This window comes from Cupriavidus sp. OTU4054 (assembly GCF_038440175.1).
In the GTDB taxonomy this organism is placed as follows: Bacteria; Pseudomonadota; Gammaproteobacteria; order Burkholderiales; family Burkholderiaceae; genus Cupriavidus; species Cupriavidus pauculus_D.
On sequence record NZ_JASATF010000017.1, the window covers coordinates 1 to 113,092 of the forward strand.

Annotated in this window: 104 protein-coding genes, 2 tRNA genes and 1 riboswitch (1 of these 107 cut by a window edge); of the genes, 56 read left to right on the forward strand and 50 right to left on the reverse strand. The window is 66.4% G+C overall.

Annotated features, from left to right (window positions below; all coding sequences use genetic code 11):
* The coding region (ppc, locus tag AAHB16_RS19590; protein WP_342051776.1) for a phosphoenolpyruvate carboxylase at window positions 1-2,929 on the reverse strand (2,929 nt) is incomplete at its 3' end.
* 80 nt (window positions 2,930-3,009) lie between these two features.
* On the opposite strand from ppc, the gene hemC reads away from it, so the two are divergent.
* From hemC to AAHB16_RS19605, 3 genes are read left to right on the forward strand one after another with little or no spacing between them, the layout of a single operon-like run.
* The gene (gene hemC / locus AAHB16_RS19595; RefSeq protein ID WP_342051777.1) at window positions 3,010-4,026 is read left to right on the forward strand and encodes a hydroxymethylbilane synthase; all 1,017 of its coding nucleotides are present in this window, start codon (window positions 3,010-3,012) and stop codon (window positions 4,024-4,026) included.
* Between the two features lie 8 nt (window positions 4,027-4,034).
* Window positions 4,035-6,236 carry a fused uroporphyrinogen-III synthase HemD/membrane protein HemX gene (gene hemDX / locus AAHB16_RS19600; protein ID WP_342051778.1) on the forward strand — a complete coding sequence of 734 codons (2,202 nt, stop codon included), beginning with the start codon at window positions 4,035-4,037 and terminating at the stop codon, window positions 6,234-6,236.
* A 3-nt stretch (window positions 6,237-6,239) separates the two neighbouring features.
* A complete protein-coding gene (locus AAHB16_RS19605) occupies window positions 6,240-7,430 on the forward strand; it encodes a heme biosynthesis protein HemY (protein ID WP_150372657.1) in 1,191 nt (396 codons plus the stop codon).
* A 12-nt stretch (window positions 7,431-7,442) separates the two neighbouring features.
* Here the strand turns inward: AAHB16_RS19605 and AAHB16_RS19610 are convergent, their stop codons facing one another.
* Window positions 7,443-8,996: a cryptochrome/photolyase family protein gene (locus AAHB16_RS19610; protein ID WP_342051779.1), complete on the reverse strand. Its 1,554-nt coding sequence runs from the start codon at window positions 8,994-8,996 to the stop codon at window positions 7,443-7,445.
* A 52-nt stretch (window positions 8,997-9,048) separates the two neighbouring features.
* Between AAHB16_RS19610 and AAHB16_RS19615 the strand changes: the two genes are divergently transcribed.
* The 9 genes from AAHB16_RS19615 (at window position 9,049) to AAHB16_RS19655 (ending at window position 16,479) form a co-directional block, all read left to right on the forward strand.
* Window positions 9,049-9,753, forward strand: coding sequence for a pseudouridine synthase (locus AAHB16_RS19615; protein ID WP_150372655.1), 705 nt, complete (start codon window positions 9,049-9,051; stop codon window positions 9,751-9,753).
* 97 nt (window positions 9,754-9,850) lie between these two features.
* Complete coding sequence (locus tag AAHB16_RS19620) at window positions 9,851-10,435, forward strand: YqgE/AlgH family protein (RefSeq protein ID WP_373561907.1); 585 nt, start codon at window positions 9,851-9,853, stop codon at window positions 10,433-10,435.
* Entirely contained in the window at window positions 10,428-10,865 is a 438-nt protein-coding gene (ruvX, locus tag AAHB16_RS19625; RefSeq protein ID WP_342051780.1) for a Holliday junction resolvase RuvX, read from the forward strand. Before AAHB16_RS19620 ends, ruvX begins: the two co-directional genes overlap by 8 nt.
* Window positions 10,862-11,386 carry a bifunctional pyr operon transcriptional regulator/uracil phosphoribosyltransferase PyrR gene (gene pyrR / locus AAHB16_RS19630; RefSeq protein WP_150372653.1) on the forward strand — a complete coding sequence of 175 codons (525 nt, stop codon included), beginning with the start codon at window positions 10,862-10,864 and terminating at the stop codon, window positions 11,384-11,386. The genes ruvX and pyrR overlap by 4 nt, the downstream gene beginning before the upstream one ends.
* Window positions 11,387-11,439: 53 nt before the next feature.
* Window positions 11,440-12,411 carry an aspartate carbamoyltransferase catalytic subunit gene (locus tag AAHB16_RS19635; protein ID WP_150372652.1) on the forward strand — a complete coding sequence of 324 codons (972 nt, stop codon included), beginning with the start codon at window positions 11,440-11,442 and terminating at the stop codon, window positions 12,409-12,411.
* A gap of 130 nt (window positions 12,412-12,541) precedes the next feature.
* The gene (locus AAHB16_RS19640; RefSeq protein WP_150372651.1) at window positions 12,542-13,816 is read left to right on the forward strand and encodes a dihydroorotase; all 1,275 of its coding nucleotides are present in this window, start codon (window positions 12,542-12,544) and stop codon (window positions 13,814-13,816) included.
* A 14-nt stretch (window positions 13,817-13,830) separates the two neighbouring features.
* Complete coding sequence (locus AAHB16_RS19645; RefSeq protein ID WP_342051781.1) at window positions 13,831-14,637, forward strand: lysophospholipid acyltransferase family protein; 807 nt, start codon at window positions 13,831-13,833, stop codon at window positions 14,635-14,637.
* 69 nt (window positions 14,638-14,706) lie between these two features.
* Window positions 14,707-15,525: a phytanoyl-CoA dioxygenase family protein gene (locus AAHB16_RS19650; protein ID WP_342051782.1), complete on the forward strand. Its 819-nt coding sequence runs from the start codon at window positions 14,707-14,709 to the stop codon at window positions 15,523-15,525.
* A gap of 102 nt (window positions 15,526-15,627) precedes the next feature.
* Window positions 15,628-16,479 carry a hypothetical protein gene (locus tag AAHB16_RS19655; RefSeq protein ID WP_223851312.1) on the forward strand — a complete coding sequence of 284 codons (852 nt, stop codon included), beginning with the start codon at window positions 15,628-15,630 and terminating at the stop codon, window positions 16,477-16,479.
* Here the strand turns inward: AAHB16_RS19655 and AAHB16_RS19660 are convergent.
* A complete protein-coding gene (locus AAHB16_RS19660; protein ID WP_342051783.1) occupies window positions 16,476-17,321 on the reverse strand; it encodes a symmetrical bis(5'-nucleosyl)-tetraphosphatase in 846 nt (281 codons plus the stop codon). The genes AAHB16_RS19655 and AAHB16_RS19660 overlap by 4 nt on opposite strands.
* Window positions 17,322-17,503: 182 nt before the next feature.
* On the opposite strand from AAHB16_RS19660, the gene rfbB reads away from it, so the two are divergent.
* The 21 genes from rfbB (at window position 17,504) to AAHB16_RS19765 (ending at window position 39,839) form a co-directional block, all read left to right on the forward strand.
* On the forward strand, window positions 17,504-18,574 hold the full coding sequence (rfbB, locus tag AAHB16_RS19665; RefSeq protein WP_342051784.1) for a dTDP-glucose 4,6-dehydratase: 1,071 nt from the start codon (window positions 17,504-17,506) through the stop codon (window positions 18,572-18,574).
* Entirely contained in the window at window positions 18,564-19,484 is a 921-nt protein-coding gene (gene rfbD, locus AAHB16_RS19670; protein WP_150372645.1) for a dTDP-4-dehydrorhamnose reductase, read from the forward strand. Before rfbB ends, rfbD begins: the two co-directional genes overlap by 11 nt.
* 4 nt (window positions 19,485-19,488) lie before the next feature.
* Complete coding sequence (gene rfbA, locus AAHB16_RS19675; protein WP_150372644.1) at window positions 19,489-20,370, forward strand: glucose-1-phosphate thymidylyltransferase RfbA; 882 nt, start codon at window positions 19,489-19,491, stop codon at window positions 20,368-20,370.
* Window positions 20,367-20,912, forward strand: coding sequence for a dTDP-4-dehydrorhamnose 3,5-epimerase (rfbC, locus tag AAHB16_RS19680; protein WP_342051785.1), 546 nt, complete (start codon window positions 20,367-20,369; stop codon window positions 20,910-20,912). The genes rfbA and rfbC overlap by 4 nt, the downstream gene beginning before the upstream one ends.
* Window positions 20,905-22,764 carry a hypothetical protein gene (locus AAHB16_RS19685; protein ID WP_150372642.1) on the forward strand — a complete coding sequence of 620 codons (1,860 nt, stop codon included), beginning with the start codon at window positions 20,905-20,907 and terminating at the stop codon, window positions 22,762-22,764. Before rfbC ends, AAHB16_RS19685 begins: the two co-directional genes overlap by 8 nt.
* On the forward strand, window positions 22,761-23,501 hold the full coding sequence (locus tag AAHB16_RS19690) for a WbqC family protein (protein ID WP_150372641.1): 741 nt from the start codon (window positions 22,761-22,763) through the stop codon (window positions 23,499-23,501). The genes AAHB16_RS19685 and AAHB16_RS19690 overlap by 4 nt, the downstream gene beginning before the upstream one ends.
* Before the next feature lies 1 nt (window position 23,502).
* On the forward strand, window positions 23,503-24,135 hold the full coding sequence (locus AAHB16_RS19695; RefSeq protein WP_150372640.1) for a class I SAM-dependent methyltransferase: 633 nt from the start codon (window positions 23,503-23,505) through the stop codon (window positions 24,133-24,135).
* Window positions 24,135-24,800: an acetyltransferase gene (locus tag AAHB16_RS19700; RefSeq protein WP_150372639.1), complete on the forward strand. Its 666-nt coding sequence runs from the start codon at window positions 24,135-24,137 to the stop codon at window positions 24,798-24,800. Before AAHB16_RS19695 ends, AAHB16_RS19700 begins: the two co-directional genes overlap by 1 nt.
* A 48-nt stretch (window positions 24,801-24,848) precedes the next feature.
* Window positions 24,849-25,994, forward strand: a complete 1,146-nt coding sequence (gene rffA, locus AAHB16_RS19705) for a dTDP-4-amino-4,6-dideoxygalactose transaminase (protein ID WP_342051786.1) — start codon at window positions 24,849-24,851, stop codon at window positions 25,992-25,994.
* 93 nt (window positions 25,995-26,087) lie between these two features.
* On the forward strand, window positions 26,088-27,554 hold the full coding sequence (locus AAHB16_RS19710; RefSeq protein ID WP_342051787.1) for a flippase: 1,467 nt from the start codon (window positions 26,088-26,090) through the stop codon (window positions 27,552-27,554).
* A 23-nt stretch (window positions 27,555-27,577) separates the two neighbouring features.
* Window positions 27,578-28,513: a glycosyltransferase gene (locus AAHB16_RS19715; RefSeq protein ID WP_150372636.1), complete on the forward strand. Its 936-nt coding sequence runs from the start codon at window positions 27,578-27,580 to the stop codon at window positions 28,511-28,513.
* Between the two features lie 6 nt (window positions 28,514-28,519).
* Window positions 28,520-29,869 (forward strand): hypothetical protein, encoded by a 1,350-nt coding sequence (locus AAHB16_RS19720; protein WP_342051788.1) that lies wholly within the window; start codon window positions 28,520-28,522, stop codon window positions 29,867-29,869.
* Between the two features lie 177 nt (window positions 29,870-30,046).
* A complete protein-coding gene (locus AAHB16_RS19725) occupies window positions 30,047-30,979 on the forward strand; it encodes a glycosyltransferase (protein ID WP_342051789.1) in 933 nt (310 codons plus the stop codon).
* Window positions 30,976-32,238, forward strand: a complete 1,263-nt coding sequence (locus AAHB16_RS19730) for a glycosyltransferase family 4 protein (protein ID WP_342051790.1) — start codon at window positions 30,976-30,978, stop codon at window positions 32,236-32,238. The genes AAHB16_RS19725 and AAHB16_RS19730 overlap by 4 nt, the downstream gene beginning before the upstream one ends.
* A gap of 14 nt (window positions 32,239-32,252) precedes the next feature.
* Entirely contained in the window at window positions 32,253-33,110 is an 858-nt protein-coding gene (locus AAHB16_RS19735; protein ID WP_150372632.1) for a dTDP-4-dehydrorhamnose reductase family protein, read from the forward strand.
* 32 nt (window positions 33,111-33,142) lie between these two features.
* On the forward strand, window positions 33,143-34,153 hold the full coding sequence (locus AAHB16_RS19740) for a polysaccharide biosynthesis protein (RefSeq protein ID WP_342051791.1): 1,011 nt from the start codon (window positions 33,143-33,145) through the stop codon (window positions 34,151-34,153).
* A complete protein-coding gene (wecB, locus tag AAHB16_RS19745; RefSeq protein WP_150372630.1) occupies window positions 34,146-35,273 on the forward strand; it encodes a non-hydrolyzing UDP-N-acetylglucosamine 2-epimerase in 1,128 nt (375 codons plus the stop codon). Before AAHB16_RS19740 ends, wecB begins: the two co-directional genes overlap by 8 nt.
* Window positions 35,274-35,402: 129 nt before the next feature.
* Window positions 35,403-36,353, forward strand: a complete 951-nt coding sequence (locus AAHB16_RS19750; protein ID WP_342051792.1) for a UDP-glucose 4-epimerase family protein — start codon at window positions 35,403-35,405, stop codon at window positions 36,351-36,353.
* On the forward strand, window positions 36,353-36,913 hold the full coding sequence (locus AAHB16_RS19755) for a sugar transferase (protein ID WP_150372628.1): 561 nt from the start codon (window positions 36,353-36,355) through the stop codon (window positions 36,911-36,913). The genes AAHB16_RS19750 and AAHB16_RS19755 overlap by 1 nt, the downstream gene beginning before the upstream one ends.
* Window positions 36,914-37,020: 107 nt before the next feature.
* Complete coding sequence (locus tag AAHB16_RS19760) at window positions 37,021-38,841, forward strand: polysaccharide biosynthesis protein (protein ID WP_342051793.1); 1,821 nt, start codon at window positions 37,021-37,023, stop codon at window positions 38,839-38,841.
* 107 nt (window positions 38,842-38,948) lie between these two features.
* The gene (locus AAHB16_RS19765) at window positions 38,949-39,839 is read left to right on the forward strand and encodes a chain-length determining protein (protein WP_150372626.1); all 891 of its coding nucleotides are present in this window, start codon (window positions 38,949-38,951) and stop codon (window positions 39,837-39,839) included.
* A 16-nt stretch (window positions 39,840-39,855) separates the two neighbouring features.
* Here the strand turns inward: AAHB16_RS19765 and AAHB16_RS19770 are convergent, their stop codons facing one another.
* Genes AAHB16_RS19770 through AAHB16_RS19790 form a run of 5 tightly spaced genes read right to left on the reverse strand, consistent with a single transcriptional unit; the run spans window position 39,856 to window position 45,862 of the window.
* Window positions 39,856-40,956: a glycosyltransferase family 4 protein gene (locus AAHB16_RS19770; protein WP_342051794.1), complete on the reverse strand. Its 1,101-nt coding sequence runs from the start codon at window positions 40,954-40,956 to the stop codon at window positions 39,856-39,858.
* Entirely contained in the window at window positions 40,953-42,230 is a 1,278-nt protein-coding gene (locus AAHB16_RS19775; RefSeq protein ID WP_342051795.1) for a lipopolysaccharide biosynthesis protein, read from the reverse strand. Before AAHB16_RS19775 ends, AAHB16_RS19770 begins: the two co-directional genes overlap by 4 nt.
* A complete protein-coding gene (locus AAHB16_RS19780; protein ID WP_342051796.1) occupies window positions 42,227-43,360 on the reverse strand; it encodes a glycosyltransferase in 1,134 nt (377 codons plus the stop codon). The genes AAHB16_RS19775 and AAHB16_RS19780 overlap by 4 nt, the downstream gene beginning before the upstream one ends.
* Window positions 43,360-44,664 carry an exopolysaccharide biosynthesis polyprenyl glycosylphosphotransferase gene (locus AAHB16_RS19785; protein WP_223851511.1) on the reverse strand — a complete coding sequence of 435 codons (1,305 nt, stop codon included), beginning with the start codon at window positions 44,662-44,664 and terminating at the stop codon, window positions 43,360-43,362. Before AAHB16_RS19785 ends, AAHB16_RS19780 begins: the two co-directional genes overlap by 1 nt.
* A 28-nt stretch (window positions 44,665-44,692) precedes the next feature.
* The gene (locus tag AAHB16_RS19790) at window positions 44,693-45,862 is read right to left on the reverse strand and encodes a glycosyltransferase (protein ID WP_342051797.1); all 1,170 of its coding nucleotides are present in this window, start codon (window positions 45,860-45,862) and stop codon (window positions 44,693-44,695) included.
* 274 nt (window positions 45,863-46,136) lie between these two features.
* On the opposite strand from AAHB16_RS19790, the gene AAHB16_RS19795 reads away from it, so the two are divergent.
* Genes AAHB16_RS19795 through waaA form a run of 3 tightly spaced genes read left to right on the forward strand, consistent with a single transcriptional unit; the run spans window position 46,137 to window position 49,898 of the window.
* Entirely contained in the window at window positions 46,137-47,522 is a 1,386-nt protein-coding gene (locus tag AAHB16_RS19795; protein WP_342051798.1) for a phosphomannomutase/phosphoglucomutase, read from the forward strand.
* Window positions 47,503-48,606: a lipopolysaccharide heptosyltransferase I gene (gene waaC / locus AAHB16_RS19800; RefSeq protein ID WP_342051799.1), complete on the forward strand. Its 1,104-nt coding sequence runs from the start codon at window positions 47,503-47,505 to the stop codon at window positions 48,604-48,606. Before AAHB16_RS19795 ends, waaC begins: the two co-directional genes overlap by 20 nt.
* Window positions 48,606-49,898 (forward strand): lipid IV(A) 3-deoxy-D-manno-octulosonic acid transferase, encoded by a 1,293-nt coding sequence (gene waaA / locus AAHB16_RS19805; protein ID WP_342051800.1) that lies wholly within the window; start codon window positions 48,606-48,608, stop codon window positions 49,896-49,898. Before waaC ends, waaA begins: the two co-directional genes overlap by 1 nt.
* Before the next feature lie 19 nt (window positions 49,899-49,917).
* Here waaA and AAHB16_RS19810 read toward each other — a convergent pair whose 3' ends face one another.
* Both AAHB16_RS19810 and AAHB16_RS19815 read right to left on the reverse strand, forming a co-directional pair.
* Entirely contained in the window at window positions 49,918-51,210 is a 1,293-nt protein-coding gene (locus AAHB16_RS19810) for a hypothetical protein (protein ID WP_150372618.1), read from the reverse strand.
* Complete coding sequence (locus AAHB16_RS19815) at window positions 51,207-51,893, reverse strand: hypothetical protein (RefSeq protein WP_150372617.1); 687 nt, start codon at window positions 51,891-51,893, stop codon at window positions 51,207-51,209. Before AAHB16_RS19815 ends, AAHB16_RS19810 begins: the two co-directional genes overlap by 4 nt.
* 236 nt (window positions 51,894-52,129) lie before the next feature.
* Between AAHB16_RS19815 and AAHB16_RS19820 the strand changes: the two genes are divergently transcribed.
* Together AAHB16_RS19820 and AAHB16_RS19825 are read left to right on the forward strand one after the other, a co-directional pair.
* Window positions 52,130-52,954 (forward strand): META and DUF4377 domain-containing protein, encoded by an 825-nt coding sequence (locus AAHB16_RS19820; RefSeq protein WP_342051801.1) that lies wholly within the window; start codon window positions 52,130-52,132, stop codon window positions 52,952-52,954.
* Window positions 52,955-53,055: 101 nt separating this feature from the next.
* Window positions 53,056-54,291 (forward strand): O-antigen ligase family protein, encoded by a 1,236-nt coding sequence (locus AAHB16_RS19825; RefSeq protein ID WP_150372615.1) that lies wholly within the window; start codon window positions 53,056-53,058, stop codon window positions 54,289-54,291.
* Here AAHB16_RS19825 and AAHB16_RS19830 read toward each other — a convergent pair.
* The 4 genes from AAHB16_RS19830 to AAHB16_RS19845 all read right to left on the reverse strand — a co-directional run bounded on the left by AAHB16_RS19830 (window position 54,260) and on the right by AAHB16_RS19845 (window position 57,736).
* Window positions 54,260-55,705: a TolC family outer membrane protein gene (locus AAHB16_RS19830; protein ID WP_150372614.1), complete on the reverse strand. Its 1,446-nt coding sequence runs from the start codon at window positions 55,703-55,705 to the stop codon at window positions 54,260-54,262. The genes AAHB16_RS19825 and AAHB16_RS19830 overlap by 32 nt on opposite strands.
* A 170-nt stretch (window positions 55,706-55,875) precedes the next feature.
* Window positions 55,876-56,199 carry a rhodanese-like domain-containing protein gene (locus AAHB16_RS19835; RefSeq protein ID WP_150372613.1) on the reverse strand — a complete coding sequence of 108 codons (324 nt, stop codon included), beginning with the start codon at window positions 56,197-56,199 and terminating at the stop codon, window positions 55,876-55,878.
* Between the two features lie 11 nt (window positions 56,200-56,210).
* Window positions 56,211-56,864 (reverse strand): protein-L-isoaspartate O-methyltransferase family protein, encoded by a 654-nt coding sequence (locus tag AAHB16_RS19840; protein WP_150372612.1) that lies wholly within the window; start codon window positions 56,862-56,864, stop codon window positions 56,211-56,213.
* Between the two features lie 128 nt (window positions 56,865-56,992).
* Window positions 56,993-57,736: a TetR/AcrR family transcriptional regulator gene (locus tag AAHB16_RS19845; RefSeq protein WP_223851510.1), complete on the reverse strand. Its 744-nt coding sequence runs from the start codon at window positions 57,734-57,736 to the stop codon at window positions 56,993-56,995.
* 199 nt (window positions 57,737-57,935) lie between these two features.
* Here AAHB16_RS19845 and AAHB16_RS19850 point away from each other — a divergent pair, with 199 nt between their 5' ends.
* From AAHB16_RS19850 to AAHB16_RS19860, 3 genes are read left to right on the forward strand one after another with little or no spacing between them, the layout of a single operon-like run.
* Complete coding sequence (locus tag AAHB16_RS19850; RefSeq protein WP_150372610.1) at window positions 57,936-58,232, forward strand: YkgJ family cysteine cluster protein; 297 nt, start codon at window positions 57,936-57,938, stop codon at window positions 58,230-58,232.
* Window positions 58,233-58,245: 13 nt separating this feature from the next.
* Window positions 58,246-58,815: a DUF1439 domain-containing protein gene (locus AAHB16_RS19855; protein WP_150372609.1), complete on the forward strand. Its 570-nt coding sequence runs from the start codon at window positions 58,246-58,248 to the stop codon at window positions 58,813-58,815.
* A 37-nt stretch (window positions 58,816-58,852) separates the two neighbouring features.
* Complete coding sequence (locus AAHB16_RS19860; RefSeq protein WP_342051802.1) at window positions 58,853-59,734, forward strand: undecaprenyl-diphosphate phosphatase; 882 nt, start codon at window positions 58,853-58,855, stop codon at window positions 59,732-59,734.
* A 9-nt stretch (window positions 59,735-59,743) separates the two neighbouring features.
* Here the strand turns inward: AAHB16_RS19860 and trmB are convergent, their stop codons facing one another.
* The 4 genes from trmB to AAHB16_RS19880 all read right to left on the reverse strand — a co-directional run bounded on the left by trmB (window position 59,744) and on the right by AAHB16_RS19880 (window position 62,707).
* Window positions 59,744-60,511 (reverse strand): tRNA (guanosine(46)-N7)-methyltransferase TrmB, encoded by a 768-nt coding sequence (gene trmB, locus AAHB16_RS19865; protein ID WP_150372607.1) that lies wholly within the window; start codon window positions 60,509-60,511, stop codon window positions 59,744-59,746.
* Window positions 60,512-60,588: 77 nt separating this feature from the next.
* Window positions 60,589-60,663 (reverse strand) — tRNA-Gly (locus tag AAHB16_RS19870).
* Window positions 60,664-60,707: 44 nt separating this feature from the next.
* Window positions 60,708-61,628, reverse strand: coding sequence for a hypothetical protein (locus tag AAHB16_RS19875; protein ID WP_150372606.1), 921 nt, complete (start codon window positions 61,626-61,628; stop codon window positions 60,708-60,710).
* The gene (locus tag AAHB16_RS19880; protein WP_150372605.1) at window positions 61,625-62,707 is read right to left on the reverse strand and encodes a glycosyltransferase family 2 protein; all 1,083 of its coding nucleotides are present in this window, start codon (window positions 62,705-62,707) and stop codon (window positions 61,625-61,627) included. The genes AAHB16_RS19875 and AAHB16_RS19880 overlap by 4 nt, the downstream gene beginning before the upstream one ends.
* 118 nt (window positions 62,708-62,825) lie before the next feature.
* On the opposite strand from AAHB16_RS19880, the gene AAHB16_RS19885 reads away from it, so the two are divergent.
* Window positions 62,826-63,830, forward strand: a complete 1,005-nt coding sequence (locus AAHB16_RS19885) for an acyltransferase (RefSeq protein WP_342051803.1) — start codon at window positions 62,826-62,828, stop codon at window positions 63,828-63,830.
* 20 nt (window positions 63,831-63,850) lie between these two features.
* Here the strand turns inward: AAHB16_RS19885 and AAHB16_RS19890 are convergent, their stop codons facing one another.
* The 3 genes from AAHB16_RS19890 to ubiD form a co-directional block, all read right to left on the reverse strand.
* Window positions 63,851-64,750, reverse strand: a complete 900-nt coding sequence (locus tag AAHB16_RS19890; protein ID WP_342051804.1) for an aldose epimerase family protein — start codon at window positions 64,748-64,750, stop codon at window positions 63,851-63,853.
* Window positions 64,747-66,786, reverse strand: coding sequence for an acetoacetate--CoA ligase (locus AAHB16_RS19895; RefSeq protein ID WP_342051805.1), 2,040 nt, complete (start codon window positions 66,784-66,786; stop codon window positions 64,747-64,749). The genes AAHB16_RS19890 and AAHB16_RS19895 overlap by 4 nt, the downstream gene beginning before the upstream one ends.
* Before the next feature lie 89 nt (window positions 66,787-66,875).
* Entirely contained in the window at window positions 66,876-68,426 is a 1,551-nt protein-coding gene (gene ubiD / locus AAHB16_RS19900) for a 4-hydroxy-3-polyprenylbenzoate decarboxylase (protein ID WP_150372601.1), read from the reverse strand.
* Window positions 68,427-69,039: 613 nt separating this feature from the next.
* Between ubiD and AAHB16_RS19905 the strand changes: the two genes are divergently transcribed.
* Window positions 69,040-70,113: a lytic transglycosylase domain-containing protein gene (locus tag AAHB16_RS19905; RefSeq protein WP_150372600.1), complete on the forward strand. Its 1,074-nt coding sequence runs from the start codon at window positions 69,040-69,042 to the stop codon at window positions 70,111-70,113.
* 69 nt (window positions 70,114-70,182) lie between these two features.
* Here the strand turns inward: AAHB16_RS19905 and AAHB16_RS19910 are convergent, their stop codons facing one another.
* The 7 genes from AAHB16_RS19910 to ribBA form a co-directional block, all read right to left on the reverse strand.
* Window positions 70,183-71,109: a glycosyltransferase family 2 protein gene (locus AAHB16_RS19910; protein WP_342051806.1), complete on the reverse strand. Its 927-nt coding sequence runs from the start codon at window positions 71,107-71,109 to the stop codon at window positions 70,183-70,185.
* Between the two features lie 23 nt (window positions 71,110-71,132).
* Window positions 71,133-71,834, reverse strand: coding sequence for an FkbM family methyltransferase (locus AAHB16_RS19915; protein ID WP_342051807.1), 702 nt, complete (start codon window positions 71,832-71,834; stop codon window positions 71,133-71,135).
* Window positions 71,831-72,598, reverse strand: coding sequence for a hypothetical protein (locus AAHB16_RS19920; protein ID WP_342051808.1), 768 nt, complete (start codon window positions 72,596-72,598; stop codon window positions 71,831-71,833). Before AAHB16_RS19920 ends, AAHB16_RS19915 begins: the two co-directional genes overlap by 4 nt.
* 76 nt (window positions 72,599-72,674) lie before the next feature.
* The gene (locus AAHB16_RS19925; RefSeq protein ID WP_342051809.1) at window positions 72,675-73,856 is read right to left on the reverse strand and encodes a pyridoxal phosphate-dependent aminotransferase; all 1,182 of its coding nucleotides are present in this window, start codon (window positions 73,854-73,856) and stop codon (window positions 72,675-72,677) included.
* Between the two features lie 22 nt (window positions 73,857-73,878).
* The gene (nusB, locus tag AAHB16_RS19930; protein WP_150373871.1) at window positions 73,879-74,382 is read right to left on the reverse strand and encodes a transcription antitermination factor NusB; all 504 of its coding nucleotides are present in this window, start codon (window positions 74,380-74,382) and stop codon (window positions 73,879-73,881) included.
* Window positions 74,375-74,881 (reverse strand): 6,7-dimethyl-8-ribityllumazine synthase, encoded by a 507-nt coding sequence (gene ribH / locus AAHB16_RS19935; protein ID WP_150373870.1) that lies wholly within the window; start codon window positions 74,879-74,881, stop codon window positions 74,375-74,377. The genes nusB and ribH overlap by 8 nt, the downstream gene beginning before the upstream one ends.
* Window positions 74,882-74,923: 42 nt before the next feature.
* Entirely contained in the window at window positions 74,924-76,039 is a 1,116-nt protein-coding gene (gene ribBA / locus AAHB16_RS19940) for a bifunctional 3,4-dihydroxy-2-butanone-4-phosphate synthase/GTP cyclohydrolase II (RefSeq protein ID WP_150372595.1), read from the reverse strand.
* Window positions 76,040-76,270: 231 nt separating this feature from the next.
* Between ribBA and AAHB16_RS19945 the strand changes: the two genes are divergently transcribed.
* Window positions 76,271-77,008, forward strand: coding sequence for an ABC transporter substrate-binding protein (locus AAHB16_RS19945; RefSeq protein WP_150372594.1), 738 nt, complete (start codon window positions 76,271-76,273; stop codon window positions 77,006-77,008).
* 5 nt (window positions 77,009-77,013) lie between these two features.
* Here the strand turns inward: AAHB16_RS19945 and AAHB16_RS19950 are convergent, their stop codons facing one another.
* From AAHB16_RS19950 to glyA, 22 genes are all read right to left on the reverse strand, one after another.
* Entirely contained in the window at window positions 77,014-77,652 is a 639-nt protein-coding gene (locus tag AAHB16_RS19950; RefSeq protein WP_342051810.1) for a riboflavin synthase, read from the reverse strand.
* 25 nt (window positions 77,653-77,677) lie between these two features.
* A complete protein-coding gene (ribD, locus tag AAHB16_RS19955; RefSeq protein ID WP_150372569.1) occupies window positions 77,678-78,799 on the reverse strand; it encodes a bifunctional diaminohydroxyphosphoribosylaminopyrimidine deaminase/5-amino-6-(5-phosphoribosylamino)uracil reductase RibD in 1,122 nt (373 codons plus the stop codon).
* Between the two features lie 53 nt (window positions 78,800-78,852).
* Complete coding sequence (locus AAHB16_RS19960; RefSeq protein ID WP_342051811.1) at window positions 78,853-79,416, reverse strand: prepilin-type N-terminal cleavage/methylation domain-containing protein; 564 nt, start codon at window positions 79,414-79,416, stop codon at window positions 78,853-78,855.
* Window positions 79,417-79,430: 14 nt separating this feature from the next.
* A complete protein-coding gene (locus AAHB16_RS19965; protein WP_342051812.1) occupies window positions 79,431-79,931 on the reverse strand; it encodes a type IV pilin protein in 501 nt (166 codons plus the stop codon).
* Window positions 79,928-81,937, reverse strand: coding sequence for a hypothetical protein (locus tag AAHB16_RS19970; RefSeq protein ID WP_342051813.1), 2,010 nt, complete (start codon window positions 81,935-81,937; stop codon window positions 79,928-79,930). The genes AAHB16_RS19965 and AAHB16_RS19970 overlap by 4 nt, the downstream gene beginning before the upstream one ends.
* Window positions 81,934-82,494: a pilus assembly PilX family protein gene (locus AAHB16_RS19975; RefSeq protein ID WP_342051814.1), complete on the reverse strand. Its 561-nt coding sequence runs from the start codon at window positions 82,492-82,494 to the stop codon at window positions 81,934-81,936. Before AAHB16_RS19975 ends, AAHB16_RS19970 begins: the two co-directional genes overlap by 4 nt.
* The gene (locus AAHB16_RS19980; protein ID WP_342051815.1) at window positions 82,488-83,447 is read right to left on the reverse strand and encodes a PilW family protein; all 960 of its coding nucleotides are present in this window, start codon (window positions 83,445-83,447) and stop codon (window positions 82,488-82,490) included. The genes AAHB16_RS19975 and AAHB16_RS19980 overlap by 7 nt, the downstream gene beginning before the upstream one ends.
* Window positions 83,448-83,458: 11 nt before the next feature.
* The gene (locus AAHB16_RS19985) at window positions 83,459-83,788 is read right to left on the reverse strand and encodes a hypothetical protein (protein ID WP_342051816.1); all 330 of its coding nucleotides are present in this window, start codon (window positions 83,786-83,788) and stop codon (window positions 83,459-83,461) included.
* 224 nt (window positions 83,789-84,012) lie between these two features.
* On the reverse strand, window positions 84,013-84,468 hold the full coding sequence (locus AAHB16_RS19990) for a type IV pilin protein (RefSeq protein WP_150373864.1): 456 nt from the start codon (window positions 84,466-84,468) through the stop codon (window positions 84,013-84,015).
* Between the two features lie 31 nt (window positions 84,469-84,499).
* Complete coding sequence (locus AAHB16_RS19995) at window positions 84,500-89,248, reverse strand: pilus assembly protein (protein ID WP_342051817.1); 4,749 nt, start codon at window positions 89,246-89,248, stop codon at window positions 84,500-84,502.
* A gap of 49 nt (window positions 89,249-89,297) precedes the next feature.
* Window positions 89,298-89,897, reverse strand: coding sequence for a pilus assembly PilX family protein (locus AAHB16_RS20000; protein ID WP_342051818.1), 600 nt, complete (start codon window positions 89,895-89,897; stop codon window positions 89,298-89,300).
* Window positions 89,898-89,899: 2 nt separating this feature from the next.
* The gene (locus tag AAHB16_RS20005) at window positions 89,900-90,739 is read right to left on the reverse strand and encodes a PilW family protein (protein ID WP_342051819.1); all 840 of its coding nucleotides are present in this window, start codon (window positions 90,737-90,739) and stop codon (window positions 89,900-89,902) included.
* Window positions 90,736-91,320, reverse strand: a complete 585-nt coding sequence (gene pilV, locus AAHB16_RS20010; protein ID WP_150372562.1) for a type IV pilus modification protein PilV — start codon at window positions 91,318-91,320, stop codon at window positions 90,736-90,738. The genes AAHB16_RS20005 and pilV (AAHB16_RS20010) overlap by 4 nt, the downstream gene beginning before the upstream one ends.
* 4 nt (window positions 91,321-91,324) lie before the next feature.
* A complete protein-coding gene (locus AAHB16_RS20015) occupies window positions 91,325-91,954 on the reverse strand; it encodes a GspH/FimT family pseudopilin (RefSeq protein ID WP_150372561.1) in 630 nt (209 codons plus the stop codon).
* Window positions 91,955-92,208: 254 nt separating this feature from the next.
* On the reverse strand, window positions 92,209-92,730 hold the full coding sequence (locus tag AAHB16_RS20020; RefSeq protein WP_342051820.1) for a GspH/FimT family pseudopilin: 522 nt from the start codon (window positions 92,728-92,730) through the stop codon (window positions 92,209-92,211).
* The gene (locus tag AAHB16_RS20025) at window positions 92,727-93,170 is read right to left on the reverse strand and encodes a type IV pilin protein (RefSeq protein ID WP_342051821.1); all 444 of its coding nucleotides are present in this window, start codon (window positions 93,168-93,170) and stop codon (window positions 92,727-92,729) included. Before AAHB16_RS20025 ends, AAHB16_RS20020 begins: the two co-directional genes overlap by 4 nt.
* An 11-nt stretch (window positions 93,171-93,181) precedes the next feature.
* Window positions 93,182-97,069, reverse strand: a complete 3,888-nt coding sequence (locus tag AAHB16_RS20030; protein ID WP_342051822.1) for a pilus assembly protein — start codon at window positions 97,067-97,069, stop codon at window positions 93,182-93,184.
* 47 nt (window positions 97,070-97,116) lie between these two features.
* Window positions 97,117-97,731, reverse strand: coding sequence for a pilus assembly PilX family protein (locus tag AAHB16_RS20035; protein WP_223851305.1), 615 nt, complete (start codon window positions 97,729-97,731; stop codon window positions 97,117-97,119).
* Window positions 97,722-98,633 (reverse strand): PilW family protein, encoded by a 912-nt coding sequence (locus AAHB16_RS20040; protein WP_342051823.1) that lies wholly within the window; start codon window positions 98,631-98,633, stop codon window positions 97,722-97,724. Before AAHB16_RS20040 ends, AAHB16_RS20035 begins: the two co-directional genes overlap by 10 nt.
* Entirely contained in the window at window positions 98,630-99,223 is a 594-nt protein-coding gene (pilV, locus tag AAHB16_RS20045) for a type IV pilus modification protein PilV (protein WP_150372556.1), read from the reverse strand. The genes AAHB16_RS20040 and pilV (AAHB16_RS20045) overlap by 4 nt, the downstream gene beginning before the upstream one ends.
* Window positions 99,224-99,333: 110 nt before the next feature.
* The gene (nrdR, locus tag AAHB16_RS20050) at window positions 99,334-99,810 is read right to left on the reverse strand and encodes a transcriptional regulator NrdR (RefSeq protein WP_150372555.1); all 477 of its coding nucleotides are present in this window, start codon (window positions 99,808-99,810) and stop codon (window positions 99,334-99,336) included.
* Window positions 99,811-99,879: 69 nt separating this feature from the next.
* Entirely contained in the window at window positions 99,880-101,127 is a 1,248-nt protein-coding gene (gene glyA, locus AAHB16_RS20055) for a serine hydroxymethyltransferase (protein WP_342051824.1), read from the reverse strand.
* Window positions 101,128-101,305: 178 nt separating this feature from the next.
* A riboswitch (ZMP/ZTP riboswitch) is annotated at window positions 101,306-101,429 on the reverse strand.
* A gap of 177 nt (window positions 101,430-101,606) precedes the next feature.
* Between glyA and ybgC the strand changes: the two genes are divergently transcribed.
* The 12 genes from ybgC to AAHB16_RS20115 form a co-directional block, all read left to right on the forward strand.
* On the forward strand, window positions 101,607-102,011 hold the full coding sequence (ybgC, locus tag AAHB16_RS20060; protein WP_150372553.1) for a tol-pal system-associated acyl-CoA thioesterase: 405 nt from the start codon (window positions 101,607-101,609) through the stop codon (window positions 102,009-102,011).
* Entirely contained in the window at window positions 102,008-102,691 is a 684-nt protein-coding gene (gene tolQ / locus AAHB16_RS20065) for a protein TolQ (protein WP_179592817.1), read from the forward strand. The genes ybgC and tolQ overlap by 4 nt, the downstream gene beginning before the upstream one ends.
* A 16-nt stretch (window positions 102,692-102,707) precedes the next feature.
* Window positions 102,708-103,145: a protein TolR gene (gene tolR, locus AAHB16_RS20070; protein ID WP_150372552.1), complete on the forward strand. Its 438-nt coding sequence runs from the start codon at window positions 102,708-102,710 to the stop codon at window positions 103,143-103,145.
* Window positions 103,146-103,160: 15 nt separating this feature from the next.
* Window positions 103,161-104,303, forward strand: coding sequence for a cell envelope integrity protein TolA (gene tolA, locus AAHB16_RS20075; protein ID WP_342051825.1), 1,143 nt, complete (start codon window positions 103,161-103,163; stop codon window positions 104,301-104,303).
* A 219-nt stretch (window positions 104,304-104,522) separates the two neighbouring features.
* A complete protein-coding gene (tolB, locus tag AAHB16_RS20080) occupies window positions 104,523-105,845 on the forward strand; it encodes a Tol-Pal system beta propeller repeat protein TolB (protein ID WP_150372550.1) in 1,323 nt (440 codons plus the stop codon).
* A gap of 25 nt (window positions 105,846-105,870) precedes the next feature.
* Window positions 105,871-106,383 (forward strand): peptidoglycan-associated lipoprotein Pal, encoded by a 513-nt coding sequence (gene pal / locus AAHB16_RS20085; RefSeq protein ID WP_191002134.1) that lies wholly within the window; start codon window positions 105,871-105,873, stop codon window positions 106,381-106,383.
* 17 nt (window positions 106,384-106,400) lie between these two features.
* On the forward strand, window positions 106,401-107,156 hold the full coding sequence (gene ybgF, locus AAHB16_RS20090) for a tol-pal system protein YbgF (RefSeq protein WP_150372549.1): 756 nt from the start codon (window positions 106,401-106,403) through the stop codon (window positions 107,154-107,156).
* A 174-nt stretch (window positions 107,157-107,330) separates the two neighbouring features.
* Complete coding sequence (queC, locus tag AAHB16_RS20095; RefSeq protein ID WP_150372548.1) at window positions 107,331-108,014, forward strand: 7-cyano-7-deazaguanine synthase QueC; 684 nt, start codon at window positions 107,331-107,333, stop codon at window positions 108,012-108,014.
* 51 nt (window positions 108,015-108,065) lie between these two features.
* Window positions 108,066-109,172, forward strand: a complete 1,107-nt coding sequence (locus AAHB16_RS20100; protein ID WP_342051826.1) for a YeeE/YedE family protein — start codon at window positions 108,066-108,068, stop codon at window positions 109,170-109,172.
* Between the two features lie 43 nt (window positions 109,173-109,215).
* Window positions 109,216-109,291 (forward strand) — tRNA-Lys (locus tag AAHB16_RS20105).
* Between the two features lie 160 nt (window positions 109,292-109,451).
* Window positions 109,452-111,560, forward strand: coding sequence for a M13 family metallopeptidase (locus tag AAHB16_RS20110; protein ID WP_191002133.1), 2,109 nt, complete (start codon window positions 109,452-109,454; stop codon window positions 111,558-111,560).
* Window positions 111,561-111,660: 100 nt separating this feature from the next.
* On the forward strand, window positions 111,661-113,092 hold the 5' portion of the coding sequence (locus AAHB16_RS20115) for a M13 family metallopeptidase (protein ID WP_191002132.1). Its footprint extends 659 nt past the window's final position; the window shows 1,432 of its 2,091 coding nt (coding positions 1-1,432); the start codon lies at window positions 111,661-111,663; its stop codon lies beyond the right edge, outside the window.

The window sequence follows — 113,092 nt, forward strand, 5'->3', positions numbered from 1 at the left end:
CAACGCCGTTGATCGTCAGGTGGATACCGCGCCGCACCCGCACGTCGTCGCAGTCCTTGCCCGCGCGGTAGCGCTTGAGCAGTTCCACCTGCAGGTGGTTCAGCGGATCGAGGTAGGCAAAGCGGTTCTTGATCGAACGCGCGAGCAGCGGATTGTCGGAAAGCCGCTCCTGCCTGCCGGTGATCAGCGCCAGCATCTCGCTGGTCAGGTGCCACTCGGCACTGATGCGCGCGAACACCGTCTTGCGCAGCGCCTTGTCCTCGCACAGCGCCGCATAGCGCGAGGCAACGGCCAGATCGGTCTTGGCCAGCACCATGTCCATATTGGATAGCAGCGTCGAGAAGAACGGCCAGTTCCTGACCATCCGCCGCAGCGCTCCCTCGGTGGCCTTGCGAGCCTTGTCGTCACCCGCGGCGTCCAGCAGCGCCTTGACCGCGCTGCCGAAGCCGAACCAGCCCGGCAGCAGCAGCCGGCACTGACCCCACGAGAACCCCCATGGAATCGCGCGCAGGTCCTCGATGCGGCGATGCTGCTTGTCCATCAGCTTGCGCGAGGCCGGACGCGAACCGAGGTTCAGGTCGGCGATCTCGGTGATCGGCGTCGTGGCGAAGAAGTAGTCCTTGAAGCCGGGCGTCTCGTAGACGAGCTCGCGGTACGCGCGGAACGCATGATCGGACAACTGCTGCATCACGGCCTCGTACGCGGCCAGTTCCTTCGGCGCGTTCTGCGTCGGCAGCAGCGAGGCCTCGAGCGTGGCGGCAATCACGGTTTCCAGGTTGCGCCGGCCGATCTCCGCGTTGGCGAACTTGCTGTTGATGATCTCGCCCTGTTCGGTCAGGCGGATCTGGCCGTTCACGGTGCCGGGGGGCTGCGACAGGATCGCCTGATAGGTCGGACCGCCGCCGCGGCCGACGGTGCCCCCGCGTCCGTGGAACAGCCGCAGCTTGACGCGGCGCGTCTCGAACAGTTTCACGAGCGCGAGTTCCGCCTTGTACAGTTCCCAGTTCGACGTCAGGAAGCCGCCATCCTTGTTCGAGTCCGAATAGCCGAGCATGACTTCCTGCTCGCCGCCATGCGCGGCGATCACCGATGCAAAGCCAGGCAGTTCCAGCAGCGACTGCATGATGCCCGCCGCGTTGCGCAAGTCCTCGATGGTCTCGAACAGCGGAATGACCATGAGCTCCATGCGCGCCGGATCGGTCTTGCTGCCGAGCGTCCCGCGCAGCATGCCGGTTTCCTTCTGCAGCAGCATGACCTCGATCAGGTCCGACAGCGTCTCCGTGTGGGAGATGATGTAGTTGCGCGCCACACGGTTGCCGAAGCGCGCGCGCAGGTCGCGCGCGCGCGAGAAGATCGCGAGCTCGGCGCGCGTCTGCTCCGAGTAGTCGTGCCACGGCAGCGTGAGCGGACGCGGCTGGCGCAGTTCGTCCAGCAGCAGCGCGAGCTTGCGTTCCTCGGGCAGCGACGCGTAGTCGGCCTCGACGCCCGCGGCCGCGAGCAGTTCGGCGATCACCGCTTCATGCACGTCCGATACCTGGCGCATGTCGATGGACGCGAGGTGGAAGCCGAACACCGCGATCGCGCGGGCCAGCGAGTCGATGCGCGCGCGCGACAGCGCTTCGCCGTGATGCGCGCGGAGCGATTCCACGACGATGCGCACGTCGGCCGCGAACGCTTCCGCATTGGCGTACGGCTCCACGTCGGCCACGGGATGGCGCATCGTCGTGTGGCCGGTAAGGGCATGCGCCGTGGCGGCCAGGCGCGCGTACATGCCGATCAGCGCGCGGCGATAGGGCTCGTCCGCGCGATGGTCGGAGTGGTCGGGCGAGGCCTCGGCCAGCGCCATCAGTTCGGGGCTCGCATCGACCATCAGCGAGGACATCGATAGCTCGGCACCGAGCGCGTGCAGTTCGTCCAGATACCACGCGAGAATCATCTGCGCCTGCTGGCCGGCCGCATGCTCGAGCGTTTCCGCCGTGACGTTGGGGTTGCCGTCGCGATCGCCGCCGATCCAGGAGCCCATCTGCAGGAACGGGGCAAGCGGCTGGGGCGAGCTTGTCGCGCCGTTCAGACTCTTGCTCTTGCGCGCGGCCGGGAATACCGCGGCGATATCCTCCTCGATCTCGCTCATCAGACGCGGAATGCCGTGGAGGAACGTGGTGCGGTAATACGAGAGCGCGTTCTCGATCTCGTCGACGACCATCAGCCGCGTATTGCGCAGCATGCGGGTCTGCCAGAGCGTGGTCACGCGCGCGCGCAGCTGGGCGGTGTTGTGATCGCGCTCGCGCGCGGTCATCGGCAGGTCGCGCTCGGCCAGCAGGCGCGCGATCTCGCGCTCGGCATCGAGGATGCTCTTGCGCTGCACCTCGGTCGGGTGCGCGGTGAGCACGGGCACGATCAGCGCCTGGTCGAGGAATTCCCGCAACTGCTTGCCCGTCACGCCGGCCGCATCGATGGCTTCCAGCGCGCGCGCGATACTGCCCGGCTGCGGCGGCGAGCCCGCCAGCGCATGGACGCGGCGGCGGCGGTTATGGTGCTGGTCCTCGGCGATATTGGCCAGATGCGAGAAATAGCTGAATGCGCGCACGACCGAGTTGGTCTGGTCGCGCGACAGCCGCTTGAGCAGGCGATCCAGCTCGGTGCCCGCGGCGCGGTCGTTCTCGCGGCGGAATCGCACGGCGGTCTGGCGAATCGTCTCCACGAGGTCGAATGCGGCTTCGCCTTCCTGCTCGCGCACGCAATCGCCGAGCAGGCGGCCAAGGAAACGGATGTCCTCGCGCAGGGGCAGGTCCTTGTCGGCGCCATTGGCCGCGGCCTTCGATTTCGTGTTGGAAGTGTCTTTTGGGGCGCTTGTTGCCAGTTTCCTTGCACTGGTCTTGCTGCCGGCGGAACGGGTCCGGCCGGCGGGGCGCGCAGCGGGCTGCGTCATGCAATCTCCTCTTGTGTCTTATAGGTCTGATACGCCGAGGTGTGCCAAAGTGCGCGCGACGTGCGTGCTACCATGCGCGCATGCAAGCATCTGCCTCTTCCATACAGCGGAACGCACCGCAAAAGCTCGTCATTGCCTCCCGCGAGAGCCGTCTCGCGCTCTGGCAGGCCGAATATGTGCGTGCTGCGTTGCAACAATACTATCCCGCCTGCGATGTGTCCATTCTCGGAATGACGACAAGGGGTGATCAGATTCTCGACAGGACGCTCTCCAAGGTCGGCGGGAAGGGACTGTTCGTCAAGGAGCTCGAGATCGCGATGGCCGAAGGCCGCGCGGACCTCGCCGTGCATTCCCTGAAGGACGTGCCGATGGAGCTCCCCGAGGGGTTCGCGCTGACGGCCGTCATGACGCGCGAGGATCCGCGCGACGCACTGGTGTCCTCGCAGTTCGCGTCGCTCGACGAGATGCCTCCCGGCACCGTGGTCGGCACCTCGAGCCTGCGTCGCGAGGCCGCGATCCGCAACCGCTATCCGCATCTCGTGATCAAGCCGCTCCGCGGCAATCTCGACACTCGCCTGGGCAAGCTCGATCGCGGCGATTATGGCGCGATTATCCTTGCCGCGGCCGGGCTCAAGCGCCTGGGCCTCGGCGACCGCATCCGCGCGCTGATCGGGCCCGAGGCGTCGCTGCCGGCGGCCGGGCAGGGCGCGCTCGGCATCGAGATCCGCGCCGACCGGCCCGAGCTGGCCGAATGGCTCGCGCCGCTCAACGACGGCCCGACCGCGATGGCCGTGCTGGCCGAACGCGCGGTATCGCGCCGGCTGGGCGGTTCGTGCCAGGTTCCGCTCGGCGCGCATGCGCGCTGGCATGGCGGCGACCTGCAACTGGACGCGTTTGTCGCGATGCCCGACGGCAGCCGCAACGTGCGCGCGCATGCGATGGCGCGTGTGACCAGCGTCGCGCAGGCCGAGCAGCTCGGCAGCGCGGTGGCGGGCGATCTGCTCGGGCAGGGCGCGGGCGAGATCCTGGCCGTGCTCGAATCGGCGGAAGCGGACAAGGCAGGCCATGGGTCGGGCAGCGGCCCGGCCCCCGCCTGAGGACACGCATGCCGCGTCCGACCGTCGTCGTCACGCGACCTGCCGGGCAGTCCCGGCAACTGACCGAGGCCCTGCATACGCACGGCCTCGACGTGCTCGGCTTTCCGCTGCTCGCGATCGGACCGACCGACGATGACGGGCCGTTGCGCGCCGCGCTCGCGCGCCTCGCCGACTACGCGCTCGTCGTCTTCGTCAGCCCGAACGCCATCGCGTACGCGCTCGATGCGCTCGCGCAGGTGCAGAACACCGCGGTCGCGCAATGGCCGGCCGGCGTGCCCGTGGCCGTCGTGGGCCCGTCCTCGGTGGCGGCGCTTGCCGAGCGCGGTATCGCGGCGCCGGCTTATACCGTGATCGCGCCCGCCGGCGCCGATGGCCACCTCAATGGTCATGGCGGCGGCAATGGGAATGGCGGCGCTGACGACAGCGAGGCCGCCGACGGCAATGGCGCGGGGGAGCCCGCGCGGTTCGACTCGGAAGCGTTATGGTCGCGCCTCGACAGCCTGCCCGCCATCGGCGGCTACGCGGGCCGGCGCGTATTGATCATCCGTGGCAACGGCGGCCGCGACTGGCTGGCGCAGCGTCTGCGCGACGCGGGCGCGACGGTCGAGGCCGTCGAGGCCTACCGCCGCACGCTGCCGGAGCCGAGCGCGATGCAATGGCAGGCCGTGCGAGACGGCCTGCGACCCGAAGCGCCGCCGCAGGCGTGGCTGCTGACGAGTTCCGAGGCCGTGCGCAATCTCGATGCGCTGGCCCGCCTGCATCTGTCGCCGCAGGAACTGTCACGACTTCTTCAGGTGCAGTGCATCACGCCCCATGCGAGAATCGCGGGGCAGGCCGAGTCGCTGGGGTTCGTGCATGTCATTCCCGCGGCGCCGGGCGATGCGGGGTTGCTGACCGCGTGCCTGCAGTGGGCCGATGCGCATGCCGGGCCGGCCGCATCTCCAGCACCATCGCCCGCGTCATCGCCAGCGCCATCGTTACCCCCGTCCTCGGAGCGCGATGCGCCGCGGGCCGAGCCCCCGGCATCGGGCAAGATGCCAGAACATGAGCCGCTTACAACGTCAACGAAGGTCGATCGCGTGACGACAGATAACCAGACCGCACACTCCGTTCCCGCTGCCGCGCCGCCTCCGGCGGCCTACACCGTGCCGCCGCACACCGCCGCGCTTTCCGCCCCATCGGCGGTCCCCGCGCGCCGTTTCAATCCATGGTGGCCCGTCGCCATCGTGCTGCTGATCGTGATGGCCGCCGGCTTCTGGTGGCTGCAGCGCCGCGTCGAGCATCTGACCGAGGAACTCGCTCGGCGCCAGCAGAGCAACGACACGCTCGTGCAGGAAACGCGCGTGCTGTCGCGCAACGCGCAGGACACGGTCAAGGAGCTGCAGGCAAAGGTCGGCGCGCTCGACGACCAGGTCGGCGAGACCCGCGACAAGCAGGCCGCGCTCGAGCAGGTCTATCAGGACCTGATGCGCAACCGCGACGACTGGGAGATCGCGGAGATCCAGCAGCTGCTGACCAACGCCGGACAGCAACTGCAGCTCACGGGCAACGTGCAGGTCGCGCTGGCCGCGCTGCAATCGGCCGACGGGCGCCTCGCGCGTTCCGACAAGCCGCAGTACAACCTGCTGCGCCGTGCCATTGCGCGCGACATCGCGCGCATGAAGGCCGTGCCGGACACGGACCTGACGGGCGCCGCGATCAAGCTCGACGAATCGATCAACCAGATCGACGCGCTGCCGCTGATCTCGAGCGAGCGCATGATCGACCGCCGGCCCGCCGAAGGCGCGCCGGCATCGGCGGCGTCCGCGGCGCCGGCCGCGCGCGGTGCCTCCGCACCTGCTGCCACCACGAACTACGCCGTTCGGCTCTGGGACTACGTGCTCGACGAACTCGCGCAGGTCATCCGCATCCGCAAGGTGGACGACGCCAACGCGCTGCTGCTCTCGGGCGACCAGGGCTGGTTCCTGCGCGAGAACGTCAAGCTGCGCCTGCTCAATGCGCGCCTGGCGCTGCTGTCCCGCAACGAACCCGTGTTCCGCAACGACCTGGCCGCCGCGCAGGCGATGATCACGCGCTACTTCGACACGCGCTCGCGCCGCGTCCAGGGCGTGCTCACGCTGCTGCGCCAGGCGCAGGCCAATGCCGTGACCGTCACGCTGCCGACCATGGCCGAGAGCCTGGGCGCGCTGCGCGCCCTCAAGAAGGAGTAGCAGATGCGGCTCCTGTTCTGGGTAGCGGTCCTGTTCGGCGGCGCGGTGGGGCTCGCGCTGTTCACGCAGTTCAACCATAGCAACGTCGTCCTGTTCTATCCGCCGTATCGGGTGGAACTGTCGCTGAACCTTGCGCTGGCGCTGCTGCTGCTGGCGTTCTTCGTCGCGTGGACCGTGCTGTCGACGATCCGCCATCTGTCCGAGATGCCGCGCCGCGCCGCGGCCTATCGCGAGCGCAGCCGCATGAGCAAGGCGCAGGCCGCCTTGCGCGAGTCGATCGAGAACCTGTTTGCCGGCCGCTTCGCGCGGGCCGAACGCGCCGCGCGCGATGCACAGGCGTGGCCCGACCAGGCCCAGACGGCGGCGCTGATCGGCGCGCGCGCGGCCCACCGCATGCAGGAGTCGGACCGCCGCGACGTCTGGATGGCGCAGGTCACCGACCCCGAGCGCGAACAGGCACGGCTGGTATCGATGGCGGAACTGCTCGTCGATGCGCGCGACGCGGAAGGCGCGCTCGAGACCATCGCGCAACTGCAGGCACAGGGCGGCCGCCAGATCCATGTGCAGCGCATCGCGCTGCGCGCGCACCAGCATCTGAAGAACTGGTCCGAGGTGCTGCGCCTGGCGCGCTCGCTCGAGAAGCGCAATGCGCTGCATCCGGTGCTCGCGCTGCGCCTCAAGCAGATGGCGGTCGAAGCGATGCTCGAGGAGCGCCGCCATGACGCCGACGCGCTGCTGTACTTCTGGAAATCGCTCTCGAACGAAGAACGCCGCGCGGTGCGCATCGCGGAACCCGCGGCGCGTTATCTCTCGGCGCTGGGCCATCAGAACGAGGCGCGCCGCATCGTCGAGGATGCGCTCAAGGTCAACTGGGACAGCCGGCTGGTGCAGCGCTACGCGGACTGCGCCGAACCGGGCCGCGCGCTCCCGCAGATCCAGCAGGCCGAGCAGTGGCTCGCGCAGCATCCCAACGATGCCGACCTGTACTACACGCTCGGCGTGCTGTGCCTCGGCCAGCAACTGTGGGGCAAGGCGCAGTCGAGCTTCGAGCGCGCGCTCAAGTACGCGGAGCCCGAAGCGCAGCGCCGTCTGCGCGTGCGCGCGCACCTCGCGCTCGCGCGGCTGTTCGAGGACACCGACCGTCCCGACGACGCGCAGCGGCACTACCGCGAAAGCGCGATGCTGGCGGCCTGAGCCGCCCCGCGCTTACGGGGAAGGCAGCCGGCCGGAAGCCTTCCCCTTCACCACCCCATAGCGTTCCAGCGTCTCCGCGCGCGCCACGTCGTGCTGCACGATCGGCCGCGGATAGTTGTCACCCAGCTTCACACCCGCCTCGGCGAGCACGTGCTCGGGCGCGGTCCACGGCGCGTGGATGTACTTCTGCGGCAGCTTCGCCAGCACAGGCAGGTACTTCCGGATGAAGCGGCCCTCGGGATCGAATTTCTCGGACTGGGTGACCGGGTTGAAAATGCGGAAGTACGGCTGCGCATCGCATCCCGTCGACGCGGCCCATTGCCAGCCGCCGTTGTTCGCCGAGAAATCGAAATCGTTGAGCTGGTCGGCGAAGTACTGCTCGCCGCGCCGCCAATCGACGCCGAGGTCCTTGATCAGGAAGCTGGCCGCGACCATGCGCAGCCGGTTGTGCATATAGCCGCTCTGCGCGATCTGCAGCATCGCGGCATCGACGAGCGGATAGCCGGTCCGCGCCGCGCACCAGGCCTCGAAGTAGCGATCGCCCGTCGGCGCGTCGACCCAGCGCAGCTTGTCGTACTCGGGATGGAACGACTTGCCCTCGGCCACACGCGGATGGTGGTGCAGGATCATGAAGTAGAAGTCGCGCCAGATCAGTTCCGACAGCCAGACCGCGGCACCGGGCGCCGCGGCGCCCCCGCGCAGCACCATCTCGTGCGCGGCGCGGGCCAGTGTGCGGATGGAGATCGTGCCGAAGCGCAGATGCACGGACAGGTAGCTCGGCCCGCGCACCGCCGGGAAATTGCGCTGCCGCTCGTAGTCGCCGATCCGGTCGAGAAAATCCTCGAACAGCGCGTGCGCACCCTCGCTGCCGGTGGGCATGGCCACCTCGGCCAGGTTGCTGTCGGCAAAGCCGAGGTCCTTCAGCGTCGGCAGCGTGTGCTGCCATTCGCGGGGCACGGGGGCCAGCGCGCCGAGATACGGCTCGATCGGATAGGGCCGCAGGTCGAACGGCTGCACCGTGCGCAGCCACGCGTTCTTGTAAGGCGTAAAGACCGAGAACGGCGAACCTTGCCCGGTCAGCACCTCGTCGGCCTCGAAAATGACCTGATCCTTGAACGTGAACAACAGCCGCGAGTCGCCGGCCAGCGTGTCCCGCACGGCCGCGTCGCGCGCATTGGCCGACGGTTCGTAGTCGTGGTTCGTGAAGACGGCCTCGACCTCGAGTTCCGCGGCCAGCTTCGGGATGGCCTTGCGCGCGGCGGCATCGAGCACGATCAGCCCGCCGCCGGCCGCCTCGAGCGTGGCCTTGAGCGGCGCCAGCGACTGGAGGATGAACTCGATGCGGCGGTCGGCGCGGCACCCGCGCTCCAGCAGCGGATCGAGGATCTCGCGGTCGAAGACGAACACGCACCACACCCGCGTGCAGTGCTTGAGGGCATAATGCAGCGCCGCATGGTCGTCGGCGCGCAGGTCGCGGCGGAACCAGACCAGGCCGCGCGCGAACCGGCGATCGATCCGGTAGGGCAGCCGGCTGGCGGGAGTCGATGGGGAACGAGAACTGGGCATCGCCGTAACCTACCATAGCAACATGCCCATTTCTGCAGGACAAACGCACAGCATGACACTCGATCGAATTTTGCAATCCCAGGGCTTTGGCACGCGCCGCTACTGTGGCGACCTGATCGCCGCCGGGCTGGTCGAGGTCAACGGCGAACTGTGCGAGGACCCGCGCGCGAACTTCGAGGTGGACGGCCTGCGGCTGACCGTCGATGGCGAGGAATGGCTCGCCTGCACCAAGGCCTACCTGATGCTCAACAAGCCCACGGGCTACGAGTGCTCGCAGCGGCCGCGCCATCATCCAAGTGTGTACACGCTCTTGCCGGTGCCCTTGCGCCTGCGGGAAGTCCAGGCGGTCGGCCGGCTCGACCACGACACCACGGGCCTGCTGCTGCTGACCGACGACGGCCAGTTCATCCACGCGCAGACCTCGCCCAAGAAGATGGTGCCCAAGGTCTACGAGGTCACCACGGCCGAGCCGGTTACCGAGGCGCAGGTCGAAGCCCTGCGGACGGGCGTCCAGCTGGACGACGAACCGGCCCCGCTGGCGGCCGACGCGTGCGAGGCCACGGGCGAGCGCAGCCTGCGCCTCACGCTGCTGCAGGGCAAGTACCATCAGGTCAAGCGCATGGTCGCCGCGGCCGGCAACCATGTGGAGGCCCTGCACCGGAGCGCGATCGGCGGGCTGGCGCTCGACCCGTCGCTGGCGCCGGGGGAATGGCGCTGGCTGACCGCGGAAGACCTCGCCGCGCTGCGCCCGGCATGACGGGGCGGCCGGCCGCTTGACACCCGTGAATGTGGCGCTGGCGGCGATGTGATGTTTCGCAACAAGTTTTCCGGAGCAGCGGCGGCGATTTGATAAAATGGAAATCATGGCGAAGCCCGAAGTCACCTCGATCAATCTCACCAATCAGTTCCTGATTGCCATGCCCGGCATGGCCGATCCGACCTTTTCGGGTTCCGTTGTCTACCTTTGCGAGCACAATGAGCGTGGCGCGCTCGGCCTGGTGATCAACCGGCCGATCGATATCGACATGGCCACGCTGTTCGACAAGATCGACCTCAAGCTCGAAATCCAGCCCGTGGCGCACCAGCCCGTCTACTTCGGCGGCCCCGTTCAGACCGAGCGGGGCTTTGTGCTGCACGACCCCGTGGGCGTCTATGTCTCGTCGCTGGCGGTACCGGGCGGGCTCGAGATGACGACCTCCAAGGACGTGCTCGAGGCCGTGGCCAACGGCAGCGGGCCGCACCGGTTCCTGCTCACGCTCGGCTACGCCGGGTGGGGCGCCGGCCAGCTCGAGGAAGAACTGAGCCGCAACGGCTGGCTCACGGTTCAGGCCGATCCCGAAATCATCTTCAGCGTGCCGCCCGAAGAGCGCTTCGCGGCCGCGGTGCGCCTGCTGGGCATCGATGTCACGATGCTGTCCGGAGAGGCCGGGCATGCCTGAGCAGGCGGGGGCCGACATCCCCCGCGACGGCACGGTGCTCGCCTTCGATTACGGCGAAAAGAAAATAGGCGTGGCATTGGGCAATTTCGTGACCCGCCAGGCCCGCGCGCTGCAGATCGTCCCCAATATCACCGTCGAGGCCCGCTTCGACGCCGTCTCCGAACTGATCCGCGAATGGGCGCCCGTGCGGCTCGTGGTCGGCCTGCCGGTCAACCCCGACGCCGAGCCCGGCGCGCCGGAGCAGCCCTCGATGCGGCTGGCCCGCCGCTTCGGCAACCAGCTGAACGGGCGCTACGGCCTGCCGGTCACGTGGGTCGATGAACGCTATTCGTCGCGCATGGCCGCCATGGGCGGCGCGCGGCGCGGCGCCCTCGATGCCGAGGCCGCCCGTATCATCCTGCAACAGTATTTCGACGAGCTTCCCCTATGACACAGACCTCCACCCCCGACGCCGAGGCGCTCTACCATGCGCTGCGCGACCAGGCCCAGGCGCTGATGCCATCCGCGGACCGCGCGCACTGGTCGATCGCCGGCATCTATTCCGGCGGCGCCTGGATTGCCGAGCGCCTGGCCGCGGACCTGAAGCTCGGCGAGCACGGCGTGATCAACGTGGCATTCCACCGCGACGACTACGCCAAGAAGGGCCTGCACAGCCAGGCCGAGCCGACCACGCTGCCCTTCTCGGTGCAGGACCGCAATATCCTGCTGATCGACGATGTGCTGGCCACGGGCCGCACGATCCGCGCCGCCGTCAACGAACTGTTCGACTATGGCCGCCCCGCGCGCGTCGCGCTGGCCGTGCTGGCCGACCGTGGCGGCCGCGAGCTGCCGTTTGCCGCCGACTTCGCGTCCGCCACCGTCGAGGTGCCGGCGCACAGCACGCTGGTGCTGTCGCGGGCGGGCGAGGGCGCGGCCACGCGCTTCTCGTTCGCCACCGAGGCACGCGCCTGATTCCAGAAAGATTTCCCGACCCGGACCCGATCCCCGCCCGCGCCTGACCTGCCATGACCAAGATGTTCCGCAACCCGCAGCTGACCAAGAACGGTGAGCTCAAGCACCTGCTGTCGATCGAAGGACTGTCGCGTGACATGATCACGCACATCCTCGATACCGCCAGCCAGTTCGTCTCGCTCTCGGACTCCGACCGCGACGTCAAGAAGGTGCCGCTGCTGCGCGGCAAGAGCGTGTTCAACCTGTTCTTCGAGAACTCCACGCGCACGCGCACGACGTTCGAGATCGCCGCCAAGCGGCTGTCCGCGGACGTGCTGAACCTGAACATCAACGCGTCCTCGACCAGCAAGGGCGAGTCGCTGCTCGACACCATCAACAACCTGTCGGCGATGTCGGCGGACATGTTCGTGGTGCGCCATGCGAGCTCGGGCGCGCCGTACCTGATTGCCGAGCACGTGGCGCCGCACGTCCACGTGATCAACGCCGGCGACGGGCGCCACGCGCACCCGACGCAGGGCCTGCTGGACATGTACACCATCCGGCATTTCAAGAAAGATTTCACGAACCTGACCGTGGCCATCGTCGGCGACATCCTGCACTCGCGGGTCGCGCGCTCGGACATCCATGCGCTGACCACGCTCGGCGTGCCGGAAGTGCGCGCGATCGGGCCGCGCACGCTGCTGCCGTCGGGTCTCGAGCAGATGGGTGTCCGTGTGTTCCACAACATGGAGGAAGGCCTCAAGGGCGTGGACGTGGTGATCATGCTGCGGCTGCAGAACGAACGCATGAGCGGCGCGCTGCTGCCTTCCGCGCAGGAATACTTCAAGGCCTACGGCCTGACGCCCGAGCGCCTGGCGCTGGCGAAACCCGATGCGATCGTGATGCATCCGGGCCCGATGAACCGCGGCGTGGAGATCGACTCCGCCGTGGCGGACGGCAAGCAGTCCGTGATCCTGAACCAGGTGACGTTCGGCATCGCCGTGCGCATGGCCGTCATGGGCATCGTCGCAGGAAACAACGATTAAGACGCACTATCAAAATGATTCTGACGTCGTTGCGCGGCCTTGCCGTACCACTTGTACTGTCTGCGGCCGCGCGCCTAGTCAGAACCGCTTCGCTTCCTTTTGATAGCGCGTCCCTAAAGCACGATTGAACATGAAAATTCATATCCAGGGTGGCCGCCTGATCGATCCGGCCGCGAACATCGACGCCGCGCAGGATCTCTATATCGCCGCCGGCAAGATCGTCGGGGTGGGCCGCGCGCCCGCCGACTTCAACGCCAACAAGACCATCGATGCCAAAGGGCTGATCGTGTGCCCCGGGCTCGTCGAGCTGTCGGCGCGCCTGCGCGAGCCGGGCTACGAATACAAGGCCACGCTCGAGTCGGAAGTCTCCGCCGCGACGGCCGGTGGCGTGACGAGCCTCGTGTGCCCGCCCGATACCGATCCCGTGCTCGACGAACCGGGCCTCGTGGAGATGCTCAAGTTTCGCGCGCGCACGCTGAACCAGACGCACGTGTATCCGCTGGGCGCGCTGACCGTCGGCCTCAAGGGCGAATCCCTGACCGAGATGGGCCAGCTGACCGAAGCCGGCTGCGTGGGCTTCAGCCAGGCCGAGGAGCCGATCCGGGACACCAAGGTGCTGCAGCGCGCGATGCAGTACGCGCAGACGTTCGGCTTCACGCTGTGGCTGCGTCCCGAGGATCCGTTCCTCGGCGGCGGCGTGGCCGCCAGCGGTGCCGTGGCCTCGCGGCTCGGCCTGTCGGGCGTATCGGTCATCGCCGAGACCGTTCGGCTGCATACGATCTTCGAACTGATGCGCGCCACGGGCGCGCGCGTGCACCTGTGCCGGCTGTCGTCGGCCGCGGGCATCGAACTCGTGCGCCAGGCGCGCAAGGAAGGGCTGCCCGTGACGTGCGACGTGAACATTCATCACGTGTCGCTGACGGACATGGACATCGGCTTCTTCAACAGCCAGATGCGCTTCACGCCGCCGCTGCGCGGCGCGCGCGACCGCGATGCGATCGTCGCCGGGCTGGCCGACGGCACCATCGACGCGCTGACCTCGGACCACACGCCCGTGGACGACGACGAGAAGCTGCTGCCGTTCGCCGAGGCCACGCCGGGTGCGACGGGCCTGGAACTGCTGCTGCCCCTGACGCTGCGCTGGGCGAACGAGCACAAGGTGCCGCTGGTCAAGGCGCTCGCGCGCATCACGAGCGAACCGGCACGCGTGATCGGCCTCGACGCGGGCTCGCTGCTCACGGGCAATGCGGCCGATATCTGCGTGTTCGATCCGAAGCAGGTGTGGAAGGTCGAAGGCAAGTCGCTGAAGAGCCAGGGCAAGAACACGCCGTGGCTCGGCTACGAGATGGAAGGCCGCGTGCGCATGACGCTCGTCGGCGGTCAGGTCGTGTACGAGGCGCGCTGAACGGGACGCGGGTCATGATCGCACTGCGCAAGCTTGTCCTGTTCCTGCATATCCTGCACGGGATGCTGGTCTGTGCCACGGTCTTTCCGTGGATCGGCAAGGAGGCCCGCCGCCGTCGCATCCGCAACTGGTCGCGGAGGATGCTGGCGATCTGCGGCGTCGAACTCGAGGTGGAGGACAGGCGCGCGAGCCGCGCGTTGCCGCATGGGGCCATGCTGGTGTCGAACCATATCTCGTGGCTCGACATCTACGTGATCCACTGCTGGGAGCCGACGCGCTTCGTCGCGAAGTCCGAGATCCGCGGCTGGCCCGTGATCGGCTGGCTGTGCGACAAGACCGGCACGATCTTCATCGAACGCGCGAGCAAGCGCGACGCGCACCGCGTGCTGCACCAGATTGCGGACGAGATGAAGCAGGGCGACCTGGTCGGCGTGTTCCCCGAAGGCACCACGACCGACGGCTCGAAGGTATTGCCGTTCCACGCGAACCTGCTGCAGGCGCCGATCGCGGGCGATCTCCCCGTGCAGCCCGTCGGCCTCAGCTACATCGACGCGGCCACGGGCGAGCTCGCGCTTGCGCCCGCGTATATCGACGACATCACGCTGCTGCAATGTCTCGATGCCATCCTGCGCGCGCCGAAGATCAAGGCGCGGCTGACGATCGGAGAGGAACTGCGGCCAGAAGGCCTGGGCCGTCGCGAGCTCGCGGAAGCGGCGCGGGCGGTGGTGGTGGAGCTGCGCGGTGGCAGCCCGGCCACCGATATGCAGCAGGACGCCGGTGCCCTGCCGGCGGCGATCGCGGAGCCCGCGGCTTCCCGATAGGGTCCCCCAGGGCCCTGCCAGATCCAGATTTCCGGCGCCTGGCCATCAAACATGACTTGGAGAACAACAATGACGGAACCGGTCGAATCTTATGGCGTGTTACGCCAGCGGCAAACGAGCTCGCGCCACGAGCTGGTGGCGGAGGAAGTGCGGGAGCGCGGGTATGCGGTACTCGAGGATGCCTGCACGCCGGAAACGGTCGCGGCACTGTCGGCGGCATTCGATCGCGCGCGTGCCCGCTACGTGGAGCGGCACGGCGAAGATCGGCTGCGTGCGACGGACGAGTTCAATACGATCCGGGCCCTGCTGACGCAGGGAGAAGACGCGTTTCTCCAGCTTGCGCTCAACCCCGATCTGCATGCCACGCTGAAGCTGCTGATCGAAGGCAAGTACATGCTGAATCAGCAGAACGGCATCATCAATCCGCCCTTCGAGAAATACAATCAGGGCAAATGGCACCGGGACCTGCCTTACCAGCATTTTGTTTCGACGCGGCCGCTGGCGATCAACGCCTTATTCTGCCTCGACGATTTTACGGTCGAGAATGGTGCAACGTACGTGCTGCCCGGCTCGCACCGAAGCGAGGCAATGGGATCGGACGCGTTCGTACAGCGCAACAAGATTCAGATATCTGCCAAGGCAGGATCTTTTATCGTGCTCGATTGCATGCTGTTCCATACCGGCGGAGCGAATCGCACACCCGATCCCCGTCGCGCAGTCAACCATGTATTCACGATTCCTTTCTTCAAACAACAGATCCAGTTGCCTGCGGTAATGAATGAGGGGATATTGTCGGCGGAAGCGCGGGATTTACTCGGATTCAATTATGTCGAGCCCGCCTCGGTGGAAGCCTATCTGGCATCTCGGATGCAGAAGGCCGGCCGCTAAGCCATGCATGGTGCACGGTCAGGCCAGCGTTGATAACCAAGGACAAGCATGCGATGGCGAAAGCTGGGCCGGATTTTTTGCCCAGACGGATCTCAACCGTGGATGCGCAGTCATGCATCCGTGCCGATCGCCCAGCAGTTGCAGGACGATCGCTATCGCATCTACTTCAGTTCGCGCGATGGTCAGAATCGTAGCCACACGGGCTATTTCGATATCGACATGACACAGCCTGACCGCGTTCTGGCCGTGGCGACGGATCCGGTGCTGTCCCCGGGAGAGCTCGGCGCGTTCGACGACAGCGGCGCCATGGCGACATGGCTCGTGGCGGGCCCTGACCGCGACATGCTGTACTACATCGGCTGGAACCTGGGCGTGACCGTGCCATTCCGCAATGCCATCGGACTGGCGACGGCGGCCCCGGCATCCGGCACGTTCCAGCGCTACGCACGTGGCCCGATCGTCGATCGCACGCCGGACGAGCCCCACTTCTGTGCAAGCTGCTGCGTCCTGCGCGATGGCGATGCATGGCGCATGTGGTATCTCTCGTGCACGGAATGGCGCCAGACCGCGGCCGGCCTCGAACATCGCTATCACATCAAGTACGCGACCTCGACCGATGGCATCGCGTGGAAGCGCGACGGCACGATCGCGATCGACTTTGCCGGCGAACGCGAGGTCGCCATTTCCCGCCCTTCCGTGATCCGCGATCCGGACATGTGGCGCATGTGGTATTCGCATCGTACCGATGCCTATCGGATTGGCTATGCCGAGTCGCTCGATGGCGTGACGTGGGAGCGCCGCGACGACGAGAGCGGCATCGATGTCTCGGAGAGCGGCTGGGATGCCGAAATGATCGAGTACCCCTTCGTGTTCGACCACAAGGGGCACCGGTACATGCTCTACAACGGCAACGGTTACGGAGCGAGCGGTATCGGCCTCGCCGTGCTGGACTAGTCCGCGGCGAGCGGGTCGCGCGAGACCGGGCAGCCGACGTGGATCGTCTGTCGCGCGGCGGGGTCCGCGGCCAGCTTCGCCGCCGTCAGTTGCCCGCCCCAGATGCAGCCCGTATCCAGCGCCATCAGGTCCGGCCGCATCACCAGGCCAAGCGTGGACCAGTGGCCGCAGACCATGGTGACGTCGGCCGTGCGGCGGCCGGGCACGTCGAACCACGGCATCAGGCCTTCCGGCGCATTGCCGGGCCCTTCCTTCATCTTGAGATCCATGACGCCGTCGGCGCGGCAGAAGCGCAGCCGCGTCAACGCGTTGACGATGACGCGATGGCGCTCGATGCCGCGCAGGCCGTCATGCCAGCGGTCCGCGGCGTTGCCGAATACGTCGGCGAGAAACCCTTCCCAGTTGGATCCCTGCAATTCCGCTTCGACTTCCGCGGCCAGATCCATGACCTGCGTGGCGGTCCATTGCGGCAGCACGCCGGCATGGACGATCAGAAAGCCCGCCTCGCGGATCGCCATCGGACGATGACGGAGCCATGTGATGATTTCCGCACGATCGGGCGCGCTGAGGATATCATCGAGGGTATCCGACTTGCCCTTCTTGCGGACGCCGATGGAGACCGCCAGCAGATGGATATCGTGGTTGCCGAGCACCGATTCGGCACGCGATCCCAGTGCGCGGACGATGCGAAGGGTTTCCAGCGAGGCCGGGCCGCGGTTGACGAGGTCGCCGACGAAGCGTAACCGGGCGTGAGGCGGCAGCTTCTCGAGCAATGCCGTCAGCGAAGATGCGCAACCCTGAAGGTCGCCCAGTGCGAACGTGCCGGTGGACGTGTCTGTCATGTGGAGTCATTGCATGGAGGCAGCGGCGCGCGCGATATGCCTGAAGCCGCCGCAGGGTCGGATAGAATACGCCAACTCAGCGCCAACACAGCGCGAGGCGAATATCGATCGACAGTGCGTGCTCCGGATCGCCCTCGGTACGATCGATGCATTCACTCGCAAACCATTCAGAGGTTTCCACGTTGTCTCATATTCTCGTTACCGGCGGCGCTGGCTTTATCGGCGCGAACTTCGTTCTCGACTGGCTGCGCGATCCCGAAGCGGATGCCGTGGTCAATGTGGACAAGCTGACCTACGCCGGCAACCTGCAGAGCCTCAGCGCGGTCGAGAAAGACCCCCGCCATATCTTCGTGCAGGCCGATATCGGCGATCGTGCGGCGATGGACAGATTGCTCGCCGAATACCGGCCGCGCGCGATCGTGCATTTTGCGGCGGAGAGCCACGTCGATCGCTCGCTTCACGGACCGGGCGTCTTTATCGAGACCAACGTCGTGGGGACCTTTACGCTGCTCGAGGCAGCCCGCGCCTATTGGACTTCGCTCGAGGCGTCCTCCGGCGAGCGCGACGGGTTCCGGTTCCTGCATGTGTCCACCGACGAGGTTTACGGCTCGCTGACACCGGACGCGGCGCCCTTTACCGAAACCACGCCTTACGCCCCGAACAGCCCGTATTCGGCCTCGAAGGCCGCTTCCGATCATCTGGTCAGGTCGTACCATCACTCGTACGGTTTGCCGGTGCTCACGACCAACTGTTCGAACAACTACGGGCCGTACCAGTTTCCGGAGAAGCTGCTGCCGCTGATGATCGTGAACGCGCTCGCGGGCAAGCCGCTGCCCGTCTACGGCGACGGCCTGAACGTGCGCGACTGGCTTTACGTCACCGATCATTGCAGTGCCATTCGCACGGTACTTGCCGGCGGCACCGTCGGGGAAACGTACAACGTGGGCGGCTGGAACGAGAAGACCAACCTCGATGTCGTGCACACGTTGTGCGACCTCCTGGACGCGCTGCGGCCAAAGGCGCAGGGCAGCTATCGGGACCAGATCACGTTCGTCAAGGATCGGCCCGGCCACGATCGCCGTTATGCCATCGATGCGCGCAAGATTCAGCGCGAGGTCGGCTGGACGCCCGTGGAAACGTTCGAGAGCGGCCTGCGCCGCACCGTGCACTGGTACCTCGACAACACGGAGTGGATCGAGGGGGTCACGTCGGGCGAGTATCGCAACTGGGTGCGCAAGCACTATGCTGGCTAGCGTGTCGGCGCCTGCGCGGATCCTGCTGCTCGGCGGCAGCGGACAGGTGGGGTTCGAATTGCGCCGCAGCCTCGCGCTGCTGGGCCCGGTCGTGGCGCCATCGCGCGACGACTGCGACCTGGCGCGACCGGACGGCCTCGAGCACGCCCTGCGACGCTTCGATGCCGACGTCATCGTGAACGCGGCCGGTTATACCGCGGTCGATGCGGCCGAGCACGATCGCGCCACGGCATGGGCAGTCAATGCGCGCTCGCCGGAGGTCATGGCGCGCTTCGCCGCATCGCGTGCGATCCCGCTCGTGCATGTGTCGTCCGATTACGTGTATGACGGAGAGAAGGGCGCGCCTTACGTCGAGGACGATGCTACGCGTCCCCTGTCCGTCTATGGAGAGAGCAAGGCCGCCGGCGATGCCGCCGTGGCCGGGGCCGGCGGTGCGCATCTGATCCTGCGCGCCGGCTGGATCTACGGCGTGCACGGCAGCAATTTCGTCAGGACGATCCTGCGTGCGGCCCGCGAACAGGCGCGGCTGCAGGTGGTGGCGGATCAGGTCGGGACGCCCACATCCGCCGCATTGCTGGCCGACGTTGCCGCGCATGCGCTGCGCGATGCCATGCGATGTGGGGGTGGTGCGTTTCCGTCCGGCGTTTACCATGTCGCGCCGGAGGGTGCGACCAACTGGCATGCGTTCGCGTGCGAGATACTCGCGCGCGCCGAGCGGCAGGGCGTGCCGCTGCGCGCACGGCCCGATGCCGTGGAACCGGCCGACAGCGCGGCGCGCGCGGCCGCCGCGCGCAGACCGCGCGATTCGCGGCTCGATACGTCGAAGCTCGCGCGCACATTCGGACTGCATATGCCTGCGTGGCAAGACGGACTGAGCCGTCTGTTCGACCAACTACCTCGTTCATGGTAAGGCGATGACAAGAAAAGGCATTATCCTGGCCGGCGGATCCGGCACCCGTCTTTATCCGGCAACGCTGGCGGTGTCCAAGCAGCTGCTGCCGATTTACGACAAGCCACTGATCTACTATCCGCTCAGCACGCTGATGCTGGCCAATATCCGCGACATCCTGATCATCTCGACGCCGCAGGATACGCCGCGCTTCGAGCAGCTGCTGGGATCGGGCGAGCAGTGGGGCGTCAATTTCTCGTACGCGGTGCAACCCTCGCCGGACGGGCTGGCCCAGGCATTCGTGATCGGCGCCGAGTTCCTCGGCGACTCGCCCGCCGCGCTGGTACTCGGCGACAACATCTTCTATGGCCACGATCTCGTGAGCATGCTGCGGCGCGCGTCGGCCGCGACGTCCGGCGCCACGGCGTTCGCCTATCGCGTGCAGGACCCCGAGCGCTATGGCGTGGTCCAGTTCGACAGCCGCGGCAAGGCCATCCATCTCGAGGAAAAGCCTACGGCGCCGCGTTCCAACTATGCGGTCACGGGCCTGTACTTCTATGACAACGACGTGATCGACGTCGCCCGCAACGTTCGCCCGTCGGCGCGCGGGGAACTCGAGATCACCGATATCAACCGCTGGTATCTCGAGCGTGGCCGCCTCGATGTCGAAGTCATGAGCCGCGGCTACGCGTGGCTCGACACCGGTACGCACGAGTCGATGCTGGAAGCGAGCCAGTTCATCCAGACCATCGAGCATCGCCAGGGCCAGAAGGTCTGCTGCCCCGAGGAAATCGCGTGGCGCGCGCACTGGATCAGCGACGAGGAACTGTCCGCGCTGGCCGATCCGCTGCGCAAGAACAGCTATGGCCGGTATCTGCAGACGCTGCTCGCGGAGTCGCGCGCATGAAGGTGTTGCAAACCGCCATCCCCGAGGTACTGATCCTGCAGCCGGCGGTGCATGCCGACGCGCGCGGCTGGTTCTTCGAGGGCTACAACCGCCGCGTGTTCGCGGCGGCGGCGGGCGTCGATCCTGAGTTCGTTCAGGACAATCATTCGCGGTCGTCGCGCGGCACGCTGCGCGGCCTGCATTACCAGCTGGCGCGCCCGCAGGGCAAGCTGGTGCGCGTGACCGAGGGGGAAATCTACGATGTCGCGGTCGATATCCGGCGCGCCTCGCCCACGTTCGGGCAATGGACCGGCCATCGCCTGCGTGCCGACGACCACGAGATGACGTGGATTCCGGCGGGCTTCGCGCACGGCTTCCTCGTGCTGTCCGAATTCGCCGAAGTGTCGTACAAGGTCACCGACTACTACGACGCGGCGTCGGAGCGGTCCATCCTCTGGAACGATCCGGCCCTTGGCATCGACTGGCCCGACGTCGATCATCTGCTGCTGTCCGACAAGGATCGCGCCGCATCCCCGTTTGCCACCGCCGAAGTCTATGCGTGAAGCCGCCGTCCGCCAGCCTGCTCTTTCGCCGGGCGTGCGCGTCGCGCTCGTCGCTTCCGCCGCCGCGTCGCTCGCCATCCTCGGGTGGATATTGTGGTTCTGTCGTTTCGGACTCGATTTCGCCGACGAAGGCTACTACCTCGTCTCGATCGCCGCGCCCGATCGGTACACCGTCTCGCCAACCCAGTTCGGCTTTGTCTATCACCCGCTGTACCTGCTCGTGCATGGCGGCATCGCGGCGCTGCGGCAGGGAAACATCCTGCTGACGTTCGGGCTGACCTGGTGGGTGGCGGCAGTGTGCCTGGCCGAGATTTTCGGCGCCGCGGCGATGCCGCGCTGGTCGAGGTGGATCGTCGCGGCCGCGTTCGCGACCGTGTCGCTGATGTTCCTGCGCCTGTGGCTGCCGACGCCCAGCTATAACTGGCTGGCCTTCCAGGGCGTCATGGTGACCGTGGCGGGCATGCTGCTGGCGCAGCGCGAGGCCAGCCCGCGCAGCGTCGCGGGCTGGATCGTGATCGGCCTGGGCGGCACGCTGGTATTTCTTGCCAAGCCGACCACGGCCGCGGTCACGGGCGCGTGTGTCCTGATCTATCTGGCCATTGCCGGCAAGCTTCGCTGGCGCATGCTCGCGATCGCCGTGGCAACGGCCGCGGCCGGCTGCGTGATGGCCGCACTGGCCATCGACGGTTCGCTGACTGGCTTCGTGCACCGGCTCCAGCAAGGGGCCGCCAACGCTTCGCGGCTCAATACCGGCTATTCGATGCTGAAGATGCTGCGCATCGATGCGTTCGAGCTCGACCCGAAGTCGCGGGAGGCCTTGGCGTGGGGCGTCATGTTCATCGGCGGCGCTGCCTATCTGCTGAGTTCCCGCCTCGCGATCGTCCGCGGGCTCGGCCTCTTGCTCGTGCTGGCCGCGCTGGTCGCGGACGCGGTGATCGTCCTCGGGATTCCCGAGAAGCCGACCGAGTTCGGCGAGTTCCAGCATCTGATGCTGCTGGCCGTACCGCTGGCCACGATACTGCTCGCGCTGTTGCTGCCCCATTCGCCGTTGCGCGCGATCTCGCGCCGGCACTGGGCGCTGTTTGTCGTGTTCATCCTGCTGCCGCATGGGTTTGCGTTCGGCACCAGCAACAACTACTGGTGGTTCGCCTGCCTGGTCGGCATCTTCTGGATACTGGGCGCGCTCGTGCTGCTGGCGCCCGCTACGGCACGGCGCGGCGTCGTGGGCCTGCTGCTGCCGCTGGCGATAGGGGCGCAACTGATCGTCGTGACCCAGGTGCACAGTGGCATGCAGGGGCCTTACTATCAGCCGCTTCCGCTGGACAAGGACGACTATCGTGTCGATCTCGGGGCGCGCGGCGGCGTACTGCGGCTCGCGCCGACGCATGGCAAGTACACGACCGACGCGATCGATGCCGCGCGCAAGGCGGGATTTGCCTACGATACGCCGATGATCGACCTGACGGGCCACTCGCCCGGCCTGCTGTTCGTGATCGGCGCGCGGAGCACGGGGCAGGCATGGATTACCGGCAACTACCCCGGATACACGGGCAGCGAGGCGATCGCGCGAGACATTCTCGCGGGCGTGAGCTGCGACGAACTCGCCCGCGCCTGGATTCTCGCGGAGCCCGACGGGCCCGTGAAGCTGTCGGGCGCGCTGCTGAAGCATTTTGGCGCCAGTATCGAAACGGACTACGACGTCGTGGGCCGGTTCGAGACCGCCCCGGTGGTGGGTGGCTTCACCCCTGTCAAGACGCAGCAATACCTGAAGCCGCGCCGGCCGTTCGAGGTGGCGCGCGCCGCGTGCGAGGGAGCGCGACGCGGTGTCGATATCGAGGAGCAACACCCATGAAGAAGATCGCAATCGTCCAGTCCAACTACATTCCGTGGAAGGGCTACTTCGACATGATTGCCGCCGTCGACGAGTTCATTCTCTACGATGACATGCAGTACACGCGCCGCGACTGGCGCAACCGCAATCAGATCAAGACCCCGCAAGGCGTGCAATGGCTGACCGTGCCCGTGCAGGTAAAGGGGAAGTACGATCAGCGTATTCGCGATACCGAGATCGACGGCACCGACTGGGCCAGGGATCACTGGAAGGCGCTGGCACAGAACTACCGGCGCGCCGCCTGCTTCACGGAGATCGCGCAATGGCTCGAGCCGCTCTATCTGGAGCGGGCACCCGGTTCGCTGTCGCAGCTCAACCGGCTGTTTATCGAAGCCATCTGCGGCTACCTGGGCATCGGCACGCGCATCACCAACTCGTGGGACTATGTGCTGGCGGACGGCAAGAGCGAGCGTCTGGCGGACCTTTGCGTGCAGGCGGGCGCATCGACCTATATCTCCGGGCCGGCCGCGCGCGATTACATCGACGATGAAGTCTTTTCGAGCCGGGGCGTGGCGGTGGAGTGGTTCGAGTACGCAGGGTATCCTGCATATCCGCAGCAATGGGGCGAATTCACGCATGGCGTGACGATCCTGGACCTGTTGTTCAATTGCGGACGCGAAGCACCGAAATACATGAAATACGTGCGGAACGCGGACGGCCAGCTGGCCGACCGGACCGTATCCATTGGGGGGAATTGAGATGCAGGGCGACAACACGGAACTGCTGGGCGAGGTAGCCGGCTACTATGCGGCCCGCCTTGCCGAGCATGGCGACACGCCGCGCGGCGTCGACTGGAACGGCGCGGAAAGCCAGCACCTGCGCTTTGCCCAGCTGTCGCGCATCATTGCCGGCGACGCCCCCTTCAGCATCAACGATCTCGGCTGCGGCTACGGCGCGCTCAACGACTATCTGCGCGGCGTCTTTCCCGCATTCGATTTCGCGGGGTATGACATCGCGGCCTCGATGATCGACACCGCGCGGCAACGGGCAGGCGAGCGCGCCGACACGCGGTTCGTGGTGGCCAGCGAACCCGATCGCGTGGCCGACTATGGTATTGCCAGCGGCATCTTCAACGTGCGGCTCGGGCGCGGCGACGAAGAGTGGCTTGCCTACGTCAAGGCGACGCTCGACGTCCTCGATCGCACCAGCCGCCTCGGATTCGCATTCAACTGCCTGACGTCCTACTCCGACGCGGAGAAGATGCGCGACACGCTCTATTATGCGGATCCGTGCCTGCTGTTCGACATGTGCAAGCGCCGCTACGCGCGCAACGTGGCGCTGCTTCACGATTACGAGCTCTATGAGTTCACGATCCTCGTGAGGAAAAGCTGATGAAAAAACCACTCGTCATCTTTGGTGCCGGCGACATCGCGGAACTGGCGCTGTACTACTTCCGGAACGACTCCGATTACGAGGTCGTGGCCTTCACGGTGGACCGTGCGTTCATGGGCGCGCCTGAGTTCCGCGGCCTGCCCGTGGTGCCGTTCGAGGATGTGGCGGCGCAGTACGATCCGTCCACGCATGCGATGTTCATTGCCCTCAGCTATGCAAAGCTGAATGCGCTGCGCAAGGACAAGTACCTGGCCGCGAAGGACATGGGCTATCCGATGGCGAGTTACGTGAGCTCCCGCGCGATGGTCCTCAACGACGGCGCGATCGGCGAGAACTGCTTCGTGCTCGAAGGCAACGTGATCCAGCCGTTCACGGTGATCGGCAACAACGTCACGCTCTGGAGCGGCAATCACATCGGCCATCATTCGTCGATCGGCGATCATTGCTTCCTCGCCTCCCACGTCGTGGTCTCCGGCGGCGTCAAGATCGGCGAGCAGAGCTTTATTGGCGTGAACGCGACCATTCGCGATCACGTGACCCTCGGCGAGCGCTGCGTGATCGGTGCCGGCGTATTGCTGCTGGAGGACGCGGCCGCGGAGGGGGTGTACCTGGGAGCGGGCACCGAGCGCTCGCGCGTACCGAGCAGCCGCCTGCGAAAAATCTGACCGCATGGCAGGGCATCACATCACAACGCATACCCGAGGGAGTCAACGGTGAGTCAAGACAGGAAGATCGCGTTCAATCGGCCCTATGTCACGGGCAAGGAATTCACCTACATCGAGCAGGTCGAGCGCGATTTCAAGCTGGCCGGCGACGGCACGTTCACGCGCCGCTGCCATGAGTGGATCGAGGCCAGCACGGGCTGCAAGAAGGCGCTCCTGACGCATTCCTGCACGGCTGCGCTCGAGATGACGGCACTGCTCCTCGATATCAAGCCGGGCGACGAGATCATCATGCCGTCGTACACGTTCGTGTCGACGGCGAACGCGTTCGTGCTGCGCGGTGGCGTGCCGGTGTTCGTCGATATTCGCGAAGACACGCTGAACCTGGACGAGCGCCTGATCGAGGCCGCCATCACGCCGCGCACGCGCGCGATCGTGCCGGTGCACTACGCCGGCGTCGGCTGCGAGATGGACACCATTCTCGATATCGCCGCGAGGCATGGGCTGCGCGTCGTCGAAGATGCCGCGCAGGGCGTCATGGCCAGCTACAAGGGACGTATGCTGGGCGCCATCGGCGACCTGGGCGCGTTCAGCTTCCACGAAACGAAGAACGTGATCTCGGGCGAGGGTGGCGCGCTGCTGGTCAACGACCCGAAGCTCGCGCTGCGCGCCGAGGTCATCCGGGAGAAAGGCACCGACCGCAGCCGGTTTTTCCGGGGCGAGGTGGACAAGTACACGTGGCAGGACGTGGGTTCGTCGTTCCTGCCGGGCGAACTGATCGCGGCTTTTCTCTGGGCGCAGCTCGAGCAGGCCGAGGCCATTACCCGCAAACGGCTCGATATCTGGGACCGGTATCACGCCATGGTGGCGCCGCTCGAGGCGTCCGGATATCTGCGCCGGCCGATCGTGCCCGCCGAATGCGTGCATAACGCGCATATGTACTATGTGCTGCTGGACCCGCGCATCGACCGGCAGCGGGTGTTGTCCGCGCTCAAGGCGGCGAATATCAATTGCGTGTTCCACTACGTGCCGTTGCATTCGTCGCCCGCGGGAGAACGCTTCGGCCGCGTGCATGGCTCCCTCGACATGACGGTGCGTCAGTCGGAGCGGCTGGTCCGCCTGCCGCTCTGGGTCGGTCTGACCGAGGAAGAGCAGCGCCGCGTGGTGAATGTGCTGGAGGCTGCGCTCGCACGATAACGCGGAAAATCCATGTAGCCGGGTGTGCGATAATTTGCGGCCCCGCACAGCCGCAAGTGGTCGCGAATTGCCGACCCGGTGAATAGAACATCCATGTTATTGCGTCATACGACTTTCAATCTGATCGGTCTGGGGGCACCGCTGCTGGTGGCGATCGTCACGATCCCACCGCTGATCGCGGCACTCGGTCCGAGCAGGTTCGGGTTGCTGACGATGGTATGGGCCGTGGTCAGCTACTTCGGCCTGTTCGACCTCGGGCTGGGCCGCGCGCTGACGCAGCAGCTGTCCCTGGCGTTCGCCCGCGGCGACGACGACTCGATCGGCCCGCTGACGGCGACGGCTACCGTGCTGATGGCCGTGCTCGGCGTGGTGGCCGGTATCGCCCTCGCGCTCGGCGCACCCTGGGGCGTCGATCTCATCAAGAGCGTTCCGGATCGCGGCGAGGCCATTCGCGCGGTCTATGCGATGGCCTTCGCGATGCCGTCGATCATCCTCACGTCGGGGTTTCGCGGCGTGCTCGAGGCCAAGTCGGCGTTTGGCATCGTCAATGCGATCCGGCTGCCCTTGGGCCTGTTCACCTTTCTTGGGCCGCTGGCGGTGGTCTGGCACGGCAATCCCGGTCTGGACGTCATCGCGCTCGTGCTCGCGCTGGGGCGCATGGTCGGCTGCGTGGTGCATGCCGTGTTCGCATGGCGCGTCCTCACGCCCGCACAGCGCCGCCTCCATGTGGGCCGCGCGGAGATGAAGCAACTGGCATCGTCGGGCGGCTGGCTCACGGTCAGCAACATCATCAGCCCGATCATGGGCTACGTCGACCGCTTCGTCATCGGCGCGGTGGTGTCCGCCAGCGCCGTGGCCTACTACGCGACGCCGAACGAGATGGTGACCAAGATCTGGATCATTCCGGGCGCCGTGACGGCCGTCCTGTTCCCGGCATTCGCCGCGCGGATGGCGGACCCGGACGCGGATAACCTCGGCCTCGTCCGGGCGAGCCTCACTGCGCTGTACATCACCGTGCTTCCCATCACGGCGGTGCTGGTCCTGTTCGGCAACGAACTGCTGACGCTCTGGATCAACGCCGAATTCGCTTCGCACAGCACGCTGCTGCTGCAGATCTTCGCGGTCAGCATCCTGATCAACTGCATGGCGCAGATTCCGTACACGCTGATCCAGAGCGCCGGGCAGCCGCGAACGACCGCCTTGCTCCACTGCGGCATCCTGCCCATCTATCTGCTCAGCCTGTGGCTGCTCGCGCGCACGTTCGGCGTGACGGGCGCGGCATGGGCCTGGCTGCTGCGCATGGTGATCGATGCCTGCACGCTGTTCTTCCTGAGCGCGCCGATCCTGCGCCAGCCGCGCACATACTTCATCAACCGGCACGTGGTCACGCTGTCCCTGCTCGCCGCGCTGACGTTCGCGGGGGCGCTGTTCGACAATCCGTGGCTGCGGGTGCTGTGGGTGTCGATCGGCATCGGTCTTGCCGTGCTTTGCACGAAGCCGGTGGCCATGCTGATGGCCTACCGTGCCAGGTACGCCGCCTCCCGCAATACCGGTAGCTGAATTTTTCCGAGCCCATTCGATACATGACCACGAGCGCGCAACCCCTGGTGACCATCGTCACGCCTACGTTCAATCAGGCACAGTATGTGGCCGAGACGATCGAGAGCGTGCTGACGCAAACGTATCCGAATATCGAATACATCGTTCTCGACGATGGCTCGACGGACGACACGAAGCGTGTGCTGGAGCCGTACAAGGACCGCGCGCACATCGAATCGCAGGCCAACATGGGGCAGGCGCGCACGCTCAACAAAGGTTGGGCGGCCGCGCGCGGCACCTATCTCGCGTACCTCAGTTCCGACGACATTCTTTACCCCGATGCGATCGCCAGGCTGGTGCAGGCGCTCGAGGACGATCCCACGCGGGTCTGCGCCTTTCCCGACTGCGACCTGATCGACCAGACCTCCAGCGTCATCAAGCGCAACGTCTGCCGGCCCTTCGACCTCGCGGATCTGGTGATCCGGCAGGAGTGCTATATCGGCCCGGGCGCGGTCTTCCGTCGCGATGCGTTCGAGCAGGCGGGCGGCTGGAAACCCGAGTTGCGGCTCGCCCCGGACCGGGAGTTCTGGATCCGCCTCGCGCGTTATGGCTCGTTCCACTTCGTGCCGGAGACATTGGCCGGATATCGCATGCATCCGCGATCGATCTCCTATAGTGATGTGTCGGAACAGACGAGCATGGAGTATCTGCATGTGCTCGACAGCTATTTCGCGACGCCCGACGTTCCCGCGGAAATTGCCGCGCGCAAGGACGAAGCCTATGGCCACGCGCTATTCGTTCTCGCGCGCAATGCGTTCCGGTCCGGGCGGCTGTCGCGCGGCAATCATTTTTACAGGCAGGCATGCGAGCGCCATCCGCCGCTGCGCGCGGCAGGTTACAAGCTGCGGCTTGTGCGCAACGTGGTGAGCAAGCCTGCGCGAATCGCGCTCTACAGGATTCGCACGCTGATGAAAGGATAACGGACGATGGAGTTGTCGACGCTGCGCCGTGCCTGGCTTGCGCCCCTCGTTTTCTTCCAGTGCTATCTCGGCCTGACCGTCGCACTCTTCTTCTTCGGCCCGTGGCCGTGGGCGGATGGTCATCCGTTGCTGCTGGTGGGTTACCTGCTGAGCGCGCAGGCGATCATCGCGATCGGCTACGGCATGTCCTGGAGCGGTGTGCGCAACTCGATGCTCACGCCGGTGCAGCGCGAGGCGGAGATCGCCCGCACGATCGGTTTCCTGCGCCGTGCGCTCGTGGTCACGCTGGTGCTGCTGATTCCGACTTCCCTGTCACGCACGGGCACCGTGCTGCCTGACGTGCTCGACGGGCTGCGCGACACGGGCGGCGCCTACAACCGCAATCTTGCGCGGCTGGACGAGGGCAACGCCTATCAGATCGTGGAGTACCTGCGCATCGCCGTGGCGCCATACCTCATGGCCGTGTTTCCGCTGACGGTAGTCTTGTGGGGGCGGCTCTCGAGCCAGTTCCGCTGGGTCGCGTGCGTGGCCATCCTGTTCAACCTGTCGGTCTATATCGCGACGGGCACGAACAAGGGCTTCGCGGACTTCGTCGTGACCCTGCCGTGGCTGGTCCTGCTGGGCGTCGCCGCCAGGACACTGCGTTTCCGCATCCCGCGCAGTGTCCTGATTCCGGTCTTTATCCTGCTGTTTTTCCTGTTCCTCCAGTTCTTCGGCATGGGGCAGGCGCAGCGGGAGGGCGGCGTGGGCGAGCTCGGCGTGATCAATACGGGCGCCGGATTGCTGTACGCGGATTCGCAGCATCCCATCTCGCTCATGCTCGGCGATGCCGGCCGCATCACGTTCGAGTCCATTACGCGATATGTCGGGCAGGGCTACTACGCGCTGTCCATGGCGTTCGACATCGATTATCACAGCACGCTCGGCTTCGGCAATTCGATGTTCATGGCGCGCAATGCCGATGCGATATTCGGCACCACCAGCTTCACGGCGGGCTCGTTGCCCGGCCAACTGGAGGAGCAGACCGGCTGGGGCATGTTCACGCTCTGGCATTCGATCTACCCATGGCTTGCCTCCGACTTCGGATTCTCGGGCGCACTGTTGGTGTTGGGGGGATTCGCCTACCTGCTCGGTTTGTCGTGGGGCCGGTCGCTCACGACGCTCGGTGCGCCGTGGCTGCTGATGACGTTCATGATGATCGTGCTGTTCTTCTATATCCCCGCCAATAATCAGATTTTTCAGTCGGCGGAGACCTGTGTGGCGTTCTTCATGGTCGCGGCCCAGCTGTTCTGGCAACGCCGGTCCCGGGCATTGCTCGCGGGGGGCGCCATGCCAGCCGCCGGGCCTGGCGCATGAGGTATCATTCGCCTTTCTCCCGATAACAGGTCAATATAGTTGGCAGAGACCGACATTCCGATCCGGGGCCTCCGGATCAGTGCCTTTGGTATCAATTCGGGCGGAGGTCTGGTTCTGCTGAAAGCCCTTCTGGAGGGTGCGAGCGGTGACCTGCGGTCAATTGAAATCGATGCGCGCGTGAGCGCGAGCCAGGTCGGCGTGCCCGAAGGTACGCCGACGCGTTCCGTCCGGCGCAGCTTTGCTGCCCGCATGCTTTCGTCCCTCCGCGCCGCACGCGAAGGCCGCGAGGACGAGGTGCTCCTCTGCTTCAACAGCCTGCCACCGCTGACGCGGTCGCGGGCCCGCGTCGTTACCTACGTCCATGCGCCGCATTTCGTCGGCGCCCACGCCGGCATCCGGTATACCCCCGTCACGCGGCTGCGCATCGTTCTCGAGCGCGCGTGGTTCCGGTTCGCGATCGGCCATAGCGACGAGGTCTGGGTGCAGACGCCGACGATGGCGCACAGCTTCCATCGACTGTATCCGGCGGTGACGGTGCGGGTCGTGCCCCTGCTGGACGGCGCGCTCCATCGGATGGTCTCGTCGATGGACGGCGGCAGCCCGGCCGCGCCGCATGCGTGGCAAGACAAGGTATTTTTCTACCCGGCCGACACCGTGGGTCACAAGAACCATGTGAACCTGCTGCGCGCGTGGGCCCTGCTGCACGACGCCGGGCACGACGCGCAACTGTGGCTGACGCTCGATCAAGACGAACTCGACGCGATGCTCGCGGCGGCGGGCGTGCCGCGCGCGCGCGCGGGCGCGGTCCGCGCGCTGGGCCGGCTCAGCCGCGACGACGTGCTCGCGCGCCTGTCGGCGTCCAGTGCGCTGATCTTCCCGTCGATCGCGGAAACGTTCGGGCTGCCCATGCTCGAGGCCAGCGCGCTGAACAAGCCGGTCCTCGCGGCGGAGCGGGACTTCGTTCGCGACGTGTGCCGTCCGGCGCAGACGTTCGACCCGACATCGCCGTATTCGATCGCGCATGCGGTCACGCGATTCGTGGAAGGCGAAGGCCCACTTCCGGGACCTTTCTTCTCGGCCGCGGCGTTCCGCGAGAAGCTTCTGTCATGAAGGTGCTCGTCGTCAGCCAGCATTACTGGCCGGAGTCGTTCCGTATCAACGAGGTGGTGGAATCGCTGCAGGAGGCGGGTTGCGAGGTCACCGTCCTGAGCGGCCAGCCCAACTATCCCCGGGGCGAGGTTTTCCCGGGCTACCGGGCTACCGGGTGGGGCGTGGAGCGTCATCCGGCCGGCTACGACATCTACCGCGTTCCGCTGATGCCGCGTGGACCGGGCGGCGCCCTCCGGCTGGTCGGCAACTATCTTTCGTTCGTGATGAACGGCGCGTTGTTCGGCGCGTGGCAATTGCGACGCAAGCGGTTCGACGTGATCTTCGTCTACGCGGTCTCGCCGATTCTTCAGGCGATTCCCGCGATCGTGCTGCGCAGCACGTGCCGTGCCGCGCTCGTGACATGGGTGCAGGATCTCTGGCCGCAGAGCCTGGAAGTCACGGGCTTCGTACGCAACAAGACCGCGCTGTCGATGGTCGAGCACGTGGTCCGCTGGATCTACCGGAAAAATGATCTGCTGCTCACCCAGTCGGAGGCGTTCGTCCCCACCGTGCGGGCGCTTTCCGGTGGGACCGAGGTGGTCTATCATCCCAACCCGGGCGAGCGGGCCATGGGCAGGACGCCTGCCGGCCCGGCCGCGCTGGTGCTGGATCCCGGGTTCAATGTGGTGTTTGCGGGCAACCTCGGGACTGTGCAAGCACTTGAAACAGTGCTTGACGCCGCCGAGCAACTGCGGCGAGATAGCGCCATACGGTTCACGCTGGTTGGCGATGGAAGCCGGCTGAAGTGGCTGGAAGACGAGATTGCGCGTCGGAATCTGCACAATGTTTCGTTGCCGGGTCGTTACGCTCCCGACGACATGCCACAGATTCTTGCGCAGGCGGATGCGCTGCTCGTCAGCCTCGTGCGCAGTCCGATCATGGAGCAAACCGTACCCAGCAAGGTCCAGGCGTACCTGGCGGCGGGACGGCCGGTCATCGCATCCATGGACGGCGAGGGTGCGCGCGTTGTGCAGGAGTCTGGTGCTGGCGTGGCGTGTCCCGCGGAGGATGCCGCGGCGCTGGCCGCCGCGATCCACGCGCTCAAGTCCGCTTCACCGGACGCGCGACAGGCCATGGGCGATGCGGGACGCGCCTATTACGCCCGGCATTTCGAACCTGCAGCATTGGCGAACCAGCTCGTTGCCCGGTTTCGGGCCGCGGTCCGCCAGCGCTGGAAGCATATGGATTCGGACTCAAATTCGAATAGAAGGGAATCATGATAACTAGATCGCCCATGAGGGTCATGGTACTGGGTGTGTCCGGAATGCTCGGCAACGCCGTCTTCCGGCATTTTGCCGAACAGCCGCAGCGTTTCCAGGTGATCGGCACCGCGCGGTCCGGGGCGGTGCGCCGGCACTTCGACCCATCGCTGCACGATGCGATTCTGACGGGTGTGGATGTCGAGAATGTGGATAGCCTGCTGTCGGCATTCGCCACCGTGCGTCCCGACGTGGTCATCAACTGCATCGGCCTGATCAAGCAGCTGGCGCAGGCGAACGATCCGCTGTCGGCGCTGCCGATCAATGCGGAGCTGCCGCATCGGCTCGCGCGCATCTGTGCGGTAGCGAACGCACGCCTTGTGCACGTGAGCACGGACTGCGTCTATTCCGGCGCCAAGGGCCTGTATCGTGAGGAAGACGCCTCCGATGCCAAGGACCTCTATGGCCGCAGCAAGTATCTCGGTGAAGTCGATTATCCGCACGCCATCACGCTGCGGACCTCGATCATCGGCCACGAGCTCGACAGTGCCAACGCGCTCGTCGGCTGGTTCCTGTCCCAGCAAGGCAGTGTGAAGGGCTTTACGCGCGCGGTGTTCTCGGGGCTGCCTACCGTGGAACTGGCGCGCGTCATCAGCGAGTTCGTACTGCCGCGTCCGGAACTGCACGGTCTGTATCACGTGTCGGCGGAGCCGATCGCGAAGTACGATCTGCTGAAGCTCGTTGCGGCCGCATATCGGAAAGAGATCGAGATTGTGCCCGACGACGGATTCGTCATCGATCGCTCGCTGGATTCGGCCCGCTTCCGTGCGGCGACGGGCTATGCCCCGCCCGCATGGCCCGCGCTGGTCGACACGATGGCGAAGTTCGGCTGAGGCCGCGTTTTCAACGGTTACCCTGACAAGACATGTTTAAAGATAAGACGCTTCTCATCACCGGCGGTACCGGTTCCTTCGGCAACGCGGTCCTCAATCGTTTTCTGAACTCCGATTTCGCCGAGATCCGCGTGTTCAGCCGCGACGAGAAGAAGCAGGAGGACATGCGCATCGCGCTGAAGAACGACAAGGTCAAGTTCTATATCGGCGATGTCCGCGAATACGATGCCGTGCACGACGCGTTGCGCGGTGTGGACTACGTGTTCCACGCGGCGGCGCTCAAGCAGGTGCCGTCGTGCGAGTTCTACCCGATGGAGGCCGTGCGGACCAACGTGGTGGGCGCGGAGAACGTCATGCGCGCGGCGATTGCCAACGAGGTGAGCCGCTGCGTGGTGCTGAGCACCGACAAGGCGGTCTACCCCATCAACGCGATGGGCATCTCCAAGGCCATGATGGAAAAGGTCATGGTCGCCAAGTCGCGGCTGTGCGATCCGGGCAAGACGGTGCTGAGCGCCACGCGCTACGGCAACGTGATGGCCTCGCGCGGCTCCGTGATTCCGCTGTTCCTCAGCCAGCTGCAGAAAGGCCTGCCGCTGACGCTGACGGACCCGAACATGACGCGTTTCCTGATGTCCCTCGAGGAGTCGGTGGACCTGGTGCTGTATGCGTTCGAACACGCGCGGCCGGGCGATATCTTCGTGCAGAAGGCGCCCGCCTCGACCGTGGGCGATCTCGCGCTCGCGCTCAAGGAACTGCTGAAGGGCGACAGCGAACTGAAGGTCATCGGTACCCGCCATGGCGAGAAGCTGTACGAGTCGCTGGTGTCGCGCGAGGAAATGGCGCGCGCCGACGACCTCGGCGGCTACTATCGCATCCCGGCCGACTCGCGCGACCTGAACTACAACAAGTACTTCGTCGAGGGCGAGACCGAGATCTCGGAGATCGACGACTATACGTCGCACAACACGCATCGCCTGACCGTGCCGCAGGTCAAGGACGTCCTGCTGCAGCTCGATATCGTGCGGGAGGCCATCAATGCTTAAGGTCCTGACCGTCGTCGGTACGCGCCCCGAGATCATTCGTCTGTCGCGCGTGATCGACAAGCTCGATCGCTATTGCGAACACACGCTCGTGCATACGGGCCAGAACTACGATTACGAGCTGAACGAGGTCTTCTTCAGCGACCTCGGCATTCGCAAGCCGGACCACTTCCTGGAGGCCGCTGGCGCGACCGCGGCCGAGACGATCGGGCAGGTCATCATTGCCGCCGACAAGATCCTCGAGACGCTGAAGCCGGACGCGCTGCTGCTGCTCGGCGATACCAACAGCGCGCTTGCCGCCATCGCGGCCAAGCGCCGCAAGGTGCCGATCTTCCATATGGAAGCCGGCAACCGCTGTTTCGATTTCCGCGTGCCCGAGGAAATCAACCGCCGTATCGTCGACCATATCGCCGATATCAACCTGACCTACAGCGAGATCGCGCGCGAGTATCTGCTGCGCGAAGGCCTGCCACCCGATCAGGTGATCAAGACGGGCAGCCCGATGCGCGAGGTCATCGAGCACTATCAGGACGGCATCAATGCGTCCGACGTGCTGACGCGCCTGGACCTGCGCGCCGGCCATTACTTCGTCGTGAGTTCGCACCGCGAGGAGAATGTCGATTCGCCCGAGCAGCTGCGCAAGCTGATCGAGATGCTCAGCGCCATCGCGCGCCGCTACGACGAGCCGGTGATCGTCTCCACGCACCCGCGTACGCGCAAGCGCATGGACGCACTGGGCCTCGAGGCCGATCCGCGCGTCGTGTTCCACAAGCCGTTCGGTTTCCTCGACTACATCAAGCTGCAGACGAACGCGCGCGCCGTGCTGTCGGATAGCGGCACGATCACCGAGGAATCGTCGATCCTGAACTTCCCCGCGCTGAACCTGCGCGAAGTGCACGAGCGCCCGGAAGGCTTCGAGGAAGCGGCGGTGATGTTCGTCGGCATGAACGTGGACCGGGCCATGCAGGCGCTCGACATTCTCGCGGCGCAGCCGCGTGGCGAAGCGCGCGCGCTGCGTCTGGTGAGCGACTACGAGCCCGATAACGTGTCCGACAAGGTGCTGCGGATCATCGTCAGCTACACGGACTTCGTCAAGCGCCGGGTCTGGCGGCTTCCGGCCTGACGCGATTCCTCCCCAACGCGTTGAAGTACCGCAGGGACCTCCGCTCGGACGTCCTGCGGACTCGCGCCCGGCGGCTGTTCGGTCTGTGGGGAGCGCGGAGTGGCTGAACGGGAAACATCGGCGGATGCAATGGGCAGAATTCTAGTAACGGGCGCGAACGGGTTTGTCGGCAAGGCGCTGGTGGCGCAGTTGTCCGCGTCCGGCCAGCCGTACGCGGGGACGGTGCGCGAGCGCGCGTCCGCGACGGACGGCCATCAGATCGCGATCGGCGACATCGACGGACAGACGGACTGGCACCCGGCGCTGGAAGGCGTTTCCGCGATCATCCATCTGGCCAACCGCGCGCACGTGATGCACGAAACGGCGGCCGATCCGCTCGCGCTGTTTCGCGCCATCAATACGGACGGCACGCTGAACCTCGCCCGGCAGGCAGCCGTGGCGGGCGTGCGCCGTTTCGTGTTCGTGAGTTCGATCAAGGTCAATGGCGAGTCCACCGACGCACGGCCGTTCACGCCCGAGGATCCGCCGGCGCCCACCGATCCCTACGGTATCTCCAAATGGGAAGCCGAGCAGGCACTGGCCCGCCTGAGCCAGGAGACGGGGCTGGAGGTAGTGATCGTCCGGCCGCCGTTGATCTATGGGCCGGGAGTAAAGGCTAACTTCCTTCGGCTCGTCCAGGCCATTGGACGGGGCATGCCGTTGCCGTTCGGTCTGGTACGCAACAAACGCAGCCTGGTCGCTGTGGATAACCTGTGCTCCGCGCTGATCGCCTGCGCCACGCACGAGGCCGCCGCTGGCCACACCTTCCTCGTGTCGGACGGCCAGGATCTGTCCACGCCCGAGCTCGTTCGCGCGATCGCGCGTGGCACGGGGCGTCCGGCGCGGCTGCTGCCGGTGCCGCCCGCGCTGATGCTGCTGGCCGCCGGGATGCTCGGGAAGGGGGAGGCGGCACGCCGGGTGCTGGGGTCGCTCCAGGTCGATGCGTCCGCTTTGCAGCGCGTGCTCGGGTGGCATCCGCCATACAGTGCCAGTGACAAGCTTGCCGAATCCGCGCGCCATGTCGTGGAGAGCAGGAAATAATGAAACGTCTCTTCGATTTTTGCCTTGCAGTCTTTGCTTCGCTCGTGCTGGCGATTCCGTTCGTGATCGTCGCGGTGCTGGTGAAACTGACGTCGCGCGGTCCCGCGCTGTATTGGTCCGACCGCGTCGGCCGGGATAATCGTATTTTCCGGATGCCGAAGTTCCGATCGATGCGTATCGATACGCCCGTGGTCGCCACGCATTTGCTGAACGATCCGAATTCGTTCCTGACGCCGATCGGCGGTTTCCTTCGCAAGTCGAGCCTCGACGAGATTCCGCAGCTGTGGAGCATCCTCGTCGGGGATATGAGCTTTGTCGGGCCGCGTCCCGCGCTGTATAACCAGGACGACCTGATTGCGCTGCGCACCGAGCGCGGCGTGGAGAAGATTCGTCCGGGGCTGACCGGCTGGGCCCAGATCAATGGCCGGGACGATCTGCCGATCGCGACCAAGGTCAATTACGACGCCGAATATCTGGCGCGTCAGTCGTTGGTTTTCGATCTTAGGATTATAATTTTGACCGCGTTAAAGGTTTTGAAGCGGGACGGCGTGTCTCATTGACGAGATAACCCGCTGCTCCACTTCTTATCGGGAAGCAAGAAATTACATCGATGCTACGCCACCTCGTTAACCTTTCGCGTCCAGCCAAGCGTGCCTTGACGGTGGCGGTGGATACGATCGCCCTGCCGATCTGCTTCATGATCGCGCTGGGGCTTCGCCTCGGCAGTTTTCATGTCGTCAATGCCACGTCGCTGATTTTTGCCGGCATGATGACGGCGGTGGCGCTGGCGTTCTTCGTTCGCACGGGCCTGTATGGCGCGGTGATCCGGTTTATCGAACTGCGTGTGGTGCTGATTATCGGCATGGGCCTTGGCGTGGTCGTGCTGGCGGCCTACGGCATCATGCTGTTGTTCGGGCAGGCGGGTCTGCCGCGGACCTCGCTTGGCATTTTCTGGCTCGTGGCGTTTGCCTATCTGACGGTATCGCGATTCGCGGCCCGTTCGCTTTCGCGCCGCATTTCCGTCGGTCCGGCCCGATTCCGCCAGCGCGCGATGATCTACGGCGCGGGCGAGGCCGGCGCGCAGCTGGCCCAGGCGATGCAAAACAGCCGCGAATATGACGCCGTCTGTTTTGTCGACGATCACCAGGCGCTCTGGGGCAAGTCGGTCTCCGGCATTCGGGTCGTGTCGCCCGACCAGATTCGCCATCGGATCGATCGCGATCGGATTTCCGTGATCGTGGTGGCGATTCCTTCCGCGCGGCCGTCGCGTGTGACCGAGATCATTTCGACGCTCGAATGCTATGCCGTGCCGGTCCGGGTGCTGCCGGGCATGACGGGCCTTGTCGACGGGCAGACCGCGATCTCGGCGATTCGCGCGGTGGAGCCGAGCGATCTGCTGGGCCGCGACCAGGTGCCGCCGCGCGCCGATCTGTTCGCGCGCTGCATCACTGGCAAGACGGTCATGGTGACGGGCGCCGGCGGCTCCATCGGCAGCGAGCTCTGCCGGCAGATCATGACGCAGGCGCCCAAGGCGCTGGTGCTGTTCGATCACTCCGAATACAACCTCTATGCGATCGAATCGGAGCTGTCGCTGAAGTTCCCGACGACGCGGCTGGTAACCGTGCTGGGATCGGTCAAGAACGAATCGCTGCTGACGCACGTGATGACGACCGAGAAGGTGCAGACGGTCTATCACGCGGCCGCGTACAAGCATGTGCCGATCGTCGAGAGCAACGTTCTGCAGGGCGTGGCCAACAACGTGCTGGGATCCTATGCGGTCGCGCAGGCCGCGGGCAATTCCGGTGTGGAAGCGTGCGTGCTGGTCTCCACGGACAAGGCCGTGCGGCCCACGAACATCATGGGGACGACCAAGCGCGCCGCGGAACTGGTGTTCCAGGCGGCCACCGATTACTTTGCCGACACCTGTTTCTCGATGGTGCGCTTTGGCAACGTGCTCGGGTCGTCCGGTTCGGTGGTCCCGCTCTTCGAGAAGCAGATCAGCGCGGGTGGCCCCATTACGCTCACGCATGCCGATATCACGCGTTATTTCATGCTGATTCCGGAAGCCGCGCAGCTCGTCATTCAGGCGGGTGCCATGGCGAAGGGCGGCGAAGTGTTCGTGCTCGATATGGGCGAGCCCGTGCGTATTATCGACCTGGCCCGGAAGATGATCCGCCTCTCGGGCTACAGCGAATGCACGGCGCAACATCCCGATGGCGACATCGAGATCAAGGTCGTCGGATTACGCCCCGGCGAAAAGCTTTACGAGGAACTTCTCATCGGCGATAGCGCCGAACCGAGCGAGCATCCGAAAATCATGCGCGCACACGAGCGCAAGCTGCCATGGAACGAGGTGGTACGCTCGGCCACGGAATTGCGCCGCGCGTGCGACACGTTCGATCAGGACAGTGCGATCGCCGTGCTTTCGACGCTGGTGCCTGAATACCGCGAACCCGAGCATCATGCCCAGATGCGAATGAGTGCCTGAAAGCGTAACGGTCTGCCTGATGGCGACCGGGCCCGCGCGATTTTTATAACCCATGTAGTTTCCGGCCTCGCGCTTGCGCATCGCGCCGGAATAATTTGCTGCTCAAGATGACTGACAATTTGCAACCGGCGCGCCCCGCGACGCTTCGAGGTGACGGCCTGACCGCCGGAGAAGGTATCGATTTCATCTTCCGCCACAAATACCGGCTATTGGGCCTGCCCGTGCTCGGCGCGATCATCGCGGTCCTCGTGGCAATGGCGCTGCCGAAACAGTGGCAGGCCAGCACGATCATGCAGGTGGGTCAATTGTTCTACAGCACGGAGAACGACCAGCCGCAGCTCGCGGTGATCGAACCGACCGCGCGCGCGGTGGAACGGGTGCGGCTCGAGCAGTTTCAGGACGCCGTCCTGCAACGGCTCAACCTGCCGACGGCGCCCAACGTCAATCGCGATACCGACCTGCTGCGCGCGAGCATCAATGCGCGGTTGATCCGGAATGCCGAGTTGCTCGAGATCAGCGTGCGCGGCACCTCGCCCGAGATGGCACAGCGCGTGATTCAGGCCTATCAGGATCAATTGATTCTGGAGCATCTGAAGCTCGCCGAGCCTTCGCTCAAACGTATCGCCGCCGAAAATGCGCAGGTCGCGCGCGACGTGACCGCGGCGGAGAACCGCCAGAAGCAACTGAGCACGCTGGCGCAGGAACGTTTGAAGGAGGGCCTGCGTGGACAGTTCTCCGAGTCCGTGCTGCTGAACCAGCTGATCGATCGTAACGACAAGGAACTGCGCGACCTCAAGCGCCGGGCCTCGTATCTGCTCGAACAGTCGAGCCCGGAGCGGACCTTCAATACACGCCCCATGGGCGGCATCGAGGTGACCAAGCGTCCGGTGTGGCCGCGCAAGATCAACTTCCTGATCATCGGTGGCGCCCTCGGCCTGGCTCTGGGCCTCGTCTGGTCGCTGCTGCGAGAACGGCGCCTGCGCGCGGCGGCACGCTGAGCGCGCCGACGCCCGGTCAGCCCCGCTTCAGGCTGTCGAGCAACTGGCTCCAGTGCGCCAGAATGCGGGGCAGCGCGAATTGCCCCGCAAAGGCTCGCCCACCCGTCGCGAGCCGATCCTGCAGGGCCGCGTCGTTGCAGACGCGCACGAGCGCGCGGCCCAGCGCCGCGTCATCCTCGACCGGCACCACGACCGCGTTGACATCGTCTTCCAGCAGGGCCTTCGGTCCCGTCTCGCAATGCGTGGCGACGATCGGCAAGCCATAGGCCATGGCCTCGATTAGTACGAGTCCGAACCCTTCGTAGCGCGAACTCAGGCAGAACGCCGCGGCACGGCGATACTCTCCGCTCACGTCGGCGGTCGTGCCCGCGAAGGTGACGCTGGCCGCCAGATCCGAGGCTCTGGCAAGCGCGCGCAACTGGTCGTGCAACGCGTCGCGCTCCTCGCCATCGCCCACGATACGCAACTGCCAGCCCGGCAGCGAGGCATGCACCCGCGCCCATGCGCGCAGCAGGATATCGAAGCCCTTGGCATGCGTGAGCCGTCCGACCGCGAGCAGGACACGATGGTCGCGCGGCGCGGGCTCGTCGGGCATGGCAAACGGCAACGCATTGCCGATGACGCGCACCCGATGCGCGCCGCGCCGCAGGGTCAGCCACCGCTCACGGTCCCGCTCGGTCAGGACGACGATGGCGGCGTTCGTCCATGCGGCCAGTCGGCGTGCCACCCGTCGCGCCGGCCGCCCGAGGTCCTCGTCGAAATGGCAATGCTCCCACGCGACCCGCCGCACGCGCATCCCCAGCGTCGCCGGCACCGTGAACAGCGTGAGCATCGTATCCACCTCGACCAGCACATCGACGCCGTGCTCGCGCACGAAGCGGCGAATGCCGAGCACCGTTGTCAGATACTCGCGCCTGAACGACGGCCGCGCGTCGAACAGCGCATGGTGCGTCACGTCCTGATGCAGCGGAAACACGCTGGTCCGGTCGTACAGGCTCAGTACGTGCACGCGGTATCCGCGCTCGGCCAGTCCGTTGGCAATGACGGCCGTCATGCGTTCGGCCCCCGCGAACGCATTGAGCGTCCCCGTGAGAAAACATACCGTCGGCAGCGTCATGGCGTGGCCACGCTCGTTGCCGGACGGCAGCGCCACCAGAACGCGATGCCGATCAGCGTTGCCACCGCATTGCCCAGCCCGTAACCCGCGATCGCGCCCCAGCTGCCGTGGCGCGGCACCATGACGAGGTCGAAGAGCAGCGTCACGACAAAGACCATGAGCCATTTGATGGCGATCCAGTCGGGGCGGCGCAGATGCACGGCCAGCAGCGTGAGCCCGACGTCGGCGAACACGAGCGACGAGAGCAGGGCCGCGGCACGCAGCAGCGCGATGGTCGGCGCGAACGCGTGCCCGTAGAGCAGATGCACGATCCACGGCGCGCAGGCGGCGATCGCGGCGCCGCCGAGGAGGCCGACGCCCGCGAGCGCAAATGCGACGCGGCCCGTGTTCGTGCGTGCCTCGGCGAGGGTGTCGCGCGCGTAGACGTACGCCGGCGCGAGGCCCGCGGCAAGCACGCTCGCGAGCACGGTAAAGTTGTCGAGAATCTGCATGCACGCCGCATAGGCGCCGAACTCCGCGGCCGGCACCGCCGGTTGCAGCACCAGCTGATCGACGCGGCGCGCGGCCATCATCAGGATGAAGCTGCCCCAGAACAGCGCGCCGCTCGTCAGCAGTTCATGCAGACGAGCCCGCTGCCAATGGACGCTGAGCAGGCCGCCGACGCGATGCTCGCGCATGCGCAGCCGGAAATAGAGCATCTGCATTGCCGCCACCACGATCGCTTCGATGGCGAACGCGGCCGCGTAGCCGCTGACCTCGCGCACGCCGCACAGAAACAGCGTGCCGACGAGCGCGGCCTTGGTGCCGAGCGCCGCCATGTTGAACAGCACGCCGGGGCGGTTGTGCGTGCGCGCCTGCATCCATGCGGAGACCACGCCGAACGGCTCGCGCAGCAGGATCGCGATGCCCAGCAGCAGCGCGGCGTGCCAGATTTCCGCGTCGGGCGAGGTGATACCGAGATATCCGCACATCAGCAGATAGCCGATGACGCCGCCCGCGAAGCGCAACACGAATGCATGGGCCAGCAGCGCGTGGCGTGCCACCTCCGCATCGGGGCCCGACGCGGCAACGAGGCGTGGCACCACGACTTCGGCGCCGCACACGAGCGCGAACGCGGCCGCGATAAGGACCATCGACTGCGCATACTGGAAGTGCGCGAAGCCGACGGGCCCGAGCGCGCGCGCGAGCATCGCCACGACGACGATGCCGATGCCGACCTGCAGGCCGCGCTCGAACAGCATCCACGCGAGATTGGCCGCGACGCGCCGGTTCATGCGGTCTCCAGCCGGGAATCGCGGGCCGCGGCGCGCAGCGTGGCGTAGCAGGCGAGCCAGCGTTGCGCGACGGTATCCAGCGCGCAGGTCGCGCGGGCATGCGCGCGGCGCGCGGCCTGCGCGTGGGCATCGCCGCGCCCCTCGCGCAGCGCGGTATCGATGGCGGCGGCGAGCGCTTCGGTATCGCCACGCGGCACGATGGCGCCGAGTCCATCGACGATCTCGCGCACGCCCGGCGCGTCGGTGGACACGACCGGGCAACCGTTCGCCAGTGCTTCCGCGAGTACCAGCGGCGAGCCCTCGATCTCCGAGGAGAGTGCAAAGGCGTCGGCGGCGTCGAGCAGCGCGGGCACGTCCTGTCGGGGGCCAAGCAGCTGCACGCGGCCGTCGAGGCCCCGCGCGTGGACCTGGGCGGCAAGCGCATCGGCCAGCGGCCCGCCGCCCGCGATCAGCAGCCGCGCGCGCTTGTCATGGGCGCGCGCGAACGCGTCGATCAGCACATGCTGGGCCTTGGCCGGCACGAGCCGGCCCACATGCATCAGCAACGGCGTGCCGTCGTCGATGCCGAGGCTGGCGCGCGTGCGCGCGCGCCGCGCCGCATCGTAATGAAAGCGCGCGATATCGATGCCGTTCGGCATGACGACGACGCGCGCGGCGGGTACCGCGCCGGCGGCGATCATGCCCGCGCGGCCCGCTTCGCTGACGTGCGTGGTCAGCGCGCACCATCGGTCGGTCAGACGATAGGCGAGCATGCGCGCGCGGCCGCCCTCGCGATAGCTGTGCGCGGTGCAGACCAGCGGTGGGCAACGGACGATGCGCGTGAGCAGCCGGGCAAACAGGTTGGCGTGCACCATGTGCGCGTGGATGATATCGGGCCGCCATGCGCGCACGAAGGCGCGGGCCTGCCACAGCGCGCGGGCGAGGCCCGCCGGCGTCTTGCGCATCGCGAGTTCGATGACCTCGACGCCGGCGGGCACCTCGATCTCGCGACCCGGCGACAGGCTGACGATGGCCACCACATGGCCAAGCGCGCGAAACGCTCCGGCCAGCGCGGCCACCTGATGCTCGGCACCGCCGACCTTGAGACCGGTGGCGACGAGCAGGATGCGCAACGCGCGTGGTTCACCCATCAGCGCGCCCCGTATCCCGTCAGCAGCGTGCGCACGGTCTTGACCGCAATCAGCAGGTCGAGCGCGAACGAGCAATGCTTGACGTAATAGAGGTCGTAACTGAGCTTGGTGATCGTTTCCTCGTGGCTGCCCACGTAGCCCTGCTGCACCTGCGCCCAGCCGGACAGGCCGGGCCGGACGAGATGGCGATACGGGTAGTAGGCGATGGTCTCCGAGAACTTGTCGACCATCGGCACCTGCTCGGGACGCGGGCCGATCAGGCTCATGTCCGCGGTCAGCACGTTCCAGAGCTGGGGCAGCTCGTCGAGCCGGTACTTGCGGATGACGCGGCCCACGCGCGTGACGCGCGGGTCGTGGCGCGCCGCGAACTGCGCGGGCGCGTCGATCTGCACGGCCATGCTGCGGAACTTGAGCATCGTGAAGGTCGTGCCGAACCGGCCCACGCGCGTCTGCCGGAACAGTACCGGCCCCGGCGATTCGATGCGGATGGCCAGTGCGGTGAGCAACGCGGCCGGCAATACCAGCGGCGCGAGGCACAGCACCGCGCTCACGTCGAGCACGCGCTTGATAAAGCCGTACAGATAATGCCGCGCGTGGTCGTCGAGGAAGTTCTCGTCGATATGGGCGAGGCCCACGCGGCCGGTCAGCATTTCGCCGACGCGCTCCACCGAATACATGCGCACATGGCCGAGCTTGAAGCGCGCGAGCGCGCGCGTGCGTTCCGGATCGGCCGTGGCCGTGCGGTCGAGCATCAGGCCATCGCAGTGCGCGGCTTCCTCGAGCGAGCGGATGAGCACGAAGCGCATCGCGCTCGGCGCCGACGCGCCCGGCATCGACAGGATGCCCTCGAGCTGGGCGAGCGCGCGCGGATCGGTATAGCCGAAGACCGGCACGTAGTTCTGCACGAAGCGCCGGTAGCCGAAGCCGCTCCAGGCCAGCGTGGTCAGGTAGCCCAGCATCAGCGCGCCGCGCGAGTACTCGATATGGAGCGCGGCAAAGCCGAGCAGCAGCAGCGCGAACGGCAGCGTGCCGGCCACGCCGACGAGGCTGTTGCCCTCGATGGACGGCAGGTGCAGCGAACGGTGCAGCAGCACGAACGTGCACAGGTAGGGCAGGATCGACCAGGCCATCGTGCGCGTGAACACGTACGTGGCGATGCCCGCGTGGCGCAGGCCTTCCGCCAGGATCAGGTTCAGGCCGAACAGCAGCAGGCCGAGCATGGCCCAGCTCAGCATCCGGCTGGCGCGGCGCACGGTTTCCGAAGTGGCCGCGCTGCCGGGCGCGGGGCGCGTGTTGTCCTGCACGCGCGTGGGGTTCTTGGGGAGGCTCACGTCAGGCGCCCTCCGTGCCCGCGCGGGCGAGACCGGGCGAACGGTCCGCCAGCGCTTCGCGGTAGACACGCCAGGTGGCGTCAGCCATGGCGTCGAGGCCGAAGTCGCGCAGATATCGCGCGCGGGCACGCTGGCCCAGCGCCGCGCGCAACGCGGGCGAGGCCGCGAGCTCGCAGAGGGCCGCGGCGAGCGCATCGACATCGTTGCCGGCGATCAGGCGGCCGTCGTCATCGCCAAGCTGCTCGCGGATGCCGGGAAGATCCGAGGCGATCACGGGCAGGCCCGCGCGCATTGCCTCGAGTACCGATAGCGGCAGGCCTTCGTGATCGGACACCAGCACGAACCCCTGCGCGGCGGCGAGCAGTGCCGGAATGTCGGCGACATTGCCGCGCAGCGAGACGCGCCCGGGCGCCTCGCGGTCCGCCAGTGCCTGCAGCGCGGGCAGGTCCGGGCCACTGCCGGCGATGACCAGCTCGCAGCCGCCGAACAGCGGCGCGGCGGCCGGGTCGCGGAGCGCCTGCCCGAACGCGCGGATCAGCAGGTCCGGGCGTTTGGGCGAGGCCAGCCGCGCCACCATGACGAGCCGTCGCAGCGGGGCATCCGGCTGGGCACGCAGCGGCGCATCGGCAATGCCGTTGGGAATCACGTCGATGCGCCGCGCCGGAATGGGCAGCGTGGCCGCCAGTGCCCGCTCGGCCCGCGCGACGCAGATCACGCGCGTGGTGATCGGGGCCAGGCACCATTCCGCGATCCGTGCCGCGACGCGGCGCAGGGTCGGGGCCTGCGGCTTGAACGCGAAGCCGTGCACGGTGTAGACCACGGGCAGGCGCAGGCACCAGGCCGCCAGCCGGCCGAGCGCGCCGGCCTTGGCGCTGTGAACGTGCACGAGATCGGGCGCGGCGGCGCGCAGCGCGCGCAGGACTTCCCGGAACGCCAGCGCCGCGCGCCACGGAGACAGGCGGTTGTCGAGGCGGCGCAGGACGACGGTCTGCGCGCCGGCGGCCCGGGCGGCGGTAAACAGCGGACCATCGCCGCCGGCCAGCACCGTGGCGTCGATGCGGCCATGCAGCGCGCGGAGCAGGTCGGCGACGTGCGACTGGGCCCCCCCGATTTCGGAGTTCGTGATCAGGTAGGCGATGCGCGGACGGGGCGGAACGAGAGGCGAGGGCACGAAGGCGGCGCGATGAGAACCAGGGTCCGCCTGCGTCCGACCTATTCGGCGGCGGCGGACAACGCTTGTGAAACAAGGGATGCGCGTGGGTCACGGCCCGTATCGGCAAATACCGCCAAACTTGCAGGATCAGACGAAATCGGGTGGCCGGACGCACGTAACTCGGCGATTATAACTGCCGCCGTCGCCGCAATCCGGCAAAATGGCGCCTTTGGACAACCCCCTGGTAGTGCCCGCCATGTGACGGACGCACCGCACTCCCTAAGGACGATCTATGCAAATTGACCCCTCGATCTTCAAGGCCTACGACATTCGCGGCATCGTCGGCAAGACGCTGACGGTGGAAGTGGCCCGTCAGATCGGCCTCTCTTTTGGTTCGGCCGCGGTCGAACTCGGCGAGAAGACCGTGGTCGTCGGCCGCGATGGCCGGCTGTCGGGCCCCGACCTGCTCGGTGGCCTCGTGGAGGGTTTGCGCGCTGCGGGCGTCGATGTGATCGACCTCGGCATGGTCGCGACCCCGATCGTCTACTTCGGCACCAATATCGAGATCGATGGCCGCCGCGCCACCTCGGGCATCATGGTGACCGGCAGCCACAATCCGCCCGATTACAACGGCTTCAAGATGGTGCTGGCCGGCAAGGCGATCTATGGCGAGCAGATCCAGGCCCTGCGCCAGCGCATCGAGGCCGGCAACTTCACGAAGGGTGGCGGCAGCTACAAGCTCGTCGATATCCGCCAGCAGTACCTCGACCGCATCCTCGGCGACGTCAAGCTCGCGCGCCCGATGAAGATTGCGCTCGACGCCGGCAACGGCGTGGCGGGCGCATTCGTCGGCGATCTGTTCCGTGGCCTCGGCTGCGAGGTCGTCGAACTGTTCTGCGACGTCGATGGCAATTTCCCGAACCACCATCCGGACCCCGCGCACGTCGAGAACCTCCAGGATCTGATGCGCGCGCTGCGCGAGACCGATTGCGAACTGGGCCTCGCGTTCGATGGCGATGGCGACCGGCTGGGCGTCGTGACCAAGGACGGCCAGGTCATCTTCCCCGATCGCCAGCTGATGCTGTTTGCCGAGGAAATCCTCTCGCGCAACCCGGGCGCGCAGGTGATCTACGACGTCAAGTGCACGGGCAAGCTGGCCCCGTGGATCCGCGAACACGGCGGCGAACCGCTGATGTGGAAGACCGGCCATTCGCTGGTCAAGGCCAAGCTCAAGGAAACGGGCGCGCCGATCGCGGGCGAAATGAGCGGCCACGTGTTCTTCAAGGACCGCTGGTACGGCTTCGACGACGGCCTCTACACGGGCGCGCGCCTGCTGGAGATCCTGTCGCGCCATACCGATCCCAGCGCCGTGCTCAACGCGCTGCCGAACGCCAACAACACGCCGGAGCTGCAGCTCAAGTGCGCCGAGGGCGAGCCGTTCGCGCTGCTCGACAAGATTCGCGCGAACGCGAAGTTCGACGGTGCGCGCGAGGTCATTACGATCGATGGCGTGCGCGTCGAGTATCCCGATGGTTTCGGCCTTGCCCGGCCGTCGAACACCACGCCCGTGGTGGTGATGCGCTTCGAGGCGGACAACGATGCGGCGCTCGCGCGTATCCAGGCCGAGTTCAAGCGGGTGATCCTGGCCGAGAAACCGGATGCGCAGCTCCCGTTCTGAGCGGATGACGCAGCCGCTCGTGGCGCCGGCGAACGATCTGTCGCCGGCGTCGTATCCCTATGCGCTGCCGGCGAATGCCGCGCCCGCGCGCATCCTGATCGTCAAGGTTTCGTCGCTCGGCGACGTGGTCCACAACATGCCGCTCGTGCACGATCTGCGCGCGCGCTGGCCCGCGTGCGAGATCGACTGGGTCGTGGAAGAGGGCTACGTGGACCTCGTCCGGCTGCTGCCCGAGGTCTCGCACGTGATTCCGTTCGCGTTGCGGCGGTGGCGCAAGCGGTTCTACCGCGGCGACACGTGGCACGAGCTCGGCGCGTTACGCGATGCGATTCGCGCGCGGCCCTACGACGCCGTGCTCGAGACCCAGGGGTTGCTGAAGACCGCCGTCGTGGCGCGGACCGCCGCGCGCGTGGCGGGCGCGCCCGTGATCGGACTCGGCAACGCCACGCAGGGTTCGGGCTACGAGCCCGCCGCGCGGTTGTTCTATACGGCGCCCGTCCAGGTGCCACGCCAGACCCATTCGGTCCGGCGCTCGCGCCTGCTCGGCGCCGCGCTGACGGCCGTGGCCCCGCCCGAGCCGCCGAAGTTTTTCGGGGAGCGCGCGCGCACGCTGCATGTCGATGATCCGCTGTGGGCCGATCTGCCCGCGCGCTACGCGGTTTGCTTCCATGCGACGGCCGGCGCGAAGAAGCGCTGGCCCGTGCCGCACTGGCACGCGCTGGGCAAGCGCCTGCAGGCCGAGGGGCTCACGGTATTGCTGCCATGGGGCAACGCATCCGAACGCCGCGATGCGGAGGAGATCGCCGCGGGCATTCCCGGCGCGCGCGTGCTGCCGCGTTTCTCGGTGATGCAGGGCTTCGGCCTGATCAATCGCGCGGAGGTCGTGATCGGTGTCGATACGGGCCTCGTGCATATTTCGGCGGCGCTGTGCCGGCCGACGGTGGAAATCTATACGGCCACGTGGCGCTGGAAGACCGAAGGCTATTGGTCCGATCGCATTGCCAACGTGGGGGACGACGGCATCGTGCCGTCCGTCGAGGAAGTGCATGCCGCGGCCACGCGCGTGCGGGGTGCGGAGGCCTGATGCTGCGGTGGGTTTATACGTTGTTGTGGATCGTGATCCTGCCGGTCGCATTGCTGCGCCTCGTCTGGCGCGCGCGCAAGGAACCGGGTTACGTGCACCACGTCGGCGAGCGGCTCGGCCGCTACCACGATATCCCTTCCGATGGCCCGTGGCTCTGGGTCCATGCCGTATCGGTCGGCGAGACGCGCGCCGCGCAGCCGCTCGTGGAGGCGCTGCTGGCCGCGCACCCGAACCATCGCGTGCTGCTGACCCATATGACGCCCACGGGACGCCAGACCGGGCAGCAGCTGTTCGGCACCAACGCGCGCGTGCAGCAGTGCTACGTGCCGTACGACGTGCCATGGCTCGTGCGGCGTTTTCTGCGGCATTTCCGTCCGGAGGCGGCGCTGCTGATGGAGACCGAGGTCTGGCCGAATCTCGTGCATGGCACGCATGAGGCGGGCGTGCCGCTCTACCTCGTCAATGCGAGGCTGTCGCCGCGCAGCTATCGGCGGACCGCGCGTTTCGGCCGCGCGGCCTCCGCGATCTACCAGAATTTCACCGAGGTCCTCGCGCAGACGCCCGGCGATGCGGAGCGCTACCGCGCGCTCGGCATCACGCGCGTGACCATCACGGGCAACCTCAAGTTCGATATGCAGCCGCCCGAGGCGCTGCTGGCTCGCGGCAAGGCGCTGCGCCAGGCCATGAAAGACCCATCGGGCGAGCAACGTCCCGTGCTGGCGGCGGCAAGCACGCGCGAGGGCGAGGAAGCCATGCTGCTCGATGCGTTTATCCGCTGGCCCGGTGAAAAGCGCCCGCTGCTGCTGCTGGTGCCGCGCCATCCGCAGCGTTTCGACGAAGTGGCGGCGCTGGCCCACCGGCTCGGGTTCACCGTGCAGCGCCGCAGCACGCTCGGTGTCGACGCCGCGGGGCTGGAATCGATGACGGCCGATATCGTGCTGGGCGATTCGATGGGCGAGATGCCGATGTACTTCGCGGCGTCGGACATTGCATTTATCGGTGGCAGCCTCATGCCGCTCGGCGGTCAGAACCTGATCGAGGCCTGCGCGTGCGGGACGCCGGTCCTGATTGGCCCGCATACCTTCAATTTCGCGCAGGCTACCGAAGACGCGATCGCGGCCGGTGCCTGCCAGCGCGTGGACAACGCGGACGTGCTGATGACCGCCGCGGCGCGCATCCTCGCCGATCGCGCGGCGCTGGGAGAGATGCGCGCGAACGCGTTGGCGTTCGCGGGGATGCATCGCGGCGCGACCGCACGAACCCTGTCCACGCTGGCGCCCGCGCTGCGGTAACCGAAGGCGGGCACGCGGGCTAGCTTGGCGGAAGCAGCCAATGCAGATCCGCTGCATTGCTGTTCATATGGGAGGCGGCATCGAACTCCCCGCGCTTGCCGACCACAGTCCCGTCGCTGGGATCGAGGACGTCGGGATTGCTGTAAAGCAGGCGCTTGTCCCCCGCAAGTAACGTCTTGGCAAGCGGATATCCGCGAGCGAAGCGGGCCACCGCGAACGGTGCATTCCCGTGCCACACGCCGAGCATGTGTCCGACTTCGTGTGCCAGGACGGAGGAATTGCAGTCGATATCGACGGTGCTATACGCCCATCGCCAGTTCATGGGGCTCCCTAGCCATGCCATGCCGCACGCGCCGTCAGGTCCCAGGTCGCCGACGGCATCGAGGTAATACACGGCATGTGCCTCGGCGGCCAGGCGTGCATGGCGAACGCGTGGATCGGACTGGAGTGCATCGAGGACATCGGACATCCGCGTTCCCGCGATCGGGTGATACAGCGCGGTGGCATCCCGGATCCAGATGCCGACGCGGGAGTCCGCGAGCGCCTTGTTCGTCAAGGCAACGTCATGGGCGATGCGGGCGCGAACGGCAAAATCACCCAGCCTCTTGACCGCCTTGTCACCGAATACCGGCAGCAGATCCAATGTCTGCGTATATGGCTGCCAGCCGTACAGCGGCGCTTTTTCGAATTGGACGCGCGCTCCAGGCGGGATCGTCCAACGCTCGAACAAACCAGGCCCCTCTACGGAGACAGCCTGGTGATGGCGATAATTATGAATGGTGATCCGGTCATCCGGTTTTGCATCCACCGGTAATTCGAGGGCGGAGGTCACGGCTCTCCGACGTGGCACGCTGATCCACGTGCTTGGCGTCCGCATCGGCGGGATCACGCCACCGTCCAGTTGGGATGAGGTGAGTTCGACTTTGGCAGCCTTGGTCATTCGCCACATGTTCTTTTCCTTCTGGAACATGAATCGGTACTCGTCCCCCGCGCGCAATCCCAGGGTCGCCTTCTCTTCGATGTTGCCATCGTCGATGTAAGTGCTGTGGGAACCGTTCATGCGCACGACCAGGCGTGCACGATCCGGCGCCGAGGCAGGGAGCGTCAGCTTGGGGAAGCGGTCGCCTTCGTGGAGGTACAGGTCCAGCGTTGGTTCGGTCATATCGCCCATGACGCCGTCGGCGGGCACCGTACGGTTCCGCTGGGGATGGAGCGCGGAAACATCCTCGGCATCCGCATTGTCGGCGTGAGTGGCGTATGCCTGCGTGGCCAGCGCGGCGGCCATAAGGGTGCAGCGAAGCAGCGTTGTCATCGGTGGGATGTCTCCTGTGGCTGATGCGAAGGACCGAGGGTGCGCGCCGGCATGGCGGTGCTGTCAGGCGGGACCCGTGCATCGTTGTCCAGTTTGCTGTCGCCGGCGTTCCGCAGCCACCCGTATCCGTTCTTCGCCTCGAGATACACCGCGCCATCCGGCGTCTCGAAGTAGGCGACTGCGTAACGATCGACCGGCGCTTCCGTGATCAGCCATTCGTGGTGGCGCACGATGTCGGGGCTCAGTAGTTCGCCACGCCAGCGCGTCCATCCGTCGTCATCTTCGCGCGCCTCCAGGCGCGCGGTGACCGTCATGTCCAGGTTGGGAAGATAGAGATCGAATCGATCGGTGGGGCGCAGATGCTGCAACGTGTCGTGTCGATACCGGACCAGCCGGCTCTCGCGATAACGGGGTTCGGCGAGGAACGGCAGATGTCTTTCGGCTTCCGCGCGATCGGCGAGGCCGGCGATCGCGCCGGGATAGTCCTGCTGCCGATCCACCGGTGCGAGGGCGTCGATGCCGCCGAGCGTCGCCAGGCTGCCGCCCCGGCCCTTGGCGGACGTCTGCGTGGTGCCGCGATGTTCCGGCCGCTCGCTGGATGCACGCGGCCATGACTGCCACACGTACCAGGCGGATACCACTAGGGCGATCGTTATCGTCGCGCCGAGAGCATTGATCTTCATCGTCCGACCACTCGCGAAGGGATGCGTCGACTATGGCCTCGCCCGTCGCATGTGAAAACAACAGATCGACGAAATTTGGCAGCGTGTGGGATCGCGCGCGCCCGGGCGTACTGGCATGGGTGTTGCGACCTGCAGTGACGACCTGAGCCCCCCGGCATCCGAATACACGTGCCCGCTGCCGCATCGTGTAAATTCGCCATGTAAGCGACGCCACGCAGAGAACAAAGGAGCGGATCATGCAGAAAGTTCAGCGCTTGCCCATGCTTGCAGCCATCGTCCCCGCCGCCGCCATGGCCGCCGCCGCGCTGCTGGGCGCGTGTACGACGACCACCACCGCGGATTCGCCCGCCGCCGGCGCGAGCCTTTCGCAGACGCAGTCTGACGGTCCCCAGCGCTGGGAACTCGTGCGCTGGCAGCAGGCCGACGGCGTCTCGCGCGAACTGCCGCGCGGCGACAGCGGGCAGCCCGTCATCTTCGAGTTCAATAGCGGCATCGACGCCGCGCAGGGCACCGTCAGCGGCAACAGCGGCTGCAATCGCTTCACGGGCGGGTACGGCAAGACCGCCACCGGCATCCGCTTCGACAAGATCGCCGGGACGCGCATGGCCTGTCCCGGCGAGCGCATGGCATTCGAGACCGCGCTGCTGCACGCGATGCAGTCGCCGTTCACGACCGTCGCCACGCAGCCCTCGGCCACGCCGCAGGGGCGCCAGATCATCTGGAAGACCGCGGACGGCGACCTGCTGCAGTTCGCCGAGCGCGAAGGCGTGGGCCGCCGCGGCGCCAAGATCGATGCGGCGTCGGGGACGGAGAAGATCGTCTATATCGATTCGCAGCGCGTCGAATGCACGGGTGTCGGCCGCATGCAGTGCTATCGCTGGCGCGAGTCCGAAGACGCCGCGTGGCAACTCTGGTACGGCCCGATCGAAGGGCTCGACTTCGAGCCTGGCGTGGCCTACAAGCTGCGCGTGCGCGAATATCGCGTCCCGAACCCGCCGGCCGATGCCTCGTCGATCCGGTGGCAGTTGCTGAAGGTGGAGGAACGGCGGCGAGGGGGCTAGCCGGTCCGGTCTTTCGGGAATGGACGACGGTGGCGAAGGTGGGGCGGAGGAGGGCAGGACTATAATGTCGCGCTGACTCGCACGGTACCCTCTCCCGACACATGCTCCGCCGCCCCGCCTCGACAGCGTTCGCCGACGCACTGGTTTTCGCCTTTCCGATCCTGCTGCTCTGCGTGCCGCGCGGCGCCGGCGTATTCCTGGGGTGCGTCGGCCTTCTGGCGCTGCTCCGGTACCGCGGAATGGGGCAGACCTGGCGTGCCTACCGCGATGTGCTGATGCCCCTGACGATCACGGTGTTCGCATTCCTGCTCGTCTATCTGGCCTCGCGCATGTACTTCCACACGCATTGGGACGTGCTCGACAATCCCTCGCGCACGTTGCTCGCGATCCTGACCTGCTGGGTCATCCTGCATGCCGCGCCGGACCCGCGCATGCTATGGCGCGGCATCACCGTCGCGCTGGTCGGCGCGCTCGTCATCGTCTGCTATCAGCGCTTTCTCCATGGCGATCCGCGTCCCTCGGCCTGGGTACAGGCCATTGCCTTCGCCAACATGGTGGCGGCCTTCGGCCTGATCGGATTCGCGCGCGCGGGGGAAGACCGGCGCACGCACGCGCTGGCCTGGTTCAATCTGGCCTGTGCGTTCCTGATCCTCATGGTCAACGGTACGCGCTCGGCGCTGCTGGCCTTGCTCGTGATCATGCTGCCGATGCTGCTGCTGCGATACGGGCGGCTCGGCAAGCGCGCATTCCTGCTGGCCGTGGTGGCGATCGCGGCGCTGGCAGCGGGCTCCTATTACCTGCCGGACAGCCCGGTCAAGTCGCGCGTGGACCTCGTCATGGCGGACGTCCATCAGTTCCAGCTGGGCAACGCCGCCACGTCGGTCGGCTCGCGGCTCAAGGTCTGGGAGATCGCCGTGCAATCCATCGGCGAACACCCGGTGATGGGCGTCGGTGTGGGCCAGTTCGCGCGCATCCTGCACGCGGCACCTTATTGCCGGAACCTCACCACGCTGCCGTGCGATCTGGAGCACGCGCACAACGATATGCTGGAAGCCGCCTCGACGACCGGCATACCGGGTTTGATCGTGGTGCTGGCCCTGTTCCTGGTTCCCGCGGCGCTGTTCTGGCGCATGCTCGTCGCATGCCGCGCGCGTCGCGATGCCGTGGGCGTGAGCCTGAGCGGTGGCGGCATCGCCATGACCGCCGCGACGATCATCTGTGGCCTGACGCAGGTCACGATGGCCCATCAGGCCAACATGGTCTTCTACTCGGGAACGATCGGCCTGCTGCTGGCCCTCGCGGCCGTCAGCGAACGATCGGGCCGCTCGGCGGCGTAATGCGCGGCGCGGCCGGCGCGTTGTTCCGCGGCCCAAGGTTGTTGAGCCGCTTCCAGTCCGGCAGTTCGTACATCGCGCCCGTGTGCTCGGTCAGCAGCGTGTTGATCTGCACCACGTCGTCTTCCGACAGCACGCCCGTGCTCGCCTTCAGGCGCAGGCCGTTCATGATCGTGTCGTAGCGCGCCTTCGACAGGTCGCGTCGCGTCTGGAACAGCTGCGCTTCGGCGTTCAGCACGTCGATATTGATGCGCACGCCCACTTCGTAGCCAAGCTGGTTCGACTCCACGGCGCTCAGCGCCGAGCGTTCGGCGGCTTCGAGCGCCTTCACCTGCGCGAGTCCGTTGTACACGCCGGAGTAGGTCTGCCGCGCGTTCTGCGCCGCGGTGCGCCGCGCGAATTCGAGGTCCGCCGCGGCCCGGTCGGCCAGTGCCAGCGTCTCGCGGACGCGCGACTGGATCGCGCCGCCCGCGAAGATCGGGATCGTCAGCTGTACGCCGACCTGCGAGCTGTTGTAGCGCGCGGCCTGGTTCACGATCTGCGTCTGCGTGCCCGTGGCGTTGGTGTAGCCGTACGATGCGACCAGATCGACCGACGGCAGATGGCCGCCGCGCGCCTTGCTCGTTTCGCGCTCGGCGGTCTCGAGGTTGTAGTTGGCCAGGCTGACCTGCAGGTTGCTTTGCTCGGCCTGCGAGGCCCACGCGTTCACATCGGCGGGAATCGGACCCGGAATCTGCGCCTGCGCGCGCAGGCCCAGCAATTCATCGACGGACTTGCCCGTGATCTGCTGCAACGTGGCGCGGCTGACCTCGAGCGCGCTCTGCGCGGCGATCTCGGTGGAGGTGGCCAGGTCATAGCGGGCCTGCGCGTCGTTGGCATCGGTGATCGTCGAGGTGCCGACCTCGAAGTTCCGCTTCGCCTGTTCGAGCTGCTCGCCGATGGCCTTCTTCTGCGCCTGCGCCAGATACAGGTTGTCCTGCGCGGCCAGCACGTCGAAGTAGGCCTGCGACGCGCGCGTGATGAGGTCGAGCTGCGCCTGCTGGAACGAGACCTCGCCCGCGAGGGAGGCCAGTTCGCCCTGCTTGTACGTTTCCCACCGGTCCCAGCGGAACAGCGGCTGGGTCAGCTGCAGCGCCCAGAGGCTGTTGTTGATGAAGCGGTCCGCTTCCACCGGCGCATGCTGATCGACCTTGGTCCGCGTCGATCCGGCCGAGCCCGCCACGTTGGGCAGCAGCCCCGCCCGAGCCTGAGGCAGCCGCTCGCGCGTGGCCAGCAGCTGCGCGCGGGCGCTCGCGAACTGCGCGTCGTTGGACTGCGCATCGCGAAAGACCTGGAGCAGATCCGCGGCAGACGCGGCGGGCGCGTGCAGCAGCACCAGCGACGCGACGAGTGCCAGTGACTTTGGCGCGAGACTCATGACTTCTCCTGCTTGCCGCGCTGGGCACGGTCAATTATCGGGTGCTGCGGTGTAACAACGGATAAAGCGGGCGGACGATACGGAGACGAGGCCACGGACATGCCGCGGCCTCGGGGGACTGCCGGATTCGCGCCCCCGGGCAGCGAACCCTTACTGCGAAGAGGATCGGATCAGTACTGCGGTACCGAGGGATCGACCTCGGTGGACCAGGCGTGGATGCCGCCGGTCAGGTTGTACACGTGCGCATAGCCCTGGCGCTCGAGGAAGCTCGCCACCTGCATGCTGCGCGCACCGTGGTGGCAGATGCAGACGATTTCGGTTTCATCGTCGAGCTCGCCCATGCGGGCCGGAATCTGCCCCATGGGGATATGCGTGATGCCGGGCATCGCGGCGGTGCGGACCTCGAGGTCCTCGCGCACATCGAGCAGCACGGGCTTCTTGCGATCGGCCGCGGCCAGCCATTGCGACAGTTCGGTTGCGGAAATTACCTGCATGCGAACGCTCCTCAGAACTTGAAACGCGACGTCTGCGCGGCGCCCTGGAGCGGCTTCACGACGGTCTCGAACAGGTTGACCACCTGGTACTCGGTTTCCGACACGCGCGTGATGATGCGCGCTTCCATCACCGGCACGTTGCCGACGATCGCGGCGATGCGGCCACCGACCTTGACCTGCGACAGGATCGATTGCGGCAGTTCGGGCACCGAAGCCGAGATGCAGATCACGTCGTACGGCGCGGAAGCGGGCCAGCCCTCGGCGCCGTTACCCTCGACCACCTCGGCGTTGCCGACACCGGCCGCCGTCAGGTTCTTGCGGGCCATCGCGACCAGCTCGGGCTCGATCTCCACGCTCAGCACGTGACGCGCGCGGTTGGCCAGCAGGGCGGCCATATAGCCGGAGCCGGCACCGATCTCGAGTACGTTCTCGTGCTTGCGTACCGCCAGGTCCTGCAACAGGCGCGCTTCCACGCGCGGGGGCAGCATGTTCTGGCCCGCCGGCAGCGGAATCTCCATGTCGACGAACGCGAGCGCGGCGTAGGCCGCGGGCACGAACTGCTCCCGCTTGACCACGGCCAGCAGGTCCAGGATTTCCTGGTCCAGCACGTCCCATGGGCGGATTTGCTGTTCGATCATGTTGAAACGGGCTTTTTCGAGATCCATCTTGCGTGTCCTTGCGCCTACCATTGTTACCATTCTGCTTCCCGGCCGAGCGGCGTCATGGGCCGGAAAGATGCATGAAAGCCCGCTATTTTACCGCCGCGGCGCAGGACGGACCTGCAAAAGATTATTCATGTCGCATCCGTGCCCGTCCGGGAAGTTGTTGCAGACATTTCCTTCTCCGCCAGCAATTCGTCGCGGATCTGTTCCCAGATGAACGGCCCCGAGGCCGGCGGCAGCGGCGTATCGCGCGCGGCGCCCGTGGTCACGCCGAACAGCAGCATCTGCAGCAGCTGATCGACGAAGGCATTCGGATCGATCGGTTCGCACGACACGTTGCTGAACGCGCGCTGCCAGATCATCAGGTAGACCAGCGGGGCGCAGAACAGCGTGGTGCAGGGGTTGGCCGGCAGCGCCCGGAACTCGCCGCGCGCCGCGCCGCGCTCCAGCACGCGCGCGAACAGCCGCTCGCCGGGCTCGATCACTTCGTTCTGGTAGAACTGCGCGATATCGGGGAAATTGCCGGACTCGGCCATGATCAGCTTGGTCAGCCCGGCCACGGGCGTCGCCCCGATCAGCCCCCACCAGCCGAGCAGCAGCTCGCGCAGCAGCTCCGGCGTGGAGCCCTCGTAGCTGTCCACGAGGTCGGTACCCTTCATGAGCGCGGGAATCATGTTCTCGCGCACCACGGTCTTGAACAGTTCCTCCTTGTTCGCGAAGTACAGATAGACGGTGCCCTTGGACACGCCGGCCGCGGCCGCGACGTCCTCGAGCCGTGTTGCGGCGAAACCACGTTCGACGAACAGCTCGAGCGCGGCGGCCACCAGTTCCTGCGGGCGCGCCGCCTTGCGCCGCGTCCAGCGGCGGGCGTCGATCGTCGATTCGTTCGTCGATTCGTTCGCGGGTGGGCTCGAATGCCGGGAGGGGGAACGTGCGGGCACGGCTGAGGCTTGCTAATAAATAACTTATGGGTCAGTAATGTAGGCCAGCGGTCCGGGACGGTCAAGCGGCCGGGTGCAGTCCACGCACTCAGGCACAATAGCGCCTTCGTCCGCCCCCGCTGAAACCTTTCTCATGGGTTGCCAGTCTCAACTGTCCTGCCGTGACGGCTGCGGCGCCTGCTGCATCGCGCCGTCGATCGCCTCGCCGCTGCCGGGCATGCCCGACGGGAAGCCGGCCGGTGTGCCCTGCGCGCAGTTGCTGCCCGACTATCGCTGCGCGGTATTCGGCCAGCCCGAGCGTCCCGCGTTCTGCGGCGGCCTGCGGCCGTCGGCGGAGATGTGCGGCGACTCGCGCGAATCCGCGCTGCAATGGCTGACGCGGCTCGAAATCCTGACCGCGCCGGACCGCAGTCCATCCGAACCACACTGACGGAGCATTCCTGATGATCGTGACGTCCCGCCGGCGCTGGCTTGCCGCCGCCGGCATCGCCACCGCCGTGGCCGCCGCCGGCTGGCTGGCTGGCTGTGCCGGAATCGGCAACGAATATACCTTCTCTCAGTCGCAGCTTCAGTCGGCGCTCGAACGGAAGTTTCCGTTTAGCAAGCGTTATATGGAGTTGTTCGACGTCCAGCTGACCAATCCTCAGCTCGTGCTCGATGCCGCGAGGAATCGCGTGACCGTGCAGTTCGATGCGAAGGTCGATAACCGGCTGTTCTTCCGTCAGCCGCTCAATGGACGCTTCGCGCTCGACAGCGCGCTGCGCTACGATCCGCCGTCGCATTCGCTCGTGCTGCAGGACCCCGAGGTCAGGCAGTTCGACGTGCAGGGCCTGCCGGGCGAGTATTCGCGCCAGCTCAACGCGCTCGGCGGCATCCTCGCGGAGCAACTCCTGCAGGGCTATCCGCTCTATACGTTCAAGCCGGAGCAGCTGCGCTATGCGGGAATGCAGGTGGAGCCCGGTACAATCACGGTGCTGCCGGACGGCATCAACGTGAAGATCAACCGGCCGTAGTTCGCGACAACAAGAACATCTCAATTACCCGTAACGCATGGACATCGCACTCGCCCTGAAAGCCGTGATCCTCGGCATCGTCGAAGGACTGACCGAGTTCCTGCCGATCTCCAGTACCGGCCACCTGATCCTCGCCGGACAGTTGCTGGACTTCAATGACGAGAAGGGCAAGATCTTCGAGATCGTGATCCAGTTCGGCGCGATCCTCGCGGTCTGCTGGGAGTTCCGGCAGCGCATCATCAACGTCGTGGCGGGGCTGGCGACCGAACAGCGCGCGCAGCGCTTCGCGATCAACGTGATCGTGGCCACGATTCCCGCGATCGTGCTCGCGCTCGTGTTCGGCAAATGGATCAAGGCTCATCTGTTCAACCCGATCACGGTGGCGCTGGCCTTTATCATCGGCGGCTTCGTGATCCTGTGGGCGGAATGGCGCGAGGGGCGCCGGGGCACGGTGTCCCACCCGCAGGGCAATGCGCTGCTGGAGGCCGCGAAGGCCGGCGCGCCGCGCATCGAATCGGTCGATGACCTGAACTGGCGCGATGCGATCAAGGTCGGCATCGCGCAATGCTTCGCGCTCGTGCCGGGCACGTCGCGGTCGGGCGCCACGATCATCGGCGGCATGATCTTCGGCCTGTCGCGCCAGGTGGCCACCGAGTTCTCGTTCTTCCTCGCGATTCCGGTGATCTTCGGCGCGACCGTCTACGAACTGTACAAGGCGCGCTCGGTGCTCTCCGCGGACGACCTCGGCATCTTCGCCATCGGCTTCGTGTTCGCGTTCCTGTCGGCGTTCCTGTGCGTGCGGTGGCTGCTGCGATTCGTGGCGACGCACGACTTCAAGCCGTTCGCGTGGTATCGCATCGCGTTCGGCGTGATCGTGCTGCTGACGGCGTACACGGGCATCGTGTCCTGGCACGCCTGAGCGGCCGCCTTACTTCTTCCGGAAGACGACGTCCCACACACCATGCCCGAGCCGCACGCCGCGGCGCTCGAACTTGGTGACGGGACGGTAGTCGGGCCGCTCGGCGAACCCATCGGCCGCAGACGAGGTGTTCTCGAGCGCGGGCTCGCCGCGCAGCACCTCCACCATCTGGTGCGCATACTCTTCCCAGTCGGTCGCGCAGTGGATATACCCACCGGTCTTCAGCCGCGTGGCCAGCAGCTTGATCAGCGGCGGCTGCACGAGGCGGCGCTTGTTGTGGCGCTTCTTGTGCCACGGATCGGGAAAGAAGATATGCACGCCATCGAGCGACTGCTCGGTGAGCATATGCGCCACGACTTCGACCGCGTCATGCTGGAAGATCCGCACGTTGCCGAGGCCACGCTCGCCGATCTGCTTCAGCAGCGCGCCCACGCCGGGCTCGTGCACTTCACAGCCCAGAAAATCGTCCTGCGGGCGCAGCTGCGCGATATGCGCGGTGGTCTCGCCCATCCCGCATCCGATCTCGAGGATGGTCGGCGCGGTACGCCCGAACGTCGCGGCGATATCGAGCGGGCCGGGCGCGTAGGGCAGCATGAAGCGCGGCCCGAGTTCGTCGATGGCCCGCTGCTGCCCGATCGAGGTCCGCCCGGCACGGCGGACGAACGAGCGAATGCGGCGCGGATGCGCAACGTCTTCGGGAGGCGCGCCGGCAGGAGAGGTACCGGCCGTGTCGGCGTTGTCGTCCGGGGTCGGTTCGATCGGCTCTTGGGGAAGCATGGCAACAAAAAAGCCGCCGGGCGCGTCGCCAGTCATGGGAAAGACGGGCTGCCTGAGCGGCTTGTTTCAGTAAGAAGTGGAGCGGGCGATGGGAATCGAACCCACGTCTTTAGCTTGGGAAGCTAAGGTAATGGCCATTATACGACGCCCGCTATGGCTGGCTGGCGCGGATTGTAGCATGCGCCAGCCCTGGCTTTCAGTCCTCGATCCACTGCGCCAGACCGAAACCGGTCCGGCCGTATCCGTTGCCGTTATAGAGCATGTACCGCTTGCCGTCGTGATCGAACACGTACGGATACTCGATCATGTCGCTGTCCCAGCCGGCTTCCGATACCGCGATGCCCGCGTCGTCCATCGCCAGCCGCCAGTGGGTGCCATCCTCGCTGATGGCGCGGCCGATACGATATTTGTCGGTGGCGCCGCGGCAGGAGAACCACATGTCCAGGCCACCGCCGGGGCGCGATGCCACGGTCGGCCGGGAGAAGGCCTGCACCGTGCCGAGCTCGTACGGCACGGACAGGCCGTGTCGCGTCCAGTGCGTGCCGTCCGTGGACGACGCGGCATGGATGACGTGAAGCATCTCTCCGTTTCCCGCGTCCCAGGTGAGCGTCGAGCCGTACCACATGGCATAGCGGCCCTGCGCGTCCTGGATGACCCACGGATAGGACAGGCTCAGCGGATCGGTCGCGTCGGACCCGATGAACGGCTGGTCGCCATCGGCGCGGAGCGTCAGGTCGTCGTTCACGATGATCCGCCCGATGTCGCCGCGCCAATGGGTGCCCACATTGGCCTGCCATCCCATGAACAGCATGTAGCGCGTGCCGCCGGTCTCGTAGCAGCAGCCGATGCTGATGCCATCGGCGTAGTAACTGCCGGGCGCGCCGTTCACGAGGAACGGCTCGGCATGGTCGCACACGACGCGGCGTTGCACGATGTCGATATCCACTGCGCCGACCGACGATCGATTGCAGGCGTCGCGCGACGAATAGAAGACGCGATACACATCCCCCTCGAGCCATAAGGGCAAGGGGTTGGCGGCGTGCGTGGCCAGCTTCGGATGGCGGCCGGTTTCGGCGGGGCAATACAATTGCCCCAGCTTTTTCCAATGGCTCTTCATGCGTTCTGCTGATAAATCGCTTCGTCCCGCGCCGCCGCGGCAGTGGCTGCCGTGGCGGTCGCCGAAACGTTCGTGGCGGCGTTGACGTTACCCGCAGCCTCCTGATCCTGGCATCCGCATTCGGTGTCGACCACATAGATCGGCCGGCCCTTGCTCATCTCGAACGTTCGCGACACATAGATGCCCACCGCGCCTACGCTCGCGAGAATAAGACCCGTCGAAAACGAGATACCCACCGCGAGGCTCGTCCACCCTGGCGGCGGCGCGGAAACGATATGCCGGTATATGAAATACGCCGCGCCAAAAAAACTCAGTGCGGTAAAACCCATTCCGACGTACATGATCCAGGTCAGGAACACGCCGGTATGGAAGAACATGCCGCCGACCGCATGGCGCAGCAGGCGGGCCAGGCTGTACGAGCTGCGTCCGGCATGGCGCTCCGCGTGCGCATAATCCAGCGTGCCCGCATTGAATCCCAGCCATCGCAGGATCATCAGATAGTGGCGCTCCCGCTCGCCGAACCGCAGGAACGCATCGACGACCTTGCGGCTCAGGATACTGAAGGTGCCATAACTGCCTTCCACGGCTTCACGCATCGCGGCGCGCATGATCCGGAAGTAGAGCTTGGCCATGACCTGACGGAACATCGAATGCGTACGCTCCACGCGGCGGCCGAATACGAGGTCATGGCCCTCCTGCAGCTTGCGGTAGAGCTGCGGGATCAACTCGGGAGGATCCTGCAGATCGCAATCCATGACGACCACGTTATCGCCGCGGGCGCTGGCGAGTCCTGCCGTGATCGCAATATGCTGGCCGAAATTCCGGCTGAGCCGTACCCCGCGCACGGCGGGATAGCGTTGCGCGAGGCTCTCCGTGAGGGGCCAGGAATTGTCCGGGCTGCGATCGTCGACGATCACGATCTCGAAGGACTTGCCCATGCCCGCCAGCACCCGATGCAGGCGCTCGCATAGTTCCTCCAGGCAGCCGATACATCCGTAGGAGGGTATAACTACGCTGAGTTCGGGGCGGCTCAATTCGGAAAGGCTTTGAAGAGTGCGATTGTGCGTGGTTTGATCCATTGGCGCATTTTAACCGTAATGAAACATTCGATGCGACTAGAACTGCGCGTTTTATCGCGATATCTTCACTGCGCTTCTGCTAGTATGCACGCCCAGACAATGTCCGATAAGAGAAAAAATGGACCGACGCATCGACGGGTTGCGGGTCGTGGCATGCTTCATGGTCGTGCTGCTTCATGTGTCCTCGGCGCATATCCACGAGTTCGGGCCCACATGGTGGTCCGCAAACGTCTGGGATGGATTGTCACGCGCCTGCGTGCCGTTGTTCTTCATGCTGTCGGGCAGCACATTGCTCGGCCGCAGCGAGACGCTCACCGATTTTTTCCGCAAGCGGGCCCTGCGCATTCTGCTGCCGCTGCTGCTGTGGTCCTGCTTCTATCTATGGTGGCTACAGCATAACCATGTGCCCACCGGCAACTGGGTGCTAGCGATCCTCCGCGGTCCGACGATGTTCCACCTCTGGTATTTCTACGCCATTGCCGGACTATATTTGTTTATGCCGGTCATGCGCCGGTTTTATCAGAACGGCACGCAACAGGAGAAGCTTTTTTTCCTTGCGGTCTGGTTTCTCGTCGCATCGGTCTATCCCACGCTGCAGGGCCTCTACGGCGACGAAGCGTGCGGTTATCTGAGGGCGGGAATCCTCGATGACGTCTACCATCTCCAGCATTTCGGCGGTTACCTTGGCTACATGGTCCTGGGTGCCTATCTGGCGGAGCGGCGTATTGCCTGGCAGAAGGGCGCGGCATTGTTTGCGGTATCGGCGGCCGGCACGATCCTGCTGACGTACTGGCTCTCCAGGCGGTTGGGGGCGCCCTGCGAGTTCTTCCATCTCTACCTTTCGCCACTGGTCGTGTTCGCCGCCGCGGGCGCATTTATCGCGTTTTTCGGCCAGCCGGCCGGACAGTCGAGTGCCCGCCTGCAATGGCTGTCGGGATGCACGCTCGGGGTCTATGGCCTGCATCCGTTCGTGATCGACCGGCTGCTGATCAGCCGCGGATGGATGAATCCGACGGGCTGGGTGTGGCTCGATCCGGTGATCGGCACCGTTGCGGTCTTCCTCGCGAGTCTGGCGGTGATCGGCCTGATACGCGTGATCAGGCCATTGCGCGCGATGGTGTGACGATCGGGCCGGTCAGACGATCATTCCACCGCGAGCGCGCACCGCGCCTCCACCGCGTCTCCGGGCCGCAGCCAGTGTAGCCCCTGCCCATGCCCGATAGCATTGGGCAACCCTGTCCACGGCTCGACGCAATAGAAGTCGGAAGCCGCGTTTTCGGTCCATGTGGTGATCGCATGCCACGGCGAGGCGGCCGCCAGCGACAGCCGTATCGTGCGCGGCGGTCCGTCCGTGCGGGGCATGACGAGGGTGCTGTCGTTGTCGCGCGTCTGCAAGACATGAAAGGTGTCCTGCAGACGGGCGTCGTCGAGCGCGTACCGCGTCTGGCCCGGCTCGGGCCGCGTCAGCGCCCCGTCGGCGGTCTGCCGCACGCGCAGCGCCGCGGGCAGGTCCAGCCGCGAGGTCGCACGGATCGTGTGCGGAAGGCGAAAATAGAAATGATGCCCCGCGTACCATGGCAAGGGCGTATCGCCATGATTCGTGACGCGCAGCACGACCTCCATGCCCGAATCGTCGAGCCGATACGTGACATCGAACGTGAACGCGAACGGATAGCTTTCCTGTGTGGCGGCCGACGCGGTCAGCACGAGCGTCACCGCATCGTCGGTCACCGCCTTCGTGGCGAAGGCCAAATCCCGCGCGAACCCATGCTGCGGCATGTCGCGCACCACGCCCTGCGCGTCGCGCCATTTGCCCGCCTCCCCATCGACGAAATGCCGGCCGATAAAGGGGAACAGCAGCGGATTGCCGCCGCGGACCTTGGCCACGCGGGTCCAGTCCGCATCGTCGGGCCAGTAAAGCATGTCTTCACCGCGGTGGACCCAGCGCACGAGGCGGCCGCCGTGTTCGGGGGCCAGTAGCAGGTAACTGTCGCCTTTGCCTACCCGCAGCAGGTCCTGTCCCTGAAAGCGTTCTGTGTTCATTTGTTGATGTTCCGTGCGGTGAGGAAGTCGTCGGTATAAGCAAAGTACCAGTCGAGGCTGTCCGGATTGGCCATCGCGTCGCGATTGGCGATCCGGTCGCGCGCATGGCCGAGCAGCAGCTTCTTGATCGGCACCTCCATCTTCTTGCCCGACAGGGTACGCGGCACCGCGGGCACCTGCACGATCTCGTTCGGCACATGGCGCGACGACAAGGCCGATCGGATGCGCGCGCACAGCGTGGCGCGCAGGGCGTCGTCGAGGGCCACGCCTTCGCGCAGCACCACGAACAACGGCATATAGGACTCGCGGCCGAGGTACTCGAGATCGACGACGAGGCTGTCGAGCACCTCGGGCAGTTCCTCGACCACGCGATACAGCTCGCTGGTCCCCATGCGGATGCCGTGGCGATTGATCGTGGCGTCCGACCGCCCATAGATGATGGCGCCGCCGCGCGACGTGATCTTGATCCAGTCGCCGTGGCGCCAGACGTTGGGCCACATGTCGAAGTAGCTGTCGCGATAGCGCCTGCCGTCGTCGTCGCCCCAGAGGAACAGCGGCATCGACGGCATGGGCGCTGTGCAGACGAGTTCCCCGACCTGATCGATCACGGGCCTGCCTTCGTCGTCGAACGCCTCGACGCGCGCGCCCAGGCAGCGGCACTGCATCTCGCCCGCATACACGGGCAGCAGCGGGCAGCCCGCGACGAACGCGCCGGCGAAGTCGGTGCCGCCCGAGATCGGCGCGATCCACAGGTCCTCCCGGACGGCGCGATGGATCCATGCGTAAGCCTCGGCCGGCAATGGCGAGCCGGTGGAGCCGATCGCGCGCAGCCGCGACAGGTCCGCTACCTCGGCGGGCACGATGCCGGCCTTCATATTGCCCGTGAAGAACGCCGCGCCGGCGCCGAACATCGTCACGCGCGCGGTCTCGGCAAAGCGCCACAGCACGCCCGCATCGGGCCAGCTGGGGTTGCCGTCGTAGAGCGCGATGGTCGCGCCGGCCAGCAGGCCGCCTACCTGCGCGTTCCACATGATCCAGCCGCTGCTGCTGTACCAGTGATAGACGTCGTCGGGCCCGATATTGGCGTGGAAGGCGAGCAGCTTGAGCTGTTCGAGCACGATCCCCCCATGGCCGTGGACGATCGGCTTCGGCATGCCCGTGGTGCCGGACGAGTAGACGATCCAGAGCGGATGGTCGAAGGGCACCGGTGTCGGCGCCAGCGGGACGTTGTGCGAGAGCGTGTCCGCCCAGTCGTGCCACCGCACGCCCGGGCCTCCGGCATGTGCAGCGACAGCGGCTTCGGACGCGTCGCCGGACGGCACGCGCACGACATCGGTCAGCGAGGGCAGGGCCGCGACGAGGTCGGTGACGAGAGCGGCAACGACCGCCGTGCGGTCGTGCATCCGGCCGCCATAGTGGTAGCGGTCGATGGCGACGAGGACCTTGGGCGCGATCTGCCGGAAGCGGTCGATCACGGCCACCTGGCCCATGTCGGGCGCGCAGCCGGACCAGATCGCGCCGAGGCTGGCCGTAGCGAGGAAGGCCACCACGGTCGCGGGAATATTGGGCAGGTAGCCCGCCACACGGTCGCCCTTGCCGACGCCCATGCCGCGCAGCGCATGCGCGAGGGAGGCCACTTCGGCTTCGAGCGTTTGCCAGCTGATGTCCGCCAGCGGCTGTGCCTCGCCCGCATGGCGGATGGCCGGGCGATCGCGCGCGGCGCCGGTGCCCGCATGGCGAAAGACCTGCTGGACGTAATTGAGCGTGGCACCGGGAAACCACCGCGCGCCGGGCATGATCCGGCGCTCGAGCACGGCGCTGGCGGGGGTGTCGAAGCGCACGTCGAAATACGCGCGCAGCGCGTCCCAGAATGCCTCGAGGTCATCGACCGACCAGCGCCACAGGCTCCCGTAGTCGGCGAAATCGAGGCCGCGGGTGTCGCGCAGCCACGTCATGAAGCGCGCGAGCTGGCTCTCGCGCGCGAACGCCGATGCGGGCGTCCATAGCAAGGCACCTTCCTCGATGGGAAGCGTCATGTCTCCTCCTGGTCGGTTGGCGGTCTGGCCGGGTGTCGTCTGCGCGACACGCCGGCCCATCATACCGACTCAGGCGGGCGTCCGGGGCCTCAGCGATCGAACAACGTTTCCCAGAGATCGTCCACGCGCGCCTTCACGGCGGCGTCCATGACGATCGGCGTGCCCCACTCGCGCGTGGTCTCGCCGGGCCACTTGTCGGTGGCGTCGATCCCCATCTTCGAGCCGAGGCCCGACACGGGCGACGCGAAGTCAAGGTAGTCGATCGGCGTGTTGTCGACGAGCACGGTGTCGCGCGTGGGGTCCACGCGCGTGGTGATCGCCCAGATCACCTCCTTCCAGTCGCGCGCGTCGATATCGTCATCGACCACGACGATGAACTTCGTATACATGAACTGCCGCAGAAAGCTCCACACGCCGAACATCACGCGCTTGGCGTGGCCCGCGTACTGCTTCTTCATGCGGACCACCGCCATGCGGTAGCTGCAGCCCTCGGGCGGCAGGTAGAAGTCGGTGATCTCGGGGAACTGCTTCTGCAGCAGCGGCACGAACACCTCGTTCAGCGCCACGCCCAGCATCGCGGGCTCGTCGGGCGGCTTGCCCGTGTACGTCGAGTGATAGATCGGGTCGCGCCGCATGGTGATGCGATCGATCGTGAAGACCGGGAACCAGTCCTGCTCGTTGTAATAGCCGGTGTGGTCGCCGTACGGGCCTTCGAGCGCATGCTCGTAGCCGCTCGGGTGGTTCGGATCCGGCTGGATATGGCCTTCCAGCACGATCTCCGCCGAGGCGGGCACGTTCAGCTCGGACAGCGTCGGCGTAATGCAGCCGGCCAGCGCGGTGCGGCTGCCGCGCAGCAGGCCCGCGAACTGGTATTCGGACAGCGTGTCGGGCACCGGCGTCACCGCACCGAGGATCGTCGCCGGATCGGCGCCGAGCGCCACAGCTATCGGAAAAGGCTGACCCGGGTGGCGCTGGGCGTGCTCGCGGAAGTCGAGCGCGCCGCCGCGATGCGCGAGCCAGCGCATGATGACCTTGTTGCGGCCGATCACCTGCTGGCGATAGATCCCGAGGTTCTGGCGCTTCTTGTTCGGACCGCGCGTCACCACGAGGCCCCATGTGATCAGCGGCGCGATGTCGCCGGGCCAGCAGGTCTGGATGGGCAGGCGCGCCAGATCGACGTCGTTGCCTTCCCACACGACCTCCTGGCAGGCGGGGCTGCTGACGCGCTTTGGCGCCATGTCCCATACGGACTTGGCCAGCGTGAACAGCTTGCCGGCCTCGCGCAGGCCGCGCGGCGGCTCGGGCTCCTTGAGCACGGAGAGCACGCGGCCGATGTCGCGCAAGTCGGCCAGCGACTCCGCGCCCATGCCGAGCGCGACCCTGCGTGTCGTGCCGAACAGATTGGCCAGTACGGGCACGCTATAGATAGCGTCACGGCCGTCGTTGTGACCACCGTTGTGCCCGCCGCCGTGCGCATTGTCGCGCGGCTTTTCGAACATCACCGCGGGGCCGCCCGCGCGCAGGATGCGGTCGCAAATCTCCGTCATTTCCAGTCGCGGCGAGACGGGTTTGGCGATGCGCTTGAGTTCGCCCTGCGATTCCAGTTGCGCGACGAAATCGCGCAAGTCTTTGTATTGCATAGAAATTCGTCCAAAGAGCGCGCCTTTCGGAGTGGCGCACCCGGCTTGGGAAGGGGTGGATAACAATACACACACGACCGCAACGAAGCAAAAAAAATGTGTCGGAACGCGTCGTGAAATTGTAAAGATTGTCGCGGTCGGAGACTGTTGGCAATGTCCGGCAAGCGAGGCCAGCACTGACATTCCGCCCGGCCACGTGATGCTTGCGAGACCTCAATGAGCCTGTTACATATAGCTAGAAGTAGTAGATGAAGTATTTTTTATGCTTGACGAGATATAAAAGCGTTCCTACAATCCGGTCTGCTTCATGAGGTGTTGCGTCGCAACATGGCTTTTTTCCCACTGTCAAGTGGGTGCTGCAGAAAAAGCCATCGCCCGATCGCCCTCATCGGACCGCTGGCGAGAGCCTTGGCGGTAAGCATGTTTAGCGGCAGGGCGCGTTCCCCCAAGAGCGTACCCTGTTTCACGTTGGGCGCACGGGGAGCGCCCTGCCAACAGATGCTGGCCATCACCTGCTAGATGGTTGCGGCATCCTTACTTGAATACGTTGAGATCGGGCTCGCACGGTGTTGGTCACCTGTGCGCATGCAGCGGACAGCGGATGGAGGTAAGTATGAGCGGTTGGAAAACCCTTCATCTTCCCGGCGTCGGGCGGGCATTGCAGGTCCGCCTCAGACGTCCGGTACCCGGTGTGAACGGGCCGTTGCAATTGCGCCTGGCTCACCCGGTTGCGAGCCGTGCCTTGCGAGGCGGCCGCACGACCTTGAAGTACACGCTGAATAGCCTGGGCGTGTTGTCGGTTGCCGCGGCGGTTTCGCTGACGGTGAGCCAGCAATGGCGTACCTCGCTGGCCGGCGCGCTGGCTGGCAAGGAAGCGCCCTCGGTGCTGATCGGCGCCGCCATGTTGTCCGCACCTGTCGCTTCGGCGCATGCGAACAACGGCGTGCCGGCGGTTTCGGCCGATGCGGCCGCGGCGCGGCTCGGTGCCTCGGCCGGCAACGGCAGGAGCGTTGCGGCAGCTGGCCTGCCGACCGTGTCCGGCGTAGACGAGTGGAGCGTGGCGTCGGCCGCGAAGGTGCCCTCGGTGGCGCATCTGGCCGCACAGATTCCGGTCCAGCGCGTTGCCATGGATGCCCGCAATTCGGCGACGCTCGGCACCGCCCGTGAACAGGCGACCGTGGCCGAGTACATCGCGCGCAAGTATCGCGTGGCGTCGCAGGCGACGGGACAGCTCGTGAAGGCGGCATACCTGACCGGCCGCGAGGTCGGCATCGACCCGCTGCTGATCCTCGGGGTCATCGCGATCGAGTCCAGCTTCAACCCCTATGCCGAAAGCGGTGTGGGCGCGCAGGGCCTGATGCAGGTCATGACCAAGGTGCACTCGGACAAGTACGAGGCCGTGGGCGGTGTGGCCGAAGCGCTGAATCCGTACGCGAATATCAAGATCGGCGCACTGGTGCTCAAGGATTGCATCGCGCGTGCCGGCTCGATCGAGGGCGGTCTGCGTTTCTACGTCGGCTCGACCACGAACGGCGACGGCGGCTATGGCGCCAAGGTCCTGGCCGAACGGGCACGGCTGCGTGCGCTGCTGGGCCTGCCGAGCGAGTCGGCACCGGCCAAGCAGAACGACAGCAAGCCGGCGACGGAAAAGCTCGAGGCATCGGGCAGTACCGCGCAGGCGGCCTGATTACCGCAGGCCCCCACAGCAAAAAAGGCTCCCGCAAGGGAGCCTTTTTGTTTTCCGGCCCGCGCGCTGTCAGTCCTGCTTCCGGTAGATATGCTTGATGACGGATACGGGCCGCTGCTTCGTCTGCAGGAAGATCTTGGCGATATAGATGCCGATGATGCCGAGGAACAGCATCACGAGGCCTCCGATCATCCAGATCGACACGGCCAGCGTGGTCCAGCCGTCCACGGGAATGCCGAAGATGAATTTCTGGGCGATCAGCCATATGGCGTACAGGAACGACACGCCCGATACGCCGAGTCCCGAATAGAAGACGAGCTTCAGCGGCTTTTCGCTGAAGGACGTCACGGCCGAGGTGAAGGCCGCGATCTTGCGCTTGAGCGTGTACGTCGTGGTGCCCTTGTGCTGCTTGTTCACCGCAAGCGGGATCTGCCGATAGCCCACGGCCGACATGATGCCGCCCAGGAACATCGTCTCTTCCTTGAACTGGACCAGCGAGGTCACATAGCGGCGCGACATGATGCGAGCGATCGTCCAGTTCTCGGGCACCTCGGTGTCCGACAGATAGTTGAACAGCTTGTAGAACGCGGCGCCGCTCATGCGCTCGAAGAACTTGCCTTTGCGCGTCTCTTGCACGCCATAGACGACGTCGCAGTCTTCCGCCTCGAATTTCTCGTAGAACGCGCCCAGCGTTTCGGGCGGCTCCTCGAGATCGCAATCGATCAGGAATACGCGCTCGCCGCGCGCATGAGAGAGGCCTTCCATAATGGCCTTGTGATGGCCGAAATTGCGCGAAAGATCGATGACCACGACATGCTCGTCATGGCGCTGGATACCGAGGGCAAGATCGAGGGAGTTGTCCGGAGATCCGTCGTTGACGAAGACGATCTCGTAACTGACGCCGAGCTTCGACAATTCCGCGCCGATTCGCGTGTAGAACGCCGCAAGATACGGTGCCGACTGGTAGAGGGTGGTGACGACCGAAAGCTGCGGCATCGGCGCGCTATCTTCTCGCATCGTCACGGCTGGCGGTACCAGAGACATTCTCCCCACGCGGGGAAACGGCCGGTCTGATCGTAGAGTTCATGGTAGATCCCCAGGCGTTTGGTGAAGCCGGCGGCGGCGAAGAGGCGATCGATATCGGCTTCGAGCGGGCAGGACTGATAGTTCATGATCAGATTGACCTCGCAGATCACCACATCCACCTGCTGGAGAAATGCGCTGGCGCCGGAAAGGGCCAGCAGTTCCGCGCCCTGGATATCGAGCACCATCAGGCGGACGCGGCCGGCCAGATCGAACTGCGCAGCCAGATGATCGATGGTGGTCACATCGACCTGATACCTCGATGCCGAATCGAAGACCGGCACGATCGCCCCGAGTCTGTCCAGATCGAGCAGGCCTGACGACTCCATGCCGCCCTTGGTGGTCCGATGCACCACGAACTCGGTTTGTCCTTCCCGATCGCCTACCGCGGTGGGGACGATATGGACGGCGTCATCGGCGTCGAACTTCGCGCATAGTTGCGGCAGGACCTCCGGATTGGCTTCCACGAGATAAATGGGCGCATAGCCATGGTCCCGATACGCGGCCACTTCTTCGCCCATATGGGCGCCCACATGCAGCACGCCGCGCGCCGCGCCCGGCAGGTTCAGCGCGTCGATTTCCTTCAGGAACGTGCGGATGCACAGGTCGTGATCGTCGGGGAGAATCAACTGCTTCATGACGTTTGAGTCCGGGAAGGCTTCACTGAAATGTCTTTCACGTGATCGGAGTGAATGATGATGGGCATGATGATCCAGCGGCCCCTGTCGGTCTCCCACTGCAGTGCCTCGTCATCGTCGATGGATGCGACGCCATGCTTGACCCCGGGGGAGGCGAGGATCAGATCGCCCTTCTTCGTCAGGGGATCGATATTCACGATGCCGTATTCGGGATCGTTGATATAAAGGCCGCCTTTTCGATAGTCCTCGCCCGGCGTGGACGCCTGGATGATGGTCTGTACCTTCGCAAACGGCGAGACCGGATCGATATGCTCTTCCTGGCCGCCGCCGCCCGGCGGGTACTGGTGGCAGACGATCCGCGCGATCGGGCCCGCCGACGGCACGTTGGACCGGTACGCCGCGAAGCTGGACCCGGCCGCGCGCGCCTTCAGTTCAAAGATTTCCTCGAAGCCCGGAAATTCCGCGAACGTCGCGAAATTGTCGTTCCACGGGTGGAAATAGTACCCATGCTGCGTCGATCTGACGAACGCCTGCGGATACTGGTGGTGAATGCGATGGTAATCGGGGCAGCCGTCGAGGCAGGGGTGCCACGAGGCGGGCGTTTCGCGCGAGAGCCCAATACAGAAATGCTTGAAATCATCGACCCGCTTCTCATCCATGAAATTCCGGACGATAAACACCTCGCGTTCGATCCGGTCGATGAGAAGTTCGGGTCTGGCGACGAAGGCCTGCCACTGTGCGGTATTGATGAGGTTGATCTTCATGGCGTCCCATTGCTCGCTGATGCGAGTCTAGATTACTACACATGCATGGCTGGCAGGCCCTGGGCTGCCATGAGAATCATCGCAGGAAATGATGCAGCCGCTGCATCGCCTCCTCGATGTTCTCCATCGACGTCGCATAGGAGATGCGCAGGTAGTCGCGTGCCGTGTGGGGGCCGAAGTCGGTGCCCGGCACCATCACCACGCCCGCGTCGTGCAGGATGGCCTGCGTCAGGCGGTCCGCGTCGCCCGCGAACGGATGGTTGATATGGCGGCAGTCCGCGTAGACGTAGAACGCCCCGTCGGGCTTGACGGGCACGCGCAGCCCTAGCGCTTCCAGCGCCGGCACGATCGCGTCGCGGCGGCGGTGGAATTCCGCCTTGCGCGCATCGTAGATCTCGAGCGCGGCCGGCGAGAAGCAGGCGAGGGCGGCGTGCTGGGCCACCGCCGAGGCGCAGATAAACAGGTTCTGCGCCACCTTTTCGAACGCCGACACCAGCGCATCGGGCACGACGAGCCAGCCGAGGCGCCAGCCCGTCATGTTGAAGTACTTGGAGAAGCTGTTGACCGTGACGACGTCGTCGTCGAGGGATAGCGCCGAGACGGGCGGGCCGTCGTACGACAGGCCCTGATAGATCTCGTCGACGATCGCGAAGCCGTTGCGCGCGCGGACTTCGGCGAGGATCTTGCGCAGCTCGTCGGGCAGGATCGATGTACCGGTCGGATTGGACGGCGACGCCAGCAGCACGCCGCGCGTGTCCGCGCCCCAGTGGGCCGCGACCTGTTCCGCCGTGAGCTGGAAGCGCTCGGCGGGGCCGCTCGGGATCATGCGGGCATGGCCGTCGAACGCCGCCACGAAATGGCGGTTGCACGGGTAGCTCGGATCCGGCATCAGCACCTCGGCGCCGATCTCGACGAGCACCGCGCAGGCCAGCAGCAGCGCGCCCGAGGCGCCCGCCGTGACGATCACGCGCCGTTCGGGGATATCGATGCCGTAGGCCGTCTTGTAGTAGCCGGCGATGGCCTCGCGCAGTGCGTGGATGCCGAGCGCGCCCGTGTACTGCGTCACGCCGCGCCGCATCGCGGCTTCCGCCGCATGCACCACGGGCGCGGCGGCCGTGAAATCGGGCTCGCCGATGCCCATATGGATGACGTGGCGGCCGGCACGCTCGAGTTCGGCCGCCTGCTTGGCCAGTTCCATGACATGGAACGGTTCGATATGGGCCAGCCGTGCGGCCGTGGCGAGGTGCCGGGGTTCCATGCGCGGGGACTCGGGTGGGGGATTAACGACGGGCGGCGACTTCCGGCGCGCGCACCTGGGCGGCCAGCTTGTCCAGCACGCCGTTCACATACTTGTAGCCTTCCACGCCGCCAAACGTCTTGGTCAGTTCCACGGCTTCGTTGATCACGACCTTGTACGGAATGTCGAGGCAGTGCACGAGCTCGTAGCTGCCGACCAGCAGCGCGGCGCGTTCCACGGGCGACAGTTCGTCCACGGTACGGTCGAGGAACGGCTCGAACGCGGCCGTCAGGCGCGCTTCTTCCCGCACGGCGCCGTTGAGCAGCGCGTCGAAATGTTCGCGGTCGGCCTTGTTGAAGCCCTGCGCATCATGCAGGTGAGCCTGGATCGCGCCAATGTCGTTGCGGTTCAGCAGCCACTGGTACAGGCCCTGGAGTGCCAGTTCGCGCGAGCGGCGGCGCGCGCTCTTCGGGGGCGCCTTGGGCTCGGGGCGGGCCTGCTGGCCCGGCTTGCCGGCCTGATCGCCGGTATCGCGCGTGTCACTCATCATCGTCCTCGTCGTCTTCTTCGCGCTCGTGGTCGCGCAGCGAGTCCAGCGCGGCGACCAGATTGGCCATTTCCACGGCGGCACGCGCGCAGTCGCGGCCCTTCTCGCGCGTACGGGCGTGGGCCTGTGCGTCGGTATCGACGGTCAGCACGCCGTTGGCGATCGGCAGGTTGAAGTCCAGGCCGACACGCGTGATGCCCTGGCCCGACTCGTTCGACACGAGCTCGAAGTGGTACGTCTCGCCGCGCACGACGGCGCCCAGCGCGATCAGCGCGTCGAACTGGCCGCTCTCGGCCATCTTCTGCAGCGCGAGCGGAATCTCCAGCGCGCCCGGCACGGTCACGACCAGCGTGTCCTCGCCTTCCACGCCGAGCTTCTCGAGCTCGGCGACGCAGGCTTCGCGCAGTTCGTCGCAGACCGGCTCGTTGAAACGGCCCTGCACGATGCCGATGCGCAGGCCTTCACCATCCATATTGCTGGGGTAGAAGCCGTGATCCATTGTCATTTCTCCTGTTGTTCGGTGTGTTTGCGTGGGCGGTGCTCAGTCGCAGGACGGTTCGCCGTCCATCGGCTGGCAGCCCGTGACTTCCAGATCGTAACCGGTCATGCTCGGCATCTTCTGTGGCGAGCCGAGCACGCGCATCTTGCCGACGCCGATATCGCGCAGGATCTGGGCACCCACGCCGTAGATCAGCAGGTCCGGCTTGCGGCGCGGACGCTCCTGCGGGGCGTCGAGTGCCGAGAACTGCGCGAGCAACTGGTCCGGGGAGTCGCCGCAGTTCAGCAGCACCACCACGCCGGCGTCCGAGCGGCCCACGGCCTCGAGCGCGGCCGCGACGCTCCACGAGTGCGTGGTGCGCGAGATTTCGAGCACGTCCAGCACGGACAGCGGCTCGTGCACGCGGACCAGGGTCTCGCGGTCGCGCTTCGGTTCGCCCTTGACCAGCGCCAGATGGGCGCGGCCGCTCGCCTTGTCGCGATAGGCCACGGTGCGGAACGCGCCGAAGGGCGTCTGCATCGCGCGTTCGCCCATGCGTTCGATCATGCTTTCGGTCCGGCTGCGGTAGTGGATCAGGTCCGCGATGGTGCCGATCTTGAGGTCATGCTCGCGCGCGAACTCGATCAGGTCCGGCAGCCGGGCCATCGTGCCGTCGTCCTTCATGATTTCGCAGATGACGGCGGCCGGGGTCAGGCCGGCCAGCGCGCCGAGGTCGCAGCCGGCTTCGGTATGGCCGGCGCGAATCAGCACGCCGCCGGGCTGGGCGGTCAGCGGGAAGATATGGCCGGGCTGGACCAGGTCCGACGGACGCGCGTCGCGGGCCACGGCGGCCTGGACGGTGCGCGCGCGGTCGGCCGCGGAAATACCGGTGGTCACGCCTTCGGCGGCTTCGATCGATACCGTGAAATTGGTGCCGTGCACGGTGCCGTTGCGCGAGACCATGGGCTGCAGGTCCAGCTGGCGGCAGCGCTCGGCGGTCAGCGTCAGGCAGATGAGCCCGCGGCCGAACTTCGCCATGAAATTGATGGCTTCCGGGGTCACGAAATCCGCGGCCAGGACCAGATCGCCCTCGTTCTCGCGATCTTCCTCATCGACGAGAATGACCATGCGGCCGGCGCGGATGTCGGCGATGATGTCTTCGGTACGGGCGATTGTCATGGCAGGGGCGACTCTGGAAACTGGGCGGAGGCCGGAGAGGAGGGCTGGTGCGAGGCGCCGTGCGCCGCCGCGGTCAAGGCCGGGCAGTCCCGGCCGGGAATCAAGGCCGGTATTGTACGCCAAGCGGCCGCTTCCCATCACCGCCGCCGGGGGCCGCACGCGCTGGACAAGGGCGGTCAAGTGCGGTACATCGCCATATCAGTTCACCGGAACCACAGGAGGCCCGTGTCCATGACCGCCATCGATCCCCAGCTCATCGCCGAACTGGCGCCCACGGGCGCCCTGCGCGCGTCCATCAACGTCGGCAACCCGATCCTCGCGAATCTCGACGCGGACGGCAAGCCGTTCGGGGTATCGATCGATCTCGCGCGCGAATTCGCGCGCCGGCTCGGGATGGATGTGCAGCTCGTGGTGTTCGACGCCGCGGGCAAGTCCGTGGATGCCGTGACCCACGAGCAGGCGGACTTCGGATTCTTTGCGATCGACCCCGTGCGCGGCGCGGGGATCTCGTTCACGGCGCCGTACGTGCTGATCGAAGGCGCCTATCTGGTGCGCGAAGACTCGCCGCTGCGCGACAACGCCGAGGTCGATCAGCCGGGCCGCCGGGTGACGGTGGGCAAGGGCAGTGCCTACGACCTCTACCTGACGCGCGAACTCAAGCACGCCGAGATCGTGCGCGCGCCGACGTCGCCGACGGTGGTCGCCACCTTCCTCGAACAGCATCTGGATGTCGCGGCCGGTGTGCGCCAGCAGCTCGAGGCCGACGCGGCGCGCGTGGGCGGCGTGCGCCTGCTGCCGGGGCGCTTTATGGTGATCCAGCAGGCGATGGGTGTGCCGAAGTCGCGCCCGCCCCAAGTGGTGGAACTGCTACGTCGGTTCGTCGAGGACATGAAGGCCAGCGGGTTCGTCGCGGCCGCGCTCAAGCGGCACGGCATCGAGGGGGCCTCGGTCGCGCCGGTGCAGGGCTAGCCAGCTTAGCCCGCGTTGGGGATGGCGCCGGCCGACAGCATGCGCTCGACGTAGCGCGCGATCAGATCGATTTCCAGATTGACGCGGGCACCGGCCTTCAGTTCCTGCAGCGTCGTGACTTCCACCGTGTGCGGAATCAGGTTGATCGAGAACTCGCAGCCATCGGGGCCATCGGTCACGCGGTTCACGGTCAGCGACACGCCGTTCACCACGACCGAACCCTTGTAGGCGAGGTACTTGCCGAGTTCGCGCGGCGCGCGGATGCGCAGCTCGTGCGACTCGCCGACCGGCGCGAAGTGCGTCACCTCGCCCAGGCCATCGACGTGGCCCGAGACCAGATGGCCGCCGAGGCGCTCGGCCAGCGTCAGCGCCTTCTCGAGGTTCACGCGCCCTGGGCGGTCGAGGCCGACCGTCTTGTCGAGCGATTCGCGCGAGACGTCGACATCGAAATGGCCCGCTTCGAGCGCGACCACCGTCATGCAGGCGCCCTGGATGGCGATGCTGTCGCCAAGGGCGACATCGGACAGGTTCAGATCGCCCGCGGCGATGCGCAGGCGCACGCCGGCCTGGGCCGCGGTTTGCGCGTCGCCGAGCGGCGAAACGGATTCGATGCGGCCGACGGCCGCGACAATGCCTGTGAACATGGTGGATCTCTTCAGAAACCGTCAATCATGATTGGGGGCGCGCGCGGCGCGCGATCAGGCGCAGGTCGTCGCCGATCTGGCGCACGTCGTGCCAGTGGAATGCCGGGGCATCGTCGAGGCGGGCGAGCGGGGGCAGGTTGAACATGCCCTGCGCATCGCCGAGCAGCTTCGGCGCCAGATAGATCAGCAGTTCGTCCGCGCACCCTTCCCGGATCAGCGAACCATTGAGCTTGTGGCCGGCCTCGACATGCAGTTCGTTGATGCCGCGCTGGCCCAGTGCCTCGAGCATCTGGCGCAGCTCGACCTTGCCGTGCGGATTCGGCAGCACGACGACCTCGGCGCCACGCGCCTCGAGGGCCTTGCGGCGCGGCACATCGTCGACGGCGCAGAAGATCAGCACGGGCTTCGCGAAATCACCGGTGTCGCGCGCGAGCATGCGCGCGTCGAGCGGAACGTCGAGTCGCGAGTCGACGAGCACGCGCTGCGGCTGGCGCGGCGTGGGAATGGCGCGCACGGTCAGTTCGGGATTGTCGTCGCGCACGGTGCCGATGCCCGTGAGGATCGCGCAGGCGCGCGCGCGCCATGCATGGCCATCGTCGCGCGCGGCCTGGCCCGTGATCCACTGGCTCGTGCCGTCGTGCAGCGCGGTGCCGCCGTCGATCGAGGCGGCCACCTTCACGCGTACCCATGGCGTGCCGCGCGTCATGCGCGACACGAAGCCGATATTCAGATCGCGCGCTTCCTTCTCCAACAGCCCGCAGCGCACGTCGATGCCCGCGTCGCGCAGCCGCTGCAATCCGCGGCCCGATACGGATGGATTCGGATCCTCCATCGCCGCCACCACGCGCGCGATACCGGCGCGCACCAGCGCATCCGCGCAGGGGGGCGTGCGGCCGAAATGGCTGCAGGGTTCGAGCGTGACGTAGGCCGTGGCGCCGCGCGGATCGATCCCGCGCGACAGCGCGTCCTTCATGGCCTGGATCTCCGCGTGATCCTGTCCCGCCGGTTGCGTGTATCCCTGCCCGATGACCTCGCCGTCGCGGATCAGGACGCAACCGACGCGGGGATTGGGTGTGGTCGTGAACATGCCTCGCGCCGCGAGCGCGAGCGCCTGTTGCATGGCGGCGTGATCGGAATCGGAAAACATACGGTCTGGCGTGACGAGCCTTGCGTGGTGAAATGGCGAGCGGTGCACGTAGATCAGTCGCAGTCGCGGTCGGCATGGCGGTGGAGACCGGCCGGTGGCCGGCAGATGCGAATCCTGCCTTGCGCGCCGAGTCTGACCTGCCGCCGCGCTCCATGGCAGCGAACCACGAACGTGGCGGCATGAAAGCCGCCGTGCTTAGAACGTGAGTATCCCACAGCCGTCCATCGAATGCCGGGCGCGTGTGCGCCGTGGCCCGCATTGTGTGTTTCGCGGCGGCTCTCGTGCCGGCTGCCGCGCAGCGCGATGCGCAGGCAGCGGTCCGGCAACGGCACAACAAGCAGCGGGGCATCGGGGTGCGCCCGCGACACGATCTGCCAGCCATGGTCGAACGCGGCGTGGCCCGCCAGGGGCAGCAATGCCGTATCGGTCAGTTGCGTGGCCGCGATGCTGCGGCCAAGTGCGAGCGATGCGGCCAGCCGGTCGGCCGCATGGGTGACGGTCTGCTCGGCAACCACGGCGTGCAATGCCGGATAGGCGGCGGCTGCGAGGATGGCGGCCACGGCAAGCGTGACGAGGCATTCCACGAGCGACAGGCCGCATCGGTGGCGCGATGTCATCTCGATCCCGTCCGTCAGCATCCGCGGGGGAGCGGAACGGGCGCGCCACTTGCGCCGGGCAGCGACAGCCACGCGCCATGACTGCGCAATACGAGCGTGCCGCAGCGCGGGTCGGGGGTCACGGGCGTCGCGCGCAATTCCACGCACTGGCTGAGCGGCAGGTCTTCGCATGGCATGGCGGCAATCCAGTGATGCGCGACACCCGGCGCGGCCGGTACGGGCCGTGGCCACGCGCCAGCCGGCAGCGACTCGTCGTGCGTGGCCGCAAAGCTCGCGTGCGTCAATGCATGGCGTTCGAGGGCGAGCATCGACGCCGCGAGCGCGGCGCGCGCTTCCACACGGAGCGCGCGTGCGCGATGCTGTTGCCACGCGGGAAGCGCGAGTGCCGTCAGTACCGTGCCGATGGCCAGTACGACGAGCACCTCGGCGAGCCCGAGGCCGCGGCGTCGCGCGGGGATGTGCGTCATGGCGTGCGTCATGGTGTGCGTCATGGTGTGCGTCATGGTGAGGGTCATGGCGAACTGCGGGTCAATTCGCGCCAGCCCAGGCGGCCACGCCGGCGGACGTGTTGCAGCGGCTGTTGCAGATGGGCATCGTCCTTGCCGACCGTCCACAGCGCGACGGACTCCATATCGCGCCGCTGTATGCCCGGCGCGGTCTCGCCATCGGTGTGGACGGGCGTGATCGTGACCACGGGTTCCGTCCTCGCCGCCGGCAGGCCCGTGACGACGGGCGAGATGCCACGCATCGCATCGACCAGATAGCTGCGCCGCCCGCCGTCCGCGGACACGGTGGTGAACGCGAGATGCGCGTGGCCGGCTGGCAGCCATCGCTCGAAGCGCTCGCCCGCATGGGGCAGCACGAAGGTCCAGCCGTGATCGGTGGCGCCATCGGCGCGCAGCGTGACGCCACCGGCGTCGCCGTGCTGGCGTCGCGCGCGGATGACGGCGCGGGCCGCGGTGGCGCGCGCCGTGGCGGCGTGCGGGGCGGGCGTGGCGGGTACCACGGCGACTTCGCTGCCGCTGCCCACGGCCACCAGCGGGACGATCACGCCGGGCAGGATCAGCGGGGCTTCGGCGCGCCGGCTGGCGCCGCCGCGCAGTTTCAGTACGCAGACGGGGGGTGGCGACGGACCTGTCGCGGCGTCCCACGGGAACGGAAAGCGCCATAGCTGGCCGGCATCGTCGATGGCGTGGATCGAGCGCGCGAGGCCGCGGGCATCGGCGAGGACTGACGCGGCCAGCAGGCGGCCGGCACGCTGCGTGCCATCGCATCCATGCGAGGGCAGCAGCATCTGACGGATTTCGCGCGACGGCGTGGCGTCGAGCGGGATCAGCGCGATGCCCGTACGGTCCGCGTGCGCGACGATGGCCACGGCGTGCCAGCGACGGGTGCCGTGCTCGATGGACGCGGCGGCGCGCAGGGGGCCGCTGCCGGTCACAGGCAGCGTGTCGGTTGCCGCGAGTTCCCAGATCAGGGATAGCGGGCGGTGTGCGTCGGGGGTGGTGATATCGAGGGCGAAGATTGCGGGGGTGGGGCGGTGGCGGACGTGGGTGCGCCGGTCGTGCATCTCGTTGTGCATCCCAACGTTCACGGGGGCGTGCGTGATAGCGGCGATCGAATCGTCCATCGGGCGGTCCATCGGGTGGTCCATCGGGTAGTCGATCGGGTGGTCCGTCGGGTGGCTCATCGGGTGATCAGCATGCGCCGCGGTGTCCGGGAGGCCGTCCTCCCCGCGATCCCGATCGTCGATCGCCGGCACCCCACACAGCAGCAACGTCCGCCACGCACCCCGCAGATCGGCATCGATCGTATCGGGACGCGGGCACGGCACGCGCAGGGGTGGCAAAGGTCCGGCCCCGGCAAGCGCGCCGGCTTGCGACAGCAACGCGCGTGGCATGAACGCGGCGATCTCGTGGCCCGTTATCGCATCGAAGCCATGCACGACACCCGCGCGCGTGCCGAGCCAAACCGTATGCGGCCGCCGCGCATGGGCGATGCGAAAGCTATCGTGCCCCGGCATCAGCGGCTGCCAGATCGGCGGCGCCACCACGCGCACGTGCGCCTCGCCCGCATGGCCGAGCCGCGTATCGCGGGGCCGCATGTCAGGCATGCCGAATCGACCCCGAAGCCAGCCGATCCGGTCCTTGCCCTCGCGTGCGGACACGCCGCCGGCGAGGCGATCGCGGGCGTCGTCATCGAGGGCATCCCAGTGCAGCGCGGCCATCCGTGCGCCGCCGACATACAGATGCCGCGAGGCCGGATCTCGCCGATCGAGCAGATGGCCCGCTTCCCATTGCGACATGACCGGCGCGAGGCCGCCATCGAGCGTGGACGTATGAAACGTGACCGCATGCAGCCGCCCCGTCCATGGATAGCCAGCGCGTTCGATGCGATAGTGCCTGGGCAGATGACCGGCCGGCGAGCCATGGCAGGCAGGTATTGCCCACACGACGATCGCCAGCACGATGGGCGCCATCATGGCCACCACGCGCGTCAGACGGCCGCGTCGCGCGCTCATGGCTGAAACTCCGACTGCACCAGCGCCCGCACGCGCGGATCGCGCCCGAAACCGAGCGCGGTCACGCGAAAGCGCGGCCGATGGCCTGGCATGCCGTCACCGATCGGCTCGAGCACGTAGCACGGTAGTGTCGCTGCGCCCGCGACGCCATCGGGCAGCTCGGGCATGCGCGCGCCCGTGAACGTGCCGAACGTGGCGGCCTCGGCCAGCGGCTGTCCATCGAGCCAGCGCCACCAGACGGGCGGCATATCCCGGCCGGGCACACAGAGGCCTCGCCCCGCGCCTTCGGCGCAGGTCCCCGCATCGGGCCATCGCAGCAGCCTTCCACCGGCTTGCGCCAGCGCCGCAAGCACATCCGCTTCCGCATCGAGCAATGCGACCTCGGCCGCGTGCATTGCAATCTCGCGATCGATATGCCGGCTGGCAAGGAGTTGTCCCACACGCAGCAGATGCATGGCCGCAAAGCACGACGACGCCGTCAGCATCAGCAGCAGCGACACGAAGGCCAGCGTGCCGATACCCCCGCCGCGACGTGGCCGTTCGCATCCCTTCAGCACGATGCCTCCCGGCAGGACGACGGATGGCGCAGGCGCACCGTCGTCGTGAGCACCTTGCGGCGCCGGTCGAGGTCGCGTGTGGGCGTAAAGCGGTCATCGGGCGAAGGGGTGCTCCCGAACGCCCCGTCATCGAATAGCTGCAGCGTAGGCGCGCCGTCACCGCGCGCATGACGTTCGCCGCGCATGACGATGGCGATGCGCACCGCGCGGACCGCATGCCATGCGGCGGGACCGCGCGCCCGCACGGCTTCCGCGCGCAGAAAGTCCTCGATCTCGCCGTCGTCGTCCGCGTCGATGCCATAGCGGAACTGCATGGTCTCCACGCCGCGCACGAGGGGGCCCTGTGTATGCCGGTGGCTCGCGATACGGCCGTCGCGGCGCGCCGGATAGCGGCACATGAGTTGTGGCACGCCATCGGCCGCGCGGCCGATATAGAACACATTGTGCGCGTGGCGTTCGCCGGGCCATTCGGGATATAGCGGGTGCGTCGCGCGCGCGGGCAACGCGTAGCCCCCGCAATCGCTCATGGTGCCGTCGGGAAGCGTCGGGTCGCCGGGGCTGCCGCTGCCGGACAGGCGTACGCGCAGCGCGTCGCTGCGCGCGACGCCGGCCCGCGCGCATGTCACGTCGTCCACCGCGTCGACGAAACGCGCTCCACAGTCGTCGCGCCCGACGACCGGTGCCGGCTCGGGGGCTGCGGGGAACAGCGTGACCGACGCGGCGGCGGGCGATAGATGGCCCGAATGCCGGATGGCGTGCGCGAGCACCGTCAGCGCGCGATGCCCGCGCTCCTCGATCATTACGTGATCGACGATATCGCGGTACGCGACGCTCGCGATGCGGAACGTCACGAAGGCCACGATACTGGCGAGGAGACCGAGCGAGAGGCCGACGAGCATGCCGGCCAGCGAGAACGCGCGCGTGCGGCGCGGGAACGCGTGTGGTCGCCGCATGGCGGCCGGGCCTACGGGGCGATCCACAGCGCGACGCGCGGCAATGCCGCGGCCTGCATCGTGGGCGAGAGGGATGGGCGCGGCGGCGCGAGCGATGTGCCAACGACGAGCCGTTCCCCCGGTGCGCACGCGGCATCGGCATGCAGCGTGCCGCAGCGCGCGAGGCTTGCGCCGCGGCTGTCATGCCCCGGCCAGTGCTCCGCGGCGGCCGCGGTCACGCGCGCCAGATCGAGCACTGCGCGCTGCTGGCGCGCGGTATCGAGTCCGGTGGTGGCGAGCAGTGCCAGCGGCAATGCCGCCATCGCGACGATCGTCACCGACAGCGACGCCTCGGCGAACACGTACCCACGCATCGTGGCGTGGGGAAGGCAGCGGGGAGGGCCGCAGGGAGGGCGGCGAGAAGGAGAGAGTACGGTGCGGCGGGTATCCGGCATGACGGCCTCGATCAGCGTTCAAGGCGCCAAGCGTAGCGTCGGATACCCCGCCGAAACGTGTCGACGTGTGCCGGGAGTGTGGCAGTGTGTAAGCGACCGCCGGCGCCGTCTGAGACCTGCGTGCCGACCGCTTACCAGCAATCCTGCTGGCTGCCCGTTCCGCTACTGGTTTTCTGGTTCTTCGTATTCAGCGTGAGCGTGCCGCAAAGCGCGTCCGGCTGCTTGGGCGAAGCGCTGAGCATGACGCCCGTGTTCAGATCGCCGATTGCCGCCAGCGTGATCAGGTATGTGCTCGCCTCGCAGGTATCGCCCGATCCCGTCGTGTTATTGCCGCAGTTGGGATAGTTCAGCGTAAGGGGACTCAGGGTGTAGCTCATGTTCACCGTGTAGTACCGTTCCAGCGTCCCCATCAGCCGCAGCATCGCGCTCTTCGCCTCCGTGCGGCGCGCACGCTGCACGTATTGCTGATAGCTCGGAATCGCGATCGTCGCCAGGACGCCGATGATCATGACCGTGATCATCAGCTCCACCAGCGTAAAGCCCCGGGCGCCGCGCGGGCGCCTGATCGGCAGGGCGGTTCTCATCATGCTGTTTCTCCTTGTTGCCTCGGGCCCGCCATCAATGCAGGATCTGGCGCCATGTCAGGCGGCCACGCCGGATCGAACTGCTTTCGTTCACCTCGCTGATCCCGCCATTGGATCCGGGGCTGATCTTCTTCTCGTCCTTCGGGCCTTCGATGACGGCGGGCGCGGTGTTGATGCCGTTCCCCTGCTTGGTGCCCGTGACGGTGTCCGTCTTGTTGATCAGATCGCTGGCGTCGAACTTGCCGTCACCGTTGACGTCGAACGGCGACGTCGTGAGCGGCCCGCCCGTCAGCGAGTCGAACTCCATGAGCCAGCTCGTGCCGCCGTTCTCGCAGACATCGGTCGAAGGGATGGCCGTGGTGAAGATGAGGCGGCCCTGGCGAAGCTGCGGATTGTAGATGACGCGTTCACCCTGCGGTGCCGGGGGCGAGCCCGGCGGCACGAGATCCAGATACCAGCCCTGCTTGCCGGCGGGTGCGTACTGGAACGTGTTGTTCGTCATCAGGCGATACCAGACGCTGTTCACGAGGACTTCCTGCGTGATGGACTGGACCTGGAGGTCGGAACGCGTCACGGTGGCCTGCGACGTCTTGTTCTGATCCCACACGCCATACACGCTCTGCACCGACATATCGGTCGGATCGGCGACGTCCACGAAGCGTCCGGTGGCGACCAGCACCTGATAGCCGCCCAGCGGATGCCGGCGCACGACGGGTGCGGCCGTGATCGGCTGCGCCTTGCCGCCGGCATCGGTGGCCTTCAGCAGCTTGCGGCGCGTGCCCTGCCAGTTTGCCGGCGTGGCGTCGTCGAACGAGAAACGCCACACGTTGCCGAGCAGGTCGCCCGCGTAGACGGCATCCACCACACCGTCGCCATCGGCATCGCTGGGGTAGAGCTGGACGACGGCATTGGAAGCCGTGGTGCCCGCATCGTCGAGCGTGAGCTTGAAATAGTCGACGCCGAGGGTCCACGTCTTCTTGCCGGCCGGGCGGTCCAGCATCAGGACGAAGATCGAGCCGCGGCCCGCCGTGCTGTTGTAGCCGTTGCCGATGATGGCGGCCCACTTGCCGTTCTTGAACTGCACGATGCTCGGCTGGCCGTAGGTGTAGCCGAGATCGGGATCCGACGCGCTGGTGAATTCCCAGAGCACGGTGCTGGCCGCCGTGCCTTCCGAGATCGAATCCGGGTCCGTCACGTCGAGGGCATAGACGCCGCGTCCGCCGCCGGCGAGGCCGCCGACCAGAACGGTTCGCCAGTTGCCGTTGACGACGGCGTCCGCGACCTTCGGCGTGCCATCGACGTAGTACGCGTGCGTGTAGCCCTTCGCCGTGAGGTTGGCCAGGCGGCTGTACATCAGCGACGGGACGTAGGCGAACAGTTCCCTGCCGCCGTCGCCGGTGGGAGAGGGGTTCGCCGAGAACGCGTGGAGCATGCCGTCGTTGCCGCCCGTGTAGACCATCGGTTTGCGACTGCGGTGCGCGGCCACGAACTGTGCGTATGCGAGCGACGTGTAGCCAGCGGTCGGGCTGCCCACATATTGCGGGGCCGAGTCGATGATGTCGCCGAGCACGGTCGAGGGACGCGTGCGGAACTGCGTGGCGCCGTCGCCCTCGTTGGTCTGGTCGCCGCGCAGCCAGTCCAGCCGCTTGCTACCGAGCGTGTCCGTGGTGTTCAGCGCGGTCTTGTACGCGTCGGGCAGGCTGTTCCACCGGAATGGAATCCCGGCGCTGGTATTGTCCGCGTAGTTGAAAGTCAGGATCTTGCGCGCGTTGGCGGAAACGCCCGCGAACTTCTGGCCGGCATCCCAGAGCTCGGGCGTCTTGACCGAGCCGTCGGGGCCGAGACCGTACGCCAGCAACTGGCCCGACCAGTCCGAACCGTTGAAGCGGGCCTGGAAGATCGTGGTGTCCGTGGACAGTGTCGTCGAGTTGGTGGCGGCCGCCGCAGCCGACGAAGCCTTCAGGATCGACAGGAATGCCCGCTCCAGCGCCGCACTGAGCGCGCCCGGGTTCGTCGCATAGAAGTAGTTGTCGGGAATGCCATCGTTTCCGGGCGTGCCGTCCTGCAGGCGCACATCCCACTCCGACGCCTGGTCCGGGGCCCCCGAGCCGTTGATGTCCTTGAAGCCGCCCCATTTCGCCGCATACAGTAGCGGATCCAGGAACTCCGCCGCCGCGTTGCCGCTGGCGGAGTAGGTCACGCTCGTCGCGGCATCGCCGAGTACGCAGTTGCTGCAGCCGCCGGTCTTGTCGACCTTGGTATTCGGCGTCACGGTCACCGGTACCGGGTCGGAGTAGTTGAAGCCCAGAATGCCCGAGTGGAAGTGCGGGCCGTCCTTGTCCGTGCCGGAGATGGCGTAGCCGAAGCCCTGACCGTTTGCTGTAGAGGCCGACACCACGCGCGTGGTGACCGTGATGTTGTTGCCGCTGACGCTGTAGCTCAGAATACCCCACACGTCCTGGTCGTAGTCGCCGCCCGCGGTGGAGTCTTCCCAGTTCACGTAGAACTTGCCGTCGGTCGCCGTCTGCGAAATGACCTTGAAGTCCACCAGCGTGCCGCTGCTGGCCACCACGCCGGACGGATGCAGCTGATAGGCCGGCATGATCGTCACGGTCTTGCCGTTCACGTTCACGTTGATCTTCGGCGTCGTCGTTGCCAGCTGCACCGCGTAGGTCGAGACCTTCAGCGACGTCGTATCGCTCGTGGGGACGCCGAGCTTGCTGCCATCGCGAATGCGGTTCATATGCGCGAACAGCGCCGCGCCGGCAATCTGGAACGTGCCGAGCTGCGACGGGCCTTCTGGGCAGATACCGAGCACGTCGCTGAACTTGCCGACCTTCTTCGCCGAGCAGAGGTTGTCGATCACGCCGCCATTCACGCCGCCCGCGAACCACGACTTGCCATCGACGCCTTCGCCGGTGCCGACCTTGTCGGTGTAGGTGCTGACATTGGGCGCGCCGGCCAGACCGTTGAGGATGCCGACCTGGTCGTTGTCGTAGGACGTCACGCTCGCGTTGAACACCAGCGCGTTCATCGGCGAGCAGTAGGGCGCCTTGCTGGCGTTGTTGGCCGGCAGGTCCATCGGGTTGGCCCAGGTGGCCTGCGTGAGGCCCAGCGCGTTGTCCTTGCCGTTGCTCCTGGGCTGGAAATCGGCGTTCTGCGTCAGCCCGCCGAAGTAGCGCAGGGTCTCGATGTAGATCTCCGACATCGGATTGCCCCATGTCGAGCAATTCCCCTCGCTGGCGGGCTTGTTCTGCGCGTTGCTGCCGCCGCTCGGCACGATCGACGTCTGCTGGTAATTACAGGAATCCGCGCTGGTGTAGCCGCCATCGCTGTAGCTGTAGCCATACGGGCGCAGCTTGTCGATGTTCCAGACGATGCCCTTGACGCCGTTGGTGCCCGTGAAGACGAACGTGCCGTCGGCCTGGTTGATCTCGCTCGCGAAGTTCGTCACGTTGCGGCGCAGCACGCCGCCCGAAATGTTCTTGTCGTACGTGCCCGTCATCAGGCCGAACAGCATCTGCCCCGTTTCGCCGTACTTCTGCAGCAGGCCGTAAGGCTTGTAGCTCGTGCCGTACTGCTTGCAGTTCTCGGTGCCGATCAGGCTCGCTACGCACACCTGCACGCGTGCGTTGAACGTGCCCGTGTCCTGACCCGTGCCCAGGCCGCGCGCCGATTTCGAAGGATTCTCCGCGGACGAATTGATGCCCGACACCGCGGCGCGGTTACCGTTGGACGATCCCGATACCGCCGTGCTGCCGATATTGGGCAGGAATCCGCTCTGCGTGTTCGACGCCTCCGAAGACCAGTTGCATTGCCATTTCTCGCTGGCGCCCCACGTCGCATAGTTGCCGCGCACCACGCGGATCTGCGGCGGCTGCGTGTTGCTCTGCGAGTTGAGGTTGTTGCTGTCCTTTGGCGTGACGTTGCATAACGTCAGCCCGCCGCGGGTCAGGTTGAGCACGTTCCAGTTGTTGTAGGTCGTGTTCGTGTTGGTCGGGTTGATCACGCTCTCGCCGTAGATGGCAAGGGTGATCTGCCCCGTTCCGACGCTGGAGATCCAGCCCGTCATCGACGCGCCGGCATTGCCGCTGGTCGGCTTGAGCTGGATCTGGTCGCCCACCTGCATGTCGCTCGTGCTGCTGACCGAAACGGTGCGGACCGCCGCCGACAGCGTCATGCTCGTGGTCGAGGTCACACCCTTGACGTCGCCCGGCAGTTCCACGCTGAATGGCGTGAGCTGCGCGATGTCCGTGCCCGAGTAGTACTTGGCCCACGCATGGGCATCCATCGGCAGGAACGCGCGCTCGAGAATGGTCTGCGTGGCCGTGTCGGTGGAGCGCGTGCCGCCGTACAGGATCTTGCGCACTTCGTCGATCCGGCTCATCGACGCCCAGTTCAGGAAGTTGCCGCTCCAGGTCTTGCCGTCGCAGTACTTCGTGGTCGTCAACGCCTTGGGTACGAAGCCCTTGACGCCGCTCGCGTCGTAGTCGTAGCACTTGTACGAGTCGAAGTAACCGGCGTACTCGATGCTGTTCTTGTACGTCGAGTCGATCCCGCCGCCGTCGAGGTCCGTGTAGTCGTTGTAGGCCTTCTGGTGCAGCGAATGGTCCTTGCTCAGGTCGATCATGACCATCGGTGGCACGGCGCCGCCCGCATACAGGGGTCGCGAGGACAGGTTCAGCTGCGCGGCCGACGCGGACGCAATCGCTAGCAGGCAGGACGTGGCCAGGAGCACGCGCTGGATGCGGCTCATGACGCGGAAGGAGGTTAGCTGGGTCATAGTGCGCCCGACAGGTGGGAGGTTGCGCAAGAACGGCTCAGTGACATGATCAGAAGCGAACGACTTCCTGCACCATCACGCGGGTAGTGGTATTCGTGCCATACCCGACAGCGGTGATGCGATAGACGTAGGAGATGCATTCGGGGCACGTACCGCCGCCGTTGTTCAGGTCGGGCAGGCGCTCGATGATGTATCGCGGCTGCCGCGACACGCCGCCCCCCTTGCCGGCGCTGAGGGTCGGCATCTTCTGCTCGGTCTTCAGGGCGGTGATTTCGCCAAGTTCCACCGATCGCAGCGGGTCTTCGATGTACTGTTCCCAGCGCGGTTGCTCGCCCAGGCTGGCAGGTGTGCAGTAGCCCTTGTATGAGGGCCAGTCGCAGGTCGGGGAGGCGCCGACGGCGTTACCGGCCGGGAGCGCGCGCGCAACGCCGATATCCTGGCGCGCATCGCGCAGGGCCGACTCGGCCGCCTGTAGCGCAACGTTCTCGTCGCGCGCATTGCGCGACATCAGTTCCGCCGAGCGGCCCGACATGCTCGCGGCCACGCCGACCAGCGTCAGGATGACGAGGAACAACAGCACCATGACCAGCGAAATGCCGCGCTGGCGGCGCCGGATCGATCGCAAGGATCGCAGGGGTCGAATGCTCATGACTAGTTCAGCCGGTTGCGGATGGCCACGTAGAACGCGTAATGCTTGCGCAGCCTGCCGTCGGCGGGCTGGTTGAAGATGCTGCCGGCATCGCCGGCGGGCGCGACGTCTCCGCCCGCGTAGCCGGGACCGAAATGGTTGATGGCCGCGGCGGTCGGCGCCACGTTCGTCGTGCTTTTGCCGCGCAGGACGAACGAGATGCGCAGCGCGCGTACCTGGCTCATGTTCGCGACGCCGGGGCGCACATAGCGGTCGACGGTCTTGTCGCCATTGGTGTCCTCGCCCATCAGGAGCTGCATCGATTCGACGTTCGGGAACAGCGGCGTGCTGACGCCGTTGACCGCGCATTGCAGCCAGGGCGTGCCGTCGGGGGCCTGGACCACCGAGAACACTTCCGTCGTCAGCACGTTGGCATTGACCTCCTTGCCGGTGCAGTCGATGACGGTGCCGTCCGGCGCCGCGGCGGCCGGCGTGCTTGGCGTGGCGAACGGATCCGCGCCGGGCTGGGAGGCGCCGAAGTAGCTCAGCGTGAGCGAGTCCGAGAGGTTGACGCCATCGTCGTTGGTCGCGGAGATGCTCAGGTCGCCGGGAAACGCGTTGTTGGCGAAAATGAAATCGCTATAGCCGGCCTGGCGGGCTTCGCGCTGGATCAATTGCGAGATGGCGCGTGCGTTCTCGTGGATCTCGGAGATGTCGCCTTGCGTGGCGTTCGTGCGCTGCTGGGCGATGAACATCGAACTCGCGGCGAGCAACAGCAGCAGGCTGATGACCAGCCCGACCATGATCTCGACGAGCGTGAAGCCGCCATCGCGGCGCGGGGGGAGGCGGGGCGTCTGTCTCATGGGGTGCCGGCGGCGACGGGGAAGGGGACGAACGACGTCACGAAGCGCAGGGCGCTGCCCTGGTCTTCGTTCCACCAGATCTTGATCACGTACGGTGCGCCGGGCGCGTTGTCGCATTGATTGTCCGCCGGGCTTTCGCCATCGTCGGGCGAGCCATCCACGCATACGTAGCCCTTGCCCTGCGGCAGCGCGCTGCCGAGATCGTTGCGCCAGGTCGCATAGCTGGTGGTGGCCATCTGCGCGGGCGTGCAGCCGGCGCCGTAGCAGGCCGCGACCTGAGCCGGCGGATCCGTCGGCAGGGTCTTGAACGCTCCGAGGTCGTACGCGGCGTTGTTGCTGCGAATCTCGTCGGCGAGGTTGTACGCCATCTCCGCCGCGATGTTCCGTGCCGCCGACGTACGCGTGTCCACCAGCGTCTGCACCTGCAGCATCGCCAGTGCCAGCACGCCGAACGACAGGATGACGATCGTGACGAGCGCCTCGATCAGCGAGAAGCCGGCCGCGTTGCGCGGAGCGGGCCGCCGCGCGCGGATACGCGGGACCCTGCCGGAGCGTTGGGCATGCGAAGGGTGTCTCGACATGGCGTCAGGAGCAGGGGGTCTGCAGTTGGATATAGGGCTTGCCGCTGCCCGTCATCGAGATCGTCTGGCCCGGAAGCGCCGATCCGCTTTCACAGATCTGCCAGTTCGCGGTCGGCGAGGTCGAGGGTCCGAACGAGCGGAAGCGGATATAGGTCGGCGCGGCAAGATCGGCGGCCGTGATGACGATGCGCGCGGGCGGCGTGTTGCCGCGGCGGATCAGGTCGTCGCCATTGCCATAGGCGCCATCGTTATTGGTATCGAAGAAGATCACCCGCGGCTGCGACCAGTCGTCGGAGCAGGTATTCCCGTCCTGGCTCGGGCAGATCGTGACGGTGGCGTTGCGGCGCGCGGCTTCGCTGCGCGCGACTTCCATGTCGCTGGCGAAGCTCGAGGCTTCCGAGCGGATCTTGCTGCTATGGGTAAAGCTGCTGAGGTTCGGTAACGCGGCCATGGCGACCACGCCGAGAATGGTGACGGCGACGAGCATCTCGATCAGCGTGAAGCCGCCGATCGTGGAGGGCGCGCCATGGCTGGCGCCGCGCCCGCATGCGTGGCGCGTGAGATCGTCCCCGGCCGTGGGCTGCGCAGACGCCAGCAAGCCCACGGCCCAAAGGCAGACAGACTGACCCATCATGACTCCCGTCAAAAAAAGGTGCTGCTTTTTGCTTTTTGTTGTGCTGCGCGCGGTTATGTTTGCGATGTGTGTGAAGCCGCGATGCGCGCTCGCGTAATACGCCCTTCCCTAACCCATGGGGAAGGTCAGGGCAGATTAGACGGCTTTTTATGGCAAAAGGCTACCCCTTTCGTGGGGTAATGGCCGAATCTCACCCGGTCGCGTCGGGTTTCGTCGCGAAATTCAGACAGTCCTGTCACAAGCCGGCGGCGCGGCTATTTGCAGGCGGTGGGCTGGCTTGCCGGAATGCAGACGCGAACCTGACCCATCGCGCCGATTTCCACCAGCCGGCTCGCGCTTTCGATGCGAAAGCCAATATGCTGGCGTCCGCCCGGCGGGCCTGCCGCAACCACGCGGCCCACCGGCGAGAACGTGACGGCATTCGCGCCCGGCGTCAGGGCGGCGAGGTCGGAGGACACGCGGTCCTCCAGGAGGAGCACGGCATCGCGTCCGTTGAACTGGCCGCGAGGCGGGTCGTGCTCGACGAACACGCGCCAGCCCTCCTGCCACCCCGTGCCGAGCGGGGCGACGCTGACGTAGGTGCGCCGCGCGATCGCCGTGGTCCGCGCCATCGTCAATGCGGAGGCCAGACGCTCGGTGGTCGCGGCAACGCGATGCTCGCGGACGAAAGTCGCCGCGCTGGGGACCACCGCGGCCATCGCGATGGCGGCAATGGCCAGTGTGGTGACGAGTTCGATCAGCGTGAAGGCCCGCTGCCGGTCCATGGCCCGCGTCACCAGCACTCCCGCTTGTTCAGATACTGATTCTGCGTCCACACCAGGCGCTCGCCGGTACTGCGAAGCACGAGCGCGCCGCATGGATCGCCCGTGCCTTGCGCCGTGGCGCGAAGCTCGACGCAGTGGCCATTGAACGCGCCGCAGCCTTGTGCGGACAGTACGAATTTTCCGCCGTCCGACTTCTTCTGAAAGCCGTCCCAGAGCACGTTCGTGTTCGGCTTGTAATAGGTATTGGCGTCCGAATAGTGCTGTTCGAACTGCTGCATGGCGGAGAGCAGCGCGGCGCTTGCATCGGCGCGGCTCGCGCGGCGCGTGTGCTCGATGTATTGCGGATACGCAATCGTGCTCAGTATTCCGATGATGGCAACCACCGTCACCAGTTCGATCAGCGTGAACCCGGTTCCCGTTCCCGTTCCCGGACCCGTTTCGGTTTGCGACACGAGCGGCCTCCTCATGGCTTCGCGGCCGGCTGCCCGCGCGGGTCGGGGTGGCGAATCTCGCGCCAGCTCAGGCGGCCGGCGATCGACGCGACGCGAGTGGGAGCCGTGGGTCTGGCCTGGCCGGTCGTGCCGAGACTCAGCACCTGCTGCGTTTCGGCCTGGCGGATCTGTCCGGTGTTGTTGCGCGCGTCCACGACGGGCTCACTCGATACGGTCACCGGCGGCCCCAGAATCCCCTCCGCCGACAGGGTGCCCGACACCGTATCGCTGGGCAGCCCCGTCAATGCATTGAGCGCGTAGTTGCGGCTGCTGCCGGGCGAACTGCAGGACCTGGTGCTGGTGGTCATGGAATTGAAGTGGACGAAGCCGCCTTGCAGCGTGGCGGGTCCGACCTGGCGTTCGGCTGGCTCGATGAATTCGAACACCCACCCCGGCCTGGCGGGCGACACGTGGCCGGGCGGCGTTCCCTTGCCGAGCCATGCGACCGCGGCCCCGTTATGCGCCGGCATGGCAATCAGCGTGTTGAGCCTGCCGCGGTGCTCCACCCGGCGCTGACCATCGTCGAACACGCCATAGAACGCGTTGGAGTCGGATGCGTCCTGTCGTGCGTCCGCCAGTTCGTAATACTTGCCGGTGCCGAACAGCACCATATGGCCGCCGCCCGCATGGGCCACGCTTGGCGCCATCGTGATGGGGCGGGGCTCGCCCGCGGTGGACGTGGCGCTGAAGAATGGCGTGCCCCTGGGTTCCCCATAAGCGGGGATGGCGCCATCGCGGCCCCCATGCCACGTCGATGCGCCGCGTGTGAGATCGAACTTCCAAAGCTGCCCGAGCAGATCGCCGGCATACGCGGTCTGGGTCACGCCTGCCGCGTTGGCGACACCGGTCGGCGCGCTCAGTCCGTTCGGATGTTGAAGCGCTGCCGGGATCATGCCGCGCGGCGTGACGATCTTGTAGTAGTTCCGATCGAGCTGCCACCGTTGCCCGGCGGGCTTGTCGAGGCGAAGCAGAAACAGCACGCCCGACGCGGCCGGATTGGCGTGGCCGTCGTCCAGGTTGGCATTCAGGCCGTTACCGGCGATGACGAACCATGCCTCGATGGGGGCGCCGCGGTTATCGGTGCCGGTGCGCAGCTTCGCGATGATCGGCGCGCTCATGACGTTGCCCATGTCGGCATCGTCGCGATCGGTGAACTCCCAGAGCACGTCGGCCGTGCCGAACGCGCGCCCGCGCTGGCCGCCTTCGGGATCGGTGATATCGAGCGCATACAGGCCCTGGCCGCCGCCGCCGAGGCCGCCCGCCAGCACCGTGCGCCAGGTACTGCCGATTTCTGCATCTGCCGTCACGGGTGTCGCATCCACGAAGTTGCGGTGGGCATAGGCTGGAGAGGTCAGCTGGTTGAGGGCGGGCACCACGCTGCGCGGCACGTACGCGAACACTTCGTGCCCCGTACGCGCGGCAAAGCCATGCAGCATGCCGTCGTTCGCGGCAAGGTAGACCATTGGCGTGCGCGCCGCATAGCGGGTACGGAAGGCTTCGTAGCGCGCGCCGCCCGCGCCGGCATTGCCGGACGGGCCGCCGACATGAACCGGGCCGGCATTCACCGCGTCGCCAAGAACGTTGCGACGGCCGCGGAAGGGGCGCGCGTTGCGCGGAGTCGCGGTCTCCTGGGCGCGGTCGCCACGGACATATTCCGCGCGCTGCTCGCCGCGGCCGTCGGCGGTGCCGGTGTCAGGGTCGATGTCCAGCGATGTCTTCTGTGCCGCGTCGAGCGCTGCCCACGTGAAGGGCATGCCGCGGCCGGCGCTGTCGAGCGAGAATATGGCGCGCGAGGTGTGGGCGCGCGTGCCGAGGCGCTCACCGGCTTCCCACTGCGCGGAGGCCAGCGCGATGCCCTTGCCGGGGTCCACGCGAACGTCGTATGCCGTGAGCGTGCCATTCCACTGCGCGTCGTAGCCCGGGACGAACGCCAGCGGTGGCGGGCCGCCACGGCGAATGCTGTGGGTGCTGAGCGCCATGCCGCCGGTCCCCGCCACGCCGCTCGAGATCTGCGCAAAGATCTGCTTGAACGCATCGATCATCTTGCGCGGCTGACTGGCCAGGAACCAGTTGTATGGCAGGTTCGATCCCAGCGGCGCGGCTTCCCATTCCCTGTCGCTGGCCGCGACCGCGCCATCCGCGCCGAGCGCCTGGAAGGGATTCCCATCGGCATTGCCGCCCTCCGCGAGCTCGTTACGGAAGCCGCCGTATTTCGCGGCGAGATAGATCTGCGAGTGTCTGTGCCAGTCGTGGATGGTGCCGTCGCCGCCTTCGTTCACGTCGATGGCGTAGGTGGTCACGCGCGCCTCCTTTCGCTGGGGATGGAACGCGGAGGTATGCGCCCAGTAGGCCAGACCCGCGACGTAGTAGGACCGGCGTGACGAGCCGTGCAGGAACTTCGCGCCGAGGCTCAGGAAGTCGGCCGGCAGTGGCTTCGCATTGCCGGTCGAGGCGGGCGTGTTCGTCTCGAGTCTTCCCACCTTGTCGGTCTCGGCCATCACGTCGAGGCCCGAGTAGGGATCGACCGGGCGAGGCGCATCCCCGGTGACGCCCTCGGGTTTCGTGTTGCCGGGAACGTAGTTGTCGAAGTTGGTGTTGATGTCGCCGATGAGAATGACGTAGTTGCGCTGACAGTTGCCGAGCAACGGGTCGTCCAGCGCCTTCCAGTCGCGGTAGGCGGGAAAGCTGTCGGTAAAGTTCTGCCACCCGTCGGCGAACGCCTCCGGCGTGGGGCCGTCCGGATGCCTGTGGAGGTAGCGGAGGCTCTCGTAATACAGTTCGCCGATCGGATCGTATTGCTTGTAGCTGCCCGAAGGGTTAGTGCCAGGGGCGCCCATGCTCGCGTGCTGCGTCCGGCCGAACTTGTTCAGGTAATTGATCACGCCACTCTGGCCGTACGTCTTGTCGCCCAGCGGATTGGCTCGCAGCACACCATCCTTGTCCCATTCGGGCGCGGGGTTGCCGGTGGGCTGGAACTTGTCGTCGGTGGCGGTTGGGCCAACGTATCTCATCGGTGCGCGAAGCACGCCGCCATACCGGTTCCAGTCACTGTCGTTCAGATAGCCGAACGCGGCAAAGCGCGCCTTGCCGGCGTTGCGCTGCATCTCTCCGATCGGCTTGTAGTTGCTGCCTTGATAACGATGGCAGAGGTCGCCTCGGGAGGTCGCTTCGCCGCCGTCGCAGACCTTCACCTGCACGCGGAACGCGCGCCGCTCCGTGGCCGTGTCACTGTATTCACCAGGCCAGTAACAGTCCGCACTGGGATCGTAAGTCGGCGAAAAGAAGACATGATTGCCGCAGGATGCGATATACAGATTGCCGTGCGCGAAAGGCGTTACTTTCGACGGCTCGCTGTTCTCTCCGCTTCCATCGAGTCCCTTCAGCGGGAAGGTCCAGTGCGACGCGAAGAAGTGCGACGGCAACAGGGCCCGCTGCAGGACCGTTTCGCTGGGCGTGTCGATGACGCGATCCCCACCGGTCATGGCCATCCGAAACACGTCCATCGCGGACGCGGTGGCCCAGTTCATGAAGTTGCCGCTGAACTCGCCCTCCGTCGCAACGACGCATTCGTATGCCGCGTCCGTGTTGCCCTTGCCCACAAAGTAACCAGCCCCCTCGTCGTAGCTGTAGCAGCGGTTGGGGTTGAAGTAGCCCAGGTACGTCTCGGTTTTCCGGTAGGGCCCGCGATATGCGGCCCCGACCGTCGGGAACTCGACCGATAGCGTGAGCATCACGTTCGAATACGCACTCTCGAGCGACAGCGACAGCGGCGCCGTTGCGATGTCGATCGTGGGAGTGGGTTGTGTGGATGCCGCGAGTGCGGACGTCAGGGGCGCGGCGAGCGATGCGGCCAGCAGCATGGCGCGCGCGCGTCGTATCGTCCGTACGATGGGATCGAAGCACATGTTCAGCGATTGGATTTGCGATAGACCGACTGCACCATGGCGCGTGTGTCCGGATGAGGCCCGAAACCAAGTGCCGTGATGCGATAGAGGTAGCGCAGTCCATCGGCTTGCGCGCCGATGGACTGATCGACCACGAGTTCGATGAGATAGCGGGGCGGGCGGGAAGGCATCGCGCCCGTGCCGGTCTGGAAACGCCGGCCCGTGAAGGTGCCGAATGCCACCGTGCGGGGCGTGGTCGTGGCGTCCCAGTCGACAACGTTCCATATGTCCCCGTCCGCGGCGTTGGGCAGGCAGAGGCCGAGATAAGGCTGCGCGCCGGCCGCGCCGGTATTGCATCCCTCGATAAACCCCTCCGACGACCGCGTGGAAAACAGCGACGAGCGGCTGCGTGCGTCCGGCGATGCCTCGATGTCGAGTTCCGCGTCGCGCAACGCGGCCTCGGCCGCCTGGAAGGCGATGTCCATGTCCCGCATGTGGCGGGCATTGCGTTTGCCATCGAGCGCCACGCGCGCGCCCGTGATGGCGAGCAGCAGCACCACGACAAGCATGGTCAGCGTGGTGACGAGGGCCATGCCGCTGTCCCCGCGCATGGACGGCACCCATCGCGTCAGCCGCACGATGGATCTCCGCTCGTGGGGCAGGCCAGTCGATTTCGCAACTGCACGGTGCTGGTGAACACGCGGCGGACGATATCGGGCGTCTTGCCGGTCTCGACGCGATAGTCGGGATCGTCGGCGGCGCCGAACATCGCGAGCGTGGTGGTGGACGTGGTGGTGGACGTGGTGCCGGAAGTGGTGCCACGGCGGCGATGGTCGCCGCGCAGCAGCAGCGAGACCGTGACCGTCGCCACGTTGCGCCAGTCGTCGGCTGTCATGACCCGTGCAGGCACGACCTTGTCCGGCATGCCGTCACCGGCCGTCGATATGCCATAGAGCAACTCCATGCGCTCGACGCCGCGTATCAGTTCGACGTCGGCGGCGCCCGCACCGGCGCCATGCCGGCAGATCAGGCTTGCGGTGCCGTCGGCGGCGTGGCGCACGAAGAAGAGCGAGGCGCCCCGCGGGCTGTCGCCGTCGGGGGCCGGCACACCTTCGCCCGCACAGTCGATGACCGTGTCGTCGGCCGCTGGCGAGCCAGCCCGGCTCGCACCGTAGAAGCGGATCAGCAACGCATCGGTCTTCGCGGACGCGCCCGTGCATTGCAGCGTGCCGTGCGCCACGGCAGGCGCGTCGCAGTCGTCGAGCCCCAGCAGCATCGGCATGGCGGCGTCTCGCTTCGCGCCCGGCGGCACGTACCCCGCCTGCCGCAGCTGGCTCGCCACGGCATCGAGTGCTAGCCAGCCACGCTCGTCGAGCGTGCTGCTGTTGGCGATGGCGTTCTGGTTGCCGCGGCTCATCGTATAGAGCGCGAAGCCCGCGGCAAGGATGATCATGCCCATCACGAGCGATGTCAGCAGCTCCACCAGCGTATAGCCGTGGCATCGCGCATGCGAAGCGGGCCGTGCGGTATGCCGTGTCATGGGCCCGCCAGCGTGCTCGTCACGACGACGAGCTGGACCACCGCCTCGCCGTCGCCGGCCTTGCCGCCGCTCGCCCCGGTTGCGTGGGCATTTCCGCCTCCCGAACGGGGGACCCAGCCGAGCTTGATCACCAGTGGCGAGCGCACGCCGGAGGCAGGAGGCGTGCATGCCCACGCGCCACCAACGGGAACGCGCGGCGCCGCATCGGCGCACACCACGCCGCGTCCGCCCGGCAGGCTGCCGGTGACGCGGCGGCTCCATTCCTCGACATCGCGCTGCTCGCGGCGCGAGGCGCAGTCCTGCCCGGTGCAGCCGTTGGAGAGCGGGTCCGTGCCACGCCCGGTAAAGGTGGCGGTATCGACGGCGCGGTAGCCGCCATCGCGCACGCGCGCCGCGTTGGCGCGCATGCGCTCGGCCATGTCATGGGCGAGCGACGAGGCGACGAGTTCGTAAGTGGATTGCTGCGAGAACCGCAGCGAGTTGGCGAGCAGGTTCGCCACGCCGAGCACACCGATGCCGAGAACGAGCACGGCCACCAATGACTCGATCATGGTGAAGCCGGTACCGATGCGCATGCGGCGCAGGGTCATGCGCGTGCCCTCCCGTGTTCACCGTGTCTGCAACACGGGTGTCACGAATCAGTCGGGGGGCGACGATGGTTTGCTACGACGTGCGCGCGGGGCGCCGTCGCGTCCGCGATTTAACCACTCCTGCCGGGCTTGCGGGACGACGTTGAGAATTCTTCAATCACTTCACGGAATTCCGACACATCCTCGAAACTGCGATAGACGGAGGCGAAGCGGATATAGGCGATCTTGTCGAGCTTGCGCAGTTCGCGCATCACGAGCTCGCCGACCTGGCTGCTCGGGATTTCCTTCTCGCCGAGGGCGAGCAGTTTCTCTTCGATCTGCGTGATGGCGAGGTCGATGGCCTCGGCCGAGACGGGACGCTTGCGCAGGGCCAGCCGCATGGAGTCCTGCAGCTTGGAGCGCGCGTAGTCGACGCGCGAGCCGTTCTTCTTCACGATGGCCGGGAAGAACAGTTCGATGCGTTCGTAGGTGGTGAAGCGGCGATCGCAGGTTTCGCAGCGCCGGCGGCGGCGCACGGTGTCGCCGTCCTCGGAGACACGGCTATCGAGAACCTGGGTATTGGAGTGACCGCAGAAAGGGCATTTCATGCCGGGCCGCCTGTTGGGTTGGGGGGCGTCCCTCTCCCCGCCAGGGGAGAGGGAAGGGACTGTCGCAGCTTAACCGTAAACCGGGAAGCGCTTGGTCAGCGCCGCCACCTGCTCGCGCACCTTGGCGATGTTCGCTTCGTCGTGCGGGTTGTCCAGCACGTCGGCGATCAGGTTGCCTACCAGGCGGGCTTCCTCTTCCTTGAAGCCGCGCGTGGTCATGGCCGGCGAGCCCAGACGCACACCCGAGGTCACGAACGGCTTTTCCGGGTCATTCGGAATCGCGTTCTTGTTCACGGTGATATGCGCGTCGCCGAGGATCTTCTCGGCTTCCTTGCCGGTGATCTGCTTCGCGCGCAGGTCCACGAGCATCACGTGGCTCTCGGTCTTGCCCGACACGATGCGCAGGCCGCGCGCGATCAGCGTCTCGGCCAGCGCGGCGGCGTTCTTCACCACCTGTTGCTGGTAAGCCTTGAACTCGGGAGTGAGCGCTTCCTTGAACGCGACCGCCTTGGCGGCGATCACGTGCATCAGCGGGCCGCCCTGGATGCCGGGGAAGATGGCCGAGTTGATGGCCTTCTCGTGCTCGGCCTTCATCAGGATGACGCCGCCGCGCGGGCCGCGCAGGCTCTTGTGGGTCGTCGTGGTGACGAAGTCCGCGAACGGCACCGGGTTCGGGTACTCGCCGGCGGCGATCAGGCCCGCGTAGTGGGCCATGTCCACCATGAAGTAAGCGCCGACTGCCTTGGCAACCTTCGAAATACGTTCGAAGTCGATACGCAGCGCGAAGGCCGAGGCGCCCGCGATGATCAGCTTGGGCTTCTTCTCGTGCGCGAGCTTTTCCATCGCGTCGTAGTCGATGTCTTCCTGCGCGTTCAGGCCGTAGCTGACCACGTTGAACCACTTGCCGCTCATGTTCAGCGCCATGCCGTGCGTCAGGTGACCGCCCTCGGCGAGGCTCATGCCCATGATGGTGTCGCCCGGCTTCAGCATCGCGAAGAACACGCCCTGGTTCGCCTGCGAGCCCGAGTTCGGCTGCACGTTGGCGGCTTCGGCGCCGTAGATCTGCTTGATGCGGTCGATGGCCAGCTGTTCGACCACGTCGACATATTCGCAGCCGCCGTAGTAGCGCTTGCCGGGATAGCCCTCGGCGTACTTGTTGGTCAGTTGCGAACCCTGCGCGGCCATCACGGCCGGCGAGGTGTAGTTCTCGGAAGCGATCAGCTCGATATGGTCTTCCTGGCGCTGGTTTTCCTTCTGGATCGCGGCGAAGACTTCGGGGTCGATCTGGTCGATCGTAAAGCGGCTGCGTTCGAACATGGCGTCACTCGTCTGTAAAAAGGGAATTCAGAGGGCACCGATTGCAATTTACGTCACATTGCATCGGCAAATTCTGGAAACAGGCGTTGGAGAGTAGGGCGTGCGGGGAGGCAACGGCGTCCGTGCCAGGATTCCGTTTCCAGACGGAACCGACGGCACAGGGCGCACCCTGCTTCCCATTCGCTGCCCAGGCGAGCGGCAGGCATGTTCGCATAGACTTCATAAAGCCTTATGCGGCATGCCAGAGAACTTGCGCTTCCTCGTGGTAGTGCCCACTGACTTCGCCAGTTGCGCAAGATGGAATGGTTGACGCGGATTTTACTGCTTCGCGCGCCGGTCTGCAAATGACCCCGCGCCGCGGCGCTTCCCGCCAGCCCGCTTCCCGCAAAGCCGCGCCGGTGCTGGCTCGCAACTTGCTGTTGCAAAGTCGTCTGCGGGTTAACCACGTATGAGCGCCGCACTCCGTTACAATGCCGCCCATGTCGATTTTCGTGTGGCCGCTGCGCGTGTACTGGGAAGATACCGACGCAGGCGGCGTGGTGTTCTACGCCAACTACCTCAAGTTTTTCGAGCGCGCCCGCACGGAGTGGCTGCGCTCGCTCGGCATCGAACAACAAAGGCTCGCCGATGAAGCCGGCGTGGTCTTCGTCGTACGCAGTACGGCCGTCGAATACAATGCGCCCGCCCGGCTGGACGACCAGTTGGAGATTCGCACGCGCGTGGAACGGGTGGGGCCGGCTTCGGTCCAATTCGCCCAGGAAGCGTGGCGCGGCGAGCTGCATCTGGCGGCCGGGTCGATTCGGGTGGGGTGCGTCGATAAGAGCACTTTTCGCCCGGCTCCGATTCCCAATCCCGTCCTAGAAACGATAAAGAAGACTCGATGAATCCGGTGACCGTCACGCAAGACCTGTCGATCATTTCGCTGGTATTGAACGCCAGCCTGCTGGCACAGGCCGTCATGGCACTGCTGCTGGTCATGTCCCTCTTCTCGTGGACCTATATTTTCCGCAAGCACCTGGCGCTGCGCGCCGCGCGCACGCAGACCGAGGGTTTCGAGCGGGACTTCTGGGCGGGCGGCGACCTGCAGGCGCTCTATAACAGCGCCGTGAACAATCGCCACAACACGGGCGCGCTCGAACGGATCTTCGAGTCCGGCATGGGCGAATTCCTGAAGGCGCGCGAGCGCAGCAACGACGCCGGCGCGCTGCTCGACGCGGCACGCCGCGCGATGCGCGCCGCGTACCAGCGCGAGATGGACGTCCTCGAGTCGCATCTGCCGTTCCTCGCGTCGGTCGGTTCGGTCAGCCCGTATATCGGCCTGTTCGGTACCGTGTGGGGGATCATGAACGCGTTCCGCGGCCTGTCGAACGTCCAGCAGGCGACGCTCGCCTCGGTCGCGCCCGGCATTGCCGAGGCACTGGTCGCCACGGCAATCGGCCTGTTCGCCGCGATTCCGGCCGTCATCGCCTATAACCGCTATGCCACCGAGATCGACCGCCTGGCGATCCGGTTCGAGAGCTTCATGGAAGAGTTCCTGAACATCCTGCAGCGTCAAACGCGCTGAGCCGGAGCTAACAGATATGGCAGCCATCCAGCGTCGCGGCGGCTCCCGCCGCCGGGCCAGCGCCGAGATCAACGTCGTGCCGTATATCGACGTGATGCTCGTGCTGCTCGTCATCTTCATGGTGGCGGCACCGATCGTGAACCCGTCCGTCGTCGATCTGCCGTCGGTCGCGAATGCCACGCCGCAACAGAAGGCGCCGCCGATCGTCGTGTCCGTGCACGAAGACGGCTCGCTGACCGCGCGCGGCAAGGATGCATCGGGCAAGACGTTCGAGAGCAAGCTCGACAAGCGTGGCCTGCTGGACTTCGTCCATCAGCGCCAGAACGAGAATCCGGACCAGCCGGTCGTGATCGCCGCCGACCGTGCCGTCAAGTACGAAGCCGTGCTCGACGTCATGTCCGTTCTGAAGGCCGACGGCGTGAAGCGCGTCGGCCTGATGGTGAAGTCCAAATAAGCGTCGCGTCCTCTCGTGGCCACTCTGTCCTCGCAACACCCGTCCTCGCGACCGCCGCGCAAAGTCCGCGCGGCCTATCCGTACGAGCCCGTCAAGGAACGCGGCACGCTGCCGTCTTTCCTGCTTGCACTGTTCATGCACGTGCTGCTCGGCATCGTGCTGTATTTCGGCGTGCACTGGCAGAGCAGCACCCCGGTCGGCGGCGAAGCCGAACTCTGGGAAGAAGTGCCCGACGTCGCGACGCCGCAGCCCGTGCCCCCGCCGCCGCCGCCGGTGGAGCAGCCACGCCCCGTGCCTGCCCCGCAGGTCCGCAGCAAGGCCGAAGAGGACGCCGATATCGCGCTGGAGCAGCAGAAGCGCAAGCTCGCGCAGGAGCAGGCCGCAAAGGAAGAGGCCGCGCGGCAGGACCGCCTGCGGCAGGAGCAGCAGCGCAAGGAACAAGAGCGCAAGGATCAAGAGCGCAAGGATCAGGAGCGCAAGGAGCAGCAGCGTCAGGACGAACTCCGCGCGCAGCAGGAAGCCCAGCGCAAGGACGACGCCCGCAAGAAGGCGCAGCAGGAACAACAGGAACAGCAGCGCCGCAAGGACGCCGACGAGAAGGCGAAGGCCGACGCCAAGGCCAAGGCCGATGCGAAGGCCAGGGCTGAAGCCAAGGCCGAGGCAGACGCCAAGGCGAAGGCTGATGCCGAAGCCAAGGCCAAGGCGGCCGACGAAGCGAAAGCCAAGGCCAAGGCCGACGCCGATGCCAAGGCCAAGCGCGAAGCCGCGGCCAATGCGCAGCGCAAATCCGAACTCGCGCGCCTGCAGGCGCTGGCCGGTGGCGGCGCGGCGGCCAGCGGCGGTGGCGTGGGCAATGCGAGCGGCTCGGGCGCGGGCTCGGGTGGCAAGGCGTCGCCCGGCTATCCCGATCGTGTCCGCCGAAAAGTGCTGCCGAACGTTAATTTTGGCGGCGATACGTCGAACAACCCGACGGCGACCGTCTCCGTTCAGCTGGCCCCCGATGGCACGGTGCTATCGGCGCGCGTGTCGCGCAGCAGCGGCAATTCCGGCTGGGACGATGCGGTCCTGCGCGCGGTGGAAGCCTCGAGCCCGCTGCCTCGCGACGAGGATGGCAAGGCGCCAGGCAGCATCACGTTGCAGTTCCGCCCCCGCAACTGAGGGGAAACCGAGGCGTTAGGTAGCTAAGCATATGATTTGCAACAGAATGCAACCTTCATCGCTGGGGATCGACACCGTCGCTACCATGAACGGTTGCCTGACGCAGCCGGCAGTGTGCAAGACGTACGCAAGCACGGGATGCGCCAGCCGCACCTTGTGCCTTGCTGGTCTTGCGCCTCGCCGAGCCCGATGAATCTTGATATCGACTTGAGGAGCAGCATGCGAAAGCTTTGGGTCCCAAACTGGCTGTCGGACCGTGCACTGATCGCCCGCGCACTGATGGCGTGGCTCGCCGCGGCATTGACCCTGACCGCGGGCATCGCGCACGCCCAGCTGAATGTGGAAATCGTCGGCGTCGGCTCGACGCAGTTCCCGATTGCCACCGCCAACTTCCAGGGCGAAGCGCAGGCACCGGTCAACCTCACCGCCATCATCCGCAGCGACCTCGTCAACAGCGGCCGCTTCCGTAACGTCGACCCCGCCGGCGCGACCGTCGCCGAAACCGCGAACGTCGACCTCGGCAGCTGGAAGGGCCGCGGCGCCGATGCCTTCGTGGCCGGCAGCGTGACGCCCGCGGGCAACGGCCAGTTCGAGGTGCGCTTCCGCCTGTACGACACGGTCAAGCAGCAGAGCCTCGGCGGCCTGGCCTTCACGGTCGGCCCGAACCAGCTGCGCGTGACCGCGCACAAGATCGCGGATTACATCTACGAGAAACTGCTCGGCGAGCGCGGTGTGTTTGCCACGCGCCTGTCGTACGTGTCGCGCGTGGGCAATCGCTACCAGCTGCTGATCTCGGACTCCGACGGCCAGAACGCGCAGGTCGCGCTGTCCAGCAACGAGCCGATCATCTCGCCGGCATGGTCGCCGGACGGCCGCCGCGTGGCCTACGTTTCGTTCGAAGCGAAGAAGCCCGTGGTGTACGTGCATGACCTGGCCACCGGCAAGCGCGTGCTGGTCTCGAACCAGAAGGGCAACAACAGCGCACCGTCGTGGTCGCCCGATGGCCAGCGCCTTGCCGTGGCCCTCTCGCGCGACGGCAACACGCAGGTGTACCTCGTGAATGCCGACGGTTCCGGCCTGCGCCGCATCTCGCGCAGCAGCGCCATCGATACCGAGCCGCAGTTCTCGCCGGATGGCCGCAGCATCTACTTCACCAGCGATCGCGGCGGCGCGCCGCAGATCTATCGCATGCCGGCAAACGGGGAAGAATCCGGTGCGGCACAGCGCGTGACCTTCAAGGGCAACTACAACGTCAGTCCGCGCCTCTCGCCGGACGGCAAGTACCTGGCCTACATCACGCGCGCGGGCGGCTTCAAGCTGCAGCTGCAGGACCTGTCGAACGGTGACGTGACGTCGCTCACGGATACCTCGAACGACGAGTCGCCGAGTTTTGCTGCCAACGGCAAGTACATTCTGTACGCCACTCGCGTGGGAGGCCGCGCGGTCCTGGCAGCGGTGTCGACCGATGGTCGCACCAAACAGGTTCTCTCCCTCCAGTCCGGCGAGGTTCGCGAGCCGTCCTGGGGTCCTTTCATGCAATAACGCAATAACAGAGGAGTAAATCGCCATGCCCCAAATGATGACCAAGACTCTCGCTATCGCCGCGCTGCTCGCGCTCGGCGCCTGCAGCTCCGGTGTGAAGCTCGACGACGCCGCCAAGTCCGGCGCCGGCACCGGCGGATCGGCAACCGATGGCCGCGCGGTGGCACCGGTGGACGTGTCGCGCGACCCGCTGAACGACCCGAACGGCCCGCTGGCCAAGCGCAGCGTGTACTTCGACTTCGACAGCTACACCGTGAAGTCGGATTACCAGAGCGTGCTGTCGGCTCACGCCCAGTACCTGAACGCCAACAAGAGCCGCAAGGTTCTGATCCAGGGCAACACCGACGAGCGCGGCACCAGCGAGTACAACCTCGCGCTGGGCCAGAAGCGCGCGGAAGCCGTTCGCCGTTCGCTGAACTCTCTCGGCGTGGCCGACTCTCAACTGGAAGCCGTGAGCCTGGGCAAGGAAAAGCCGAAGGCCCTCGGTCACGACGAAGCCGCGTGGGCTGAAAACCGCCGCGCCGACATCGTTTACTGATCCACGGACGAGCCTTCATGAACGCACGCGTATCCACCTTGCTTTGGCTGGTTGCCGCCACCGGCGGCCTGCTGGCTGCCACCCAGGCGCACGCCGGCGTCTTTGACGACGACGAGGCGCGCAAGGCCGTGATCACCCTGCGAGACCAGTTCAACGGTTTCCAGGCCACGGCTTCGCAGCGTATCGACCAGAACAGCCGAGTCCAGCTCGACATGCAGAACCAGCTCGAAGGTCTGCGTCAGGAGGTGGCTCGTCTGCGCGGTCAGAACGAGGTGCTGCAGAATCAGGTGGACACGTTGCAGCGTCAGCAGAAGGACTACTACGCCGACCTCGACGCGCGCCTGAAGAAGTTCGAGCCGCAACAGGTGACCGTCGATGGTCGCGAGGGCATGTCGCAGCCCACGGAGAAGCCCGAGTATGACGCCGCGCTCAAGCAGTTCCAGAGCGGCGACTTCAAGGGGGCGGGCAGTGCGTTCTCGTCGTTCGCGCGCAAGTATCCGCAGAGCCCGTACCTGCCGCTCGCGCAGTTCTGGCTCGGCAACTCGCTCTACGCGCAACGCGACTACAAGGGGTCGATCTCGGTCCTGCAGAACATGGTCGAGGCCAATCCCACGCATCCGAAGGCACCGGACGCGATGATCGCCATTGCGAACAACCAGCTCGAATCCAACCAGAAAGCGGCTGCGAAGAAGACGCTGGAGAACGTGGTGGCCAAGTACCCGGGCACGGAAGGCGCTCAGGCGGCAAGCAATCGCCTGAAGACGCTGAAGTGAGCCCCGTGAACGTTTGATCGGGTAGTTGGAAGGTCATGACAGAAAGCCCGCGGTTACCGCGGGTTTTTTGTTTTTTGGCACGACGCGGAGGCCCGCTCGCGGGTGGGATGCCCAGACGGGCTAAAATACGCGTTTCCCCCGCCGTACCCCGAATTCCCCCAGGTTCCCCCAATCATGACCAAACGCGCCATCGTCCTGCTTTCGGGCGGTCTCGACTCCGCCACCGTCCTTGCCATGGCCAATGCGCAGGGCTTTGAAACGTATGCGCTGTCCATGCGCTACGGCCAGCGCCATTCGTCCGAACTCGAGGCGGCCAAGCGTGTGGCCGCGGCCCTCGGCGCGGTGCGTCACGAGATCATCGATCTCGACCTGCGCCGCTTTGGCGGGTCCGCGTTGACCGACGACGCGTACGAGGTGCCGACCGATGGTGCGGTTGGCGGTATTCCGATTACCTACGTGCCCGCGCGCAACACGATCATGCTGTCGCTCGCGCTGGGCTGGGCGGAGGCCGTCGGCGGTCGCGACCTGTTCTTCGGCGCCAACGCGGTGGATTACTCGGGCTACCCCGACTGCCGCCCGGAATATGTGTCCGCGTACGAGGCGCTCGCGAATCTGGCCACCAAGGCCGGCGTCGAGGGCGATCGTTTCCACGTGCATGCGCCGATCATCGACATGACCAAGGGCGAGATCATTCGCGCGGGCACGCGGCTCGGCGTCGACTACGGGCTGACCGTGTCGTGCTATCAGGCGGACGACGATGGCCGCGCGTGCGGGGTCTGCGATTCCTGCCGCATCCGCCGCGCGGGCTTCGAAGCCGCGGGCGTGCCCGATCCCACGCGATATCAGGACCCCGCCTGATACCCGTCGCGACACCCGACCCATACCAATAAATAACAAGACGGCCCCGACATGCCCGAAGTCAATCTTTCCGCGGTCACGCAGACCGTGCTGTGGAGCACGTTCGCGCTCACGTTCCTGTTTGGCGCGATTCTCCAGCGCACGCACTTCTGCACCATGGGTGCGATCTCGGACGTGGTCAACATGGGCGACTGGAATCGCCTGCGCATGTGGGGCCTCGCGATCGGCGTCGCGATGATCGGCACCGGCGTGCTTGCATGGGCCGGGCAGATCGATCCCACGCGTACGATCTACACCGCGGCGAAGCTCGGCTGGCTGTCGGCGATCGTCGGCGGGTTGCTGTTCGGCTTCGGCATGGTGCTGGCCTCGGGCTGCGGCAGCAAGACGCTCGTGCGCATCGGCGCCGGCAACCTGAAATCGGTGGTGGTGTTCGTGTTCCTGGGCCTGTCCGCGTATATGACGCTGCGCGGCGTGTTCGGCGTGGTGCGTGTGAACACGGTGGATGCGGTCGCCGTGACGCTGCCCGCGACGCAGGATCTGCCCTCGCTGATCGCGCAGGCCACCGGCATCGCGCGCGGTACGCTGCAGCTCGCGCTCGGCCTCGCATTCGGCGCGATCGTCGGCGGCTGGGCCCTCGCGGGCCGCGACTTCCGCTCGTTCGACAATCTGCTCGGCGGCATCGCGGTGGGGCTGATCATCGTGGCGATGTGGTACGTGTCCGGTCATCTCGGCTACGTGGCCGAGGACCCGAACACGCTCGAGGAAGTCTTCGTCGCCACCAACAGTGGCCGCATGGAAAGCCTGAGCTTCGTCGCGCCGTATGCGTATACGCTCGACTGGCTGATGCTGTTCAGCGATACGAGCAAGGTGCTGACGATCGGCATCGTGTCGGTATTCGGCGTGATCGCCGGCGCCGCGGTCTGCGCGCTCGCCACGCGCACGTTCCGCTGGGAAGGCTTCGGCGGTCCCGAGGATGTGGCCAACCATATGATCGGCGGCACGATGATGGGCATCGGCGGCGTGACCGCGCTGGGCTGCACGATCGGCCAGGGCCTGTCGGGCATCTCGACGCTTGCCATCGGCTCCTTCATCGTCTTCGCCGCAATCGTCGTCGGCGCGGTTCTCGCGTTCCGCTACCAGCTCTGGCGCATGGGTTGACGCTCCGCGGAGACCTCCTTATAATCGCGGATTCTGTTTTTCCGGGTCGTTAGCTCAGTCGGTAGAGCAGCGGACTTTTAATCCGTTGGTCGCGTGTTCGAGTCACGCACGACCCACCAGCATGTCGAAGGGCCTGTGGCGCACGTCACAGGCCCTTTTTGTTTGTGTTGCGCCTCTGCGTCGGTCCCTGATCGGGTGTTGCCTTATTAGGTTTCGCCTATGGAGACAGGCGAGGCACATGGCGAGAATCGCGGATTCTTTCGACTCTGTTCCGCCGCCATGAAGTCAAACCTGCGTTCCATTTCCTCGTCCTTCCTCGCGCCGCTCGCGGCGTCCGCCCTCGTGGCCGCATGCGGAGGGGACGACCCGCCGACGCCTCGGGCCGCCACCGCTTCGCCGGCCCCGCAGGCAGCGCCGGCGCCCACCTCGAACCCGATCAATTCCCGTGAGCTGGACGCGGAGCGCGTTGCCTGCACGGACTTCGACGAGTACGTCAACGGTCAATGGCGCGCCGCGACGCCGCTGACGCCCGAAGGTCAGCAGATTGCGAGTCCGATGACAACCGCCGCGCGTAACTCGGCGGACCTGCAGCGGCAGATTGCGAGCGGCGGCGGTGCCAGCGCGGAAGCCAGGCTTCTAAAGGCGTTCTACGATGGCGCGAGCAATCGCGATGCCATCGAGCGCGCGGGCGCGGCGCCCGTGCTGACCGCGCTCGCCCGCATCGACGCCATCGGCGACGCGGCGGCACTGACCACGCACCTGACCACGCCCGATACCGCCGACGGATCGTCCACCATCCTGCTGATCGCGCAGGAAGGGTTCGACGAAAACGGCCCGGTACGAAACCTGGCGACGGTCGTGGTGCGCAATCCTCAGGGCACGCCGGAGATGTATGCCGACACGCAGGCGGCGGTTGCCAGTCGCGAGCCGTATATTCGCGCCAATGCGACGCTCTTGCGCCTGGCCGGCGTGGCCGACGCGGATCAGGTGGCGAAAACCGCGTTCGAGACCGAGGCGCGCATCGTCAGGCGATCGCAGCCCGGCGCGGGCGCCGGTGCGCCCGACGGGTATCCGCCCCCGCCGTATGTGCTGGTCACGGTCGAGGAAGGCAACCAGAGCGTCAGGAACATCGAATGGGGCGCGTTCTTCGTCGCCCAGAACGTGGCGCGGCCGCGGAGGTTCGCGATCAGCGGCACGGATCGGATCGGGAACATCGACCGGATGATCGCGGAGGTGCCGCTGACGGAATGGAAGGCCGCGCTCAAGGTCTGGGCGCTGCAGGATGCGGCGCCGCATCTTTCCACGGCGTTCCAGGAGGCGCTGTACAAGGGTTCGCATGACCACCCGAGCGACCTCGTGCTGGAGGATGAGAACTGGCGCCGCGTGATGTCGACCATCAATACGATGGCGCCGCTGAAGCAGGCAATGAGCACGGAGTATGCCAAACGCGCGATGACGCCGCGCACGCTCGAAGTGGCCGCGAGGATGGTCGACGACGTTCGCGCGGCGTTCCGCGCGCGCCTGGACAAGGTGGAGTGGCTGTCACCCGAGGCACGCGCGAAGGCGGTGGAGAAGGAGCGGCTGATGCAGGTCGTGATCGCCTCGTCGGACGCCAACATGGACGTCTCCTCGCTCGTCCCGCAAATGTCCGGTTATCACTTCGCCAACGTGCAGGCGGTGAAGCGCTTCGACTTGCATCGCATGCGCGCGGCGATCGGCACCGAGACGGATCTGACCCCGCCCGGCGCCGATAATCAGGTCGCCAATGCCTCCTATTGGCCGGAGCGCAACCTGATCGTGCTGAACGCGGCCATGCTGCAGGCGCCCCTGTTCGACCCGGATAGCGACGCACCCTTCAACTACGGGGGCCTGGGTGCCGTGATCGGCCACGAGATCTCCCATGGATTCGATACGAACGGTGCCAGATTCGATGGCACGGGCAAGATGGGTCAATTGTGGGAGCAGGAAGACTATGGCCGCTTCTATGGCCGCGCCGATGCGCTCGTGAAACAGTTCAACGCCTACGAGGCGGCTCCCGGCCTGTTCGTCAACGGCGCGCGTACGGTCAACGAGAATATCGCCGACCTCGGCGGTGTCCACACCGCCTACGATGCCCTGCAGGCGCGCCTGGCCAGTTTCCCGGCGGAGAATCGGCTGATCGACGGCATGTCGCCGATGAAACGTTTCTTTGTCAGCCGCGCGCAATTCGATCGCACCCGGCAGACCCCGGCGTACCTCGTCGAAATCGTGACCGAGGGCGTGCATGCGCCCGCGCGCTTCCGCATCAATGGACCGCTGTCGAACATGGAAGCCTTTGCTGCCACGTTCCGCTGCGAGCCTGGCCAGCCGATGGCGCGCAAGGCGGAAGATCGCGTGGTGATCTGGTAACGGCGACGCGAGCCGTTTCACCAGGAATCGGCGGATGGCGATGGACCGGATGGCGTGAAAGCCGAGAATGCGGAAGGTACTCACCCGCCCATTCGCCGCCATGAAGCCGTCTCTCTTCGTACCGTTCGCCGCCGCCGCCGTGGTCGCATGCGGGGGCGATGATTCGTCCCCGCCCCCGTCCCCACCTCTGACGCGGGGCGCCGTGGGTGGGCAGGCTGCCGCCTCGAACCCCATCGACAGCCGGGGCCTTCAGGCCCCGAGCGCCGCCTGCACGGACTTCGACGCCTACGTCAATGGGAAATGGCGCGCCACGACGCCGTTCACGCTGCCGGGGCAGGCGGTCATCAGTCCCTCGCATACCGCGGAGCGCAATGCCTACGACATCCAGCGGCAGATCGCAAGCGGCGGCGGCACCAGCGCGCGGCTGAAACTGCTGAAGGCCGTCTACGATGCCGGCATGGATCGGGCGGCCATCGAGCGAGCGGGCGCGGCGCCGGTGATGCCCGCGCTGGCGCGCATCGATGCCATCGGCAACACCGACGCGCTCGTCGCGTACCTGATGAAGCCGGACGACGACGACGGGAGTTCCGTCATCGGACTGGGTGCGGAGAAGCGGGTGCCGGGCCTGGCGCCGGGCCAACGGCTGGACCTCAATATGGCCATCGTCTCGGTGCGGGCGCTCGGTGTCATGCAGCGTGCCTTGTACACGGACACCACGCCGGAGAGTGGGGCGGCGCGGGATCGGTACCTGCGCATGAACGCGTCGCTGCTGCGCCTCGCGGGCGTCGCCGACGCGGAGCAGGCGGCCGCGCTGGCCTTCGACGCCGAGGCGCGCCTGGGGAGGATACTGCCGGCCGCCGCGGAGCCCGCGGACCCCGTGGGCAAGATGTCGGTCGTGACCCTCGAGGAAGCCAATCGCGCGGTCGAACACATCGAATGGCGCGCGTATTTTCGCGCGCAGGGCATCACGCCACCCGCGAAGTTCGTCGTGGCGGACATCGCATGGATAGAAGCGCTCGATCGCATGATCGCCGAGGTCCCGCTGACGCAATGGAAGGCCACGCTCAAGGTCTGGAAGCTGCAGGATGCGGCGCCGTATCTGTCCGCCGCGTTTCGCGAGGCAGGCGGTCCGGCCGACGGCGGCATGGCGAATGGCCTGGTGCTGGACGACCCGCAATGGGGCGACGTGCAGCAGGCCATCAGTACCTTGCCTGCGCTGGCGCAGTCCATGAGCATGGAATACGCGGCGCGCGCCGTTACCCCGCAGTCCATCGAGGTGGCCACACGGCTGGTGAATGACGTGCGCGCGGCGTTCCGCGCGCGCCTGGCCCGCGCGGCGTGGCTCTCGCCCGAAACGCGCGCCCGCGCGCTGGAGAAGGAGCGGCAGATGAAGGTCTCGGTGGCCTCGCAGGCGGACGCCGTCGATGTATCGGCGCTCTTGCCCCAGATGACTTCCGTGCATTTCGCCAACCTGCAGGCGGTGCATCGCTTCGACCTGCAACGCGTGCGCGCCGCCATCGGTACCACGACCG

What these genes read in the sequence shown, in the direction of transcription:
- hemC (WP_342051777.1), top strand. Translation starts at nt 3,010, where the DNA reads ATGCAAGCATCTGCCTCTTCCATACAGCGGAACGCACCGCAAAAGCTC.
- hemDX (WP_342051778.1), top strand. Translation starts at nt 4,035, where the DNA reads ATGCCGCGTCCGACCGTCGTCGTCACGCGACCTGCCGGGCAGTCCCGG.
- AAHB16_RS19605 (WP_150372657.1), top strand. Translation starts at nt 6,240, where the DNA reads ATGCGGCTCCTGTTCTGGGTAGCGGTCCTGTTCGGCGGCGCGGTGGGG.
- AAHB16_RS19610 (WP_342051779.1), bottom strand. Translation starts at nt 8,996, where the DNA reads ATGCCCAGTTCTCGTTCCCCATCGACTCCCGCCAGCCGGCTGCCCTAC.
- AAHB16_RS19615 (WP_150372655.1), top strand. Translation starts at nt 9,049, where the DNA reads ATGACACTCGATCGAATTTTGCAATCCCAGGGCTTTGGCACGCGCCGC.
- AAHB16_RS19620 (WP_373561907.1), top strand. Translation starts at nt 9,851, where the DNA reads ATGGAAATCATGGCGAAGCCCGAAGTCACCTCGATCAATCTCACCAAT.
- ruvX (WP_342051780.1), top strand. Translation starts at nt 10,428, where the DNA reads ATGCCTGAGCAGGCGGGGGCCGACATCCCCCGCGACGGCACGGTGCTC.
- pyrR (WP_150372653.1), top strand. Translation starts at nt 10,862, where the DNA reads ATGACACAGACCTCCACCCCCGACGCCGAGGCGCTCTACCATGCGCTG.
- AAHB16_RS19635 (WP_150372652.1), top strand. Translation starts at nt 11,440, where the DNA reads ATGACCAAGATGTTCCGCAACCCGCAGCTGACCAAGAACGGTGAGCTC.
- AAHB16_RS19640 (WP_150372651.1), top strand. Translation starts at nt 12,542, where the DNA reads ATGAAAATTCATATCCAGGGTGGCCGCCTGATCGATCCGGCCGCGAAC.
- AAHB16_RS19645 (WP_342051781.1), top strand. Translation starts at nt 13,831, where the DNA reads ATGATCGCACTGCGCAAGCTTGTCCTGTTCCTGCATATCCTGCACGGG.
- AAHB16_RS19650 (WP_342051782.1), top strand. Translation starts at nt 14,707, where the DNA reads ATGACGGAACCGGTCGAATCTTATGGCGTGTTACGCCAGCGGCAAACG.
- AAHB16_RS19655 (WP_223851312.1), top strand. Translation starts at nt 15,628, where the DNA reads ATGCGCAGTCATGCATCCGTGCCGATCGCCCAGCAGTTGCAGGACGAT.
- AAHB16_RS19660 (WP_342051783.1), bottom strand. Translation starts at nt 17,321, where the DNA reads ATGACAGACACGTCCACCGGCACGTTCGCACTGGGCGACCTTCAGGGT.
- rfbD (WP_150372645.1), top strand. Translation starts at nt 18,564, where the DNA reads ATGCTGGCTAGCGTGTCGGCGCCTGCGCGGATCCTGCTGCTCGGCGGC.
- rfbA (WP_150372644.1), top strand. Translation starts at nt 19,489, where the DNA reads ATGACAAGAAAAGGCATTATCCTGGCCGGCGGATCCGGCACCCGTCTT.
- rfbC (WP_342051785.1), top strand. Translation starts at nt 20,367, where the DNA reads ATGAAGGTGTTGCAAACCGCCATCCCCGAGGTACTGATCCTGCAGCCG.
- AAHB16_RS19685 (WP_150372642.1), top strand. Translation starts at nt 20,905, where the DNA reads ATGCGTGAAGCCGCCGTCCGCCAGCCTGCTCTTTCGCCGGGCGTGCGC.
- AAHB16_RS19690 (WP_150372641.1), top strand. Translation starts at nt 22,761, where the DNA reads ATGAAGAAGATCGCAATCGTCCAGTCCAACTACATTCCGTGGAAGGGC.
- AAHB16_RS19695 (WP_150372640.1), top strand. Translation starts at nt 23,503, where the DNA reads ATGCAGGGCGACAACACGGAACTGCTGGGCGAGGTAGCCGGCTACTAT.
- AAHB16_RS19700 (WP_150372639.1), top strand. Translation starts at nt 24,135, where the DNA reads ATGAAAAAACCACTCGTCATCTTTGGTGCCGGCGACATCGCGGAACTG.
- AAHB16_RS19710 (WP_342051787.1), top strand. Translation starts at nt 26,088, where the DNA reads ATGTTATTGCGTCATACGACTTTCAATCTGATCGGTCTGGGGGCACCG.
- AAHB16_RS19715 (WP_150372636.1), top strand. Translation starts at nt 27,578, where the DNA reads ATGACCACGAGCGCGCAACCCCTGGTGACCATCGTCACGCCTACGTTC.
- AAHB16_RS19720 (WP_342051788.1), top strand. Translation starts at nt 28,520, where the DNA reads ATGGAGTTGTCGACGCTGCGCCGTGCCTGGCTTGCGCCCCTCGTTTTC.
- AAHB16_RS19730 (WP_342051790.1), top strand. Translation starts at nt 30,976, where the DNA reads ATGAAGGTGCTCGTCGTCAGCCAGCATTACTGGCCGGAGTCGTTCCGT.
- AAHB16_RS19735 (WP_150372632.1), top strand. Translation starts at nt 32,253, where the DNA reads ATGAGGGTCATGGTACTGGGTGTGTCCGGAATGCTCGGCAACGCCGTC.
- AAHB16_RS19740 (WP_342051791.1), top strand. Translation starts at nt 33,143, where the DNA reads ATGTTTAAAGATAAGACGCTTCTCATCACCGGCGGTACCGGTTCCTTC.
- wecB (WP_150372630.1), top strand. Translation starts at nt 34,146, where the DNA reads ATGCTTAAGGTCCTGACCGTCGTCGGTACGCGCCCCGAGATCATTCGT.
- AAHB16_RS19750 (WP_342051792.1), top strand. Translation starts at nt 35,403, where the DNA reads ATGGGCAGAATTCTAGTAACGGGCGCGAACGGGTTTGTCGGCAAGGCG.
- AAHB16_RS19755 (WP_150372628.1), top strand. Translation starts at nt 36,353, where the DNA reads ATGAAACGTCTCTTCGATTTTTGCCTTGCAGTCTTTGCTTCGCTCGTG.
- AAHB16_RS19765 (WP_150372626.1), top strand. Translation starts at nt 38,949, where the DNA reads ATGACTGACAATTTGCAACCGGCGCGCCCCGCGACGCTTCGAGGTGAC.
- AAHB16_RS19770 (WP_342051794.1), bottom strand. Translation starts at nt 40,956, where the DNA reads ATGACGCTGCCGACGGTATGTTTTCTCACGGGGACGCTCAATGCGTTC.
- AAHB16_RS19775 (WP_342051795.1), bottom strand. Translation starts at nt 42,230, where the DNA reads ATGAACCGGCGCGTCGCGGCCAATCTCGCGTGGATGCTGTTCGAGCGC.
- AAHB16_RS19780 (WP_342051796.1), bottom strand. Translation starts at nt 43,360, where the DNA reads ATGGGTGAACCACGCGCGTTGCGCATCCTGCTCGTCGCCACCGGTCTC.
- AAHB16_RS19795 (WP_342051798.1), top strand. Translation starts at nt 46,137, where the DNA reads ATGCAAATTGACCCCTCGATCTTCAAGGCCTACGACATTCGCGGCATC.
- waaC (WP_342051799.1), top strand. Translation starts at nt 47,503, where the DNA reads ATGCGCAGCTCCCGTTCTGAGCGGATGACGCAGCCGCTCGTGGCGCCG.
- waaA (WP_342051800.1), top strand. Translation starts at nt 48,606, where the DNA reads ATGCTGCGGTGGGTTTATACGTTGTTGTGGATCGTGATCCTGCCGGTC.
- AAHB16_RS19810 (WP_150372618.1), bottom strand. Translation starts at nt 51,210, where the DNA reads ATGACAACGCTGCTTCGCTGCACCCTTATGGCCGCCGCGCTGGCCACG.
- AAHB16_RS19815 (WP_150372617.1), bottom strand. Translation starts at nt 51,893, where the DNA reads ATGAAGATCAATGCTCTCGGCGCGACGATAACGATCGCCCTAGTGGTA.
- AAHB16_RS19820 (WP_342051801.1), top strand. Translation starts at nt 52,130, where the DNA reads ATGCAGAAAGTTCAGCGCTTGCCCATGCTTGCAGCCATCGTCCCCGCC.
- AAHB16_RS19825 (WP_150372615.1), top strand. Translation starts at nt 53,056, where the DNA reads ATGCTCCGCCGCCCCGCCTCGACAGCGTTCGCCGACGCACTGGTTTTC.
- AAHB16_RS19830 (WP_150372614.1), bottom strand. Translation starts at nt 55,705, where the DNA reads ATGAGTCTCGCGCCAAAGTCACTGGCACTCGTCGCGTCGCTGGTGCTG.
- AAHB16_RS19835 (WP_150372613.1), bottom strand. Translation starts at nt 56,199, where the DNA reads ATGCAGGTAATTTCCGCAACCGAACTGTCGCAATGGCTGGCCGCGGCC.
- AAHB16_RS19840 (WP_150372612.1), bottom strand. Translation starts at nt 56,864, where the DNA reads ATGGATCTCGAAAAAGCCCGTTTCAACATGATCGAACAGCAAATCCGC.
- AAHB16_RS19850 (WP_150372610.1), top strand. Translation starts at nt 57,936, where the DNA reads ATGGGTTGCCAGTCTCAACTGTCCTGCCGTGACGGCTGCGGCGCCTGC.
- AAHB16_RS19855 (WP_150372609.1), top strand. Translation starts at nt 58,246, where the DNA reads ATGATCGTGACGTCCCGCCGGCGCTGGCTTGCCGCCGCCGGCATCGCC.
- AAHB16_RS19860 (WP_342051802.1), top strand. Translation starts at nt 58,853, where the DNA reads ATGGACATCGCACTCGCCCTGAAAGCCGTGATCCTCGGCATCGTCGAA.
- trmB (WP_150372607.1), bottom strand. Translation starts at nt 60,511, where the DNA reads ATGCTTCCCCAAGAGCCGATCGAACCGACCCCGGACGACAACGCCGAC.
- AAHB16_RS19875 (WP_150372606.1), bottom strand. Translation starts at nt 61,628, where the DNA reads ATGAAGAGCCATTGGAAAAAGCTGGGGCAATTGTATTGCCCCGCCGAA.
- AAHB16_RS19880 (WP_150372605.1), bottom strand. Translation starts at nt 62,707, where the DNA reads ATGGATCAAACCACGCACAATCGCACTCTTCAAAGCCTTTCCGAATTG.
- AAHB16_RS19885 (WP_342051803.1), top strand. Translation starts at nt 62,826, where the DNA reads ATGGACCGACGCATCGACGGGTTGCGGGTCGTGGCATGCTTCATGGTC.
- AAHB16_RS19890 (WP_342051804.1), bottom strand. Translation starts at nt 64,750, where the DNA reads ATGAACACAGAACGCTTTCAGGGACAGGACCTGCTGCGGGTAGGCAAA.
- AAHB16_RS19895 (WP_342051805.1), bottom strand. Translation starts at nt 66,786, where the DNA reads ATGACGCTTCCCATCGAGGAAGGTGCCTTGCTATGGACGCCCGCATCG.
- ubiD (WP_150372601.1), bottom strand. Translation starts at nt 68,426, where the DNA reads ATGCAATACAAAGACTTGCGCGATTTCGTCGCGCAACTGGAATCGCAG.
- AAHB16_RS19905 (WP_150372600.1), top strand. Translation starts at nt 69,040, where the DNA reads ATGAGCGGTTGGAAAACCCTTCATCTTCCCGGCGTCGGGCGGGCATTG.
- AAHB16_RS19910 (WP_342051806.1), bottom strand. Translation starts at nt 71,109, where the DNA reads ATGCCGCAGCTTTCGGTCGTCACCACCCTCTACCAGTCGGCACCGTAT.
- AAHB16_RS19915 (WP_342051807.1), bottom strand. Translation starts at nt 71,834, where the DNA reads ATGAAGCAGTTGATTCTCCCCGACGATCACGACCTGTGCATCCGCACG.
- AAHB16_RS19920 (WP_342051808.1), bottom strand. Translation starts at nt 72,598, where the DNA reads ATGAAGATCAACCTCATCAATACCGCACAGTGGCAGGCCTTCGTCGCC.
- AAHB16_RS19925 (WP_342051809.1), bottom strand. Translation starts at nt 73,856, where the DNA reads ATGGAACCCCGGCACCTCGCCACGGCCGCACGGCTGGCCCATATCGAA.
- nusB (WP_150373871.1), bottom strand. Translation starts at nt 74,382, where the DNA reads ATGAGTGACACGCGCGATACCGGCGATCAGGCCGGCAAGCCGGGCCAG.
- ribH (WP_150373870.1), bottom strand. Translation starts at nt 74,881, where the DNA reads ATGGATCACGGCTTCTACCCCAGCAATATGGATGGTGAAGGCCTGCGC.
- ribBA (WP_150372595.1), bottom strand. Translation starts at nt 76,039, where the DNA reads ATGACAATCGCCCGTACCGAAGACATCATCGCCGACATCCGCGCCGGC.
- AAHB16_RS19945 (WP_150372594.1), top strand. Translation starts at nt 76,271, where the DNA reads ATGACCGCCATCGATCCCCAGCTCATCGCCGAACTGGCGCCCACGGGC.
- AAHB16_RS19950 (WP_342051810.1), bottom strand. Translation starts at nt 77,652, where the DNA reads ATGTTCACAGGCATTGTCGCGGCCGTCGGCCGCATCGAATCCGTTTCG.
- ribD (WP_150372569.1), bottom strand. Translation starts at nt 78,799, where the DNA reads ATGTTTTCCGATTCCGATCACGCCGCCATGCAACAGGCGCTCGCGCTC.
- AAHB16_RS19960 (WP_342051811.1), bottom strand. Translation starts at nt 79,416, where the DNA reads ATGACATCGCGCCACCGATGCGGCCTGTCGCTCGTGGAATGCCTCGTC.
- AAHB16_RS19965 (WP_342051812.1), bottom strand. Translation starts at nt 79,931, where the DNA reads ATGACCCTCACCATGACGCACACCATGACGCACACCATGACGCACGCC.
- AAHB16_RS19970 (WP_342051813.1), bottom strand. Translation starts at nt 81,937, where the DNA reads ATGAGCGCGCGACGCGGCCGTCTGACGCGCGTGGTGGCCATGATGGCG.
- AAHB16_RS19980 (WP_342051815.1), bottom strand. Translation starts at nt 83,447, where the DNA reads ATGCGGCGACCACACGCGTTCCCGCGCCGCACGCGCGCGTTCTCGCTG.
- AAHB16_RS19990 (WP_150373864.1), bottom strand. Translation starts at nt 84,468, where the DNA reads ATGATGAGAACCGCCCTGCCGATCAGGCGCCCGCGCGGCGCCCGGGGC.
- AAHB16_RS19995 (WP_342051817.1), bottom strand. Translation starts at nt 89,248, where the DNA reads ATGACCCAGCTAACCTCCTTCCGCGTCATGAGCCGCATCCAGCGCGTG.
- AAHB16_RS20000 (WP_342051818.1), bottom strand. Translation starts at nt 89,897, where the DNA reads ATGAGCATTCGACCCCTGCGATCCTTGCGATCGATCCGGCGCCGCCAG.
- AAHB16_RS20005 (WP_342051819.1), bottom strand. Translation starts at nt 90,739, where the DNA reads ATGAGACAGACGCCCCGCCTCCCCCCGCGCCGCGATGGCGGCTTCACG.
- pilV (WP_150372562.1), bottom strand. Translation starts at nt 91,320, where the DNA reads ATGTCGAGACACCCTTCGCATGCCCAACGCTCCGGCAGGGTCCCGCGT.
- AAHB16_RS20015 (WP_150372561.1), bottom strand. Translation starts at nt 91,954, where the DNA reads ATGATGGGTCAGTCTGTCTGCCTTTGGGCCGTGGGCTTGCTGGCGTCT.
- AAHB16_RS20030 (WP_342051822.1), bottom strand. Translation starts at nt 97,069, where the DNA reads ATGCTGCTGGCCGCATCGCTCGCCGCGCCCCTGACGTCCGCACTCGCG.
- AAHB16_RS20040 (WP_342051823.1), bottom strand. Translation starts at nt 98,633, where the DNA reads ATGACACGGCATACCGCACGGCCCGCTTCGCATGCGCGATGCCACGGC.
- pilV (WP_150372556.1), bottom strand. Translation starts at nt 99,223, where the DNA reads ATGACCCTGCGCCGCATGCGCATCGGTACCGGCTTCACCATGATCGAG.
- nrdR (WP_150372555.1), bottom strand. Translation starts at nt 99,810, where the DNA reads ATGAAATGCCCTTTCTGCGGTCACTCCAATACCCAGGTTCTCGATAGC.
- glyA (WP_342051824.1), bottom strand. Translation starts at nt 101,127, where the DNA reads ATGTTCGAACGCAGCCGCTTTACGATCGACCAGATCGACCCCGAAGTC.
- ybgC (WP_150372553.1), top strand. Translation starts at nt 101,607, where the DNA reads ATGTCGATTTTCGTGTGGCCGCTGCGCGTGTACTGGGAAGATACCGAC.
- tolQ (WP_179592817.1), top strand. Translation starts at nt 102,008, where the DNA reads ATGAATCCGGTGACCGTCACGCAAGACCTGTCGATCATTTCGCTGGTA.
- tolR (WP_150372552.1), top strand. Translation starts at nt 102,708, where the DNA reads ATGGCAGCCATCCAGCGTCGCGGCGGCTCCCGCCGCCGGGCCAGCGCC.
- tolB (WP_150372550.1), top strand. Translation starts at nt 104,523, where the DNA reads ATGCGAAAGCTTTGGGTCCCAAACTGGCTGTCGGACCGTGCACTGATC.
- pal (WP_191002134.1), top strand. Translation starts at nt 105,871, where the DNA reads ATGCCCCAAATGATGACCAAGACTCTCGCTATCGCCGCGCTGCTCGCG.
- ybgF (WP_150372549.1), top strand. Translation starts at nt 106,401, where the DNA reads ATGAACGCACGCGTATCCACCTTGCTTTGGCTGGTTGCCGCCACCGGC.
- queC (WP_150372548.1), top strand. Translation starts at nt 107,331, where the DNA reads ATGACCAAACGCGCCATCGTCCTGCTTTCGGGCGGTCTCGACTCCGCC.
- AAHB16_RS20100 (WP_342051826.1), top strand. Translation starts at nt 108,066, where the DNA reads ATGCCCGAAGTCAATCTTTCCGCGGTCACGCAGACCGTGCTGTGGAGC.
- AAHB16_RS20110 (WP_191002133.1), top strand. Translation starts at nt 109,452, where the DNA reads ATGAAGTCAAACCTGCGTTCCATTTCCTCGTCCTTCCTCGCGCCGCTC.